Origin of the sequence: Mesorhizobium sp. M6A.T.Ce.TU.016.01.1.1 (assembly GCF_003997065.1) — a bacterium.
Taxonomy (GTDB): Bacteria; Pseudomonadota; Alphaproteobacteria; order Rhizobiales; family Rhizobiaceae; genus Mesorhizobium; species Mesorhizobium mediterraneum.
In genome coordinates this window covers 1-113765 of the sequence record NZ_RZTJ01000007.1, presented here as the reverse complement: position 1 = coordinate 113765, position 113765 = coordinate 1, and the positions used below count along the sequence as shown (strand labels likewise).

Below are 113765 nucleotides of genomic sequence, written 5' to 3'. Positions count from 1 at the left end.
GGAAAATCAGGCAAGCTCGCAAAGGCAGTCTTCAGCGCGTTCGACCAGCCGTCTGAGATGGTGCGGTAGTATTGATCGTCCTGGGCTATCCGCTTCTTCAGGCTGACCTTGTAGGCGTCCTTTTCGTAGAATAGCAGGTCGAGCGGCAGACCGACCGACAGGTTCGATTTCAGCGTCGAGTCGAACGAGACCAGCAGTAGCTTCACCGTCTCGGCGAAACTCATCGTCTTTTCATAGGCGCGGATGATGATCGGCTTGCCGTATTTGGTCTCGCCGATCTGGAAAAACGGCGTGTCGTCGGTCGATTCGATGAAATTGCCTTCCGGATAGATCATGAACAGCCGCGGCGCGCTGCCCTTGATCTGGCCGCCGAGGATGAAGGAGGCATTGAAATAGGAATCCGCCCTGTCGCCGGTTGGTGACGAACTGGCGATGACTTCCTTGACGGTATCACCGACCATCCGCACCGTCTGGTACATGGAGGGCGTTTCGAGCAGTGTCGCGTGGCGATCGCCAACTGCCTTGGTGCGCTCGTCGAGCAGGCTGACGACCGCCTGCGTCGTCGCCAGATTGCCGGCCGACATCAGCACGATGACGCGCTCGCCCGGTTCCTCCCAGACATGCATCTTCTTGAAGGTCGAGATCGAATCCATGCCGGCATTGGTGCGCGTGTCGGACATGAACACGAGCCCGCGATCGATCTTCAGGCCGACGCAATAGGTCATCGAATCTCTTTGGCAGCAATCTTGCCGGGGATTACTGCTCTACCGTGACGGTGACCGCAAGCTGTTCTTCCGCTTGTCCCAGCCGAATTCCCGATACGGGCGTGGCGTCGCGGTAATCACGGCCGGTCGCCACCTTTACATAGCGTTCGTCGGGCGAAATGCCGTTGGCGACGTCGAACGCGACCCAGCCCAGGCCCGCAACATGCGCCTCGGCCCAGGCATGGCTTGCCGCCTGCTCGACCGCAGCATCCATCATCAGATAGCCGCTGACGTAGCGGGCCGGAAACCCCATGGCGCGCGCGGCGGCGGCAAAGATGTGGCTGTGGTCCTGGCAGACGCCGGTCTTGAGCGCCAGCGCGTCCTCGGCCGGGGTCGTCGCGTTGGTGGTGCCTGGCGTATAGGCGACACGCTCGCCGATCACGGCCATCAGCCGGTGCAACCTTTCGATATCGGTCCCCTCGCCGACCGACGCCGCGAGTTCGCGAATGCCGCTGCCGATCGTGGTCAACGGCGTTTCATGGCCAAACAGCCAGAGCGGCGCGAAGCCCTGGTGTGGCCCGGAGACGCCCGATGTGTCGCGTGTCACCACCTCGCCTGATGCCTCGACGGTGATGAAATCGCGCTCGCCTTCGACGCTCAACAGTCGCGTGTCGTTGCCGAAATGGTCGCTGAAGCGCACTTCCTCGCGAGCCCCTTCGATCTTCAGCGACCAGGACAAGACGGTCTGCGTCGATCCGCTGACCGGAAGCAGCCGCAGCCGCTGCAGCAGATAATGCACCGGCGCATCGTAGCGGTATTCGGTCCGGTGGGTGATCTTCAGCCGCATGGCTTCCTCAATAGAATCGATAGTCCTGCGCGATCTCGTCGCCGAGCCTGATGTTGTCGCGGATGAAATTCGCCAGGAATTCATGCAGGCCGGCGTCGAATATGTCCTTGATCGAGCCGGCCGCCAGCATGGCCTGGGTCTTGCCGGCTGTCGCATGACAGGCATGGCGCTCGCCATAATCGTCGCCCAGGAATCTGAGATGCTCCGTCAGGAAACGATAGCAGAAGGTCAGCGAGCGCGGCATGCGAACGTTGAGGATCAGATAGTCGGCGATGTTGCTCGGCTTGTAGTCGGCCTCGTAGACCCAGCGATAGGAGCGATGCGCCGACACCGAGCGCAGGATCGATTCCCACTGGTAATTGTCGAGCGTGGAGCCGACCCACGAGATCGACGGCAACAGCACGTAGTATTTCACATCCAGGATGCGTGCCGTGTTGTCGGCGCGTTCGACATAGGTGCCGAGCTGCGAGAAATCGAAGATCTCATTGCGCAGCATGGTGCCGTAGAACGAGCCGCGGATCAGGGCCGTCTCGCGCTTGATCGCGTCGAGCACACTGGGCAGGTCGCGCTCGTCGATCGGCCTGGCCAGCATCCGCTTAAGCGACATCCAGGCTTCGTTGATGCTTTCCCAGGTTTCGCGCGTCAGCGCGGTGCGCACCATGCGGGCATTGTTGCGAGCCGTCTCGATCGACGCCATCGTGCTCGACGGGTTGGATGTGTCGCGCAGCAGGAAATCGGCGACATTGGCGGCGGTATAGTCGGAATATTTCTGCGTGAAGGCAGCATCCGAGCCGGCGCTGAGCAGCACCGAATTCCACTCTTCGGAGGCATTCTGGGTGCGGGTCAGCGCCATGCGCAGCCCGGCATCGACCAGCCGCGCCATGTTTTCCGCCCGCTCGATATAGCGGTTCATCCAGTAGAGCCCGTTGGCGGTGCGGCCTAAAAGCATCAAAAAACCTTCAAATGAAAATTAATCATCCAGCACCCACGTATCCTTGGTGCCGCCGCCCTGGGACGAATTGACCACCAGCGAGCCTTCCTTGAGCGCCACGCGCGTCAGCCCGCCCGGCACGATCTGGATGCGGTCGGAAACCAGCACATAGGGCCTGAGATCGACATGGCGCGGCGCCAGTCCTTTGTCGGTCAGGATCGGACAGGTCGACAGCGCCAGTGTCGGCTGGGCGATGTAGTTCGACGGTTTTGCCGCGAGTTTCTTGGAAAAATCCTCGCATTCCTTCTTGGTCGCCGCCGGCCCGACCAACATGCCGTAGCCGCCGGACCCGTGAACTTCCTTCACCACCAGCTCATGGATGTGTTCGAGCACATATTTCAGGCTGTCCGGCTCCGAGCAGCGCCAGGTCGGGATGTTGCCGAGGATCGCCTTGCGGCCGGTGTAGAATTCGACGATCTCGGGCATGTAGGAATAGATCGCCTTGTCGTCGGCGATGCCGGTTCCCGGCGCATTGGCGATGGTGATGTTGCCGGCGCGGTAGACATCCATGATGCCCGGCACGCCAAGTGCCGAGTCCGCCCGAAACGTCAGCGGATCGAGGAAAGAATCATCGACCCTTCGATAAAGCACGTCGATCTGCTTGTAGCCTTCGGTCGTGCGCATCGCGACATGGCCGTCGACGACGCGCAGATCCTGTCCCTCGACAAGCTGCACGCCCATCTGATCGGCAAGGAAGGCATGCTCGAAATAGGCGGAGTTGAAGCTGCCAGGCGTCAGCACGGCGATGGTCGGCGCGCCCTTGGTGCTTTGCGGCCGCACCGCTGCCAGCGATTGGCGCAAGAGCTGCGGATAGTTTTCCACCGGCCGTACCTTGATCTGCTGGAACAGCTCGGGAAAGAGCTGCATCATCGTCTCGCGGTTCTCCAGCATGTAGGAGACGCCGGACGGCGTGCGCGCATTGTCCTCCAGCACGTAGAACTCGTTCTCGCTGATGCGCACGATATCGACGCCGATGATATGGGTGTAGACGCCCGCCGGCGGCCGCATTCCGATCATCTCCGGCAGGAACGCCTCGTTCTTGGCGATCAATTCCTTGGGGACGCGCCCGGCGCGCAAGATCTCCTGGCGGTGGTAGATATCGTCGAGGAAGGCGTTCAGCGCCTGGACGCGCTGCTCGATGCCTTGCGTCAGCCGTCGCCATTCATTGCCGGATATGATGCGCGGAACGATATCGAAGGGAATCAGGCGTTCGGAGGCTTCCTGCTCGCCATAGACGGCAAAGGTGATGCCGGTCTTGCGAAAGACGCGTTCGGCGTCCTGCATCTTTTCAGTAAGCCTGGCCGGATCCTGCTCCTTCAGCCAGCGATCGTAAGCCGAATACGGTTTTCTCAATCCGGAGATTTCCGGAAGCATTTCGTCGAACGCGGCCAATCGCATACTCCCCTGTGAGGCCATTTCACTGGCGTCACCGGAGAAAATCAAGCGCAATCGGCGATTTGGAGGATGCGGGCGATCAGTATGTGGCGGCTGCCTAAAATTAGGGCAGCACCAATATGGCTGCGATCAGGCTTTGCCTTATGTCCAGGCAGGCGGCAGGCGCTGCTCAGAACGCGCGAAAGGTGACAACCGTGAACGTGTCCTTGATGCCTGGAAGAATCTGCACCTTCTCGTTGACGAAATGGCCGATGTCTTCCTCGTCGTCGACGTAGAATTTGGCGAGCAGATCGTAGTTGCCGGCTGTCGAGTAGATTTCCGAAGCGATCTCGGCATCGGCCAAAGCGCTGGCAACGTCATAGGCCTTGCCCAGATCGCACTTTATCTGCACGAAAAATGCCTTCATTGACCGGTCCTGCTCAAGCTTGCGCCTACAGCGCCGCTCGTCCTTTAGAACGCGCAAAGGACGCTGTAGCACTTTGATTGCGCATGAGCCTTTCCGAAAATCGATTCCGATTTTCGGGGTCATGCGCATAGGCGGCCCTTGTGGCAGACTGCCGCCCGGCTTTCAAGCATCAGGACGGCGCTCAGGCAGAACCCGATTTAAAGGAAGAAGCTTAACTGCGGCCGGACGGCGAATGTTCGCGGCTGCTGAAACCGTGAAGCGCCGCCGACCGATGTTATCGTCGGGCCGGATGGCAAGGATTACACGGCCGTCTACACGCAACAGCCCGACGGCAGCTTCCGCATCACCGGCTGCAGCCTGCGCTGCTTCCACTTCGCTGAGCACCTGAGCGCGTGCCCGAGCCGCGACGGTCTGATCAATCGCGCCGCCGGTAAAGCGTCCAGCTCAGCCCTGAAAGGCCCCAGTTCCTTGACGCATCAATTCGCTCATAGGCAAGTGCGCAAGCCGACGCGGGTTCGACCCGTTTCGATTGTATGTCAGGATCACCCTCCATGATCAGCCAAGCGGGACGTCGAATGCACAGTTCGTCTTTCGGGACGAACCAAGCCTGACGGCCTGTCCGCGCTGCAAAGTAGTCGACGACCATCGCAGTCCGGAAGTCGTGGTTGCTGGCATAGGTGGTGGCACCGTTTTGCGTCATCTGCCCCACGATCGAGGCATAGGAACCGCGGCTATATTCGTAGAACTGCAGCAGCGACGATATGCTGCCGCTCATCATGACCGCGAGCGCTCCTGCCGCCAGATATCTTTTGAACCCGCCCGCATCGAAGCCGCGACCGAGCATCTCGCCAGTCCAAAGCAGCAACAACGTTCCACTGGCGATGAAATAGCGTGGGATCTGGAGATTGGGCAGATTCGCTGCGCACATGAGGGCAGGCAATCCCACAATTCCGATGACGTAGAGACTGGCCCGACGATCACGCCATATGCCGGCAGATATGCAGACCATGCCGCAGGCAGCAGCGATGCAGGCCCAATCGCCAATCCAGGACGGCAGGCCCAGCAGATATCTGATCACCCCGCCATATCCCTTTGCGAACGCCTGGAACGAGAAAGGCGAAACACCCCCGACGACGAAGCCGGACAGCTGGGCGCCGACGACCACGCAGATGGCCAACGGCAGCACCGCAAGGACGGCAGGCGTGAAAGTCAAACCGACGTCGGCGAGTGTGCGGCCAATCCTTTCCGTGCGCAGCCAAGTGACCCATGTGGTCCAGGCTACAAGGACCGGCACCATTTCGATCATCGTGAGGTGAGACAGCAGGCCCAGCAGGATCGCCGCGGCCAAAGCGATGACCGATGAACCTCTTTTGTCGAGCCAGCGTTCCAGAAAAACCACAGAAAGGAGCGTGAACAGCACCAGCCCGGCGTAGCCGCGCGCTTCCGAGCCATAGTGGACCATCGGATAGCTCACTGCAAACAGCAGACTTGTGGAAATCATCGCCCATCGCCCGCGTGGCACTGCCGCAGCTGCAACAATCGTGCTGGCGCCGAACGCGATGGAAAGGCCTCGTTGGAGCAGCGGCGAAGTATCAGGGCCGATCAGATACAGATAGGCCGAATTGAGGAAATGATTGTTGTCGTGATTTACGCGCCAGAGGATCTGGTTGATCGAGGTGAGCGGCTCGATGAGAGAAAAACTCCAGATCTCGTCCAGCCAGAGATCGCCGCGTGCGCCCAGCAACCGCAGAACAAGGCCAGCCACAACGATCGCAAAAATCGCAAGCGATGGCTTGGCCATCCATCGCCGGACCGACATGAAAGAAGAGGCGCAAGGTTCGGCAACGCCGTTCGTCCGCGCCGTCACTTCTGAAGCTGAAGCTTGTCCCGAGACGAACAGGTTCTTGGTCCCCGCCCAATGCCATCCCGGCAATGCTTATTCGTCAGTCGTTTCAAAACAGTTCCCGGACAGGCTTTAGCGGGCTGGAATATCGCCCCCTGCCCAGCCCTCAGAAATTTCCACCGCCCGAGCCTCGAAGGCGCCGGCCTCGATGGCGGCACGAATGTCCTGCATCAGCTTCTGGTAGTAGGAAAGATTGTTCCAGGTCAGCAGCATCGCCCCCAACGCCTCTTGCGAGCGGACCAGATGGTGCAGATAGGCGCGCGAATAATCTCTGGCGGCCGGGCAGTCGCTCTCCTCGTCCAGCGGGCGCGGATCGTCGGCATGGCGAGCGTTGCGCAGATTGACCTTGCCGCGCCGTGTATAGGCGAGGCCATGACGGCCGGCGCGCGTCGGCATCACGCAATCGAACATGTCGATGCCGCGCGCCACCGATTTCAAGATGTCGTCAGGCGTGCCGACACCCATCAGATAGCGCGGCCTGTCCGCCGGCAGCTCCGGGCAGGTGATTTCGAGCATTTCGAGCATCACCGCTTGCGGCTCGCCGACGGCCAGCCCGCCTATCGCATAGCCCTTGAGGTCCATCGCTTTCAGCGCCTGCGACGAGCGCAGCCGCAAGGCCGGTATGTCGCCGCCCTGGACGATGCCGAACATCGCCTTGCCCTGCTGATCGCCGAATGCCGTCTTGCAACGCTCGGCCCAGCGCAGCGACAGCTCCATGGCCCGCTCGATCTCTTTCTCCATGGCCGGCAGCGCTGTGCATTCGTCGAGCTGCATCTGGATGTCGGAATCGAGCAGTCCCTGGATCTCGATCGAGCGCTCGGGCGACATCTCATAGGCGGCGCCGTCGATGTGCGAGCGGAAGGTGACGCCCTTCTCGGTGAGTTTCCTCAGCTTCGACAGCGACATAACCTGGAAGCCGCCGCTGTCGGTCAGGATCGGATGCGGCCAGCGGGCGAATTCATGCAGGCCGCCAAGCCGCGCCACACGTTCGGCGCCGGGCCGCAGCATCAGATGATAGGTGTTGCCCAGGATGATGTCCGAGCCGACGCCACGCACCTGATCCATATACATGGTCTTGACCGTGCCGCCGGTGCCGACCGGCATGAAGGCGGGCGTGCGGATTTCTCCGCGCGGCATGGTGATCGCGCCGCGCCGCGCTTTGCCGTCGGTCGCCAGCACCTCGAAGGTAAACGCCTTAGTCATTGAATTCCTTGTGTATACCGGACGCGCGTCCATCGTTCTCCTCCTTGAACAGCAGACTTGCGTCTCCGTAGGAATAAAACCTGTAGCGGTTCTCGATCGCATGCGCATAGGCCGCACGCATCGTCTCCAGACCGCAAAACGCCGAAACCAGCATGAACAGCGTCGAGCGCGGCAGATGGAAATTGGTCATCAGCATGTCGGCGGCCTTGAAACGGTAGCCGGGCGTGATGAAGATGTCCGTCGGGCCGGACCACGCGGCGAGCCGGCCGTCCTCCCGCGCAGCGCTTTCAAGCAGGCGCAGCGACGTCGTGCCGACGGCGATGATGCGCCCGCCACGCGCCTTTGCCGCGTTCAGCGCCTCGGCGGTTTCCGGGCTGACCGAGCCGATCTCGGCATGCATCTTGTGATCGGCGGTGTCGTCGACTTTCACCGGCAGGAACGTGCCGGCGCCGACATGCAGGGTGACGAAGCGCCGCTCGACGCCTTTGGCATCGAGCGCGGCGAAAAGCTCCGGCGTGAAATGCAGGCCGGCCGTGGGTGCCGCCACGGCGCCCTCCTCCCTGGCATAGATGGTCTGGTAGTCGCTGCGGTCGCGCTCGTCGTCATCGCGCTTCGAGGCGATGTAGGGCGGCAACGGAATGTGGCCGACGGCATGCAGCGCCTCGTCGAGGAATGGACCTGACAGGTCAAAGCCAAGCAACGCCTCGCCGGCCTCGCCCTTCTCGATCACCGTGGCATCGAGCTGGCCGAGAAAGCAGGAATTGGTGTCATGGCCGAAATGGATGCGGTCGCCAACGGCGATGCGCTTGCCCGGCCGCATGAAAGCCAGCCAGCGGTCGGGAGCCACCCGCATGTGCAGTGTGGCTTCGACTTGCGCCGCCGCTTCGCCGCGCCGCCTGATGCCTTTCAACTGCGCCGGAATGACCTTGGTGTCGTTGAAGACCAGCACATCACCGGCCTCGAGCAGGGTCGGTAGCTCGCGCACCGTCCGGTTCTCAAGCCCCTCACCCGGCCTGACAACCAGCATTTTGGCGCTGTCGCGCGGTTCTGCCGGTCGAAGCGCGATGCGCTTCTCCGGCAGTTCAAAGTCGAAAAGGTCGACGCGCAAGGAAATCCCAACTCAAGGTTCCGGGCAGGTCACCGCCCAGGCGCCAACACCGTCGATGCTCAGCGTGCCGCCCATTGCGAAATTGGACTGTTCGCGGGCCTTGACCAGTCGCAGTTTGGCGACAATCGAGCTGATACCCTCGTCGGTGAGATCGATCGCCATGTGCTGGTCGTCCTCGAATGCCTGTCCGACGATCACTTTCGTCGATCCCGGCTGACCGTCGGTGGTCCATGTCTTGCCGCCGGCATCCAGCCACACGCGCGCGACTGCGATCGCGGCGGTGTTTCCCATCAGGACATCGATCGACGCCGCGTCGCCTTCAGCGCTGCAAACGATCGATTCCGTCGCCAGCGCCGAAGTGGCCGCCGCGACAAGCATCAGAGTGATAGCCGCGACAGCCCGGTAGATCATTTCACGTCGGCCGCGACCTTCAGCGACACGATCTTGTCGGGATCCGGCACCGGCTCGCCGCGCTTGATCTTGTCGACATTGTCCATGCCTTCGATGACCTGGCCCCAGACCGTGTATTGGCGATTGAGGAAGGCGGCATCGTCGAAGCAGATGAAGAACTGCGAGTTGGCCGAGTTCGGGTTCTGCGAGCGCGCCATCGAGCAGGTGCCGCGGCCATGGTTGGCGTTGGAGAACTCGGCCTTCAGGTCGGGCTTGTCGGAGCCGCCCGTGCCGGCACGGGCGGGCGCGAAAGAGGGCTTGCTGGAATTGCCGAATTTCACATCGCCGGTCTGCGCCATGAAGCCGTCGATGACGCGATGGAACACCACGCCGTCATAAGCGCCTTCGCGCGCCAGTTCCTTGATACGGCCGACATGGCCGGGCGCCAGATCGGGAAACAGTTCGATGACGACCTTGCCCTTGGTCGTTTCCATGATGAGCGCGTTCTCGCGGTCCTTGATCTCGGCCATGTCAGAATATCCTTTGAAACTAATGGGTTTACTTGCCGTCGGCGGCGATACGCACCTTGATCATGCGATCGGGACCGGTGACAACCCCGTTCTGCGCCTCGTCGCCTTTCTTTATCTGGTCCACCAACTCCATGCCTTTCTCGACATTGCCGACGATGGTGTACTGGCCATCGAGCGGCGGCGCCGGCGCGAACATGATGAAGAACTGCGAATTGGCGGAATCCGGGTTTTGCGAGCGGGCCATTCCGACGACGCCGCGCACGTAGCGCTCGGATGTCGAGAATTCAGCCGGCAGGTCGGGAAGATCGGAACCGCCGGTGCCGACAGCATCGGCGTTGAAGCCGTTCTTCATGTTGCCGAATTTCACGTCGCCGGTCTGCGCCATGAACCCGTCGATGACGCGATGGAAAGCGACGTTGTCGTAAGCGCCCTGGCGCACCAGCTTCTTGATCTGCTCGACATGCTTCGGCGCGAGATCAGGCCTGAGTGCGACGGTCACGTCGCCGCCCTTCAGCGTGATGATCATGGTGTTTTCCGGATCGGCGGCGAAGGCCGAAACAGATGCAGCCACGAGGCCGAAAAGAACGACAAAGCAAGTGGCGAGCCTTTTGAGCTGCATGGATCTTTCTCCGAAAACCTTTGTTTCATGCATGTCGATGTCCCGAAACCGGGTTCGACTTTTGGGCGACGTGCATTATTTCGCGAATTTGGCAGTGAGCGCGCCGGCCACAGCCGCTGGCACGAAGGGGCGGATGTCGCCTCCCATCGAGGCTATCTGACGGACAAGTGTGGCGGTAATGGTTCGCACCGAAGGGCTGGCGGGTAGAAAAACCGTCTGCAATTCCGGCGCCATGGTCTCGTTCATGCCGGCCATCTGCATCTCATAGTCGAGATCGGTGCCGTCGCGCAGGCCACGGATCATGATCGAGGCGCCGTGCTTCCTGGCCGCGTCGATGACCAGCCCGTCGAAGGCGACGACCTTGATGCGGGCGCCGTCACGGCCGAATTCGGCCTTCGTCGCCGCTTCGATGAGGCCGACCCGTTCCTCGAAGGAAAACAGCGGCTTCTTGCCGGGATGAATGCCGATCGCCGCATAGACGGTGTCCGCCACGGCCAGCGACGCCTTCAGCACGTCGAGATGGCCGTTGGTCAGCGGGTCGAAGGAGCCGGCATAAAGAGCGATGCGTTCTGTCATGGCAGGTGCTTCTAGCGAGCCTGTCTCGCAAAGGCAATCCGATCAGCGAGCCGCCGATGCATGTCGCCCAAAGTGCGCAGCGGTTTTGGGACAACGACATGCACCCAGACAGGGACTCAATGCGCATCGCCTGGGCCACGTTATTCGCGATGCGCTTTGAGTGAACCTTTTGACCGAAATGAACGACAGATGAACGGGCCGATCACAGAGGCTTCACGCAGCGTTCACTAGGTTGCAGATTCAGAAGATGAAACCAAAACCCCATTTGAACGTTGTTAGGCGCAGGAGAACACGCACATGCTGATCTACATGCTCGCCGCCGCAATGACCGTCGCCATGCTGATTGCCACCGTATTCGGGTTGCATCAGGAAGCAGGGCGTGTCCGCGCCAAGGCCAATACCAAACGGTTCGAGGGCTTCGGTATCCGCAAGCCTTATCGCCACTTCTGAACCGGCCGTTATTTGTTGACGGCGCCGGCCCATCGGGCCGGCATTTCCCCATCAAGGCCTACTCGCCGCTGTTGTCCGGGTCAGCACCGGCATCCGGGCTGGCGTTGCCCTCAACACTCTCTTCGGCTTCCTCGTCCGATTGCGGTTCCGATATCCGCTCCACCGAAACGACCTTCTCGCCGTCGGCCGTGTTGAAGATGGTCACGCCCTTGGTGGCGCGGCTGGCGAAACGAATGCCGTTGACCGGCACGCGGATGACGGTGCCGCCGTCCGAGACAAGCATGATCTGGTCGTCGTTGCCGACCGGGAAGGTCGCCACCAGGCGACCGATCTCGGCCGCTTTCGACACGTCGGTGGCGCGAATGCCCTTGCCGCCGCGCCCTGTAAGGCGGAAATCATAGGAAGACGAACGCTTGCCGTAGCCATATTCCGTCACCGTCAGCACGAACTGCTCATGTGCCTTGAGGAATTCGTAGCGCTCGTCGGAAAGCTCCGTCTCCTCGCCAACCTCTTCATTGGTAAGCTGGATGTCTTCGTCCTCGCCGGCCGCAATGCCGGCGGCGAGCCGCCGTTCGGCCACCACCCGCTTGAGATAAGCGGCGCGCTCGGCCGGCGGCGCCTCGACATGTTCGATCACCGCCATCGAGATCACCCGGTCGGTGGCAGCCATGGCGATGCCGCGCACGCCGACCGAGTTGCGGCTCTGGAAGACGCGCACGTCGCTGACCGAGAAGCGGATGCACTGGCCGGAGCTTGCGGTCAAAAGCACGTCGTCATTGTCTGTGCAGGTCTCGACGCCGAGAATCTCGTCGCCTTCCTCTTCCAGCTTCATGGCGATCTTGCCGTTGCGGTTGACCTGGACGAAGTCCGACAGCTTGTTGCGGCGCACCGTGCCGCGCGTCGTTGCGAACATCACGTCGAGCTCGCCCCAGCTGGTCTCGTCCTCGGGCAGCGGCATGATGGTGGTGATGCGTTCGCCCTGCTCCAGCGGCAGCATGTTGATCAGCGCCTTGCCGCGCGACTGCGGGTTGCCGATCGGCAGGCGCCAGACCTTTTCCTTGTAGACGATGCCACGCGAAGAGAAGAACAGCACCGGCGTGTGCGTGTTGGCGACGAACAGCCGGGTGACGAAATCCTCTTCCTTGGTCGACATGCCGGAACGGCCCTTGCCGCCGCGACGCTGCGCCCGATAGAGCGACAGCGGCACGCGCTTGATGTAGCCGGAATGGCTGACCGTCACGACCATGTCCTCGCGCTGGATCAGGTCCTCGTCTTCCATATCCGCCCCGCCCTCGGACAGCTCGGTGCGGCGCGGCGTGCCGAACTCGTCGCGCACGGCGGCAAGCTCGTCCTTGACGATCTGCTGAATGCGGGCGCGGGACGACAGGATGTCCAGGTAATCCTTGATCTCGTCGCCGATCGTGTTCAACTCGTCGGCGATTTCGTCGCGGCCGAGCGCGGTCAGGCGCTGCAGGCGCAGTTCGAGGATGGCGCGGGCCTGTTCCTCGGACAGATTGTAGGTGCCGTCCTCGTTGATGCGGTGGCGCGGATCGTCGATCAGCAGGATCAGCGATTCGACGTCGCCCGAGGGCCAGCGCCGTTCCATCAACTGCTCGCGCGCCGTCTGCGGGTCCGGCGCGCTGCGGATCAGCTTGATGACCTCGTCGATGTTGGCGACAGCAATGGCAAGGCCGACCAGCACATGGGCGCGGTCGCGCGCCTTGCGCAGCAGGAATTTCGTGCGCCGGCTGATCACATCCTCGCGGAAGGCGACGAACGCCTTCAGCATGTCGGTCAGCGTCAGCAATTCCGGCTTGCCGCCGTTCAGCGCAACCATATTGGCGCCGAACGACGTCTGCAGCGGCGTGAAACGGTAGAGCTGGTTGAGAATGACGTCGGCGACCGCGTCGCGCTTCAATTCGATGACGACGCGGTAGCCTTGGCGGTCGCTCTCGTCGCGGATGTCGGAAATGCCCTCGATGCGCTTGTCGCGCACAAGCTCGGCCATCTTCTCGATCATCGACGACTTGTTCACCTGATAGGGAACTTCGGTGATGATGATCGATTCACGGTCATTGCCGCGTTGCTCAATATTGACGCGGCCGCGCATGACGATGGAGCCGCGGCCCGTCGAATAGGCGCTGTAGATGCCGGAGCGGCCAAGCACGATGCCGCCGGTCGGGAAATCCGGCCCCGGAATGATCTCCATCAGCGCCGGCAGGTCGATTGCCGGATTGTCGATGAGGGCAATGGCGCCGTTGCAGACCTCGCCTAGATTGTGCGGCGGGATGTTGGTGGCCATGCCGACGGCAATGCCGCCGGAGCCATTGACCAACAGGTTCGGGAAGCGCGCCGGCAGGACTTTCGGTTCGCTGCCGGACGCATCATAAGTGTCCTGGAAATCGACGGTGTCCTTGTCGATGTCTTCCAACAACTCATGCGCGACCTTGGTCAGCCGCGATTCAGTATAACGCATCGCCGCCGGCGGATCGCCGTCGATCGAGCCGAAATTGCCTTGCCCGTCGATCAGCGGCACGCGCAGCGACCAGTCTTGCGCCATGCGCACCAAGGCGTCGTAGATCGAAGCGTCGCCATGCGGATGGTATTTACCCATCACGTCGGCGACCGGGCGGGCCGATTTCACATATTTGCGGTTCCAGTGGTAGCCGCTCTCATGGGCGGCGTAGAGGATGCGGCGATGCACCGGCTTCAACCCGTCGCGCACGTCCGGCAGCGCACGGCTGACGATCACGCTCATGGCGTAATCGAGATAGGAGCGCTGCATCTCCTCGATGATGGATATCGGCTCGATGCCGGTGGGGCCGCCGTCGGCGCCGCGCGGTGTTTTCTGGTCGGTCAAATCAGGTCACAATCTAATCAGGAATCACTCGGTGCTTATATAGGAAGCCGGGCCGAAACTCCAATGTCCGCGGCAGTTTTCCAGTGGCGATTTTTGTGGTGATTTCAAAAGGATATCACCGATTGCGACGATATGGCCGAGGCGCTTTTTCGCCCCCAAAGCCACCGCTGAAGCGGTAATGCTCGCAATTGGATCGTCACCCTGAGGCGGCAGCCGCGGCGAACCGGAACCCCTGGCTGCCGCTGCGGGCGTTGAGCGGTAGGACGACAAAGGACCTCAACGGCGATCTGGCGGCCGGCGTCAAGCTGGCGGCGATCGCTAAGCGAGCCGACGAGGCCGTCTCGAAGACTTGGCTGGCGAACCTGAATCGACCGCCACGCGACATAAGCTCGACATAAACGGAGGTAAGCGAAATCTGGAGTGGATTTTCTATCCGGTTTTGAGGCAGTCTCCATGAACCATTCTGTCGTTGTAGCGTGAGCTTTCTCCGAAATGTCAAAACACCCAATCGTACCTAGTATAGATTTAAATACAATTCGTGATCTCTTCGTCAGGCACCAAGAAAATCACTACCGTCTACTACTTTCCACTGCGATCGAGTACATGAAGTGGCCTGCCGAAGAAACAGATACTTTCTTGAGGCGGCTCGCGAACGCCGGATACATTGAATGGTGTGGCAAACATAATGATAGCGGCAACGACTGGACCCTGACCGACCACGCACGCCGGCTCGCCGCCGACGATCTCGGGCCCAGACTATCACGCCCAGTTGTAGATTCGATTGTCGCAGCTGTCGTAGCGAGAGCCCGAACGATCAACGCAGATCACGATCGCCTTGCGCGCGTTGTCGAACTTCGACTGTTTGGAAGCGCCCTTGACGCTAATCGCGAAGATTATGGCGACGTGGACATTGAAGCGCGGATCGAAATCCGAAAACTGCCACTGGACGAAGTTGCACGCGCGCATTCCGTGATTGCCGCTAAGGTCCCCCAGTCTTGGCGCGACAGCTCCTTTCGTAACTTTAGAGCTGAGCAGGAGTTTGATCGCCGAAACGCATTCACCGAGCTCTCGCGTGGCATCAAAGGCCTGTCACTCTCCAAGAACGCCACGGAGCACCTAGGGTGCGAGTATCAACGCATCTACCGTTTTGATCTCGATCTCGGTCAGGAGCTGTTGCCAGATGATGCAATCGTGCCACGTACGACACCGGCGCCTAGGACCGCACTGGAAGTCTCGGCTGCTATTCTTCCGGCACAGACCGTCATCCGGCCTCTCGACCTCGCCGATGCCGACGAGAAAGTGAGGTCCGATGAACTGCGGATCGAAATGTCGGACATCGCTTATACGGAAGCAGTAACATGGCTAGGTCGCACGACGTCACAAGGCAAGTTAGCTCCGATAGACACCCGCAAGGTTGCTGCGCAACGTTTAGCCGGGGCACAATTTCTCTTCGACGAGTGGCGCGACGAAAAACTTTCCGGCTTGGAGCTATTCCAACGCGCACTTGATTGGGCATCACATTATGGCCTGCCGATCTCGACCGCCGATCGAAGCTTTACACTTCGAACTTATCACGGCACCCGTATCGCAAATTTTCATGCCCTGATGGTGAAGCGTGTCGCCCGTCATATCGACGCGGGACTCGTGCTCCGCAAACAAAACCGCCGCTCGGCCTGGTATTCGCCCGGTGGCTCACTGCGCACCTCTCCACGGATGATCGCGGCGCATCACGCGTTGGCTGTGGCCTTTGGCCGGATGCTCGACGAAACACATCTGACGGGACAGGTCGATTTTCGTGCCGAGTTCGACCTCACAGCGATCCGTCGCAATTCCTACCCGGTGTTGCCGGACCTCTCCGACATCTCGCGAGGACTACGCCGTATGCTGCCCAAGGTGACGTTCTCGGAAGAAGTGCTTGCGGAGGCAAGCAAACGCCAACAGGAGTACGAAATCTATCTGCCGCTTGACCGAGAGGTGGAGATACTCGTTTCGATGAATGAGAAGGCCGCGAAACCGACCTCGTGGACCTCTACCAAACTCGGTGCGGAATGGTGGGAAGAGCCTAGCGCGATCGACGAAGAAGGCTGCGAGACCTATGGCTTTCTACCTGGAGAAGCGCAACTGTGGGAGGCGTGCGGGCCGTTCGAAAATCGTCTCCGCGACTCCTTGAATGAGCTTCCCGGCTGCAACCTGATTTCCATCGGCTACAAGGCGCCGATCCGAGAGTAGCCGTGCACCTTATGAAGCTGCTTTTCGGCGGTGCGTTCCGGCTCGACCAGGAAAGGATCCCTGAAGCGAACGATCTCGCCGGCTAGGCAATCGTATGACACGCTGCAAGAGCATGGCCGACTTCGCCGACGATCGTTATTGCAGTCCGGACTTGCGCAAAAACAACGGGTTAGAGCGGCTCAGTGAAACGTTAAGCCGCTCTAACACGGCGGGCGCGGTAGGCGCCAGGCGCCTCCCCCATCACGCGCCGGAAACGGCGGTTGAAGGTCGACAAATCGTTGAACCCCGCCTCGAAGGCGATCGTCGAGATCGCCTCGTCCGACATGCGCAGCCGCACCGCCGCCCTGTGCAGCCGGGTCTTCAGCAGGAACTGGTAGGGCGTCACGCCCGCCACGTGCCGGAAGCTGCGCAGGAAATGGTAGGGGCTGGTCGCCGTCTCACTTGCAAGCTCGGCAAGCGAGATCGGCCTTTCGGCGTCCTTTTCGATGCGCCGCACCGCCTCTGCGACACGTTTCTGGTCGCGGCGGCTCGGCACCCGGGCAGCAGGCGTGACGCCGGAGGCGACGGCCGCGCCGGCAATGCGCAGGGCGAGTTCCTCGAACGCGTCGATGTCGGCCATCTCGCGCGCGGCTTCCGCCTCGGCAAGCAGCGCTGCCAGCGCCGGCAAGGGCGGCAGGCGCGGCATCTTGAAATTCAGCTTCTTTGCATCCGGCATGCCGGCGACGATCTGTTCCATATAGGCCGGCTCGAAATGGAAGGAGAGGCAACGGTCGCCAGCGCCATGCTCGTGTCCGCATTCATAGCATGTGCCGGGGTTGCCGAGCAGAAGCGCGCCCGGCGCCAGCATCGCTGTTCCCTGTTGCGCTCGGTAGCGGAAGGTGCCGCTGGTCACCACGGCGACGCAGAACTTGCGATGCTCTTCCTCGAACGGGCGATCAGCGGCGCCGGCGGTGCAGACCACGTCCGACACCTGCCAGCCTCGCCCAGACGCCAGTGTATGCGCGCTTGTCGTCATGGCTTGAAAGATAGCAATTTTTCCCAAGCACAGAACCCTACTGCCGCCTATTCTTCCCAATCTCCTGACAAGATGGGGCTCCTGGCAAGATGGGGCTCCTGGCAAGATGGGGCTCCTAACAAGACGGGGCTCCTGACAAGATGAGGTCGAAATCATGCTCAATTCATCTTCCTTTGCCGAAGCCCTGCACAGCGACGGGCCTGCGGGGGACCTTGCCGAAAAACTGAACCTTTACGGCCGCTTCGTCGGCGCCTGGACATTCGATGCCACGCGCCATCTCGAAGACGGCCAGGTGCTGACCGGGCGCGGCGAGGTGCATTTCGGCTGGGTGCTCGAGGGCCGCGCAATCCAGGACGTATGGATCCTGCCAGCACGCGACGCCGGCCCCTCGCCGTCGCTCGGCAAATGGACCTTCTATGGCACGACACTGCGCGTCTATGACCCCGGCGTCGACGCCTGGCACATCTTCTGGAGCGATCCGCGCACCCAATATTACAGCCGTCAGCTCGGCCGCGCCGAGGGCGACACCATCGTCCAGCAAGGCGCAGACGGCACCGGCGCCTCGGTGCGCTGGAGTTTTTCCCGCATTACCGAAAATTCATTCCGCTGGCTGGGCGAACGCTCGCAAGACGACGGCGCGACCTGGCGGCTCGAAGTCGAGTTCCTGGCGCGGCGCACAACTGGAAACTGACGGCCCAACATATTGTAAAAAAGGAGAAAAAGATGCTGGATCATGTCTCGATCGGCGTCCGCGATACCGACGCCTCGAAGCGTTTTTATGATGCCGCGCTGAAGCCGCTTGGCTATAGCTGTCTCAGCCAGTCGCCGGGCTCGCTCGGCTATGGTGCGGAGGCGGTGTCGCTGTGGGTGAACGAGGCTCAGCGCCCGGTTTCGGCCGACGGCGAGTCCGGCCTGCATTTCTGCTTTGCGGCGCCGACGCGGAGCAGCGTCGACGCTTTCCATGCGGGCGCCTTGCGTGCGGGCGGCAGTGACAATGGGGCACCTGGCCTGCGCGCCAGCTATGGCGAAAACTATTACGCCGCCTTTGTCGTCGACCCGGACGGCTATCGCCTCGAGGCCTATTGCGGAGCGGCCGGCTAGGCTCACCCTGCCTCATCAAGGTTGCCGAACTCCCGCTGCTCAAACGGTTTCCACTGACCCTGCTTTGCTCTACCAATGCCAAGATTGGGCAATGCCAAGATTGGGCAATGCCAAGATTGGGCAATGCCAATATTGGGGCAATGCCAGTATTCGGGCACGGCCCGGCGGGGAGGGTCAGAGATGCCGAGCTTCGACAGCCTGTTCAACGCCTTCGTCACCATTCTCGTGACCATCGATCCGCCTGGCCTGGCACCACTCTTCCTCGCGGTGACCCGCGGCATGAACCGCGAGGAGCGCAACCAGGTTTCCGTGCGCGCCTCGATCATCGGCTTCCTGGTGATGGCGCTGTTCGCAATCGCTGGCGCATCGATCCTGTCGGTGTTCGGCATCACGCTGCCGGCTTTCCGCGTCGCTGGCGGCTTTCTGCTGTTTTTCATCGCCTTCGAAATGGTGTTCGAGCGCAGGCAGGACCGCAAGGAGAAGATCGGCGATGTCGCCATCACCAAGGACATGATCCACAACATCGCCGCCTTCCCGCTGGCGATCCCGCTGATCGCCGGTCCGGGCGCGATTTCGGCGACCGTCCTGTTGTCCGGCTCATTTCCAGGTTTTGGCGCGCAGGCAGCCCTTGTCGGCATCATCGCGATCTGCCTTGTCATCACCTATCTGGTGTTCGTGCTGGCCGAGCGCATCGACCGCATCCTCGGCCAGACCGGCCGCTCCATCCTGACGCGGTTGCTCGGCGTCATCCTGGCGGCACTCGCCGTGCAGTTCGTCGCCGACGGCATCAAGGCGCTGATGGCGGCATGATGTCAGATACGGTAACCGACCCCAAGATCGTCGAGCTGGAACTCGCATTGTTGCGGGCGCCGACCCGCTATGACCCGGATTTTCTTGAAACCGTGCTCGACGACGGCATGATCGAGTTCGGAAAATCCGGCAATAAATATGGCAAGAGATCGATTCTGGCAGCGCTTCCTGCGTCGAAAGCCGAACCGGCACCGGATGATGAGCTGGAAATGACCGACGTCAGAACAGTTCAATTGGCGCCTGAGGTGGTGCTTTTGACTTACCGGCTAAGGCCCAAGAAAGAAAAAGCTATTCCATCACTGCGCAGTTCCATATGGAAACGCACCGATGGGCACTGGCGATTGGTATTCCATCAGAGAACCCGAGCCGCGTCCGAAGAAACAAACGGTCCCTGAACGCGGGATTTGTCATACGGGCTTCGTCGTCCAGCTCGCGGGGGCGACGCTATCTATTTCGCCGTCGTATCAATAACTTCGAAGTCGTGGGTGATCTCGGCGGTCTTGGCTACCATCGCCGAAGCCGAGCAGTATTTTTCGATCGAAAGGTTGATCGCCCGCTTAACCTTGTCGGGCGAGAGTGCCCGGCCCTTGACGATGAAATGCATATGGATGCGCGTGAATACTCTGGGATCGACCTCCGCCCGGTCGGCGTCGAGTTCGACCACGCAGTCTTCGACCGCCTCGCGCCCCTTTTCGAGGATGTGGACGACATCATAGGCCGAGCAGCCGCCGGTGCCGAGCAGAACCAGTTCCATCGGGCTCGGCCCCGGCGTCTTGCCGTCCGGTCCGAACGCGGTCCCCAGCACCACCTTGTGACCGCTGCCGGACTCGCCGACGAAAGTGCGGTCCTCGACCCATTTGACCCGTGCTTTCACCTGATAAGTCCTTTTCACCGCGCACTACTCAAACGCACAACGTCCCGAAAACCCAGGAGAGATTTCGGGACGCCAAAGCGTGGCCTCAAGTAGCTAGCGTTGTGGCAGAGCCGCTCGCTCCGAGGGATCAGAACGGAATTTCGTCGTCCAGTTCGCGCGACGAACCGCCACCACCGCCCTTGTTGCCGCCACCGCCACCGCGATTGAAACTCTCGCCCGGGCCCGACTGGCCGAAATCGGAACCGCGGCTGCTGCCGCCACCGGCATAGCTGCCGACCTGACCGCCCTCGCCCTGCCCGCGTGCGTCGAGCATCTGCAGCTCGCCGCGGAATTTCTGCAGCACGATTTCGGTGGTGTAGCGGTCATTACCAGTCTGGTCCTGCCATTTGCGCGTCTGCAACTGGCCCTCGACATAAACCTTCGCACCCTTCTTCAGATACTGCTCGGCGACCTTGGCGAGCTGGTCGTTGAAGATGACGACGTTGTGCCACTCGGTCTTTTCCTTGCGCTCGCCGGACGTCTTGTCGCGCCAGCTTTCCGACGTGGCGATGCGGATGTTGACGACCGGCTCACCCGAATTCAAACGGCGGATTTCCGGGTCCGCCCCGAGATTGCCCACCAGAATGACCTTGTTGACGCTACCCGCCATGATACTTCTCCGCGCTCATCCGAAACAAAATTTCTGTCGCTCACCTTATAGGCTGCGGACAATCGCCGCCTGCCACGGCTGCCTTTTCCCACAAGGTTTTTGTTCTCTTTTCGTTCTAGGCTCATCGACCCCCAGTGTCAAGGAATGTCAGCAATCGATGGGGTTCGCCGCGCCATTTCATATGGGCGCAAAAAGATCGCTTGCCAAATCGATAAGTGTAGGCTTATGTTTCTATCATGATCGAAGCAGAGATTTTTCGAGCGCTCTCCGACCCGACGCGCCGCGCTGTCTACGAACGGCTCTCCGCAGGCGAGATGACGGTGTCAGAACTGCGCGGCGGCATGACCGTGTCGCAACCGGCCGTGTCGCAGCATCTCGCGGTATTGCGCGGCGCCGGCCTGGTGGTCGAGCGGCGGGCCGGCCGCAACGCCTATTATCGCGCCGATCCGCAAGGGCTTGACCCACTGCTCGGCTGGATCGAGCGCTACCGTGCTTTCTGGCCCGAGCGTATCGAACGGCTCAAGGCGGTTTTGAAGGATATGGATCAATGACGGCAAAACAGCATTCGGACGCGACGGGCTCGATCGAGTTCGAGTGCGAGCTTCCAGACCCGCCGGAAAAAGTGTGGCGGGCGCTGACGGTGCCGGACCTGCTCGCGGCCTGGATGATGCCGAACGACATCAAGCCCGAGATCGGCAGCCGCTTTGCCTTTGCCAAGCCGGACGCACCGATCGAGTGCGAAGTCCTCGACGCCGAGCCTGAACGCCTGCTGCGCTACTCCTGGCGGGAGCGGCCGGAGCCTGGCAATGCAGCGGATCCGCTCGCCAGCCCGCTGGATAGCCCAATGGATAGCCCAATGGATAGCATTGTCACCTTCACGCTCGACCGCACCGTGTCGGGCGGCACGCATCTGCGCATCGTCCACGATGGATTTGCGCGAGTAGCTACATCCGCGGTTGCGATGGTGGGCGGCGGTTGCCGGCTTTCGCTCAACGCACACAGCACCAAACAGACAATTGCCGCAAACACGCCTCGCCTGTTCCTGCGCGCGGCCTGAGCCACACAACGGAGAAAAGCGATGAGCGGTTTTGCCAATTTGGTGCCAATGGTGATCGAGCAGTCGAGCCGCGGCGAACGCGCCTTCGACATTTTTTCGCGGCTGCTGCGAGAGCGCATCGTCTTCATCAACGGCCCGATCGACGACAATGTGTCGGCACTGGTCTGTGCTCAGCTCCTGTCGCTGGAATCCGACAATCCCGACAAGGAGATATCCCTCTACATCAATTCGCCGGGCGGCGTGGTGACCAGCGGCTTCGCCATCTACGACACGATGCAGTATATCCGCAGCCCGGTATCCACCGTCTGCATGGGTTTTGCCGCCTCGATGGCCTCGTTCCTGCTGATGGCGGGCACGCCGGGACGGCGCATCGCGCTGCCCAACACCAGCATCGTGCTGCACCAGCCGCTGGGCGGCTTTCAGGGTCAGGCTTCCGATATCCAGCGTCACGCCGAAGGCATCCTGCGCACCAAGAAGCGCATGACCGAACTCTATGCGCATCACTGCGGCCGCACTTACGAGGAGGTCGAACGCACGCTCGACCGCGATTATTTCATGACCGCCGCGGAGGCAAAGACATGGGGCCTTGTCGATCATGTTTTCGATACGCGCAAACAGGCGGCGTGAAGGGGTAGCCGAACACCATGAGAGACAACAGCCAAGCCGTTCGGCAAGTTTGATCGCCACCGGTCTGGCTTCGGGCCATGTCCGGCGATATGGTCGTTCGATGGTCGATAAAGATTCACGCATGCGTTTGAAGAGGCTTGTCGTCGGCATTGCTGCCGCGGCGATGACCTCCAGCACGGCGTTCGCCGAAGACAATTTAACGCCTTCGCACAAAGGCACGCTGCCCGGCGTGGCCGACGACTATCGCATCGCCAAGCCGGCTCCCGAGCCCGACGATGCCGTGCCCGGCAACGGTCATTTCAAGATCGGCGATACCGATGTCAGGATTTCCGGCAGCTTAACCTTCGATGTCAGCGCCGGCTCGATCAAGCCCTCCCGGCGATAGGCCATCTGCCTTCATCGCTGCCACAAGGGCAGCCCGTGCGCTTGCGGTCATCTGAAACGAATAGCCCCGCCGTTGCTTCAGCAAAACGGTCGGGGCTTTCTTGGATTTAAAATCCAACTTGCCGGGAATATACTGCCGGCGTTCGATTTCGGATGCTTCGCGGTGTTCAGCCGCTGATCCGACTAGTGGTCTCTGATTTTTATAAGGATCGACAGGTCACGGTTTGTCGGGCGGCGCAAACGCCTGGCCCTGGCACTTATGCCTGCCGCGGCTCCACCGACACGTGGAGCCTCAAGGGACTGTCCGGTGGAGTCATTCCTTCTGCTCTCCTCTTCTGTCCATTGCGACCAGTGTCGTCCGAAGCACATATCGCAAAAGCCTGCGACGTCTAGCAGGCCACCTTGGGGTGGCGAGGCCATCGAAAGACGGCCGGCTTCGGTGACGTTTGGAGTCTGACTCTCTGAGGCTGAGACGTCAACAGTTGGATAGCCGATTACAAAAAATGTGATCGCTTATACGGCAAATCGGAAATCCGCTGCAGTTTTGAGCAGCGCGGCATCGGCCGTGCTGCGTTCGTGAGCTAGCAAACGCGTGGAACTTTAAATTCATCATGATACGGCGGTTTGTGAAGCTGGTTTCATGGGCGCTTTTGTCAGGAGCGTGTTCGGTCTTTGTTCTTTCCGCTTGCTCGCCTGCGCGAAAGACGGTTAAAGGCTTTGGTCGAGAGTTGTGGCGTCTCTCGAAAAGGTGACGAAATTACCTACATAGGGGATGGCCGGGACAACCCGCCATCCCATGAGATTCCAGATCTGAGGCGGCGACCGGCGATGGCCGACCATAAATATCTTTCCATTCGCGGGGCGCGCGAACACAATCTGAAGAATGTCGATCTCGACCTGCCGCGTGACAGCCTGATCGTCATGACCGGCCTGTCGGGGTCCGGCAAGTCGTCGCTCGCCTTCGACACTATCTATGCCGAGGGCCAGCGCCGCTACGTCGAGAGCCTGTCGGCCTATGCGCGGCAATTCCTCGAAATGATGCAGAAGCCGGATGTCGACCAGATCGACGGCCTGTCGCCGGCCATCTCAATCGAGCAGAAGACCACGTCGAAGAACCCGCGCTCGACTGTCGGCACCGTCACCGAGATCTACGACTATATGCGGCTGCTGTTCGCGCGCGTCGGCATCCCCTATTCACCGACCACCGGCCTGCCGATCGAGAGCCAGACGGTGTCGCAGATGGTCGACCGCGTGCTGGCGGTCGAGGAAGGCACGCGCCTGTTCATCCTGGCGCCGATGGTGCGTGGCCGCAAAGGCGAGTACCGCAAGGAACTGCTGGAGCTGCAGAAAAAGGGCTTCCAGCGCGTCAAGGTCGACGGTGTCTTTTACGAAATCGCCGACGTGCCGGCGCTGGACAAAAAATACAAGCATGACCTCGACGTCGTCGTCGATCGCATCGTCGTGCGCGGCGACCTAGCGACGCGGCTTGCGGATTCCATCGAAACCGCGCTGAAGCTCGCCGACGGGCTGGCGGTGGCCGAATTCGCCGACCGGCCGCTCGATGCCAGCCAGACCGGCGAGGATTCGGTCAACAAGTCGAAGAACGAGACGCATGAGCGCATCCTGTTCTCGGAAAAGTTCGCTTGTCCGGTATCCGGCTTCACCATTCCCGAGATCGAGCCCAGGCTGTTCTCCTTCAACAACCCGTTCGGCGCCTGCCCGACTTGCGATGGCCTCGGCAGCCAGCGTGCGATCGACGCCAGCCTGATCGTGCCCGACGACAATCTGTCCCTGCGTGCCGGCGCCGTCAGCCCGTGGGCGAAATCGACCTCGCCCTATTACGTGCAGACGCTCGAGGCGCTGGGCAAGGCGTATGGCTTCAAGCTCGGCGACAAGTTCAGGGATCTGACCGAAGAGGCAAAGCAAGCCATCCTGCATGGCACCGGCGAGCGCGAGGTCACCTTCCAGTACGATGACGGCCTGCGCTCCTATAAGACGACCAAGACCTTCGAAGGTGTCATTCCCAATCTCGAACGGCGCTGGAAGGAGACCGAATCCGCCTGGATGCGCGAGGAGATCGAGCGCTTCATGTCGGCCACGCCTTGCCCGGCCTGTCGCGGCTACCGGCTGAAGCCGGAATCGCTTGCGGTGAAGATCGCCGGAAAGCACATCGGCGAGATCACCGAGCTGTCGATCCGCAAGGCCGACCATTGGTTCACCGAGCTACCCGCCTCGCTCAGCGACAAGCAGAACGAGATCGCGGTGCGCGTGCTCAAGGAGATCCGCGAGCGGCTGCGCTTCCTCAACGATGTCGGGCTCGACTATCTGACACTGTCGCGCAATTCCGGCACGCTGTCGGGCGGCGAGAGCCAGCGCATTCGGCTGGCCTCGCAGATCGGCTCCGGCCTTACCGGCGTGCTCTACGTGCTGGACGAGCCGTCAATCGGCCTCCATCAGCGCGACAATGCGCGCCTGCTCGATACGTTGAAGCATCTGCGCGACATCGGCAACACGGTGATCGTCGTCGAGCATGACGAGGACGCCATTCTGCATGCCGACTATGTCGTCGATATCGGCCCGGCCGCCGGCATCCATGGCGGCCACATCATCGCGCAGGGAACACCGCAGCAGATCATGGCAAGCCCGGCCTCGATCACCGGCAAATATTTGTCCGGCGAGCTCGAAGTCGCGACGCCGGCCGTGCGGCGCGAGGCCAAGAAGAGCCGGCGCCTGAAGATTGTCGGCGCGCGCGGCAACAATCTGAAGAACGTCACCGCCGAAATCCCGCTCGGCACCTTCACCGCCGTCACCGGCGTCTCCGGCGGCGGCAAATCGACCTTCCTGATCGAGACCCTGTTCAAGGCGGCGTCTCGCCGCATCATGGGCTCGCGCGAGCATCCGGCCGAGCACGACCGCATCGAGGGCCTCGAATTCCTCGACAAGGTCATCGATATCGACCAATCGCCGATCGGACGGACGCCGCGCTCCAACCCTGCCACCTACACCGGCGCCTTCACGCCGATCCGCGACTGGTTCGCCGGCCTGCCGGAGTCCAAGGCGCGTGGCTATCAGCCCGGCCGCTTCTCGTTCAACGTCAAGGGCGGCCGCTGCGAGGCCTGCCAGGGCGACGGCGTCATCAAGATCGAGATGCATTTCCTGCCGGATGTCTATGTCACCTGCGACGTCTGCCATGGCAAGCGCTATAACAGAGAGACGCTCGACGTCTTATTCAAGGGCAAGTCGATTGCCGACGTGCTCGACATGACGGTCGAGGAGGGCGTCGATTTCTTCGCCGCCGTGCCCGGCGTGCGCGACAAGCTGGAGACGCTGAAGCAGGTCGGCCTCGGCTACATCCATGTCGGCCAGCAGGCGACGACCCTGTCAGGCGGCGAGGCGCAGCGCATCAAGCTCGCCAAGGAGCTGTCGCGCAAGGCGACCGGCAAGACGCTCTACATCCTCGACGAGCCGACCACCGGCCTGCATTTCCACGACGTCGCCAAGCTGCTCGAAGTGCTGCACGAACTGGTCGATCAGGGCAACACGGTGGTCGTCATCGAGCACAATCTCGAAGTGATCAAGACCGCCGACTGGGTGCTCGATCTAGGCCCCGAAGGCGGCGACGGCGGTGGCGAGCTGGTGGCCTCCGGCACGCCGGAGGACATCGTCCGCGAGAAGCGCAGCTACACCGGCCAGTTCCTGCGGGAATTGCTGGAACGGCGCCCCGGAGGCAAGCGCGAAGCGGCGGAGTGAATGAGGACTGGCTGGCGGCGTTTGGAAGAACCTTCAAATGAAGATCAGAAGAGCGCTTGCCGGTGATCTTGATGCTGTCGTTGAACTGAACACCGCTGCCTACGCGCCCTACACTGCGTTGCTGGGCGCGCCGCCGATCCCGGTGACAGAGGACTATGCGCCGCGGATCCTGCGCGATGAGGCCTGGCTGCTGGAAAGCGACGGCGAGCCGGCCGGACTGATTGTCCTCGAACGCCACCCAGATCACACGATGATCTTCTCCGTCGCCGTCTGCCCTGCCTTTCAGGGCAAGGGCTTTGGCATCGCGCTGCTCAACTTCGCGGACGAGCAGACACGGGCGTGGAGGTTGCCCGAGGTGCGGCTCTATACCAACACTAAGATGGAGCGGAACATCGCGCTCTACAAAGAGTATGGCTTTCACGAAACGGGTCGTCGGCCCAATCCATATCGGCCAGGGTGGACGATCGTCGACATGGCGAAGACTGTCGAGACGATCGCAACGGCCTGATCCATTTCAAACTCGGGAGGACGACAATGACCCAATCAGGAAAAATCCGCGCCGGCATGGGCGGCTGGACCTTCGAGCCGTGGGACACGTCCTTCTATCCGGACAAGCTGTCCAAGGCGAAGCAGTTGCACTACGCAACCCGGCAGGTGCCGAGCATAGAGGTCAACGGCACCTATTATTCGAGCTTCAAGGAGCCGACCTTCGTCAAATGGGCTGGTGAGGCGCCGGATGGCTTCGTCTATTCGCTGAAGGGCAACCGCTTCGTCACCAACCGCCGCGTGCTCGGCGAGGCCGGCGAGTCCATGATGCGCTTCCTGGGGTCGGGCGTCGCCGCGCTCGGCGATAAGCTCGGGCCGATCCTGTGGCAATTCGCGCCAACCAAAAAATTCGACCCGGACGATTTCGAGGCCTTCCTCAAGCTTTTGCCTGAAAAGCAGGACGGCGTGGCCCTGCGCCATGCGGTGGAGGTGCGCAACGACAGCTTCATCGTGCCGGAATTCGCCGCGCTGCTGCGCAAATACAAGGTCGCGATCGTCTACGCCGACCACGCCAAATATCCTGGGATCGCCGATGTCACCGGCGATTTCATCTATGCCCGGTTGCAGACCGGCAGCGACGACAATCCCGACTGCTACACGCCAAAGGCGCTCGACGAATGGGCGGCGCGCGCAAAAACCTGGGCGGGAGGCAAGGTGCCGGCCGACCTACCGCGCGCCGATCCGTCGACCGACGCACCGGTAAAACCGCGCGATGTGTTCGTCTACTTCATCACCGAAGGCAAGGTCCGTGCGCCCTTCGGCGCCATCGCACTGATGAAGCGCGTCACAGGCTGACGGCCTCGATTGTGACATCTTCACCACCATCGTAACCTTATCGATACCTCCTTGCTGCATGAATCCGCGGAGCTAGGGCAGCCGCGGGTTAGGGCATGTCACTTGACTACCACTCACTTCTGCTGGCTGTCGGTTTTTCCGCCGCCTGCCTGAGCCTGACATTGTTCGGCATCTGGCTGACAGCACGAACCGAAAAGTTTCTGCTGACATGGGCGATCAGCGCTTTGTTGGTCGTCGGCGATGTTTTTATCTACCAGGATTATATCGAGACGCCGGGACGCATACTCGGCATTGCGACGTTCGCGCTGCTCCTTGTAGGGTTCTCGACCATGCTGGGTGCCGCCTACCAGTTCAGGTCAGGCCGATCGCCGATCCCGCTGACGGTTCTCGGCAGCTGCATCACGCTTGCCCTGGCGCTGCCGCCGATGGCGCTCGGATATGACGGGCTCGGCTTCATGTTCGAAAATCTCCTTGCCGCCTTGCTTCTGTTTGCAACGGCTTATCAGTACTGGATCGGGCGCACCGAAGCCCCTGTCCCGATCATCGGCCTCGCCGTGCTCTACTCGGCCACCGGCGTTTCCTTTGTGCTGTGCGCCGTGGCTCTTGCGTGGGATGGGAAGCTTGTCCTCGGACATGCGCCGAGCAACTGGGCCGAAGATCTGAGCCTCGTCATTGTCATCGCCAGCATGACCGGCATCGGTGCCCTTTCGCTGGCGCTCAACCAGGGTCGCCTGGCCCGACATCACCGTCTGGATGCGCTGACCGATCCGCTGACCGGCCTGCTCAATCGCCGCGCTCTGTTCGACCTCAACGGCGGCGCCCCGATCGGGGCTTTCACGGCGGTGGTCGTGTTCGACCTCGACGGCTTCAAGGCCATCAATGACGAATTCGGCCACGCCACGGGCGATCAGGTGCTGAAGGTGTTCGCCAAGGAACTCGTCGAGAACCTTCGCCCGACCGATGTCGCCGCGCGCATGGGCGGAGAGGAATTCGCGCTGGTTCTGAAGCGCACCCTGCCCGAAGCGGTGGAGTTCACCGCCGAGCGTATACGCACCGCCTTCGCCGCGCGTGTCATCGAGACCGAAACCCGTCACCTGACATGTACGGTCAGCGCCGGATACGCTTTCGGCAGCAAGGACGGCATGAGCTTCGACAAGGTGCTCAGCGCCGCCGACAAGGCGCTCTATGCCGCCAAGCGCGGCGGTCGCAACCGCGTCGCGGCCTCAACCTTCCGACGCGCAAGCTAGCCGCTTGGCGGCATAGGGCAAGCCGCCCCTCCGCCAGCTCTTATGCCGCCATGACGACCTCGTTGTAGGCATCGAGATCGACGTAGAAGACCTTGGTGATCTCCGCAATCAGCTCGTCGTGGTCATATCCCTGCGATTTCAGGATGTTGATGGCGGTCATGATGTCAACGCGCTCGGTGAGCCGTCGTTTTTGGTAGTCCTCGACGTAACGTTCCATCGGCTGTCCCGGGCCAAGTGCCCACAAGCGTTGAACAACGATCAGATCACAAGAAGGAGGCGGCCTGCATGGAACATGCGGCTGAGCCTGCGCCTCACCCTTGATCTGTCAACGAGACTGATACGGAAGCGGCCGACTCAACAAGGCCAAGTAAAGATTAGCATGCAATCTTCGGCGCGCTAGAGTTGCAAACGATGTGATTGAAGAAAATCTAGTAGACCTTCGTGATTTCGTCATCCTTGGGCGCAGCGACGCGAAGCGGAGCGAAGACCCAAGGATCCATGCCGAAACTTCCGAGCGTCACAACGGCACAGAATCCAGGATGGTGTGCGCCGGAAAACGGCTTCTGTTCTTGACCGCTGCATTCTTTGACTGACGGCACGGCATGGATCCTGGGGTCTGCGCCGCGTCGCTTCGCTCCTTGCTTCGCCCCAGGATGACGAAGGGAGGGATGGTTCGGCTAATTCTAGAGGTTTGCGATACTAAACGGTCAGGAATTTCCTGACGTCCGCGCGGTCGAGATCCTCGGCCGGGCCGGTGTGGACGATCAGGCCGCGGTCCATGATGTTGACCTCGTCCGCCAGTTCACGGCAGAAATCGAGGTACTGTTCGACCAGCAGCACAGCGATGCCTGCCTGGTCGCGCAGATAGCGGATGGCGCGACCGATATCCTTGATGATCGACGGCTGGATACCTTCGGTCGGCTCGTCGAGCACCAGCAGCTTCGGCCGCATCACCAGCGCCCTGCCGATGGCAAGCTGCTGCTGCTGGCCGCCGGAAAGATCACCGCCCCGGCGGCCGAGCATCTGCTTCAGCACCGGGAACAATTCGAAGATGTGGCCGGGAATGTTGCGATCGGCGCGCTTCAATGGCGCAAAGCCCGATTCGAGGTTTTCCCGCACAGTGAGCAGCGGGAAGATCTCCCTGCCCTGCGGCACGAATGCGATGCCCGACCGGGCGCGATCATACGCCGCGCTCCGGTCGAGCGCCTTCCCCTCGAAGGCAACACTTCCGCTCGTCAGCCGGTGGTGGCCGACGATCGATCTCATCAAACTGGTTTTGCCGACGCCGTTGCGGCCGAGCACGCAGGTGATCTTGCCCGCGCCGGCCTTCAGCGAGACGCCGCGCAGCGCCTGGGCGGCGCCATAGTGGAGCGTGGCGTTGGAGACTTCGAGCATGGTCAGCGCCTTCTCCAACGCCTGAAGAACGAAAGGTCGAAATGATGAAACGGAACGCGCCAGACCATGATCATCTCCCCAGATAGACTTCGACGACACGCTCGTCGGCCGAGACGAAATCGAGCGAGCCTTCGGACAAGACCGAGCCTTCGTGCAGGCAGGTGACCTTGACGCCGAGCTCGCGCACGAAATGCATGTCGTGCTCGACGACGATGACCGAATGGTCGCGCGCAATATCCTTGAGCAGCCGCGCGGTCTCCTCGGTCTCGGCATCGGTCATGCCGGCGACCGGTTCGTCGACCAGCAGCAGCTTCGGATCCTGCGCCAGCAGCATGCCGATCTCCAGCCATTGCTTTTGTCCGTGGCTGAGATTGGCTGCGATTTCGTCGCGTTTGTCGCCGAGCCGGATGATGCCGAGGATGTCGTCGATCTGCCGCACTTCCGCGGCCGACCGGCGATGGAACAGTGCCGGGAAGATCGAGCGCGGGCCTTTCAGCGCCAGCATCAGATTCTCCTCGATCGTGTGGCTTTCGAAGACGGTCGGCTTCTGGAATTTCCTGCCGATGCCCATCATGGCGATCTCGGCCTCGTCATGTTTCGTCAGGTCGACCTCGCCGTCGAAATAAACCTCGCCCGCGTCGGGCCGCGTCTTGCCGGTGACAATGTCCATCATCGTGGTCTTGCCGGCGCCGTTGGGGCCGATGATCGCGCGCATCTCGCCCTTGTCGAGCACCAGCGACAGATTATTGATGGCGCGAAAGCCGTCGAAGGAAACTGAGACGCCGTCGAGATAGAGGATGGTGTTGCTCTTCGACATCGCTCACTCCGCCGGCTGCGGTTCGGGGCTGGATCCAGACCAGTCGCCAGGCGTTCTCGCGGCACCGCGAACGACCTTCGGCGGCGCCGGGACGTCAGGATCGGTGCCGGCTTCCTCGGCGATGGATGCCGCGCGCAGCGCCTTGGCATTGCCGCGCCAGGAATCCCACATGCCGATAATGCCCTTGGGCAGGAACAGCGTGACGGCGACAAACAGTCCGCCCAGCGCAAACAGCCAGAACTCCGGCAGCACGCCGGTGAACCAGGATTTGCCGGCATTGACCACGAGCGCGCCGATGATCGGCCCGACGATGGTGCCGCGCCCGCCGACGGCCGCCCATACCACGACCTCGATCGAATTGGACGGTTCGAACTCGCCCGGATTGATGATGCCGACCTGCGGCACGTAGAGCGCACCGGCAATGCCGGCCATGACAGCTGACACGGTGAAGGCGAACAGTTTGACGTTCTCCGCCCGCCAGCCGAGAAAGCGCGTGCGGCTCTCGGCGTCGCGCACCGCCATCAGCAGCTTGCCGTATTTTGAACCGACGATTGCCCAGGTGACGTAGACGGCGAGCGCGAGCGTGACGGCGCTGGCCGCGAACAATGCCGAGCGTGTTGCATCGGCCTGCACGTTGAAGCCGAGAATATCCTTGAAATCGGTCAGGCCATTATTGCCGCCGAAACCCATGTCGTTGCGGAAAAACGCGAGCAGCAGCGCATAGGTCATCGCCTGGGTGATGATCGACAGATAGACGCCGGTGACGCGGCTGCGGAAGGCGAACCAGCCGAAGACGAAGGCGAGCAGGCCGGGCACCGCAAGCACCATGATCGCGGCAAACCAGAAATGGTCGAAACCGTACCAGAACCACGGCAATTCCTTGTAGTTCAGGAACACCATGAAATCCGGCAGCAGCGGATTGCCGTAGACGCCGCGCGAGCCGATCTGGCGCATCAGGTACATGCCCATCGCATAGCCGCCGAGCGCGAAGAAGGCGCCGTGGCCGAGCGAGAGGATGCCGCAATAGCCCCAGACGAGATCGAGCGCCAAGGCGAGCAGCGCGTAGCAGAGATATTTCCCGGTAAGCGCGACGATATAGGACGGCACGTAGAACGCACTTGTCGGCGAGACCGCAAGATTGAGCAGCGGCACGACGATGGCGACCGTCAGCAGGATGAAGATCGTGATGGCGATGCGGCGGTCGGCGCCAGCGGCGAAGAAGCGTCCCGTGATCATGCTTCCACCGATCTGCCCTTCAGCGCGAACAGGCCGCGCGGGCGTTTCTGGATGAACAGGATGATGAGGACCAGGACGACGATCTTGCCGAGGACTGCACCGGCATATGGTTCGAGGAACTTGTTGACGATGCCGAGCGAGAAGGCACCGACCAGCGTGCCCCAGAGATTGCCGACGCCGCCGAAGACGACGACCATGAAGCTGTCGATGATGTAGCCGCGGCCGAGATTGGGCGAGACATTGTCGATCTGGCTGAGCGCGACGCCGGCAATGCCAGCTATGCCGGACCCCAATGCAAAGGTCAGCGCGTCGACCCATGGCGTTCTGATGCCCATCGACGCGGCCATGCGGCGGTTGGCGGTGACGGCGCGCATCTGCAGGCCCCAGGGCGTGCGCTTCATCACATAGAGCAGCACCGCGAACACGCCGAGCGAGAATACCAGTATCCAGAGCCGGTTCCAGGTCACGGCAAGCTGGCCGATATCGAACGAACCGGACATCCATGACGGATTGCCGACTTCCTGGTTCGTCGGCCCGAAGATGGTGCGCACGGCCTGCTGCAGGATCAGCGAGACACCCCATGTCGCCAGCAGCGTCTCCAGCGGGCGGCCGTAGAGGAAACGGATGACGCCGCGTTCGATGACGAGGCCGACGAGCGCCGCGACGAGGAAGGCGAGCGGCAGTGCGATGGCCAGCGACCAGTCGAACAGGCCGGGAAAGGAATTGCGGATCACTTCCTGCACGACAAAGGTCGTGTAGGCGCCGAGCATCACCATTTCGCCATGCGCCATGTTGATGACACCCATGACGCCGAAGGTGATGGCAAGGCCAATCGCTGCCAGCAGCAGCACCGACCCCAGCGAAATGCCGTACCAGATGTTCTGGCCAGCATCCCACAGCGCCAGCGTCGAATTGATGTTGGCGATCGCCGCCGTCGCCGCGTCCTTGACCGCGCCCTCGGAATTGGCCTCGACGGAGGTGAGCAGGGACAGCGCGTCGCGGTCGCCGCGCGCGCCGATCAGGGCGATCGCCGCCAGCTTGTCGGCCTCCGGCCTGTCCGACACCAGAACGGATGCGGCGCGGGCCTGTTCGAGCAGCGCTTTGACGCTTGCCACCGTTTCGCTGGCGATTGCGGCATCGAGTGGCTCGATATTTGTGGCATCGGGCGTCTTGAACATGGTGTCAGCGGCAGCGATGCGCGCAGCCGGGTCTTTCGCGCCGAGCGTCAGCGTGCCCAAAGCATCGCGGACGGCGCGGCGCAGCGTATTGTTGACCTTGATCTTGGTGATCTCGCCCTTGGCCGCATCGCCGGACTTTTCACCGCTCAGCGGGTCGAGCAGCTCAACGCTACCGCCACCTTCCTTACCGATGAAAACCTGCGAATCGGTCTTGCGGACGTAAAGATCGCCCTCCGCAAGCGCGCCAAGCGGGCGCTCGACGGCGGTATCACCGGTGGCCGCGAGCTCGCGCACGACAGCTTCGATCGCCGAAAAATTCGAGGCAGTGGCGAATTTGGCGATGATGGCACGCAGATCCGCTTCGGCAGCATTCGACGGCGACAGCATCCCCAAGAGGAGCAGCAGCGTCAGCCCAATTGCGCGGATGAAGGTCATCGGTTTCTGGAGGCTCTCGAAGGGTTGAAATTCGCGTCCGGGCGGACTCGAGGAGAGGAGGAGCTCGCCCGGACGCTTCGCGGTCTAGGTCGTGGAGAAATCCACGACCGTCAGACCCGGGAGGATCAGTTGGTTCCCTTGCCGCCGCACTTGCCGGTAGCGACATTGAAGTTGCCGCAGGACAGAGGCGCGCGCCAATCGGAGATCAGGTCCTTGGAATCAGGCAAGTAGTCGGACCACTCGTCGCCCATCACCAGGCCGGGCGTCTGCGAGACGGTCTCGAACTGGCCGTCGGCCTGGATTTCGCCGATTAGCACCGGCTTGGTGATGTGGTGGTTCGGCATCATGGTCGAATAACCACCGGTCAGGTTCGGCACCGAGACGCCGACCACGGCGTCGATGACTTTGTCAGGATCAGTGGTGCCGGCCTTCTCGACAGCCTTCACCCACATGTTGAAGCCGACATAGTGGGCTTCCATCGGGTCGTTGGTGGTGCGCTTGTCGTTCTTGATGAACTTGTGCCAGTCGGCGATGAACTTCGCATTCTCCGGCGTGTCGATGCTCTGGAAGTAATTCCAGGCGGCGAGATGGCCGACGAGCGGCGTGGTGTCGAGACCGGCAAGCTCTTCCTCGCCGACCGAGAAGGCCATGACCGGGATATCCTCGGCCTTGATGCCCTGGTTGCCGAGTTCCTTGTAGAACGGCACGTTGGCGTCGCCATTGACGGTCGAGACGACGGCGGTCTTCTTGCCGGCCGAGCCGAACTTCTTGATCGCCGAGACCTCGGTCTGCCAATCGGAGAAGCCGAACGGCGTGTAGTTGACCATGATGTCTTCGGCGGCGACGCCCTTGGCCTTCAGATAGGCCTCGAGGATCTTGTTGGTGGTGCGCGGATAGACGTAGTCGGTGCCTTCAAGCACCCAGCGCTTCACCGAACCGCCATCCTCGCTCATCAGATAGTCGACGGCCGGAATGGCCTGCTGGTTCGGCGCCGCACCGGTGTAGAACACGTTGCGTTCGCTCTCCTCGCCCTCATACTGGACGGGATAGAACAGGATGTTGTCGAGCTCGCTGAACACCGGCAGCACCGACTTGCGCGACACTGACGTCCAGCAACCGAACACCGCCGCGACCTTGTCCTTGGAGATCAGCTCGCGCGCCTTTTCGGCGAACAGCGGCCAGTTGGAAGCCGGATCGACGACGACCGCTTCGAGTTTCTTGCCAAGCAGGCCGCCCTTTGCATTCTGCTCTTCGATGAGCATCAGCATGGCGTCCTTCAGCGTCGTCTCCGAAATCGCCATGGTCCCCGACAGCGAATGGAGAATGCCCACCTTGATCGTGTCGTCAGCCGCTCTGGCGGGGACGCTCATCAGCAGGCCGGCCGTGACCACGCCTGCCGAAAACATTTTTGTTATTGTCGAGAAACTGCCCCTCATATTTCAAACTCCCAAGCTGGTTGATCGCATCGCAAACAGAACATGCAACGGCTGTGCCAACCGCAGGAGCAAAATTGAGTGGGCTGAGATTTCCTAGCTCTATCAGCCGGTTAATATATTAGCCGCTAAAGATGAGCGCCGCCGCCGGGGTTCTGCTTGAGAGAAAATGACCCGCCGCCGCCTAAATTTTTCTCACATGCCAACTAATGCACTTTTTTTGAGCAACGACACATCGACGATTGCGAACCGTTGCAGCGCTGCAGGAAAATGGGGCAAGTTCGATCTTCAAAAGAGCGACGTCATGGCCCCCAGGATTTCTCGTATTGTCAGCATAGTGCTCCTGGCTGCGGCCACCGGCGGCGCACACGCCGACTTCACCGACGGCAAATTGCCCGACGGCACCTATCACTGCGAAGTCTATCTGCTTGGCATGTTCCTCAGCCTTGGCGATATCACCATCAAAGGAAACGTCTATAGCGGCCCGGTGACCTTCGGGACCGCTCCGCAGGCTTACAATTATCAGATGAATGCAAACGGCGAGATCACCTGGCTAGGCCCGTTGGGCGGCTACACGACCGGCGGCAACTCGATCTCGCTTACGCAAGCCACCCTGGACGGCCAAACCAGCCCATCCTTCGACATCATCATGAAGCAGCCTGACGGCGCCTTCACCGCCTCGACCTGCACGAAGCGTTGAGCGACGACAAAAAGAGGCGCGGAACCTTGCGAGGCTCCGCGCTAGCAGGCAGCCGGGAGGGCTACGGCTAGATGCTCTTAGCCGACATCTGTTCAGCGATATAATCGGCCTGACGGATCGCCAGCGACACGATCGTCAATGTCGGATTTTCAGCACCGCCGGTGGTGAACTGGCTGCCGTCCGACACGAACAGGTTCTTGATGTCGTGCGCCTGGCCATGCTTGTTGACGACCCCGTCGGCCGCCTTTTCGCTCATCCGGTTGGTGCCGAGATTGTGGGTCGACGGATAGGGCGGCGTCGGGAAGGTCCGCGTCGCCCCGACCGCCGCGTACAGCGCCGAGCCCTGTTTGTAGGCGTGGTTGCGCATCGCGGTGTCGTTGGCATGGTCGTCAAAATGGACATCCGCCACCGGCATGCCGTGCTCGTCCTTGATATCGGCATGCAGAGTGATGCGGTTTTCCTCGCGTGGCATGTCTTCGCCGACGATCCACATGCCGGCCATATGGTCGTAGTGGTCGAGCGCCGTGGTGAAGGAACGTCCCCATCCGCCGGGATCGAGGAAGGCGGCCATGAACGGCAGGCCGAGCGACAGCGTCTCCAACTCGTAGCCGCCGACGAAGCCGCGCGAGGGATCGTTGCGGGCTTCGTCGCGGATGATACCGGCCATGGTGGTGCCGCGATACATATGCACCGGTTTGTCGAAGATGCCGTAGACCGAGCCCGTGGTGTGGCGCATGTAGTTCTTGCCGACCTGTCCCGACGAATTGGCAAGGCCGTCGGGAAACTGGCTCGATGCCGAATTGAGCAGCAGCCGTGGGCTCTCGATCGAGTTTCCGGCGACGGCGACAATGCGGGCCTTCTGTTCCTGAAGCTTGCCGTCCTTGTCGGCATAGACGACGCCGGTCACCTTGCCCGACGCATCGTGGTTGATCTTGATAGCCATGGCATTCGGCCTGACCTCGAGATGGCCGGTCGCCTCGCCCTTCGGGATTTCGGTATACAGCGTCGACCATTTGGCGCCCCATTTGCAGCCTTGGAAGCAAAAGCCGGTTTGCTGGCAGGCATTGCGGTCGTCGCGCGGCTCGGAATTGATCGCCATCCGGCCGGTGTGGCACTCCTTGTAGCCGAGCTTGTCGGCGCCGGCCTTCATCACCTTGAAGTTGTTGTTGCCGGGAAGGCCTGGGATGTTGTTGGTGAGCGTCACGCCGAGCTTGTCTTCGGCTCTTGCGTAGTAGGGTTCAAGATCGGCAAGCGTGATCGGCCAGTCGAGCAGGTTGGCGCCTTCCAGCTTTCCGTAGGTCGCGAGCGTCTTGAATTCGTGCTCCTGTAAGCGCAGCGAGGCACCCGCCCAATGCGTGGTCGAACCGCCGACCGACTTGACGATCCAGGCCGGCAAGTTTGGAAAATCCTTCGCCACCCGCCAGTCGCCCGAGGTCGTGCGCTTGTCCGTCCAGGCGAGCTGGGCGAATGAATCCCACTCGTCGTTGATGAAATCCTCGTATTCGTGGCGGGCGCCCGCCTCCAGGATGACGACATCGATGCCCTTCTGGGCGAGTTCATTGCCGAGCGTGCCGCCGCCGGCGCCCGAGCCGATGATGACGACCACGCCATCGCTCTTAAGATCAAATGGTGCTGCCATGGTTTCCTCCCATGATGTCTGTTGTGTGCGGTTGCGACGAGCTTGCTCAGAGCCACTCGATGTCGTCGAACCCGCGCGCCATGTAGCCGCCCTTGGAGTAGGACTCGCCTTCGTAGCCAAAAATCGGCCAGACCTCCTTCTGGTTGTAGAGGCCGACTACAAGTCCGCCGCGGACCGCCTGGAAGAACGGCGTGTCCTCGATCTCTCTCAGCACGGCAACGCGCTGCTCCTCCCAGCCAAGACCGGTGTAGCCGTCCTTGCCAGACTTCAAGTCGAGATCGGCGATGCCCTTTTCGATGAGATCCTTGTGGGCCGGGTCTTTGTCGGCCTGCTCATCGTGGGCCTTGACGGCAATTGCGTAATATTTGTCAGGCACCTGGTCGTGCGGATAGATGTCGCGCGCCATCTGGATCAGGGTCGCCATGGTTTCGGGCTTGAGCGCGGATGTTTGGAGACCCCAGGCATGTTGCGGGCTAATGACCGCGCTGCCTGAAATGACCAGCAATGCGCCGACACCGCCGCGTTTCAGAAGCTCGCGGCGCGATAGCCCGGGCTTGCTTTCGTAAGTCGTGACCATTTCTTCCTCCCTTGCTTGCTATTTGCACCGTGAAGGTGCCGTGGCTGGGGCCGCATTGGCCTGCGCGGCCGCGATATCTCCTATTTGAACCGGCCCCGACGCTGCAGGACCTCGATCTTGTAGCCGTCGGGATCTTCGATGAAGAAGAAGCGCGCGAGCAGCGCTCCGTCGCGATTGAACTCGACGATCTTTTTCGGGTTCAGGCCAAGCGCGCCAAGCCGGTCGTGTTCGCTGTCCAGATCGATGACCGACACCGCGAGATGCCCGTAGCCATCGCCGAGCGCATAAGGCTCTTCACGGCCCTTGTTGACGGTGAGCTCGACCTCGAACTCCGCCTCGGCATTGCTCAGATAGACGAGCGTAAAAGTATCGAAATCGAGCCGTTCGGCGACATCCATCCCAAAGGCTTTCCGGTAGAAATCGACGGACCGGGCCTCTTCCAGAACCCGGATCATGGTGTGGATCGCCTTCGCCAAATGACACTCCGTTGCAGCAGCGCCATATGCGCGTCGGCATGATTATGCGCGGGTTTCGGCAAAGATGGTGGCAGCCGATTACCACGCGCTAATCTAACGACGGCGTGGCATACTGCTTAAGGACGAAAGTCCGATTGCTGTTTTCCGCTTTCCAGCTGAAGATAATTGGTCACGATAGGCACTGCTCAAAGGCGCGAATCACTGCTGATTGCGCCCAAAAATCAACAAGAATGGCCAAAGCCAACAAGAAGGGAGGTAACCGATGTGCAGGGTTTTTGCCGGGCAGGATCCGGAGGGCTACCGACAGATCAACCGATCGATCCGTATCGACGGGCACTCGACCAGCATCCAGCTCGAGGCGACGTTCTGGGCTTTGCTCGACGAGATCGCCGACAGCCAGGGTCTGACGACGCCGAAATTCATCTCGAAGCTCTATGACGAGGCCATCGAGATCAACGGCCAGATTCCGAACTTCGCGTCGATGTTGCGCACGACCTGTGCTCTCTATCTGAAAGGCCATCGGCCAGGCATCGAAGAACACACGGCGCCTAAGCGGCAAGCAGCCTAGTTTTCGGCTGCAACGTCGAGCGCCAGCCGAGTCATGTCGGTGAAAAGCGCCTGGCGTTCGGAATAGTCGGTTTGCTCGCCGGTCACCACATTGTCGACGACGGTCAGGATCGACAGCGCCCGGGCGCCGAAATGTGCCGCGATGCGATAGAGCGCGCTGGTCTCCATGTCCACGGCGAGCGCGCCATGGGCCTGCGCCTCGGCAAAGCGGTCGCGTCCCTGGGGATGATAGAATATATCACTGCAGACGGTCAGCCCGGCCTGATGTTCAATACCTAACTCGGCAGCCTTGGCCAACGCTCGGGCAAACAGTGCTGGATCCGGGCCGACGTCAGCACGATAGAGCCCGAAGACCTTGCCGCTCTCCTCACTCTCAGCCTTCACCGATTGCGAGATCACCAGACTGCGCAGTTTAACCGCGGCAGTCAGGGCACCACTGGTACCGGTGCGGATAAGTGTCTTCACGCCATGGAAATCCAGCAATTCATGCGCGTAGATCAGGAATGACGAGACGCCGATGCCGGTGGACTGGATGCTGACGGGCTTACCGCGAAACAGGCCGGTAAAACCCAGGGCCTCCCTTCGACGGTTGACGCAGCGCGGCGCCTCCAGAAAGGTTTCAGCCATCCATTCGGCGCGCTGCGGATCGCCCGGCAGCAGCACTGTCCTAGCGTAGTCGCCCTTGCTTGCCTCGTTGTGCGGCGTCACGGCATGCTCCCCAAAACCCGCCGCCCGTTTCGCCCGCAATCATGGCAGCCTCGCGTCATTACGCAAGTGCGAGATTAGCAAATCCTAAGATTCAAGCACATCCTTCACGATTGTGGCCAGTTGCTTGAGCGAAAACGGCTTCGGCAGGAAACCGAAATGCGCGTCTGCCGGCAGGTTTTTGGCGAACGCATCCTCGGCGTAGCCAGAAACGAAGACGAATTTGATGTCCGGTTGCCGCTTGCGCAATTCGCCAAGCAGCGTCGGCCCGTCCATTTCAGGCATCACCACGTCGGACACGACGATGTCGACCTTGCCGCCAAGCGCCTCGAAGACTTCCAGCGCCTCGACGCCCGAGGACGCTTCGTGGACAGTGTAGCCGCGCGACGTCAACGCTCGCATGCCGCCCATGCGCACGGCATCCTCGTCCTCGACGAGCAGCACCGTGGCCGAGCCCGACAAGTCCTTGGCTGCGTCGGCGATCTTTGCCGGCGCAGCCGGCGCCTCGCCGGGTTCGCCTGCTTTTCTCGCCTCTGCAATGTAGCGCGGCAAGAAGATGCGGAACACGGATCCCTTGCCGACTTCGGAATCGCAGAAGATGAAGCCGCCCGTCTGCTTGATGATGCCATAGACCATGGACAGGCCGAGGCCGGTGCCCTTGCCGACCTCCTTGGTGGTGAAGAAAGGTTCGAAAATCTTCTTGAGCACTTCGGGGGCGATGCCGCTGCCGGTGTCTTCGACTTCGACCACGACATAGTCGGCCGGCGCAAGCTCTCGGTAGGAAAGGCTCTTGCTCTCCTCGGTGGTCACGTTCCGGGTGCGCACGGTGAGGTCGCCGCCGGCCGGCATCGCATCGCGCGCATTGACCGCCAGATTGACCACCACCTGCTCGAACTGCCCGATATCGACCTTCACCGGCCACAGGTCGCGGCCATGATCGACCTTCAGCTTGATGTCGTTGCCGACCAGGCGGGCCAGCAGCATCCGGAGATCGGCAAGCACATCGGTCAGGTTGAGCACCTCCGGCCGCAGCGTCTGCTTGCGTGAGAAGGCCAGAAGCTGCCGCACCAGCGAGGCCGCCCGGTTGGCATTCTGCTTGATGTTCATGATGTCCGGGAAGGACGGGTCCGACGGGCGGTGGTTGGTCAACAAAAGGTCCGACGCCATGATGATGGCGGTCAGCACATTGTTGAAGTCGTGGGCAATGCCGCCGGCAAGCTGGCCGACCGCCTGCATCTTCTGGCTTTGCGCCATCTGGCCTTCGAGCGCCTTCTGCTCGGTGGTTTCGACGGCGTAGACGATGGCCGATTCTTCGGCGCCCTCGCTGGTGCCGTCGGCAACCGCGTTGACGTAGAAGCGCATGTGCCGCTCCTCATTACCGGGCAGCAGCGTATCGATCGGTTCGATGTCGGCCTGCCGTTGTCGCGCCTTTTCAAACGCCACGGCAAAGGCGGGCCGGTCGCGCTCATGGATCACCGTGTCCAGCCGCACGCGCCGATCGACCGCGTCCCCATCGACGACGGAGGAAAACAGCGACAGGAAAGGCGCGTTGGTGCGCAAGATGCGTCCGCCGTTGTCGACAGCCGCTATTGCCATCGGCGTCGAATTGAAGAAGCGGGTGAAGCGTATCTCCGAGGCGCGAAGATCGGCGGAAGCGTCCTCGCCTTGCGTCCGGTTGAGCACGATGGTGCGCGTCGGACCGTTGACGCCCTCGCGGCTGGCCGACACCCGATGCATGAAACGCACGGGCAGCGCCTCGCCCTTCACTGTCGTCAGATCGAGATCGATGACCGCGTTGCGCGTGGTGCCGGGATCGGCCTTGACCGAGCGGACCAGCGCCATGCCGTCGCCGGCGACGATCTCCGGAAGCGTGACGGCACCGGGCGTGAAGCTCGTCAGGTCGATGCCCAGCCACTCCGCAAGCGTGGCATTGATGTAAGTGACGCGCCCTTCCTGGTCGGCCGAAAAGAAGCCGGCCGGCGCGTGGTCGAGATGGTCGATAGCCTTTTGCAGGTCGAGGAAGAACCGCTCCTGCTCGGCCCGTTCTTCCGAGATGTCGGCGAGTTGCCAGGCGAGCAAAGGCAGCCGCTGGCCCGGGACGCTGAAGGCGCGGGCGCGGGCGCGATACCAGCGCGCGCCCGGCTCGGCGCCGGGTCGAATGGATTGAGCAAGCCGAAACTCCCCGTCGCCGGGCTGGCCGTCGCGCAGGCCGGAGGCGAGCCGGTATATGGTCACCGAGGCCTCGGGAACATCGGACAGCAACCCTTCGACCGTCTTGAGATCCGCCGCCGACGCCGCGCCCGTCATGTCGGCATAGGCCCGATTGGCGTAAACGACACGCCCTTTGGTGTCGGTGACGAGAAGACCTTGCGACATTGAATCGACGAAGGCTTTCGACAGCTCGTCGCTCGTCGAGCGCGGTGTGATCTGCACGAAGCCGATGGCGGTGGCGAACAGGAAGCCGACGCCGATCATCGCCAGCACACCAAGCATTCCAAGCAGGAATGGATCGCCAAGACGCTCGCGGAAAAGGCCGAAGACGATCGCGGCGCCCGTCAAGACAACGATGAAGATGATGAGCCGGGTTACCGCACCCGGTCGCGTGTTCTGGTCGACGATCGGTACCGGATAGAAATCGCCGCGCGCTTCCTTGGCCATGTGCCCCCTGCTCGTGAATTCCGGTACTTGCCCCTGCCCGGTTGAATCACATTCTCAAGGTCCGGAAAAGGCCTTGGCGGCAAATGTCCGCTAAAAATGAGGCCGTTCGGCGCCCGGTGTGGTGAATTCGAAATTCGCGTCACCTTGCTGCAGCGCCAGGCGAATTTTCGGATTCGTCACACCAGCAACTTGCTGAAAATCCAGTGTGGTGTTTCAAGCTGTTCACGAAGCATGAAAGGCAACTTGCAGTGGCCTGCCGCAACAGTTTAGTGTCGCGTCTTCTTCGAAAGACGATTGGGGGCACCAATGCTGCAGTGGCTGGATAGCGTGGCGGGTCCTGGTTATGCCGCGGCGATCCTGTGGACGCTTGTCGCGCTTGTCCTTTTGGTCATCATTCTCCTTATCATCAAGCTGATCCGCAATCTGACCTTCGGAACATTCGTCGCCGGCGGCAGGAACCGCAAGACACGATTGGCCGTCATGGACGCCACCGCTGTCGACAGTCACCGCCGGTTGGTGCTGGTGCGCCGCGACGATATCGAGCACCTGCTGCTGATCGGAGGTCCGACCGACGTCGTCGTCGAACGCGACATCAGGCTGTCGGCGCTGCGCCGTCCTGCACTGACCGGAGATGGCGGCGGCCATCAGCTGGCACCGCGGCCGCCCGCCCCTCAACCCGCTCCTGCGCCAGTGAGGCAAGCACCGCCTCCGCAGCCGGTAAGCGCGGCCCCAACGCCTGTCCGGCCCTATCAGACGGCGCAGGCGCCGAAGCCAGCAGCGCAAAACCATCAGTCGGCGACGATCACGCCGCTGCCCGCCTATGGATCGGCGAACGCCAATGCCGTTCGACACGCGCCATCGCCGGCAAGACAGGATTCCCCGGCAAGGCAGGATTCTATCGACGATACGTTGATGAGGGAACTCGAGGTCTCGCTTGACGAACCACAGCCCGCCAAGCCGGAGAGTAAGCCGGCGGCAAAGGTGCCGCCGTCTCTCGATGACGAGATGACGAAGCTTCTCGGCGAGCTCTCCAGCCAGAAACGGTAACCGGCCAGGAACCGGCCCAGCGAATAGCCAACAAAAATGGCCGGAGACCGGCCATGACAAAGTTCGCTATTTGACCGCTTTTTAGACGCCTCGCCTGTGCTTCAGTCGTCGCGGTAGACCTTCTCGCGGCGCTCGTGGCGCTCCTGCGCCTCGATCGACAAGGTCGCGATCGGACGCGCATCGAGCCGCTTCAGCGCGATGGGCTCGCCGGTTTCCTCACAATAGCCGTAAGTGCCTTCATCAATGCGCTGGAGCGCGGAATCGATCTTTGAAATGAGTTTTCGCTGGCGATCGCGAGCGCGAAGTTCGATGGCGCGGTCGGTTTCCGAAGAGGCGCGATCGGCGAGATCGGGGTGGTTGGCGTTTTCCTGCTGCAGGATTTCGAGGGTTTCGCGCGCTTCGCGCAATATGTCATTCTTCCAGGTGACGAGCTTCAGGCGAAAGTAGGATTTCTGCCGCTCGTTCATGAACGGCTCGTCTTCGGAGGGTACGTAATCGGCGGTAACGATGTCGTTCATTCGACTCACCCAAACTGCCCCAATTTTGGCGCCTATATATTCGCGGAGCGAATGCTGCACAAGCGTAATCGACGACAGTTTCACGCAATTGTTAATGTCGGGCAAAACGGCACTGGCCGCATCATTCGCATGAAGGGCGCGGCCGAATTCGTTTATGATTCGTTGGGTTTGAAGGGTATCAGCCATTGTGCAAGAGGGCTTTCTCATGGCTAATCCTGCAGCGCCTTTTGACGAGTTTCGGTGTTAGGCACAAGCGAGGGGCCGGTGAGCAAGCTTTATCTGTTGAGGCATGCGAAGGCTGGATGGGCCCTGCCGGGCATGCGCGATTTCGATCGTCCGCTCGACGCATCCGGCCTCGCCGACGCCGAAACGATGGGTGCGGTCATGCGGGCCCGCAACTACATTCCGGACCTCACGCTTTGCTCCAAAGCAAAGCGAGCGCTGCAAACGCTGGAAGGCCTTGCCGGTCACACCGATACCGGCCGGGTCCTGTTCCTGGACGCGCTCTACAGCGAGGATGCCGCCTTCTATCTCAACATCATCCGCGGCAATGGCGGGCCAGACTCGCTGCTCGTCATCGGCCACAACCCGATGACGGAAGATCTCACTATCGCGCTTTCGGGCGACGGCGAAGAGGCTGCGAAGGGAATGCTAGACCACGGCTTCCCGACCGCCGGCATTGCGGTCGTCCGTTTTCCAGGCAGTCTTGCCGACGCCGCGCAAGGCACCGGCTATCTCGAAGCCTTCTTGACGCCGGTTGATCTCTGACGCCGTTTCAAATCCAGGTGGCAGCGTCTATATCGGAGCGTACCGAAGCCCCGAGAGAACCGATTTGGCATCATCGCTGACCACTTTCACCGACGAGGCGAAGATTGCCCTGGATACGCTGTCGGGGCGCGCTACAGGGCTTTTTTCGCCGTCGCTGCGCCTCGGCGTTACCGGCCTTTCTCGCGCCGGCAAGACGGTGTTCATCTCGGCGTTTGTCCACAATTTGCTCCATGGCGGGCGCTTGCCGCTATTCGCCGCGCAGAAATCGGGACGCATCGCCCGTGCCTTCCTCGAAGAGCAACCGGATGATGCGGTACCGCGATTCCAGTACGAGGATCATATCGCGGCCCTCGTCAACGACCGCCTCTGGCCGGATTCGACACGTGCCATTTCCGAACTGAGGCTCACCATCGAATATGAATCGGCCTCCGGCTGGAGCCGCATGTTTTCATCAGGCAGAGTGTCGGTCGATATCGTCGACTATCCCGGAGAATGGCTGCTCGACCTGCCGCTGCTCGGCAAATCCTACGGCGATTTCTCACGCGAAGCCTTCGAGATGGCCGTGCTGCCGGTGCGCGTCGACCTTTCGCAGGAATGGCGCGCGCTCTCCGCCGCAGTCGACCCGAAGGCGGACGCCGACGAAATGACGGCGCGCCGCCTCACCGAGAGCTTCGCCGCCTATCTCAAGGCATGCAAGCTCGACGAGCGGGCGCTTTCGACCTTGCCACCCGGCCGTTTCCTGATGCCCGGCGATCTTGAGGGCTCACCGGCGCTGACCTTCGCGCCCTTGCCGGACCTGAGCGAGCGGCGAGCGCGTTCGGGGTCGCTGCAGGCGATGATGGAGCGCCGCTACGAGGCCTACAAGACGCATGTCGTAAAGCCGTTCTTTCGGGAGCACATCACGCGCCTTGACCGCCAGATCGTGCTGATCGACGCCCTGCAGGCCTTGAACGCAGGCCCCGGCGCGATGGCCGATCTCGAACGCGCGGTGACCGAAATCCTCGCCTGTTTCCGCCCCGGCCGCGGCAATTTCCTGACAGACTTTTTTTCAAGGCGCATCGACCGCATATTGGTGGCGGCGACGAAGGCGGACCATCTGCATCACGAAAGCCACGACCGGCTGCAGGCGATCGTGCGGCGGCTTGCCGACCGTGCCGTGGCGCGGGCAAATTTCACCGGCGCCGATGTCGACGTGGTCGCCCTGGCGGCCGTGCGCGCGACCCGGGAGGGCACGGTCAAGCAAGGCCGTGAAACACTGCCGGTCATCATCGGCATACCGTTGAAGGGTGAAAGGATCAACGGCGAAGCATTTGATGGAAAGACCGAAACAGCCATATTTCCCGGCGACTTACCGGAAAAAATTGATGCAGTGTTCGATGTCTCTGGACTAGGCCATCGGCAGGGCAACGACGACCCGGCGATCCGCTTTGTGCGCTTTCGCCCGCCAAAGCTCGAACGCACCGCTGAAGGCGTCACGCTGTCGCTGCCGCATATCAGGCTCGACCGCGCCCTGCAGTTCTTGATCGGAGATCATCTGGCATGACCGCGCCCCGCAAGCCGGCGGCATTTCGCATCGAGCCGGAAGCCGCGCCGAGGAAGGAACAGGCATCCTTGCGCCAGCCCGACGCCCCGTCAGCGCGAAAGCCACGCGCGGTGAAGACGGATGGCGCGGTCGTCGTGCCGGCCGAGATCGACGTCTTCGACGAGCCCGACATCGTCGTCGCCGAACCGCCGCCAGCGATCGCGACGCGGAAGCGTTCGTTGTTCGGCAGCCTGTTCTTCGGCGCATTGGGCGTTCTGGTTTCGCTGGCTGTCGGACTTTGGACCGACCAGCTGATTCGCGATCTGTTCGCGCGCGCCGAATGGCTGGGCTGGCTGGCCGCCGGGATGGCCGTGATCGCGGTGCCGGCGCTTCTGGTCATCCTTGTCCGCGAATTCCTGGCGATCGCCCGCCTCGCCGAGGTTGAAAAACTTCAGAAGCGGGCACTCGATGCCATCGCCCGCGACGACCCGAAAGCCGCTCGTGCAGTGGTCGACGAACTCTCGGCCTTTGTCGCGGCCAAGCCCGAAACCGCGGCCGGCAGACGCGCGCTGGCTGAGCTGCGCGACGAGGTCATCGACGGTGGCAATCTGGTGCGCCTGGCCGAGACCGAGATCCTCGGCCCCCTCGATGCGCGCGCCAAGGTTATGATCCTCGAAGCGGCAAAGCGTGTGTCGCTGGTGACGGCGGTCAGCCCTCGCGCCCTGGTCGACGTCGCCTATGTCGTGTTCGAAGCCGGCCGGCTGATTCGCCGCCTGTCGGAACTTTATGGCGGCCGGCCGGGCACGCTGGGGTTCTTCCGGCTGGCGCGCAGCGTTCTCGCCCATCTGGCGGTGACCGGCTCGATCGCCGTCGGCGACAGTTTCGTGCAGCAGATCGTCGGCCATGGCCTCGCTGCCCGGCTCTCGGCAAAACTTGGCGAAGGCGTCGTCAACGGCATGATGACCGCACGCATCGGCATCGCGGCGATGGAAACCGCGAGGCCCCTGCCCTTCAGCGCCACGAGACGGCCCGGCATGGGTGATTTCCTGTCCGCTCTGACATCGTTTGCGACAAAGAAAGAAAGGGAAACGGTGGCCTCCGGCAAGTGAAGAACCACCTACAGCGCCGCGTCCTTTTGGACGCGCAAAGGACGCTGTAGCGCTTTGATTTTGCGCATGATCCTCAACCCAAATCGATTCCGATTTTTAGGGCCATGCGCTAGCGGTGACGAAGCATTAACCAATCTTGTTCATGGTCGGACGGGTTCCAAACCAGTCTCTTTGTTGCCGGGTGTCGTCGATGAAAAGCGTGATCTTGTCCAACGTCCTGCCCCTGGCAGTCGTGGTTTCAACTACTGCCGGCCTGGTCGAAAAGACCTTTGCAGCAGAACCGGACAAGCAGTTCTTTCAATCGGTGGAAGGCAAATGGGTCGGCCCGGGAGAAATCGTCGCCGGCAAGTACAAGGGAACGAAATTCACCTGCAGTTTCACCGGCTCGACACCTGACGGCAAGATCGGCATGTCGCTCGACGGCGGTTGCCGGGTCGGCATGTTCACCCAGCAGATGTCGGCGACGATCCAGCGCAAGGGCCGCGAAGGCTACAAGGGCAGCTTCATGGGCGGCGCCGCCGGTTCCGGCCTCGACATCGTCGGCGGCAACGTGGTCAACGCCAACAAGGTCGTCTTCACCATCAACCGCAACCAGTTGCGCGGCGTCATGCAAGCTCTTGTTCCCAACGACAACTCGATGACGGTGACGATTGCGGTGCGCGTCGACCAGCAATTGGTGCCGGTCATCGGCATGAAGCTGAAGCGCGTCGATACGCTCGAAGTCGGCTCCATCGCGCCGAACTGATTGCGCCGGCAGGCCGTGCGATGCCCTACTCTGGTTGCAAAAAAGCGGCAGCCACGGCCACCGCTTTTTGCAAAACTCAAATCGATGCTCAGCTCTTGATGGCGGTGGTCAGCTCATCGTAGGCCTTGCAGGCCTCGTCGGCCGTCGTAGTGCCTTGAAACTTGGTCGTGATCGCCTGGACCTTGGCGGTGAGATCGGCTGCCTTGGCCGGATCCTTGGTAATTGCCTCCTGAAGGGCAGCAGTCATGTCCTGAGCCTTCTTGGTCAGCATTTCGGTCGTGCATTCGGGTGCCTTCGAACAGGCCGAGCCGGCAAGTGCCGCCATGCCGACGGCAACAAGCAAAAACGTCTTCATGTCAGTCTCCCTCAAAAAGGGCCGCGACTTGATCGTCGCTCGCCCTCCACTGGCCGAAGCCGGGCGTCCTTAGCGCCCGATTGCCGAAACAAGCAACGCGGCCGGCGCATAAACTTGTGGAGCGCGCCTGCAACACTGCCGCACCGGTTTCCGGATTCGGACTGTTCGATTTCCGCCGAAGCCCCTATCTTGGCCGCTCGATGCCGCAGCGCGTGCAGCGGTCCTTAAAAAGAACGGAACGGCAGGCATGGCGGCAGAAGCAGCGGGCAGCGATCTGATCCACGTGGTGGCGCTGCTCGCCGCAGGTGTTGTCGCCGTGCCGATCTTCAAGCGCATGGGGCTTGGTTCCATCCTTGGCTATCTGGCGGCCGGCGTGGTCATCGGCCCGTTCGGCATCGGCATCTTTTCCGAATCGGAAGCCATTCTTCACGTCGCCGAGCTCGGCGTCGTCATGTTCCTGTTCATCATCGGGCTGGAGATGCAGCCGTCGCGGCTGTGGGGCCTGCGCCGGGAGATATTTGGTCTCGGCGCGCTGCAGGTCGGCGTCTGCGCGCTGTTGCTGACCGGCGTCGGACTGGCGGGAGGTTTTCCGATCGCGCAATCCTTCGTCGCCGGCGCCGGCTTCGTGCTGACCTCGACGGCGATCGTCATGCAGCTCTTGGAAGAACGTGGTGAGATCGCCGTGCCCAAAGGCCAGCGCATCGTCTCTATCCTGCTACTCGAGGACCTGGCGATCGTGCCGCTGCTGGCCCTGATCGCCTTCCTGGCACCGGGCGGCGCCGATATGAGCTTGACCCAGCGGCTGACGGAGGTGGGCATCGGCCTTGCCGCCATCCTCGGGCTGGTGCTGGCCGGGCGTTTCCTCCTCAATCCGTTCTTCCGCATCCTGGCGGATGCCCGCGCCCGCGAGGTGATGACCGCAGCCGCCCTTCTGGTCGTTCTGGGGTCGGCGCTTGCCATGCAGCTCAGCGGCCTGTCGATGGCGATGGGCGCTTTCCTGGCCGGCGTGCTTTTGTCGGAATCCACCTTCCGCCATCAGCTGGAGGCCGACATCGAACCGTTCCGCGGCGTGCTGCTCGGGCTGTTCTTCCTTGCGGTCGGCATGTCGCTCAACCTGCAGGTGGTCGTCGAGAACTGGCGGCTCGTCGCCGTCTACGTCGTCGCCTACATGGTGATAAAGGCGATAGGCATCTATCTCGTCGCCCGCATCCTCAAGGCTGGTCACCGGGAAGCGATCGAGCGTGCCGTCTTCATGGCGCAAGGCGGCGAATTCGCCTTCGTTCTCTATTCCGCCGCCGCGACCGTCGGCATCATCGACAGTCAGGCTAACGCGACCCTGACGGCGATCGTCATCATCTCCATGGTGCTGACACCGCTGGCCACCCTGGCGTTGCGGTACTTGACGCCGCACGACGAGCAGTCGCTCGAAGGCGTCGACATCGCCGATGGCCTTACCGGCAGCGTGCTGATCATCGGCTTCGGCCGCTTCGGCCAGATCGCCAGCCAGCCGCTGCTGTTGCGCGGGATCGACGTGTCGATCATCGACAATGAGGTCGAAATGATCCAGGCGGCGGCCGATTTCGGTTTCAAGGTCTATTATGGCGACGGCACGCGGCTCGACATTCTGCGTGCCGCAGGCGCCGGCCGCGCGCGCGCCGTGTTGATCTGCGTCGACAAGCCCGATGTCGCCGTCCGCATCGCAGAGCTCATCAAGGCGGAGTTTCCCCTGCTGACCGTGCTCGCACGCGCCTTCGACCGCGGAACCGCACTGCAGTTGATTCGTGCCGGCGTCGATTTCCAAATTCGCGAAACCTTCGAATCAGCGCTTGTCTTCGGCGGCTCTACACTGGAGGCGCTGGGCGTCGACCCGGCGGAAGTCGCCGTGGTGATCGAGGATGTCCGCCACCGCGACGCCGCCCGTTTCGAGTTGCAGCTTGCCGAAGGCGTTCGCGCCGGAGCGCGCTTCCTCAAGGGCAATATCGGCACGCCCATTCCGACCCCGCTCAGCCAGCCGCGCCGCACCGGTCAGGCGCTTAATGAAGAGACCGCCGACGTTCTGCATAAATCCGAGCCTGCGGACTAAACACGTGGAGCAAATAGATGACCGAACTGGACGAGCGCGCGCTTTCCGTCACCAAATTCTGGCGTGACGCCGGGAAGGATGCATGGTTCGAGAAGCATGACGCCTTCGACGCAGAGTTCCGCAACCGGTTTCTCGATCTGCATTACGCTGCCGCACGGCGTGAATGTGACGACTGGTCGGAGCATGCCGAAGGCTCACTGGCGCTGATGATCCTGCTCGACCAATTCCCGCGAAACTGCTTTCGTGGCACCGGCCATATGTATGCCACCGACCCGCTGGCAAGGCATTTCGCCGAAAAGGCGATCGCCGCCGGCCAGGATCTGGCGCTCGACGAAGACCTGCGCGCCTTCCTCTATTTGCCGTATGAGCATTCGGAGCATCTCGCCGACCAGCTCAAATCGATGGACCTCTTTACCGCCAAAGCCCAATCCAACCTGAAATATGCGGTCGAGCACCTGGAGATCATTCAGCGCTTCGGCCGCTTTCCGCATCGAAACAGGATGCTTGGCCGCGAGACGACGCCGGAAGAACAGGTCTTCCTCGACGGGGGCGGATTTTCCGGCTGAGCTCAGTGCGTCGGACCCAAAAGTGGCTACCGGTCTTGCGTCCGATGCTTAGGCCCGCCACCAATCCCGACCAGACGGCAATTGCTCGATGCCGGCGCTGTCGAGAGCGGCAAGCCGCTCCTGTACGCTTCTGCCGCCGACGGTGAGGCCAGGCGCGATCTCGGCCAGCGGTGCCAGAACGAAGGCGCGCTCCAGCATGCGCGGATGCGGCACTTCCAGCCCGGTTTCGTGGATGATCCGATCGCCGAACACCAGAATGTCGATGTCGATCAGGCGTGGACCCCAGCGCTCCTCGCGCACCCGCTTCAGTCTGCGCTCGACGTCGAGGCAGAGATCGAGCAATGCATGTGGTGCGAGAGCAGTCGAAATTTCGGCAGCCACATTGAGAAAATCCGGCTGGTCGAGCTTGCCCCAAGGTGGCGTGCGGTAAAGCGAGGAGACGACGACGACGCGCGTGTTCTCGTCGGCGTCCAGCATGCGCAGCGCCGCGCCCATCGACCTTGCCGGGTCGCCGAGATTGCCGCCAAGGCTAAGGTAAACCGTGTTATTCGGGCCAGACAACGGTCACCTCGACATGATCGAGCACGCCGGGCACCGGCGCGTTCGGCTTGCGCACAGTGATCTCGGCCTTTTTGATCTGGGGAAACCGGGCCGTCAGCGCCCGGGCCACCTCCAACGCCAGCGCTTCTATCAGAAAACGCCTCTCCCCGGTTATGATCCTTTCGATCACCCCGAAGGCGATACCATAGTGGACGGTATCCTCGATGGAATCATCGACCAGCGCGCGGCCGGGTTCGACGGTGAGCGCAGCGTCGACATAGAAGCGCTGGCCGAGTGTCTCCTCCTCATCCAGCACGCCGTGCCGGGCGAAGAAGGCGCAGTTCTTCATGCGGATGACATACATCGCTCAGCGTCCCGCTCGATTAGAGCGAGGCGCGTCCACTTGGATGCACAAAACGACGCTCTAACGCTTTAAATCTACGCATAGGCTCGAAAATCGATTCCGATTTTCGAGCCTATGCGGTGGTTTCACGCGCCAGCATAGCATCCGCAAGCGCCAGCGCATCCACATTGATTGCGACATCGTGGACGCGAAAAAGCTGCGCGCCCTTGAGTCTCAGGATGACGCTCGTCGCCGCTGTTCCGGCACCCCTGGCCGAGGCGTCGCGGCCGGTGACAGCGCCGACGAAGCGCTTTCGCGATGTGCCCGCCATCAGCGGAAAGCCCAAGGCATCGAGTTCGGAAAACCGTGCCATCAGGTCGAGATTTTCCTCCGCTGTTTCCTTGGCGAAGCCAAATCCCGGATCGAGCACGATTTGGTCGTCGGCAACGCCGCTTCGCCGGGCGATTTCCAACGATTTCCTGAGGAAGAAAAGCTGATCCTCGATCACGTCGGGCAGTTTTTGCCGGTCACGCCCGGTGTGCATGATGATAAGCCCGGCGCCGGTCTCTGCCGCGATGCGCGCGATGCCGGGCTCGCGCTGCAGGCCCCAGACATCGTTGACGATATGCGCGCCGGCGGCGACGGCAAGCCGGGCGGTGTCCGCGCGATAGGTGTCGACCGAAATCAGCGTCTCGCCAAGCCTGGCCAGCGCCTCGATGACGGGCAGCACGCGGGCCTGCTCTTCTTCGATGGTTACCGCAGATGCGCCGGGGCGTGTCGATTCCCCGCCGACGTCAATGACGGAGGCCCCCTCCTCCACCATCCGGCGCGCCTGGGCCATCGCCTGTTCGGGCGCAACGAACAGCCCGCCGTCGGAAAAACTGTCCGGCGTGACATTGAGGATACCGACGACCACGGCCTTGCTGCCAAGGTCGAGATGGCGCCCATGCGCCAGCTGCCATCGCCCTGTCGTCATTGTCCATCAACCATGTATGATCCGCCAAAGATCAATTCCGTTGCGCCGGCAACGGCCGTAACGCAAGGTGGGCAAAGAGGCAACATGATGAAACGATCCCTGCTTTGCGCCCTGATGCTCGCTTTTTCCGCCTTGCCGGCGGGCACAGCGAGCTTGGTAAAGACATATAGCTACTTCAGCATCGGCGGCAGAACGCTCGATGATATCGGAACCCAGCTTACGAAACTCGGGCCCCAGGTGAAAAGCACGGGGATGCGGCATCCAGGCGCCACACAGATGGCGTTCACCACCCGCGTAAGCTACGCGGAAAAATCGAATTCCTGCCGGATTGCCGACGCCAACGTCACTGTCAAGGTCAAGGTCATCCTTCCCGAATGGCGCCGCTCGGGCAAGGCCGATGCGGGCGTAAGGCTTTTCTGGGACACGTTGTCGGCCGACATCAAGCGCCATGAGGACCGCCATGTCGAAATCGCCAAGAACCATGCCCGCGAACTCGAGGATGCGCTGAAGGCGACCTACCCGCGGAAGAATTGCCAGGAGGCCAAGACCAAGGCCGCGGAAATCGCTGCCGCTATTCTTGCCAAGCACGACCGGGCCCAGGTGCAATTCGATCGCGTCGAAACCATCAATTTCGAAAGCCGCATCCTGCGGCTGCTGCGCTATCGCATGGAGCGCATCGAGAACGGCCGGCTGCCGGGTTAGTTTGGGCCAGATGATAACGATTTAGGCACTGGCAGGGCCTTCGCCTCGACACATCAGGCATCGCCTGCTATTGCCACGCCGCTGTTATACGAAACGCATGCCGGCCGGCGATCCCGCCTGGCGGGATTCGAAGCCCCGTTGCCCTAACGAGGTCCACAGCCCAAATTCAGAGGGTCCGATTTCCGGCCTATCGCCGTCACCGGCGCTTAGACGGACGACCTCGGCTCTTCCTCTGGAAACGGTGCCGCCGGCGGGCGGACGGAGTGGATCGATTGACAGATCTGTCAGCGAAGCGGCCACGGCGCCGATAGCGGCGCCGTCTCACTTTTCTCCTGCGTGCCCCACGTCTGCATTTGACATCCCCAAGCCGGGCTACCGTATATCCGTGATGTCTCAATAATGTACCGAGGCCAGACGGCTGCCGTAAGCTCCTTGCACTGGCCCTCATTGCGTCTTACGTTTGGCGCATCGATTAAGTAAGGGTATGATAATGCCGGAGACTGCAACCCTGTCCTCGAAGTTCCAGATATCGATCCCCAAGGCGATCCGGACCGCCCAGCATTGGGAAGCGGGTTTGACCTTTGCCTTCATCCCGAAGGGAACGGGCGTGCTACTCGTCCCTGTGCCGAAGCGGGAAGCGCTGAAGGGGCTGGCGAAGGGCGCTTCGGCGACGGAATATCGCGACCGGTCGGACCGTTTGTGATGGTGCTCGTCGATACCTCGGCTTGGATCGAATGGCTGATAGGCTCTCCAACGGGAGAGCAGGTGGCCGAGCATCTGCCCGAGCAAGCCGACTGGCTCGTTCCGACCATGGTGCAGTTGGAACTCGCAAAATGGCTCACTCGCGAAGTAGGCGAAGACAAAGCCGATCAGACCATCGCCTTTACGCAGGTCTGCACGGTGGCCCCGCTTGACACGGAAATCGCCCTAGCGGCCGCCGAAGCCTGCCGGAAGCACAAATTGGCGACCGCAGATGCGATCATTTTCGCAACCGCTCGGGCGCATGACGCGACGCTCCTGACTTGTGACAAGCATTTCGAGAGCCTGCCAGTCGTCACCCTCATCGAAAAGATCTAGCGCTGACATTGTTGGCCGCAGGGTGATGTCGGCTCCGACAGCTCACGACCCATTGCTGCCCTACGCGTCGGGTACCAAGCGTCAGGCTTTCACCACTAGCCGGCGACGCCGAGCTTCTTCTGCAGGCTGGTCGACGAGGTCGTATACTGGAATACGATGCGCTCGCCGGGGCTGACGATGCGCTTGGCTGCCTGCGCCATCAGGGCGACCTCATGGAAGCCCGATAGGATCAGCTTCAGCTTGCCGGGATACCAGTTGATGTCGCCGACGGCAAAGATGCCCGGTACCGACGTCTGGAATTTCTCGGTGTCGACCGGGATCATGTTCTCATGAAGATTGAGGCCCCACTCGGCGATCGGTCCGAGCTTCATGGTCAGGCCGAAAAACGGCAGCATCCGCGTGCACGGCACCTCGGTTTCACCGTCCGGTCCCTTGATGGTCGCGGAGGAAAGCTGGCCGTCCGTGCCGGTCAGTCCCGTCACCTGCCCGACCTGGAAATCCAGTTCCTTCATTTCTTGCATGGCATACATCTTGTTGACGCTGTCGGGCGCCGCGCGGAATTCCGGCCGCCGGTGGACCAGCGTCACGCTCTTGGCCACCGGCTGCAGGTTCAGCGTCCAGTCGAGCGCCGAATCGCCGCCACCGACGATGACGAGGTCGTGGCCGCGGAATTCCTCCATCCGGCGAACCGAGTAGAAGACGCTCTTGCCTTCATAAAGCTCGATGCCCGGAATCGGCGGCCGCTTCGGCTGGAAGGAGCCGCCGCCGGCGGCGATAACCACAACCTTGGCTTCAAACACCTCGTTCTCGTCGGTGACGACGCGAAAGCTGCCGTCCTCGAGCTTTTCGAGGCTTGAGACCATGCGGTTAAAGGTGTAGTCGGGCTTGAACGGCGCGATCTGCTCAAGCAGCTTGTCGACCAAGCCCTGCGCCGAGATCGATGGCCAACCGGGAATGTCGTAGATCGGCTTTTCCGGATAGAGTTCGGCGCATTGCCCGCCGGGCCGGTCGAGTATGTCGATCAGATGGCATTTCATATCGAAGAGGCCGAGCTCGAACACGGCGAACAAGCCGACAGGCCCCGCCCCGACAATCAATGCGTCCGTCCTGGTGATATCGGTCATGAATGCGCCTTCGATGCGCAGGGCCTCGAAAACCGGAATCGATTTTCGCTGGGGATCATGCGCCAATCACAGTGCTACAGCGCCCTTTGCGCGTCCGAGCGGACGCACGGCGCTGTAGAGAACGGCGCGACACTGCATGACCATTGGCCCGCTGCCAAGCCGGGGCCGGAACAATCGGCTATAAACCCCGCTTCAGCCTTCACGCCTCAGCCTTGGCGGGCGGGCACGCGCACAACCAGGCCGTCGAGTGCGTCGCGCACCTTGATCTGACAGGAGAGCCGCGAGTTCGGCTGGACGTCGTAGGCGAAGTCCAGCATGTCCTCTTCCATGGCTTCCGGCTCGCCGACCTCCGCCGTCCATGCCTCGTCGACATAGACATGGCAGGTCGCGCAGGCGCAGGCGCCACCACATTCGGCCTCGATCCCCGGCACGGCGTTGCGGATCGCGTTTTCCATGACGGTCGAGCCGTTTTCGGCATCCACGTCAAAATGTGTGCCGTCATGGGCGATGAAGGTCAGCTTGGTCATTTGTCACCTGAAGGGAGTCTCAGCCGAGATAATCACTCCGGCAGACAAGTCAACTGCCGCGCAAAAGCGGCGCTCTATGCCGTTTTTTTCGGAAATGGGTTTAACGGCTGATGGCGGCGACGAAATCGCGGACTTCTTCGATCAGCGAGCCAAGCCGCTTGAGGGTATTGGTATCTTCAGGCTGAAGTTCGATCGCGCTGGCGCAATCGGCAATGGCGAAGGCGCCGATGCCGCGCGCCGAGCCCTTCAGCCCGTGCGCCAGAAGCAGTCGTTGCCTGACATCGGCGTCGACGATCTTGTCGCGAACGGACAGCGCCTGCTGCACGAACAGCGCCAGCACCTCCTGCTCGAGGCTGCGGTCGCCCATCGTCTGGCGCGCGAGATGCGCCAGGTCCACCGGCCGCGACCCGGCCGTTCCCGATACGTCGCCGCCGGGCATCGAGAAGGCAATGCCGTTTTCGCCACGCATGAATCTGCAACTCCGTTGTTCGACTGCCGAAAAAAATAGGCGCATCCTGTGGACGGCGGGTTAATGATTGGCCCGGAAAAATGTTGCGATAACGGCGCCGGAATCACAGTTCTGTTAACCTTATATTTAAAGTTTTACGTATCGCGCCGAATGCATGTTTTCTTTACCCCGGTGTGTCATTACGATACGACAGGTCCATTTTCAGCCTCTTGCGTGGGACACGACAAGCAGAATCAATAAGTCCCGCGGCAGCTTGTACAGGGTAGCGAAGGCATGGCGAAGAAAACAACGACGACAAGAACGCTCGATAGCGACGTAGCCAGGGAACTCGAAAAAGCACTTGATATCGACCTGAGCGGGGATGCCGGCGGCGACCTCGACATCGCGGCGTCGATGGAAGACCTGGAAGCGCAGATATCGCAGGCTGCCGACGAGTTGGCACGCGAAGGCCGTAACCAGAATGCCGAGCCTGTCGCCAACCAAGGCCAGAATGCCGAGCCTTTCGCCAACCAGAGCCAGAAGGCGGAGCCTGCCGCCAACCAGGACCAGAAAGCCCAAGACCAGAAAGCAAAGCCCGCGGCAAAGGCCAAGCTGGCTGAACTGCGCCCTGTGGAAACGCGCAATAGCCAGCAGCCGGCCGGTTTCACACCAGCCAATGACCCTCTTCAAAAAGATTACAAAACGCTGCTGCACACCCTCAATCGGCGTGCCTCGAACACGATCTACTGGGTCGTTGCGCTCGTTTCGCTCGCCTGGATCGCGGGCGCCGGTGCGCTGGCCAATCTGCTGTTTGGACCTGGCATCTGGCAAATCCGCACGCCCGACCAGTTTTTCGCCCGTCCTGAACTGATCGGCCTGGCGGTCGCTGCGATCCTACCCGTCCTCCTGTTCTGGGCGTTTGCAGCCATGATTCGCCGCGCCCAGGAAATGCGCATTGCCGCTCAGTCGATGACGGAAGTGGCCTTCCGCCTGACCGAGCCGGAAAATATCGCCCAGGATCGTGTCATGATGATCGGGCAGGCCGTTCGCCGCGAGGTGGCGGCCATGGGTGAAGGCATCGAGCGCACGCTTGCGCGAGCCGTCGAACTCGAAACCCTGGTCCACAGCGAAGTCAACCAGATCGAACGCTCCTACTCGGAGAATGAATCCCGCATCCGTTCGCTTGTCGACGGGCTGGGCAGCGAGCGCGAAGCGGTGGTCACCCACGCCGAACGCGTGCGCGCCTCGATCACTGGCGCGCATGAGACGCTGAAGGACGAAATCGGGGCTGCCAGCGACATCATTCGCGACAGCATTCTCAACGCCTCGACCAACCTGTCGATGACCATCACCAATTCCGGCGACACGCTGATCGACAGGATCAACCAGAGCTCGATGTCGATCTTCGATTCGGTGGAAGGCCGGCTCGAATCGATCACGGACCGGCTGTCGACCTCCGGCGAAGCCTTCGCCAGCCTTCTCGATACGCGCATCGCCAAGCTGACGGACACGACCGACGGCCTCACCCGGTCGCTGACCGATCTGCTCGACGATCGGACCTCCGGCATGGTGTCGCTGCTCGGCGGCGCCGCGCGCACGCTCAACTCCGAATTTGAAGCCAGCCTTAACGGCATTGAGCGGACGCTGGCCGAACGCGGCCAGACGCTGATTAGTGAGTTCCAGACCCGCGCCGAAGCGCTGGACACCGGCACCCAGAAGCTCAACGCCGCGCTCGAGGCCCGTGCACGCCAGATCAACGAGACCCTGGTCGAGCGCGCGCGCGAAATCGCCCACACCTTCCAGGAAAGCAAGGAGACGCTGTCGGCGATGATCGATCAGGGCAAGACCCAGATCGGCGCCGACATGGCCGATATCGTTTCGTCGACCTCGTCCATGCTTGAAGCACGCGCCGGCGATTTCGCCGGGCGCATGGAAGCGGCTCGTCATGTGGTGTCACGCTCCTTCGATGCCGATATCCAGCGGCTTGCCGATGCCCGCGTCGGCATCGAGGAAGCCGTCGAGAACCACAGCCGCAAGCTTTCCGAAAGCCGCGAACGCATGGCGGCGGCAATGCAGGCCGATCTGGCGAAATTCGCCGAAAGCCGCGCCGGCATCGACGCGGCTGTCACCGATCAGGTGCAGAAGCTTGCCGAAGGTCGCAGCCTGATCTCGCGCGCGCTCGAAGAGGATCTGCGCAAGGTCAACGAGTCGCGGGCCACCATCGATGCTTCGCTCGGCAGCCATCTCGAAAGCCTCGAAGAGGGCCGTAACAGGCTTTCACAGGCCTTGAACGAAGACTCCGGAAAACTTGTGCAAGCCCGCACGATCATTGATGAAATGGTTGCCGGCCATGTTGGCAAGCTGGCCGAAGGCCGCAGCATTCTTTCACGCGCTCTCGAGGCCGATCTCGGCAAGCTGGCCGACAGCCGCGCCAGCATCGACGGCCTGGTCGCCGGTCAGGTCGAGAAGATCGCCGAAGGTCGCGCCATCCTCGCCAAGGCGCTGGAAAGCGACATCGTCGGCATCAAGGGTCTCATCGAGAACCATTCCGCCAAACTGGCGGAAGACCGCACCGAGCTTTCGCGTTCGCTTGAAAACGACCTGTCCGGCATCAGGGGCCTGATCGAGCAACATTCGGGCAGGCTCGCCGACGATCGCAGCCTGCTTTCGCAGACGCTCGAGGCTGACCTCGCCAAATTGGCGGACAGCCGGTCGAGCATCGACGGCCTGGTCGCCGGCCAGGTCGAGAAGCTGGCCGAAGGCCGCGACATCCTCAAGCGCGCGCTTGAATCCGATCTCAACACGATCAAGGACGTCATATCAAGCCAGTCGGAAAAGCTGGCGGAAGACCGTGGTCAGCTCTCAAGGGCGTTGGAAACCGACCTGCAGAGCGTGAATGGCCTTATCTCCGATCACATGAACAGGCTCGCCGAGGATCGTTCAACCCTGTCGAAGGCGCTCGAGGACGATCTTGCCAAACTGGCCGAAAGCCGGTCGAGCATCGATGGTCTGGTTACCGGCCAGGTTGAGAAGTTGGCCGAGGGCCGCGACATCCTCAAGCGCGCGCTGGAATCCGATCTCAACACGATCAAGGACGTCATATCAGGCCAGTCCGAAAAGCTGGCGGAAGATCGCTCGACCCTGTCCAAGGCGCTCGAAGACGATCTCGCCAAGCTGGCGGAAAGCCGGTCGAGCATCGACGGGCTGGTTGCCGGCCAGGTCGAGAAGCTAGCCGAAGGTCGCGACATCCTCAGACGTGCGCTGGAAGCCGATCTCAACACGATCAAGGACGTCATATCAAGTCAGTCCGAAAAGCTGGCGGAAAACCGCTCGACCCTGTCCAAGGCGCTCGAAGACGATCTCGCGAAGCTAGCGGAAAGCCGGTCGAGCATCGACGGGTTGGTTGCCGGCCAGGTCGAGAAGCTATCCGAGGGCCGCGACATCCTTAGACGTGCGCTGGAAGCAGACCTCAATACGATCAAGGGTGTCGTCGCCGATCAGTCCCAGCAACTGACCGACAATCGTGCACAGTTTACGCGGGCCCTGGAGGCCGATCTCGGCAGCGTCAACGGTCTTGTAAACAGCCATGCCGAGAAGCTGATCCAGGACCGCTCGATCCTCTCCAAGGCGCTCGAAGACGATCTCGCCAAGCTGGCGGAAAGCCGGTCGAGCATCGACGGGCTGGTTGCCGGCCAGGTCGAGAAACTGGCCGAAGGCCGCGACATCCTCAGACGTGCGCTGGAAGCAGACCTGCAGAAAATTGCAGCGAGCCGCAGCGACGTAGACGACATCATCGCCGGCCATGTCGGCAAGCTGGCCGAAGGCCGCGACGCGCTGACCCGTGCGCTGGAGGACGATCTCTCCAAGCTCGCCGACACCCGCAAGGATGTCGACCGTTCGCTGTCCGGCCATATCGACCAGATCGCCGCCAGGAGCACCGATATTTCCGCGGCAATCGCCGCCGACGTCGAAAAAATCGAGCAGGCGTTCAGCCGGCAGACCGGCATCATCGAGGAGCGCGCCGGAACCATGGAGCGTGCGTTGTCGACCGGTGTCGACAACGTCCGCAGCGTGCTCGAAAAGAGCGCCGTCTTCGTTGCGGGAGCGCTGCGTGAAAAGGTCATGGAAGTCACCAGCGCGCTGCATGAGCAGGCGGGTGCTGCGTTCAGCGACGCCGATCGCAAGATCGCCGAACGTGCCGAGCAGACCTCGGCGGCCTTGCTCGCCAGGGCGGAGGATATCGCCCGCACCTTCGAGGAGGCGGATCGCCGCCTCGCCGCACGTGCCGAGGATACGTCGAGCGCGCTCATTGCCCGCGCCGAGGACACATCGAGCACCATCATGGCCCGTGTCGACGATACATCGAACTCCTTGCTGGCGCGCGCCCAGGAAACGGCCGATCAGCTGGCAGCCCGTGCCAGCGAGATCGCCGGCACATTCGATGCGGCGGACCAGAAGCTCGTTGCCCGCGCGGTCGAAACGGCGCAGTCGTTGGCCGCGCGCGCCGGCGACATCTTGCGCAATTTCGAAGGCGCCGACGAACGGCTCGGCGTGCGCATCGGCGAATCGGCCGAAGCGCTCGCGGCGCGGGCATCCGACCTTGGCCGCATTTTCGATGCTGCCGACCAGCAGCTGATGTCGCGCATTGCCGAAGGTTCGGAAGCGCTGTCGGCCCGCGCGTCCGAGATCGGCCGTATCTTCGACGAGGCGGATCACCGTTTGGTGTCCCGCATCGCCGACAGCTCGTCGACGATCGGAGAGCATACCGAGAACATCGTCGGGGCATTTGCCAGCACCGAGCAGCGGGTTGCCGAACGTGCGAGGCTGACCGGTCAGGAACTTGCCGTCCACGCCCGCGAAATCGAGCAGGCGCTGGCCGGCGCCGACGAGCGTCTGGCATCCAGCGCAGCAGCGGCGGCGGCTCGTGTCGAGGAGCAGGTTGCCGGCGTCGAAAACCGTCTCGTCTACACCACCGAGACGATAGGCCAGAAGCTCAACGAGCAGGTTTCGACTGCCGAGGCGCAACTCATTTCTCGCGCCAACGCGATTGCCGAAACCTTCACCGCGGTCGGCCAGCATATCGGCCAGAGCACCAACGACGCCGCAAAGACCATCGGCACCAACACCCGCGAGCTCAACACCATGCTTGCGGCACGTTCGGCCGAGATCTCGAAAATCCTCGACGAAACGGCACGGCCGCTGGTCGAGCGTTTCGCCCAGGGCGGCTCGGAGCTGCAAAAGAGCATGGAAGAGGTTACCGAGCGCGCGACCGAGAAGTTGCGCAGCGAAAACGCCGCCTTGGTCGACGCGCTCGCCAGCCGCACCGCCGAAACATTGTCGGCCGTCGAAGGCGCACGCTCGACGCTCGCCGACAGTGTCGCCGATCTCATCGGCCGCATGAGCACCTCGAGCTCGCAGCTCGGTCAGTTGATCGAGCAGGCGGCGGCCAATCTCGGCCAGGTCGACGAACGCCTGACCGGCAGCACGCAAAGCTTTGCGGCAACAACGGAAAAAGCCGCGCAAACCTTCGCCAGCTCGGCGCGCCTGGTCGATTCGAACACGACGCGGCTTACCGAATTGTCGTCTTCCACCTTGCGCGAGGTCGCCTCGATCGCCACCAAGTTCGACGAGCACAGCCGTCTGCTGTCCAGTGCTTCGGACCTGTTGAGTTCGGCGCAGAGCAACCTCGAACACACGCTCGAGAGACAGTCGTCGCTGGAGGACCTCGCCGTCGGCCTGGTCAAGAAGTCGGAGGATCTCGAAAAGGTCATGCGCTCGTTCGAGACGCTGGTCGGCCAGACGTTGCAGAACGCCGAAGGCAAGACGCTGGAGTCGGCGGACAAGATCCGTACCGCCATTTCCGACGTCGTCGATTCGGCAACGAAGCGCTTCGCCGACGCGACCGAGGAGATGCGGCGCACCGCCGGCTCGATCAAGAGCGAGCTCGACCTCACCCGCGCCGAGCTTAAGAAGGGCGTCATCGAGATGCCGGAAGAGGCAAAGGAATCGACCACGGCCATCCGCCGCGCCGTTTCCGAGCAGATCAACGCGCTGAAGGAACTCTCGGATATCGTTGCGAGATCGGGCCGCAGCACCTACACCTCGGAGCCGCGCAACCTGCGCCCGGCACCGCAAGCGCCTATCGCACGCGCCGCTGAGCCGCAGCGCCGTCCTCCAGCCCCGCAACCGGAGCCTCGCGCCCCGCAGGCGCCGTCGGGTGACACCGCACTGCGTGGCACGCTCGACCTGGAACGCCCGGCTGAGACCGCGCCGCGCCAGCGCGACCCCAATGGCCGTACGCCGCAAGGCGGCTGGGTGCGCGATCTCTTGACCGGGGCATCGCGCGAAGAGGCCGCCAAGCCCGCGCCGTCGGAAGCGCCACGCTCGGCCCCTGCCCAGCGCTCGCCGCTTCATGTCGTGGAGTCACTCAACTCGCTTTCCGTCGATATCGCCCGCGCCATCGATCACGATGCCTCGATCGAGTTGTGGAACCGCTACCGGCGCGGCGAGCGTGACGTGTTCACGCGGCGTCTCTACACGCTGAAGGGCCAGCAGACTTTCGATGAGATTCGCCGCAAATATCAGATGGAGGCGGAGTTCCGTGCCGCCGTCGACCGTTACTGCGATGATTTCGAAAAGCTGCTCAAGGACGTGTCGCGCAACGACCGCGACAACATGATGGCGCAGACCTATCTGACGTCAGACACAGGCAAGGTCTACACGATGCTGGCGCATGCCAGCGGCCGCCTGCATTGATCAGGCGATAAACGAAACGAAAAAAGGCGGGAGATTTTCCCGCCTTTTTTCATGCTGTGCCGACGTCCTCGGGATGATGCTCTATTGATTGATCTCCGGCTCGACGAGCCTTGCCAGGTTTCGCAGCGACTCCTGCCAACCGAGATAACAAGCCTCAGCTGGAATGACGTCCGGAACACCTGCCTGCGTGATATCCAGCTCCGTGCCGACCGATACTTTCTTCAAGATCACTGTCACCTGCATCTCACCGGGCAAGTTAGGATCGTCGAACTTGTCCGTATAGCGCAGGCGTTCGCCAGGAACGAGCTCGACATATTCACCGCCAAACGCGTGGCTTTTGTCCGTTGTGAAGTTGCGGAACGACATTTTGAATGTGCCGCCGACTTTGGGTTCCAGATGATAGACCGTGCAGGTAAAGCCGTTGGGCGGTAGCCATTTCGCAAGCGCGTCCGCCTCAAGGAATGCGCGATAGACTTTTTCTGGGCTGGTTGCCAGAACGCGGTGCAGGCGTACGGTACTGGGCATATCATCTATCCCTATGGTTGGAGTGTCGATCCATGCCAAGGACGAACGCGGCTTGACCGATCCGACAACAAGTTAGGATTTTTTGGAACCGGGGCCGCAGACCTTCATGTTGGCGACTGCTATCGGACCCGTTGCAGACATGAGACCGCGATCACGTTTGAGGCCAACGCTTCTTCGGTGTTTGTGCGGCCAAGGCAATGGTTTCCTCGCCACGTTCGCGAATATCGATCACATGACGGGCGGAAAACGGTAACTCAATCCCACTCCAAAGCTCATCATTCTGAGCAACTGCATACGGATCGTTATTGAGGACCCCCAAGTAGGCTCCGTCGATCCGCTCGCGCACCAGCACCCACATGCGCTCTACGGCGACGGGTTCATTCTCATCATCGACCGAAATTCGAAAGATCAGTTTCGCGTGATCTCCCGGTTGCAATCCTTCTCGTTCATGCGAATCGGGTATCCAGAATGTGTCCGGCGACGCCTGACGATATTCCTCGCCATCATCCAGGCACCACCCGTCCAATTGGAAATCCGGTTCACGCATTGCTCTATCTTAGCGGCCACATGGATGTCGGGAAACCACCCGAAACCGACTGTCGTCGACTACCGAGTTTTCGCACGGTGGTCGCAATCAAAGGAACCTGTTGACCATCATGCCGCCGCCAAGTAGCTGCGCCCGGCGTCCCTGGCTGTGTCAGATCACCGAATCGGTCCAGCGAACGATGTCCTTGGCGGCGTCGCCGAACGCAGCGTCGAGCGCGCCGACATAGGCCTGATTGCCGCTGCCCGAGACGGGCGCGCTCGCGGTAAAGCTCTTTGAGGCGCGTACCTCGCCATTGCGGTCGTTCAGTATCCGCACGAACAGGTCGACCTCGGCATGCTCGCCGCCGTCGACCCGGACTTCGAAGGCACGGACCTCGACGATCACCTGGTAGTCGATCGCCAGCCCCTCGCCCGGCTTGCCGACACCGGCGAAGCTGCCCGAGCGCTGGAATGTCTCGGCCAACCGCGCCTGCACGATCAGCGGCAGCCGATCGGCCCATTGCGCGCCCTTGAGGTACTGGATCGAACGCACGGTCGGCTTGATGACGATGTTCTGGCTGTCCAGCGCCTTGAGCGCGGAAGGCTGGGCGATGAGAATCTGGCGGCGGCTGTGGCCGCGCGCATCGAGCGGCGGTGCCGACAGTTCGAATGTGTCCAGGGGCGCCGGCCCGCCGCCCGGCAAAAACGCGCAACTGGCTAGCGAAAGCGTAAGCAGTGCCACTCCCGCTTTGAGCCCGCCCGATTTGACCCCGCCCAATTTAAGCACGACCGACTTCACACGCGATCCCCGTTGTCCCCGAATCGTATGAGCAATCCGCATCCGTAGCGCACTTGCCTGCTGTTCTTGGGGCGGGCGAAAGCCGAAGTCAACGCCGCACCCTGCCGTCGAATTGCCGGACCTCGCCTTCGCCGCCTGACAGGATCCGCTGCGGGTTGCGGCTGAGATCCGTCACCGCCTCTTCGATGCGGGTGATCGAACGGCGGCTGTCCTGGACCAGCGCTTCGACATTCTGCAGGCCCTGACCTGAGAATCGCGCCAGATTGTCGGTGATGGTGCCGAGGCGGGCGTTCAGCGTGTCGGCGACCTGCTTGAACGATCTCAGCGTATTCCTGGCATCGGCTATCATCCCGTCGGCCTGGCCCGAGCCGAGCAATGTATCGACTTTGGCGAGGATGCCGTCGACGCGCACCGAAGCGTCGTTGAGGCGCTCCGCGAGCTGCTGCGCGTCCTTGATCGTCTGGTCGATATCGTCGGCGCGGTTGGCGAATTTGTTGGTCACCTTGGCGATGTCGGCGGCAGCCTCGTTGGCGTTTTCGCTGGCCTTCTGAATGTTGGCCAGCGCGGTGCGAACCTGTGCCGGATCAATGCCGTCGAGAACGCCGTCGACCTTGGCCAGCGTGCCTTGCGTTCTTTGGGCGAAATCGTTGATCGATCCCACCGCGGTGTCGACATTCCTGACGACCCTGTCGAACTGCTTCGAGGTTTCCTTCAGATTCGTGGTCACCGTATCGACATTGGCGACGATGCTCTTGATCTGGTCCTTGTCGACGGCGTTGAGCAGCCCTTCCGCCGCCTTCAACGTGCCGTCGAGCTTGCCTGAGACCCCTCTCAACTCGTCCGACAGCGAACTAACGCTGGCGAGGAATTTGTCGATGCCGTCGGAATTCTTGGCCAGCGCATCGGAGAAGGTCTGCACGTTGTTGACCGTCTGCGTCAGCGGCCCGCGAACGTCCTTGGTAAAGCCTTCGAGCTGGGTGAGAACCGTATCGGCGCGGGTGAAGATGTTCTGCGCCGTCTGCAACAGGTTGGTGACCGCCGACGGATTGGCGACGATCTCGGCGACCTTGCCCTCCGCTTCCGCCTGGTCGAGAAGCTTCGCTTCCTTGGGGTCGGCGCCCTTGAGTTCGATATTGGCCTGGCCGGTGAGGCCGGCAAGGCCGATATCGGCCTGAGTCGATTTGGTGATCGGCGTCATGCGGTCTATTTCGGTGTCGGCGATGGCGGCGGTCGGATTGTCGACGTCGATATAGACGCGCCTGACATCCCCAACCCTGACGCCGTTGAACAGCACGAAACTGCCGCGACCGAGGCCGGAAGCCGATCCCGGAATGCGCACCCGCAGCATCGCCGTCTCACCCCTGTCGCCAATCGCGGCCGTCCAATAGACGAACGCGAATGCCGCCAGGATCGCGGCTAGCGTGAAAATGCCGACAATGACGTAGTTGGCTCTGGTTTCCATTTACCCACTTATGGCTATGCGCGCGCCGCAAGATCAAGTTGCCGCGCACGTTTTCCGCGGAAATAGGATTTCACCCAGGGTTCCTCGCTTCTGAGCATGTCGTTGATCGTGCCTTCGACCAGCACTTTCTTGTTGCCGAGCACGGCCACCCGGTCACAAGCGGTGAACAGCGTGTCGAGATCGTGCGTGACCATGTATACGGTCAGATCCATAGTATCGCGCAGCTTGACGACCAGTTCGTCGAACTCAGCCGCGCTGATCGGATCGAGGCCGGATGTCGGTTCGTCGAGGAACACGATGTCGGGGTCGAGCGCCAGCGCGCGCGCCAGCGCCGCACGCTTGATCATGCCGCCGGAAAGCTCGGACGGGAATTTCTGCGCCGCATCCGGCGGCAACCCGACCAGTTCGACCTTGAGCATCGCCAGCTCGTCCATCAGCTTTCTGGGCAGATCGAGATATTCGCGCATCGGCACCTGCACGTTCTCAAGAACCGTGAGCGCCGAAAACAGCGCGCCGTGCTGAAAGAGGACGCCAAGGCGCATGTCGATGCGAAGACGCTCCCTCTCGCTCGCCTTTTCGACATCGACGCCGAACAGCTTGATCGTTCCCGACTGTTTGTGCACCAGGCCAAGGATGGTGCGCAGGAGAACCGACTTGCCGGCGCCGGAGGCGCCGACAAAGCCGAGGATCTCGCCGCGCCTGATATCGAGCGACAATCTGTCGAGAATGACCTTGTCGCCGAAGGATACGGTGATGTCGTGCGCGGAAAGCACGATCTCATCTTCGCTGGCCCCTTCCGCAACCCCAGTCGCCTTTGTGCTGCCTTGCGTCGCCATGTCAGAACTCGATCGCCGCGTAGAACATAGCGAAAAGCCCATCGAGGATGATGACCACGAAGATCGACTTCACCACCGAAGCGGTCACGTGCTGTCCCAGCGATTCGGCGCTGCCGCCAACCTTCATGCCTTCGACCGACGCGATCGTGCCGATGATCATGGCCATGAACGGCGCCTTGATCAGCCCGGCAAAGATGGTGCTGAGATCGATAGCGACGCGCAACCGGTCGATGAACGCGGCCGGCGCAATGTCGGAATAGAGCCACGCCGCCGCGATGCCGCCGCCAAGTGCAGCGAAATTGGCGATGATCGTCAGGCAAGGCAGCGCGATCACCAGGGCGACCAGCCGCGGAAACACCAGCACGCCGATCGGATTGAGCCCGATGACCTTCAGCGCGTCGACCTCCTCGCGCATTTTCATCGAGCCGATTTCAGCCGTGATGGCGCTGCCCGAACGACCGGCGATCATGATCGCGGTCATCAGCACGCCGAGTTCGCGCAGGATCAGCACGCCGACCAGATCAACGACGAAGATATCGGCGCCGAAATAGCTGAGCTGGTAGGCGCCTTGCTGGGCGACGATCGCGCCGACGATGGCCGACATCAGCACGACCACCGGGATGGCGCCGACGCCCATGCGATCGATTTGGTTGAAGATCGCCGCCGGATTGACTGCATGGCCACGGCCGAGCTTCATCTGCGAGCCGCGTATCGTGGCGCCCAATATGTTCATCGAGGCCAGGAAGTCGTCGCGCATTTCATAGACGCGCCGGCCAACCGCCTCAAGCGCGCGAATGATGATGTTGGGCGGCTTTGTGCCGCCGGAATCGGGTTCGCGCCGAACAGCATCGCCGACGGCGCCGAGCAGGATCGAGGCGATCTCGCTTTGCCCTTGCAGCCTGATCTCGACGCCTTTCTTTTCGAAGGCGCTGACCAGGCGGTCGATCAGCCAGGCCCCGGCGGTATCCATCTTCTCGATATGCGAAAGGTCGAGCGCCAGCGTCTGGAAACCGCTGCGCTTCTCGATCTTGCGCATCTCGGCGTCGACCAGCGTCACGGTACGCGTCGTCCAGTTTCCGGAGAAGGCGCAGCCCAGAACGCCGCCCTCCTCACCGACCGCGACGCGCGGCTGGTGGTCGGCCTCCCTGGCGGTCGTGCCGCTTGCGAAGCGTTTGCGGATGGTCAACATGGCGTCCTGTTTAGCCTGACGGGCCAATCTGTTTAACCTGACGGAACCCACCTGTCGATTTGCCGACAAGCTCGTTGTCGCACAGCCGGAGCAGAAAAATATGGCGCGTGTCATTTCGGTCGAGGCCGAGCGCTTTCCCATCGCCGGAACATTCACCATTTCGCGCGGCTCGAAGACCGAAGCCGAAGTGATCGCTTGCACGATCAGCCAGGCCGACCATAGCGGGCGCGGCGAATGCGTCCCCTACAGGCGCTATGGCGAGACCATGGACGGTGTCCGCGATGCGATCGAGGCGATGCGGGAGCAGATTGAAGGCGGCATCAGCCGGGCCGCGCTGCTCGACGCCATGCCGGCAGGTGCTGCGCGCAACGCCGTCGACTGCGCGCTGTGGGACCTGGAGGCGAAGATCACAGGCAAGCCGGTCGCCTCCAGCATCTGCACGGCCCCACTGCGCAAGCTTGAGACGGCCTATACGCTATCGCTCGGCGAGCCCGAAGCGATGGCAGCCCAAGCCCGCGCCAACGCCCGGCGTCCGCTGCTCAAGGTCAAGATCGGCGGCGACAACGATATGGCCCGTATCCGCGCGATTAGGGAGGCGGCACCGCAAAGCCGCATCATCCTGGACGCCAATGAGGGTTGGACGGACGACGACATCGTTGCAAACCTGGCCTTCGCCGCCGAGCACGGCATCGCGCTGATCGAACAGCCGCTGCCGGCGGGCCGTGACGGCATCCTTAGCCACATCGCGCATCCGGTGCCGATCTGCGCCGATGAAAGCGTGCATGAGGCAGAGGGCCTTGCCTCGCTTGTCGGTTTTTACGATGCCGTCAACATCAAGCTCGACAAGTCGGGCGGCCTGACCGCCGCCCTCATCCTTCGCGATCGTGCCCGCGAATTGGGTTTTGGCGTCATGGTCGGCTGCATGGTCGGCACATCGTTGGCCATGGCGCCGGCGGTGCTGTTGGCGCAGGATGCCGATTTCGTCGATCTCGATGGTCCGCTGCTGCTTGCCCGCGACCGTGTTCCCGGTCTCGTCTACCAAGGTTCGCTGGTGTCACCGCCCGATACGGCGCTGTGGGGCTGAACGCGCTGCAAATCCGATCAGCGCCAAGCCGATCAGAGCGATCGGGATCATGGCAAAAAACCCATCCACGCCGAAGCGGTCATAGAGAGGGCCGGACATGAGCGTCACCACGGCCGTGAAAAAGCCGTTGGAGAAATAGGCGATGCCTTGAGCGGCCCCGGTGCGTTCCTCCGCGACCGTCTCGCCGATCATTTTCTGCAGGCCGATCAGCACCAGCGCCACGGAAACCGCGTGCAGCGTCTGGACTGCGAAAAATCCGGCAACCCCAAGGCCGAGCGGCCAGACCAAGGGGAAGGCAATCCAGCGCACGATCGCGCCTATTCCGGCCATCACCATGATCGACACGACCGAGAAGGAGCCGAAAACCCGGGTGAAGATCATGAACATGCCGATCTCGGCCACCACACCCCAACCCCAAAGCAGCCCGACAACCTGATCGCCGATGCCGATCGATTTCCAGTAGATCGACACGAAGCCGTAGAGAAATGCGTGGCTGGCGGTGATGACGCCGACGCCGATGGAGAAATACAGGAAATAGGCGTTGAGGAGTTTTGGTGCCGATTGCTGAATGTCGGTCGCCGAAAGCGGCGAAGCACGGCGGGGGCGGCCGAGCCGCGGCGCGATCAGTCCGACGACAAGTGCAGCGCCAAACGCCACGAAAATGATCATCGGAACAGCCTGGGCGCCGGTCCGCGACAGGATGAAACCGCCCGTAAGATTTGCGCACAGATAGGAGATCGATCCCCATTTGCGCATGCTTGCATAGTTGGAGCCGAAGCGGCGCACCCCCGACAGCGCCAGCGAATCGGCGATCGGCGAATGCGGCGTCCAGACGACAGCGAGCGCCAGCGAGACGGCGAGCACGATGGCGTAGGTCGGCGTCAGGAAATAACCCGCGGACAGCGCCAGCGATGCGGCCATCAGCGCGACATAGACGTGGGCGCGGTCGCTCGCCCTGTCTGCCAGTGCCGTCAGCAATGGCGTCGTCACCACGCGCAGGAACATTGGTGCTGCGAGAATGACCGCTATCTGCTCGGCATCAAAACCTTCCGCCTGCAGCCACAGCGGGAAATATGGCAAATGCGTCCCCAGCGGCACGAAAAGCGTGAAGAAAATCAGGCCCATGCGCAGTTCGAAATGACGCGGCTTGACGAGCTGTTCAGGTGAAAGCGGCGGCAGGGAGGACATCAGCGGGCAATCCGTCGGCGCTCCGTTGGGCTGAGTCGGCCTGCAGCGCACGCAATCTCATAACATGCTGAAAAAGTCGGCGGAACCGCGTGGACTAATCGATTAGAGGGAGTTGAGGTCGGGTTTGGTCAGGCCGCCTGGACCGCCCTGCCCTTGATGTCGATCGGCACCAGCAGCTCGCTGCCGACCGGCGCCTCCGGCAGGACGTGCGCCCAGCGCAGGATCTCCATCTGGCCGTCGAAATGTTCGACCACCGCGGTGCAGCTCTCCACCCAGTCGCCGGTGTTGATATACTGCACATCCTCGTAGTTTTCGATCGCGGCGTGGTGGATGTGACCGCAGATCACGCCGTCGACATGCGAACGGCGCGCTTCCTCGGTCAGCATGGTCTGGAACGATCCGATGAAATTCACCGCCTTTTTGACGTTGACCTTGGCCCAGGACGAAAACGACCAGTAAGGCAGGCCAAGCAGTTGGCGAAGCCGCGTCACCACGCGGTTGACGAGCATGGCCCCGTCATAGGCGTAGTCGCCGAGATAGGCGAGCCAGCGCGCATTGTGGACGACGGTATCGAACTGGTCGCCATGGATGACAAGAAAACGTTTGCCGTCGGCGGTCTCGTGGGTGGCGCGATCGGCGACGACGATGCCGCCGAAATGCACGCCCTGGAACTGGCGCGCGAACTCGTCGTGATTGCCGGCGATGTAGGTGATGCTGGCGCCCTTGCGTGCCTTGCGCAGCAATTTCTGGACGACGTCATTGTGGCTCTGTGGCCAGTGCCAGCTCCGTCTCAGCCGCCAGCCGTCGACGATATCGCCGACGAGATAGATGATATCGGCGTCGTGATGGCGCAGGAAATCGATCAGGAACTCGGCCTTAGCAGCCTTCGATCCGAGATGGACGTCGGAGATGAACATGCTGCGGAAAGTGCGGGGCTCTGCGCCAGGCATGGGATTCTCACCGTTGCTTTCGCGTTGGCTATGCCCCGATTCATGCAACAACCGTATGACGGTTGCGATTGGTCCAGCCAAAGGGCTAGTTTGCCGCGCAAATCAGAGGAGAAATCGCCATGGATCTCGGTATACGCGGAAAAAAGGCCATCGTCTGTGCTTCGGGCAAGGGCCTTGGGCGGGGCTGCGCCATGGCGCTGGCCGAGGCCGGCTGCGATCTGGTCATCAATGGGCGCAACGCCGACCAACTGGCAAAGACCGCCGCCGAACTGCGCGAAAGATTTGGCGTCAAGGTGACCGAGATCGTCGGCGACGTGTCGAAGCGCGAGGTGCAGAAGGCGCTGCTTGCCGCCTGCCCCGATCCCGATATCCTCGTCAACAACAATGGCGGACCGCCGTTTCGCGATTTCCGCGAGCTCGACCGCGAAAAGATTCTCGAAGGCGTCACCCAGAATATGGTGACCCCGGTCGAACTGGTTCAGGCTGTGATCGACGGCATGGCCGAGCGCGGCTTCGGCCGCATCGTCAACATCACCTCGCTGTCGGTCTATGTTCCCATTCCCGGCCTCGATCTGTCGTCCGGCGCACGCGCCGGCCTGACGTCGTTCCTTGCCGGCGTGGCGCGGACGGTGATCGACCGCAATGTGACGATCAACAACATGCTGCCGGGCAAGATCGACACCGACCGGCTGCGCCCCCCGCACGAAGCCGGCACTCCCGAAGATCCGGCTGCCGCCGCCGCGCGCAAGACCGAGGCAGCAGCCAACGTTCCGGCCAAGCGGCTCGGCACGCCAGAGGAATTCGGCCAGATCTGCGCCTTCCTGTGCTCGGTCCATGCCGGCTACCTGACCGGGCAGAACATACCGGTCGACGGCGGCGCCTATGTCAGCGCGTTCTGATCGCGCGGCGCGGGGAGCGGCCAGTATGACACTGTTGGTGCGGCTGCTGCGCCCGCAGGACACATAAACGACCCTTCATGGTTCATCCCTCCGGGCGACCGAGAAACCGCTTCACAGCGTCGAGGAACACACCGCGCCCTGCGGCCTCGCGGTCGAGATGGACGAAGTGGGTGGCTTCCGGGATGTCCAGACGTTCCGCTTTTGGTGCTTCGTCTACGATTGTCTTCGCATCCTCCGGCCGGCTCCAGAAATCCCGTCCGGAGCGGATGATGAGCACTGGCATGGTGAGTGCCGCGGCAGACCATTGCCGGCGATCGAATGCCAGTTCGAAGCTGTCGGCCATGGCGCCGCTCGGTGACCGGAAACTCGGCGGCTGGCGCGTCGACGCCGTCTCGTCGGAGGCGAGTGCCGCATCACCATAGGCTGCCGTCACCGCGGGATCGCGCCACTGAGCCTTGTCCGCGACCGGGATGCTGTCGTCCCAGGCGTTGAATAGGGTCGCACGTGTATTCAGCCGATAACCGCCGAACGATTGGATACTAAACGTCCCAGGCCGGTCGGGATTTTCAAGCGGCGAGCCGGTACCAAGGGTGGGATGCCGGTCTGAGCCTCCATACAGGGTGTTGTAGAGGACGAGCCGATCAACCGTCTGCGGAAACCGGCTGGCATAGGCGCCGGCCCAATGCCCGCCGGTGGCCCAGCCGACGAGGCTGACCCTTGAAACGTCGCTCCATTTGGCGATGGCGTCGACCGTTGCGGAAATATCCGCCACGACGTCTTCGGTGCGGATCAGAGGAGCGGACTGGTCGGGCGGCCTGTTCATGGCCGCAGGGCGGCTCGATGCGCCGTAGCCGCGAATATCCAGGACATAGACAAGATGCCCGTCAGCCGCGAGGTCGGCGGCAAGCGATCCGCCCGCAACGGGCAGATCGAAGGACGCAACGCCGGGCACGCGTGCGCCATGGATGAGGAGGACGGCGGAGTTGGCTTCGGACGCTGCGCCAGGACGGCGCACCTCCCGGACGAAGAGGCGCTCGCCCGTCCGAAGTTCGACGAACCTGTCGACCCGGACGAGATCCGGCTCTCCTGCCGATGCTGGAGCGGCGGCCATCATGGCTGCTGTGAGCACGAGGGGGAGGACGGTAAAGTGGGACATCATGATATCTCCGGTCGCAATTGCGTTCCGGAAAGACTGTCAGCTATTCGATATCCTATCGATGACGTGTTCAATGATTTTTGATATCATCAAGATATGGAACTTCGGCATTTGCGACATTTCCTCGCTGTTGCGGAGGAATTGCATATGGGGCGTGCAGCCCTGCGGCTGGCCATGGCGCAGCCTCCGCTTAGTCAATCGATCGGGCGTCTGGAGAAGGAGCTCGGCGTCAAGCTGTTCGAGCGAGCCAACCGCCGCCTAACCCTGACGCGCGCAGGCTCGGCCTTCGTAGACGAGGCTCGGGCATCCGTGCGGCACGCCGATTCGGCGCTTCACATCGCCCGCGCAGCGCATGACGGCGAAGCTGGCGAGATCAGGGTCGGCTTCGTTTCGGCGGCTCTCTACGAGCATCTGCCGCATCTCCTGTCTCGGCTTCGCGAGAAATATCCGGACATCCGTCCAAAGCTCATCGAGGCGTCCACCAATGAGCAGATTGCGGCGTTGTCGCGCAGTGAGATCGACGTCGGTTTCGTGCATCCACCGCTCGGGACCGACGAACGTCTCGACATCCATGACTATCCTGCTGAAGATCTCGTCGCCGTTCTGCCAGATGACCGGCAGACACACGGGGTGACGCTGGCGGACATTGCCCACCATGGGCTCATCATGTTTCCGGCTGCACAAGGCCCGGCGCTCCATGCCCGCATCATGGACACGTTCACCAAGGCTGGCCTCGACGTGCGGATCGTCCAGGAGGCAACGCGGGCACTAACCATGCTCTCGCTCGTGTCCGCCGGCTTGGGCGCGGCCCTGCTGCCACGATCGACACAGCGCCTTATGTTTCGGGGCGTCCGCTATGCACCGATCACCGGCGTATCGCTGCCAGCGTGGCCACTTGCCGTGATTGCGAAACGGCGGCCACGGCCGACCATTGTCGATAGCGTCTGGAGACTTCTTGATGGTCGTCCAGACGCGACTTGACCGGACCACCCGGCCGCGCGAGGCGCTCGATGACAGCCGCGCCGGCCGCGACACGGCAGGTGAGAATTTCATTGCAACAATCTGACATAGATGAGTTTTTGATGATTCTTCCGCCTAATTGGCGGTTGCGTCATTTGGCATCGTGAAAAACCAACGCTGCATGCTAAAAGGGCGTCAAGGCAGGATCGCAGGGAGGCCCGTATGGAAGGCGAAAGCAAAAAAGCAGCCCGGTCGGACCTCGACGAAGCCGCCCTCTATTTTCACAAGCATCCAAGGCCTGGAAAGCTTGAAATCCAGGCAACCAAGCCGCTCGGCAACCAGCGCGACCTGGCGCTTGCCTATTCGCCCGGCGTCGCGGCGCCCTGTTTGGAAATCCGCGACAATCCAGCAACCGCCGCTGACTACACGGCGCGAGCCAATCTGGTCGGCGTCGTCTCCAATGGTTCGGCCGTGCTCGGTCTTGGCAATATCGGCCCGCTCGCCTCCAAGCCGGTGATGGAAGGCAAGGCGGTGCTGTTCAAGAAGTTCGCCGGCATCGACGTCTTCGACATCGAGATCGACGCGCCTGACATCGAGCGCATGGTCGAGACGATCTCGGCGTTGGAGCCGACCTTCGGCGGCATCAACCTCGAGGACATAAAGGCGCCCGAATGCTTCGAGGTCGAGGAACGGCTGAAGGCCCGCATGGCCATACCGGTCTTCCATGACGACCAGCACGGCACCGCGATCATCGTCGCCGCCGCCGTGCTCAACGGGCTGGAGTTCGCCGGCAAGACGATCTCAGACATCAAGATCGTCACCTCCGGCGCCGGGGCAGCTGCCCTTGCCTGCCTCAACTTGCTGGTTTTGCTCGGCGCGCGCGTCGAGAACATCTGGGTCACCGACCGTTTCGGCGTCGCTTACAAGGGTCGCGTCGACGAGATGGACCGTTGGAAGGACCCCTACGTGAAAGATACCGAGGCGCGCACGCTGGCCGATGTGCTGCCGGGCGCCGACGTGTTCCTCGGTCTTTCGGCCGCCGGCGTGCTGAAACCGGAACTGCTCCAGCATATGGCGCCAAAGCCGCTGATCCTGGCGCTGGCCAACCCCAATCCCGAGATCATGCCGGAAGTGGCACGAGCTGCACGACCCGATGCGATGATCTGCACCGGCCGCTCCGATTTCCCCAATCAAGTCAACAACGTACTCTGCTTTCCTTATATATTCCGTGGCGCGCTGGACTGCGGCGCCAGCGCCATCAACGAAGAGATGAAGATGGCCGCGGTGCGGGCGATCGCAGCCCTTGCCCGCGAAGAGCCGTCCGATGTCGCCGCCCGCGCCTATTCCGGCGAAACGCCGATCTTCGGGCCCGATTTCCTGATCCCCTCGCCCTTCGATCCGCGGCTGATCCTGCGCATCGCGCCGGCGGTGGCCAAGGCCGCCTGCGACACCGGCGTCGCCACACGGCCGATCACCGACATGACGGTCTACATCGACACGCTGAATCGCTTCGTCTTCCGCTCCGGCCTGGTCATGAAGCCGGTGTTCACGATGGCCAAGACGTCGAACGCCAAGCGCGTCATCTATGCCGACGGCGAGGACGAGCGCGTGCTGCGAGCCGCGCAAGTGGTGCTGGAAGAAGGCATCGCCGAGCCAATCCTGATCGGCCGCCCGCATGTCATCGAGGTCAGGCTGAAACGCTACGGGCTGCGCATCAAGCCGGGCGTCGACTTCGGCCTGATCAATCCCGAGGACGATCCGCGTTATCGCCACTATGTCGACCTTTTGATCGAGCTCGCCGGCCGGCGCGGCGTGACGACGGAAGCCGCGCGCACCATGGTGCGCACCGACAACACGGTGATCGCAGCACTTGCCCTCAAGCGTGGCGACGCCGACGCCATGGTCTGCGGCCTGGAAGGACGTTTCGAGCGGCATCTGCGCAATGTCACCCTGATCATTGGCCCGCGCGCCGGTATCAGGGATCACGACCTGTCGACGCTTTCCATGCTGATCTCGCAGCGCGGCATCATTTTCCTCACCGACACCCATGTCACCGTCGATCCGACGGCCGAGGAAATCGCCGAGATGACGGTGCTGGCGGCGGAAGAAATCCAGCGCTTCGGCATCGAGCCCAAGGCCGCCCTGCTGTCGCATTCGGATTTCGGCTCGCGCGATTCGCCGAGCGCGCTCAAGATGCGGCAGGCAGCGGCGATCCTGGCGCGCATCGCGCCCGACCTGCAATGCGACGGCGAGATGCATGCCGATTCGGCTCTGTCGGAGGAGCTGCGCCAGCGCGTCTATCCGCATTCGCGGCTGAAGGGCGAAGCCAATCTGCTGGTGTTCCCCAATCTCGATTCGGCGAACATCACGCTTACCGCGCTGCGCACGATGATGGACGCGCTGCATGTCGGGCCGATCCTGCTCGGTACCGACAGACCGGCGCATATATTGACACCGTCGGTGACGTCGCGCGGCGTCGTCAATATGACGGCACTCGCCGTGGTCGAAGCCGCCCACAAGGCGCAGGCGGTCGTAAATCTGGGCTAAAGCGGGCTTTCGCGGTAAGCTAAATATACAACCGCAAAGCGGTAGCTTTCGCGACGGCCTGTTAAACGGAGTTCACGGCGAATGACGGGCGGAGGGTGGAATCTGACGCGTGCCGCCGTACTGCTCGGTGCCTTGACGTTATCAAGCTTTGCCGTCACCGAGCCGCATGCCGCCTCCCGTGTTTGCCGCCAGTTGGAGACCGATCTCGCGGCCGCTGCGCGTGGCGGCGGTGGCAAGCCGGCCCTGCTCAGGAAGTACGACGACGCGATCGTGCGGCAGCGCGAGCAGATTTCAAAGGCAAGCCGCCAGTTCGACAGCGCCGGCTGCGGCTTTTCGCTGGTCGGCCGCAATCGCAACACATGCGCTGCACTCGAGGCCACGCTCGACCGCATGAACGCCAATCTCGATGCCCTGCAGGTCAAGCGCGCGCAGCTCGCCGGCGGCGGCTCGCGACGTGATCGAGCACGCATACTGGCCTCGCTCGACGCCAATGGCTGTCATGATAGCGCCGTGCCTTCGAAGCGTGTGCCTGTCCCCGAAGCGAACCGTGAAAACGGCAAAGGAAATCTGCTCGATCGGCTTTTGGGCGACGCCAGAAGTCAGCCCGATGCGCTGGATGAGCCGAGCGATCCCGATGAACAACGCGGTATCCGCGCCATGATCAATCGGCCAGACGGCATGGACCTGCCACGTCTTGGCGGCGAATTCCGCACAATGTGCGTGCGCACCTGCGACGGCTATTTCTTCCCGATGTCGAACGCCGCCTCGCTGGGCGATTTCGAGCGCGACCAGAAGAACTGCGATTCGAGCTGCCCCGGCACCGAGATGCAGGTGTTCTATACGCGCGGCATTGGCGACGATTCGGCCTCGATGACGTCCTCGATAACCGGCAGGCCCTACAGCGAACTGCCGACCGCCTATCTCTACAAGCAGCCCGAAACATCGCGGCCGTCGGCCTGCGGCTGCAACGCCTCGCGGAATTTCGAGATCATCGCCGGCAATCCGCCAAGCCCGGAGCAGTCCGAGGCCGACGTGGAGACCACGCCGTCCGTTCCGGTGCCTGCCGCCAGACCCGATCCAGGCGCCGACCCGGAGACTTTGGCCAATGTCGAAGGCGGGCTCGATCGCGAAGCCATCAAGCGCCTCGCCGTCAAACCCTCGCCGACGACCTTGCTGCCGCCGGAACGGCGCAAGGTCAGGGCCGTCGGGCCAGCGTTCCTTCCCGACCCAGCAGCGGCAACAGGTCTGCAAGCTCCGGCCCTGAAGGCTGTCCAGTAAGCGCCAGCCTGAGCGGCATGAACAGCGCCTTGCCCTTGCGGCCGGTCGCTTCCCTGATCCTGCCCGTCCACTCCTTCCAGACCGACCCGTTCCAGGGATCTTCCGGCAAAAGATCGAACGCCTGGCGAAGGAAATCGCGGTCGATATCGGAAAAGTCCGGCTGCTCCTGCGGGCCGTCGCGAAGTGTGCGCCACCAGATCGCTGCATCGGCCAGCCTATCGAGATTGCCGCGCACCGCCAGCCAGAAGGGCTCGGCCTGTTCGCCGGAGATGCCGAGCACGATCAGTCGGTCACGCGCCTCGGAAAACGGCATATGGTGCAGCAGTGTGCGATTGAGCACGAAGAGCTCGTCCGGATCGAACTTGGCGGCAGATTTCGACGTCGCGGCCGGATCGAAGCGCCGGGCAAGCTCGGCCATGTCAGGCACCGCCACGACATTTTCCGAGGTGCCGACAAGCACGGCCAGCGAGGCGACGGCCATCGGCTCGATGCCGGTCTCGCGCAGGCTCTCGATCGAGAGCGCGCCGCTCCGCTTCGACAGGCCCTCGCCCGATGCGGTGGTCAAGAGATTATGGTGGCCGAACACCGGCGGCTCGGCACCAAGCGCCTGGAACAGGGCGATTTGCACGCCGGTATTGGTGACGTGGTCGTCGCCGCGGATCACGTGGCTGACGCCCATCTCGATGTCGTCGACTACCGAAGGCAAAGTGTAGAGATAGGTGCCGTCCTCGCGCAGCAGAACCGGATCGGAAAGCGAGGCAAGATCGACGGTTTCCTCGCCGCGCACCAGATCGTTCCAGTGGATTTCGGTGCGCTCCGGCGCTAAGGGATCACTGGTGAAATTGGGCAGGAGAAAGCGCCAGTGCGGCCGGCGGCCATCTGCCTGGTATTCGGCGACCTGCTCAGGCGTCAGCGTCAGCGCCTCCCGACCATAGACCGGCGGCAGGCCGCGCGTGCGGCGCACCTTGCGCCTGAGATCGAGCTCTTCCGGGGTTTCGTAGCAGGCATAGAGAAGGCGCGCCGCCTTCAATTTCTCCACCATCGCATCGTAGATCTCGAAGCGCCGTGACTGGTATTCCGTGGCGTCCGGAAAGATGCCCAGCCAATGCAGGTCGTAGAGGATGGCGTCGGAGAATTCCTGCGTCGAGCGCGCGACGTCGGTGTCGTCGAAACGCTGGATGAAGCGGCCCTTGTTGTTCATGGCGAACAGCCAGTTGAACAGCGCGGTGCGCGCATTGCCGATATGAATGCGGCCGGTCGGTGATGGGGCGAAACGGACGGTGACTGTCATGGGCGGGGCGTACCGGATGGTTTTCGTATTGACAAGACACGCCCCCGCGCCTGGCGGCAGACATAGAACATGACGAAGGCGATGAAAAGGCGGCAGCGCCGCGCGTCCATTAACACGCGCGCGGCGCTGTAACCCGTCAGATCACCAGCCCCTTCGTCAATTCGAGCGCCTGGCGCTCGAACAGCCGGCGGTAGATGCCACCCTGCAGCCGGATCAACTGGTCATGCGAACCCTCTTCGACGATGCGGCCGCGATCGAACACCAGAAGCCTGTCCAGCGCCCGCACCGTTGAAAGCCGGTGCGCGATGACCAGCGTCGTGCGGCCGACCATCAAGCGCTCCATCGCCTGTTGGATCAGCACCTCCGATTCCGAATCGAGGCTCGACGTCGCCTCGTCCAGGATGAGGATCCGCGCATCGGCGAGGAAAGCGCGCGCGATCGCCACGCGCTGGCGCTCGCCGCCCGATAGTTTCACGCCGCGCTCGCCGACCAGCGTGCCATAGCCTTTGGGCAGATCGACGATGAAGTCGTGCGCGCTGGCCAGCCGCGCGGCGTGCTCGATCTCGGCTTGCGTGGCGCTCGGCCGGGCATAGGCGATGTTTTCGGCCAGCGACCGGTGGAACAGGATGGGCTCCTGCTGGACGATGGCGATCTGCCCGCGCAGCGACGCCTGCGCCACCCCGGCAATATCCTGGCCGTCGATCAGGATGCTTCCCGCGTTCACGTCGTAAAGGCGCTGGATCAGCTTGACGAAGGTCGTCTTGCCCGAGCCCGAATGGCCGACCAGCCCGACGCGCTCGCCAGGCGCGATGTCCACCGAAAAGTCGCGATAGAGCGGCAGGCGGTGGCTGCCATAGTGGAAGGTGACATCGTCGAAGCTGATGCGGCCGTCGGTGATGCGGATCGGCTTGGCGCCGGGCACATCCTCGATGCCGAGCGGCTCGGACTGGAAGTCGACCAGTTCCTCCATGTCGTTGATCGAGCGCTGCAAATTGCGGATATGCGTGCCGATGTCGCGCAAATAGCCTTGCAGCACGAAGAACGAGGTCAGCACGAAGGTGACATCGCCGGCGCTCGCCTGCCCCCACGCCCACAAAAGCAGCGAAAATCCGATCACCGCGGTTCTCAGAAGCAGCAGCATCGCCCCTTGCGTGGTGCCGTTGACGGTGCCGCGCACCCAGGTGCGGCGCGTGCGAGCGCGCCATCTGGCAACCACCTTGGCAAGGCGCGTTTCCTCACGTTCCTCGGCGCCAAAGCCCTTGACCACCGCATTGCAGCTCACCGCATCGGCCAGCGAGCCGCCAAGGCGCGTGTCCCATGCGTTGGCAAGCCTTGCCGCAGGCGCGACATAGCCAAGCGACAGCAGCGCCGTCACCGCGATGAACAGCACCGAGCCTGCAGCGACTACGGCACCCATCAGCGGCCAGAACCAGCCGAGCAGCAGCGTCGAGCCGACAAGCATGACGACGGACGGCAGCAGCGCGATCAGGATCGTGTCGTTGAGCAGATCGAGCGCCCACATGCCGCGCGTTATCTTGCGCACGGTCGACCCGGCGAAGCTGTTGGCATGCCAGTCGGTGGAGAAGCGCTGGACGCGGTGGAAGGCGTCGGCGGCGATATCCGCCATCATCTTCAGGGTCAGCTCCACGATGGCCATGAAGGCGAGGTTGCGCAGCACGACACCGGTGAGCGCCAGAGCCACCAGCATGGAAAACGCCGCCATCGCCGCATTCCACGCGACATCGTCGGCCGCAGCGCTGCTGGCAACGGCGTCGACCAGCCGGCCCGAATAGAGCGGCGTCAGCACGTCGGCCAAGGTCGACAGCAGGAACGTGCCCATGATGAGCGTAAGCCGCCACGGCTGGCGCCGCCAATGGCTAAGCGTGAAGCCAAGGACGCTGCGAAAGGCGCCCGCGCGCAAATCTATCTGAAAACGAGCCATGATGTCATTCGGGCGCAAGCGAGCCCGGTCCCGGTAAGGTCGAAAATTGAAAAAACCCGCGTTGGGCGAATTAGCGCCCGGGAATGCGGAGGTTCGGCATATTTGGCGGCTCGCCCGAAGACGGGCGGCGACCGGCATCGACGAACGCCTGATGTCAGATGGGCTTGGGCGTGAAGGTGAAAACCTTCTGGCGCGCCTTCTGAGACCTAGGCTTCGCGGCCTCGCATAACGATGTCAAATCCTGCCATTCGGTCCTCCCGTTAGAGCGACATGCGTCCATTCGGACGCACAAAGTACGCTCTAACTTTGAATCTGCGCATCGTGCTTTCCGAAAATCGATGCCGATTTTCGGGCCGATGCGTAGGAATCGCGGAAAGGCGTTTATAGAGATGCCTCACCGCCACGCCAAGCCAGCGAGCGACCGAAAGCGCATCTGGTCCAACCAGTGAGACGTTTTTGCAACAATCGCGGGTTGTGCAATTTCCTCGTTCAGGCGGTCGAAATGCGGTCGAGACGCATATAGCGGCCATCGGTGGACGGCCTGAAACCAAGCTTCTCGTAGACCGCATGGGCATCATTCGTCGACAGGCTCCAATGGGTGACTGTCTTGCAATCCGGATGATCGATAAGCGCCTGGACAAGCCGCGTGCCGATGCCTCGCCCGCGATATTCCGGCCAGATGATGATATCGGCCAGATAGGCAAACACCGTGCGGTCGGTGATCGCCCGGCCAAAGCCGATCTGCTTACCGTCGGCATAAGCACCAACGCAAAGCGAGTTGGCAAAGGCGCGGCGGTGAAGTTCGTCGCTGCGCCCGCTGCCCCAATAGCTTGCCATCAACAGGTCGGAGGTCGCCCGGAAGTCAATCCGCGACACGTCGAAGCTGATTTCACAATCAGGCATGGCTATCCCATTGAGCATCCGGCCCCAGCCATTTCACAGGGGCGAGAAACGGCGCCTATCCGCCATCCCTGAACCGGTTGGTGATGGGATAACGGCGGTCGCGGCCGAAATTCTTCTTGGTGATCTTCACGCCGGGCGCTGCCTGCCGGCGCTTATATTCCGCGATGTAGAGCAGGTGCTCGACGCGCGTCACCGTCGCCCGGTCGTGGCCGCGGGCAACGATCTCGTCGACACCCATCTCGTTCTCGACCAGACACTCCAAGATGTCGTCCAGCACCGGATAGGGCGGCAGCGAATCCTGATCCGTCTGGTTCTCGCGCAGTTCCGCCGACGGCGCCTTGTCGATGATATTGTTCGGGATCACCTCGCCGGAAGGGCCTAGCGCGCCAGGCGGCACGTGCGTATTGCGCCAGCGCGACAGCGCATAGACCTGCATCTTGTAGAGGTCCTTGATCGGGTTGAAGCCGCCATTCATATCGCCGTAGAGCGTGGCGTAGCCAACCGACATCTCGCTCTTGTTGCCGGTGGTGACCACCATCGAGCCGAACTTGTTGGAGATCGCCATCAAAATGGTGCCGCGCGCGCGGCTCTGCAGGTTTTCCTCGGTGATGCCTTCCTTGGTGCCCTCGAAAAGCTGCGTCAGCGTATGCAGGAATCCCTCGACCGGCTCGAAGATCGGCACGATATTGTAGCGGCACCCAAGCGCACGGGCGCAATCTTCAGCGTCCTTGAGCGAGTCCTTCGAAGTGTAGCGGTAAGGCATCATCACGGCGCGCAGCCGTTCCTCGCCGAGCGCATCGACGGCAAGTGCGGCGCAGATCGCCGAATCGATCCCGCCGGAAAGCCCGAGCACCACGTTCTTGAAGCCGTTTTTGTTGACGTAGTCGCGCAGGCCCAGCATGCAGGCGCGGTAATCGGCCTCCTCCTTCTCCGGGATTTTCGACATCGGCCCTTCGGAGCAGATCCAGCCCTCGGAATGATTTCCACTTTGCACACCTGCGGCGGAGCGGTTTCGCTTCCAGGTGGTGACGTTGACCGTCTCCTCGAACTGGCTCATCTGGAAGGCGAGCGTCTTGTCGGCGCCGATGGCAAACGACGCGCCGTCGAAGATCAGCTCGTCCTGGCCGCCAAGCTGGTTGGCATAGATGATCGGCAATCCGCATTCGATGACCTGGCGAATGACGATCTGGTGGCGAACGTCGACCTTGCCGCGATAATAGGGCGAGCCATTCGGCACCAGCAGGATTTCCGCACCGCTTTCGGCCAGCGTCTCGCAGATGCCGACATCGCCCCATATGTCTTCGCAGATCGGAATCCCCAGGCGCACGCCGCGGAAATTGACCGGTCCCTGGATTTCAGGGCCAGCCTGGAAGACGCGCTTCTCGTCGAATTCGCCGTAGTTCGGCAGATCGAGCTTGTAGCGCTCGGCAAGGATCTTGCCGCCATCGGCAACGATGATCGAATTGTGCGTGCCGCTCTTGCGCTTCAGCGGCGTGCCGATGATGACGCCCGGCCCGCCATCGGCGGTATCGCCAGAAAAATCCTTCGCCGCTCGTTCGCAGGCCTTCAGGAATGCAGGCTTCAGCACCAGGTCCTCGGGTGGATAGCCGGCGAGGAAAAGCTCGGTGAACAGCACGAGGTCTGCGCCCTGGCGAGCGGCATCCGCCCTCGCCTCGCGCGCCTTGGCGAGATTGCCGGCGACGTCGCCAACCGTCGGATTGAGCTGGGCGACGGCGATGCGCAATATCTCGGAAGCGGTGTTGTCGGTCATGCCTGCTGACTTAGCGCGACAGAATTCGCCGGGCAATGGCGTTCATTTGGACCACTGACAGAGTGACATATGTCATTCGTGTCAAACCGATCGACATATCGATCGTGTCCTATTCGCCCATATATTCGCCCAGTGCCTCCGGCGAGTGGTTCTCGCCGATCGACATCGCCAGAATGCGCGAAATATGCCGGCGCGGCAGCCCGGTTTGCGCCGCCCAGGCATTGATCTGGTTCTGGATCTTGTCGAGATCCCTCTTCGAGGTCGGGCTTTCGGCGATGTCCAGGCCGGCGTCGCGCAGCGCCGCCGCCATGTCGGCCGAGACGATGAAGGCGTCCCAGTCCAGCCATCTCAGAAAATACTGGCCGGTGTGGCCGCCGAGCCGGCTGCCATGCTTGCCGAGATAGGCCATCAGCCCGATCTGATCATCCGCCGGCCAATCGGCGAGGAATTTGCCGAAGCCGCCATGCTCCTTCGACACCCGGTCGACAAAGGCCGCGTTGTCACGAACGGATTTGATCTTCTGCGGGTTGCGCACGATGCGTTGATCGGCCGTCAGCTCGTGCCAGAAATCATCGGGCTGGAACAGCAGCCGCTTCGGCTCGAAGCGCAGGAACGCTTCTTCGAAACCAGGCCATTTCTGCTCGATGACGCGCCAAACGAATCCGGCCGCGAAAACACGCTCGGCCATGATCGAGAGGATGCCGTCGTCGGCAACGTCAGCCACCGCGGCATTGTCGGGCATAGGCCCCAGCAGCGATGCCAGCGCCGCTTCCCCGCCCTTGCGTTTGGCCGCGCGGGCGCGGATTTTCTGAAAATCCATCATTGTTTCCTCACCTTATCGCGTCAATCTACCACTTCCCGTGCGAACCAGTAGCCTCTACCTCTATCGCTGACGACGGAGGCGACGATGAACAAGACGATCGAGGAACTGGCGAACCGTTGGCTGAAGCGAAAGCCGGACGGCCTCAGCGCACCTGAAAACCGGGTGCTGCAATCAACGATCGAGCGCACCACGATCTCCAAGGATACCAACAAGGCTGTCGCCTTTCACCAGACGTTTGGCGACCGCCTCGCCGACACCATCGCCCGGATCGGCGGCTCGTGGTCCTTCATCCTGACATTCATTGCCTTCCTGATCCTGTGGACGGCAGGCAATGTCTGGCTTTTGACGCGCGACGCCTTTGATCCCTATCCCTTCATCTTCCTCAACCTCGTGCTTTCCATGGTCGCGGCCCTGCAGGCGCCGGTGATCATGATGGCGCAGAACCGCCAGACCGAGCGCGATCGTATCGATGCCGCGCACGACTACGAGGTCAATCTCAAGGCCGAGATCGAGATCATGGCGCTGCATGAAAAGCTGGACGAACTGCGCCACAGCCAGATCGTCGGCATGCGCGACGAGATCGCGCAGCTGGCCGAACAGGTGAAGCGGATCGACGAGATTCTGTCGAAGCAGCGGACGCGTCCATGACGGATGCCATCCATAATCTCATCGAGCAATATGGGCTGATTGCCGTCTTTCTGGGCTGTATCGCCGAGGGCGAAAGTGCCGCCCTCCTTGGCGGTTTTTTCGCGCATCAGCATGTCTTCGTCCTGTGGCAGGCCTTTCTCGCGGCTGCCATCGGCGCCTTTGTCGGCGACATTTTCTTTTTCACCCTCGGCCGAAGCTTCGCCGACCATCCGCTCGTGATTAAATTGAGGGGTCGGCCAGGCTTCAGTCACGCCTATCGTCTCGTCTCCAGCCATCCCGACATTTTCGTGCTGTCGAACCGCTTTATCTATGGCCTGCGCCTGGTCGGCGGCATCGCCGCCGGATTGTCCGGCATTGGCGTGGCGCGCTTTGTCATCCTCAACGCCATTTCATCAATCATCTGGGCCGCATTGTTCGCCGCCCTCGGCTATGTTTTCGGATTGGGCGCCGAGCGCATCGTCGGCCAGGCGCTGGCCCGTCACGAGCGATTGCTGATCGCCCTGGCGATTGGCCTGGGCGTGGCCGTCCTTGCCTGGTTCGTTGCCCACCAAGTTGCCGGCAAGGAGCGCGCCAAGGAAATGTAAGGATCAGTCGATACCGAGCGCGCGGCCACGATCGAGGATCAGCGGAATGATCAAATCTTCCTCATCGGCAAGGTGCCGGGTCAGCATCGCGATCAGCCGGCTGTTCTCGTCGGCATAGGCATCGGCGGCGAAGCGCTGCTTGTCCTCGCTGTCCTGAAGCGTGCGGATGAAGGCGTTCGCCGTCTCGGCATTGCGCTCCAGCCCCTCATGGATCGTGTGATGATCGGCATCGAGAATCTCGAAGCCGCGTTTCAGCCTTGTCTCCGCCTTGGCGAAGACCGGAAAATAATGATGGACCTCGACATTGTGGTGGCCGTCGAGATGGCCGAGAAAATGGTTGAGGCGCGGCGCGAACCAGCGCGCGAACTCCGGCGCCGTCAGCCTGCCCTCGCGATAGTCGCCGATACCGTTGGTCAGCATGCCGCCGAGTTCGCGGAACATGTCGTGCCGCTGCAGCCACATAGTGGCGATGCCGTGAATGTTGGAATGTGCGTGCCAGACCTCGCGCGGGTATTTTTCGGCCAGCCAGCGCAGATCGTCCGGCAGGCCTGCTCGCTCGAGCAGAAGAAAATCGGCACCTTCACCCATGACGGTCTCCTTTGGTAACCGTCATATAAGAGCTGAACTACTAGATCGGTAACCCCAAGATTCGCTCGATGATGGCGATGCCCCAGACGCCGGCAACGATCACCACCGAAATCAGCACCGCCAGCGAGCCGCAGTCCTTGGCGAGCTGGATATCGACGTTGAATTCCCGGCTGAATGCATCGCATGCCGCCTCGATGCCGGTGTTCAGCACTTCGACCATGATCAGAAGCAGCACCGCGCCGATCAGCAGCGCATAGCCGCGCCACGACACTGAAACAAACCAGCCGAGCGGCAGCGCCAGCACGAGCAGCATCAGCTCCTGCTGGAAGGCTTTTTCGCTGGAAGCCAATTTGCGAAACGCCCGCACTGAATTGAAGAAAGCATCGATCAGCCGCTGCATGCCAAACCTTTTCCGAATCACCGGCAGGGGATAGCGCAACGGCCGGATCAAGGGAATAAGGCGATTGCTGCAAAAATCATTCGTCGGCGACCTTGATCGACGGGGCCGACCTTTCGAACTGCGGCAGCGTATCGTCGATCGAATAATAATCTCCCTTGTCGCCGACAAAGATATGGCTTTGGCCGGAAAGGCCGGATGGCCTGTCGAAGGAGCCGGCCATGATCGAAATTGAGTCCAGTTCGCCATGCTTCCAGAACAGCAGCGAGCCGCAGGTCCTGCAGAACCCGCGCTTGGCCACATCGGAAGCACCATACCAGGCGAGCGCATCCTTCCCTTCGATATCGATGTCGGCGTCCTTGGCAGCGGTTGCGGCAACGAAATGCCCGGTCTGCTTCCGGCACTGTGAACAATGGCAATAGACGACACCGCGCAGCGGACCCCGCGTCCTGAAGCGCACGGCTCCGCACAGGCATGATCCGCTGTGATTGTCATCCATCTCGGCCTCCAACGAAATCGCCATCCATGGCATCGGCATCGTTGTCAGGATTCCAGTTTTGCAGCGACTGTGCCCAAGCAAATGCGACATTCGGCGGGCATGTTCCGCACAGCACGGTTTGTACAAAGCGGTTGGGAGCGCGGGCGCTGACCGGTTTGGGCCATCGGCGCCTCCGTTCTGTTCCTCGCGCAAGGTGCATAACCAATTGCATTTCGCAATCAGTTTATCGCAAGGCGCCTGGAATTCAATGCGGAACTTCGCGGGACCGGCACAACGAGACCCGCCGGCTGAATCAGGGAGCGCCGGATTTCTCCGGCGCTTCGTTGATCGTGAATTTCGACGCCGCTGAAATCAGCCGTTGACGGCCTGCTTGTGCTGGACCGGGTGGCTCTTTTTGAGCAGATCCGAGACCAGGAATGCCAGCTCGATGGCCTGGTCGGCGTTGAGGCGCGGGTCGCAATGGGTGTGGTAGCGATCCTGCAGCTCTTCGGCGGTGATGGCGCGGGCGCCACCGGTGCATTCGGTGACGTTCTTGCCGGTCATCTCGATATGGATGCCGCCCGGATGCGTGCCTTCGGCGCGATGCACCTCGAAGAAGGTCTGCACTTCCTTCAGGATGCGGTCGAACGGCCGCGTTTTGTAGCCGGCGGCCTCGATGGTGTTGCCATGCATCGGGTCCGACGACCACACCACGCTGCGGCCTTCTTTTTTTACCGCGCGCAGCAGCTTCGGCAGGTGGTCGGCGACCTTGTCGGAGCCGAAGCGCGCGATCAGCGTCAGCCGGCCGGGCTCGTTCTCCGGATTGAGCAGGTCGATGAGCTGCAACAGGCCGTCCGGCGTCAGCGACGGGCCGCATTTCAGGCCCAGCGGGTTCTTGATGCCACGGCAGTATTCGACATGGGCATGGTCGGGCTGGCGCGTGCGATCGCCGATCCAGATCATGTGTCCGGAAGTGGCGTACCAATCGCCTGACGTCGAATCGACGCGGGTCAGCGCCTCCTCGTAGCCGAGCAGCAGCGCTTCGTGGCTGGTGTAGAAATCGGTCTCGCGCAGCGCGTAATTGGTCTCCGAGGTGATGCCGACAGCCTTCATGAAGTCCATCGTCTCGGTGATGCGGTTGGCGAGCGACTCGTATTTCTCGCCCTGAGGGCTGTCGGACACGAAGCCCAGCATCCATTGATGCACATTTTCCAGGCTGGCGTAGCCGCCCTGGGCGAAGGCGCGCAACAGGTTGAGCGTCGCCGCCGACTGGCGGTAGGCCATCTCCTGGCGCGCAGGATCGGGAATGCGCGACTTGGCGTCGAACTCGATGCCGTTGATGATGTCGCCGCGATAGCTGGGCAGCGTCACGCCACCCTTGGTCTCGTTGTCGGACGAGCGCGGCTTGGCGAACTGGCCAGCGACACGACCGACCTTCACCACCGGCTGCGCGCCGGCGAAAGTCAGCACCACGGACATCTGCAGGAAGACGCGGAAGAAGTCGCGGATGTTGTCCGCGCCATGCTCGGCAAAACTCTCGGCGCAATCGCCGCCCTGCAGAAGGAATGCGTCACCGGCAGCGACGGTCGCAAGCTGCTTCTTCAGCTTGCGTGCCTCACCTGCAAAAACCAGCGGCGGGAAGGTGGCGAGCTGGGCTTCCGTGTTCCTCAGATTGGCAAGATCCGGATAGGCAGGAATCTGCTGGATCGGCTTTGCTCTCCACGAATTCGGCGACCATTTCGTCATCGTTGCACCCAACGCTCTTTCCAGCGGGTGCTATCGCCCGCCATTTCGCCCCCAAAATGGGGATCGCGGCTCCATACACGAAGCCGATTTCCTATTCTAGACCGGATTTGGACGTGTGGCGAATGGCGGCCGCGGCGAAAAAGCGTCGGAATGTTTGCGGCGAAAGGCTCAAGCCGACGCCGTGTTAAGCCACCTTCTCCGCCAATCTTGCCAGCTGCGTCATGACGACGGCGGACCCCGCCAGCCGCTTTTCAGGCGTAGACCAGTCGCGGCTGAAGACGACGCTGTGATCCGGCCGGATCTTGGCCAGCGAGCCCTGCTCGCCGATGAACGTGACCAGCCCGACAGGATTGGAAAACTCGCGCTTGCGGAAATGTATGACGACCCCCTTTGGCCCGGCATCGAGCTTTTCGACATTGGCCTTGCGGCAGAGCGCCTTGATAAAAACGATCTTCAAGAGATGCTTCACCTCCTCCGGCAACGGGCCGAAGCGGTCGATCAGCTCGGCGCCGAAAGCATCGATCTCCTCGGTGTTTTCGAGATCGCCGAGGCGGCGATAGAGCGCCAGCCGCAGCTGCAGATCCGGAACATAGCTTTCCGGGATCATCACCGCTGCGCCGACGGCGATCTGTGGCGACCAGCCGCTATCCTGCACCTCGCCGGAATCCTTCACCTCGGCGACCGCTTCTTCCAGCATCTGCTGGTAAAGCTCGAAGCCGACCTCCTTGATGTGGCCGGATTGCTCTTCGCCGAGAAGATTGCCGGCGCCTCTGATATCGAGATCGTGACTGGCGAGCTGGAAGCCGGCGCCCAGCGTGTCGAGCGACTGCAGCACCTTCAGCCGGCGCTCGGCGGTGTCGGTCAGCTTGCGATTGGCCGGCAGCGTGAACAGCGCATAGGCGCGCACCTTCGAGCGGCCGACGCGGCCGCGCAACTGGTAGAGCTGCGACAGGCCGAACATGTCGGCGCGATGCACGATCAGCGTGTTGGCGGTCGGGATATCGAGGCCGGATTCGACAATGGTTGTCGACAGCAACACATCGTACTGGCCGTCGTAGAAGGCGTTCATGATGTCGTCGAGCTCGCCGGGCGGCATCTGGCCGTGAGCGACAGCCACTTTCAGCTCGGGCACCGATTCCCGAAGGAAATCATGGATTTCCGCCAAATCGCTGATGCGCGGCACGACATAAAAGGAATGACCACCTCGGTAGCGTTCCCTGAGCAGGGTCTCGCGGATGACCAGCGGGTCGAAGGGCGAGATGAAGGTGCGCACCGCCAGGCGATCGACCGGCGGTGTGGCGATCAGCGATAGTTCGCGCACGCCGGTCAATGCCAGTTGCAGCGTGCGCGGGATCGGCGTCGCCGACAGCGTCAGCACATGCACGTCGCTCTTCAAATCCTTCAGCCGTTCCTTGTGCTTGACGCCAAAATGCTGCTCCTCGTCAATGATTAGGAGGCCGAGATTCTTGAACGAGATCGACGAGCCGAGCAGCGCATGGGTGCCGACGACGATGTCGACCGTGCCTTCGGCGATACCCTTCTTGGCCTCGGCCAGATCCTTGGCTCCAACCAGCCGCGATGCCTGGGCGACGCGGATCGGCAGGCCGGAAAAGCGCTGCGAAAAGGTCTTGAAATGCTGGCGTGACAACAGCGTCGTGGGCACCACCACCGCGACCTGAAACCCTTCCATCGCCGCGATGAAGGCGGCACGAAGGGCGACTTCGGTCTTGCCGAAGCCAACGTCGCCGCAGATCAGCCGGTCCATCGGCTTTCCCGCGCCCAGATCGCCCATGACCGAATCGATCGCCGTCTGCTGGTCGTCGGTTTCCTCGTAGGGGAAACGCGCGGAGAATTCGCCATAGAGACCATCTGCCGGCACCAGCGAAGGAGCGGCGCGCATCTGCCGCTCGGCGGCAATGCGGATCAACTGTCCGGCCATGTCGAGCAGGCGTTTCTTCAGCCGCGCCTTGCGCGACTGCCAGGCGCCGCCGCCAAGCTTGTCCAACGTCGCTTCGGCCGAATCCGAGCCATAGCGCGACAGAAGCTCGATGTTCTCCACCGGCAGGAACAGTCGGTCGTCGCCGGCATAATGGATCTCGAGGCAATCATGCGGCGCACCAACCGCCTCGATGGTGCGCAGCCCGATGAAGCGGCCAATGCCGTGGTCGGTATGGACGACGATATCGCCGGAGGACAACGCCGAGGCCTCGGCGATGAAGTCGGAAGGACGCTTCTTGCGCTTCGAGCGGCGGATCAGCCGGTCGCCCAGAATGTCCTGCTCGGCGACGACGACCAGTTTCTCGGTCTCGAAGCCGGATTCGAGCGGCAGCACGGCAAGTGCCGCCTGCCCCGTCTCGAGCTTTTCCGCCTCGGCCAGCGTGGCGACCGGCTTGAGATTGCCGAGATGATGTTCAGCCAGGATCTGGCCAAGCCGGTCAAGCGAACCTTCGGTCCAGCCGGCGATGACGACGCGGCGGCGGGCGGCCCGCTCATCGGCAATGTGTTTTACGACGACGTCGAAGACGTTGACGTTGGGGTCGGCGCGTTCCTCGACGAAGCTGCGGCCATGCCGCGAGCCGGCATGGAAGATTTTCCTCGCGCCGGCGTCGGGCGCATCGAACGGCGTGAAGTCGATCGCTTCGCGCGGGCCAAGCGAGGCGATGAGGTTTTCGGGCGACAAATAAAGCAGGTCGGGCGGCACCGGCTTATAGGGCACGGCATCCTTCAGTGCGCCGTCGGCCTGCTTCCTGCGCGCCTCGTAATGGTCGAGGATCAGCGCATGGCGCTCAGTCAGCGCCTCATGCGCCAGATGGTCGAACACAACAGGCGTGTCCGGCAGATAGTCGAACACCGTCTCCAGCCGCTCGTAGAAGAACGGCAGCCAGTGCTCCATGCCGGCGAAACGCCGTCCCTCGCTGACCGCCGCATAGAGCCCATCGTCGCGCGAGGGCGCGCCAAAGGCTTCGATGTAGCTGCGGCGGAAACGGCTGATGGTCTCCGGCGTCAGCGCCACTTCACTCATCGCCTGCAGCGCCATCGACTTGCGTTGGCCGATGGTGCGCTGCGTGGCGGCGTCGAAGACGCGGATCGATTCCAGCGTGTCGCCGAAGAAATCGAGGCGCAGCGCTTCCGTCCAGCCCGGTGCGAACAGGTCCAGAATGCCGCCGCGCACGGCAAACTCGCCAACGCCGCGCACTGTAGGCACCCGCTCGAAGCCTGATATCTCCAGCCGCGACACCAGCCCATTCATGTCAATCTGGTTGCCGGGTTTTGCGTGAAATGTCTGTGCCTCGACGAGGCTTGCCGGCGGAATGCGCTGCAGCAGCGCATTGGCGGTGGTCAGGATGACGGCGCGGTGCGGTTTTTTCACCAGCGCGATCATCGCGGTGAGCGCGTCCAGACGCCGCGCGGCAGCATCCGCTCCGGGCGAGACGCGGTCGTAAGGCAGACAATCCCAGGCCGGCAGCTCGAGCACGGGCAGCCCTGGCGCTGCGAATGAAAGCGCCTCGATGATCGAAGGCAGGCGCTGGCCGTCGCGCGCCACGAACAGCACCGGCTTGTCGGGCGCTATCTCGTGCGCGGCCTGCACCAGCGCAAAGGCTTCGTAACCATCGGCGACACCGTCGACGATGAACTGGCCGGCGCGGCCTTTCGGCAGGCCGATGGTGGGGATCAAGCTCATGAAATCACGTATTCAGAATGTCATCGCCTGGCGCGACGCCAGGATCTTTTGCAGGACGGCACAGTCGAAATTTGCGGGAACCGGGCGCTCGCCGGTGATCACGGGCAGGAATTCGGTATCGGGAACGTCGAGGAGCCTTTCATATTGGTCGAGTTCGTCGCCGGTCAAGACGCCGATCTCCGCGTCTGCGAAACTGCCGAGAATGAGGTCCATCTCGCGCATGCCGCGATGCCAAGAGCGAAACAGAAGCTTGCGGCGGCGGGCGTCGAGCCCCTCGCTTGATCGTCTCGTTCCGGTCATTGTCCTGCTTCCTTGCCTGAAGCGGCGCATATAGCGTGGATAGAGGGCGGTGTCAGCCTTGCGCTGCGGCCGTCGCGACATAAGCTGACATCATGCGCCCTTCCCTCCTCGATCCGCTGTTTGTCCCGATCACCTCGCTTGCCGGCGTCGGGCCGAAGGTCGGCGCGCTGATCGAGAAAATCGTGCCGGCCGATCTCGGCGATCGTGCGGCGCGCGCCGGGGATCTTCTGTTCGTGCTGCCCCACACGGTGATCGACCGCCGCAACCGGCCGGGTATCGCCGGCTCGGCTGAAGGCGCGATCGTCACCCTCGAAGTGCGCATCGACCGCCACCAGCCGCCGCCGCGCGGCAACAGATCGGTGCCGTACCGGGTCTACGCCCATGACGACACCGGCGAGATCGCGCTGACCTTCTTCCATGCGCATGCCGCCTATCTGGAAAAAGCGATGCCCGATGGCGAGCAGGTCGTGGTTTCCGGCCGCATGGAATGGTTCAACGGCCGCCCGACCATGGTTCATCCCGACCACATCGCGCTGGCCAGCGAAGCGGAAAACCTGCCGCTGGTCGAGCCGGTCTATCCGCTCACCGCCGGGCTCTCGGGAAAAGTGCTGCGCCGGGCAATCGGCCAGGCGCTCGCTCGCTTGCCGGTGCTGCCGGAATGGCAGGACGGCGAGTTTCTGCGCCGCCAGACCTTTCCTGCCTTCGGCGATGCGCTCGCCCGCATCCACAACCCCGCCGACCCGATCGACGTGTCCATCGACGGCGCAGCCTGGCGGCGTCTCGCCTATGACGAGTTTCTGGCAGGCCAGGTGTCGCTGGCACTGGTGCGGGCAAAAGTCCGCCGCTTGTCCGGACGACCATTGGTCGGTGACGGCCGCATCGTCGAAAAGCTGCGCGCCGCCCTTCCCTATTCGCTGACCACCTCGCAGGAAATGGCGCTTGCCGAAATCAACGCCGATCTCGGTGATCCCGAACGCATGCTGCGCCTGCTGCAGGGCGATGTCGGCTCCGGCAAGACGGTTGTCGCGCTGCTCGCCATGGGGCGCGCCGTCGAGGCAGGCGGCCAGGCGGCATTGATGGCGCCAACCGAAATCCTGGCGCGCCAGCATCTTGCGACGATTGCACCGTTGGCAGAACAGGCGGGCCTGCGCGTTGCCATCCTCACCGGCCGCGAAAAGGGCCGCGAGCGCACCGAGACGCTGGCCGGCCTGGCCAGTGGCGAGATCGACATCGTCGTCGGCACCCACGCCCTGTTCCAGGAAACGGTAACGTTCCACGACCTCGTCTTCGCTGTCATCGACGAACAGCACCGTTTTGGCGTCCATCAGCGGCTTGCCATCACCGCCAAGGGCGACGCGCCCGACATGCTGGTGATGACGGCGACGCCGATCCCACGCACGCTGGTGCTGACCGCCTTCGGCGACATGGATGTTTCGAAGCTCACCGAAAAGCCGGCCGGGCGCCAGCCGATCCGCACCGTCACCCTGCCGCTCGAACGGCTCGACGAACTGGTCGGCCGCATGCGCGACGCCGTCGCCGACGGCCAGAAGATCTACTGGATCTGTCCGCTGGTCGAGGAATCCGAAGAGATCAAGCTGATGTCGGCGGAGGACCGTTTTGCCTCGCTAAAGCCGCTGTTTGGCGACTGGATCGGCCTGGTGCACGGGCGCATGAAGGGCGCCGACAAGGACGAGGCGATGCGCGCCTTCAAGGCCGGCGAGACACGCATCCTGATCGCCACCACGGTCATCGAGGTCGGCGTCGATGTGCCGGATGCCACGATCATGGTCATCGAGCATGCCGAGCGCTTCGGCCTCGCCCAGTTGCACCAGTTGCGCGGCCGGGTCGGGCGCGGCGAAAAACCGTCCTCCTGCGTGCTGCTCTACAAGGATCCGCTCGGCGAGACGGCAACGCGCCGACTGTCGGTGATGCGCGAGACCGAGGACGGCTTCCGCATCGCCGAGGAGGATCTGAAGCTGCGTGGCGAAGGCGAGTTGCTGGGCACCCGCCAGTCGGGCACGCCGGGTTTCCAGGTGGCGCGCATCGAGGCGCATGCCGACCTGCTCGAAGCCGCCCGCGACGACGCACGGCTGATCCTGTCGCGCGATCCCGAGCTGCAATCCGAACGCGGCGCCGCCCTTCGCATGCTGCTCTATTTGTTCGGCCGCGACGAGGCGGTGCGGCTCTTGCGCGCCGGCTGAGGCCCAGCACCCGCCGGTGGATTGGCGATCTGAACGCCGATCGGCTTGCCGTTCAGAGTCACCATTTTCGTCTTGACCTCCGGCGCCACCAGCCCGGCCGAGACGATCAGCTTGGCGCCGTCCTCGATCGTCATGTCGAGCAGCACGACATCGGATTTCGGCACATACATCAGGAAACCGGTGGTCGGGTTGGGTGTGCACGGCATGAACACCGCGATCAGCGGGTTGCCTTCCTGGTCGAGCTTCTCGTTGATCTCGGTTTCCTTCTCGCTGGCGACGAAGACCAGCGACCAGACGCCCTTGCGCGGGTATTCGACCAGCCCGACCTGGCGGAACATGTTTCCCTTGTTCGACAGCACGGTCTCGAAGATCTGCTTCAGCGAGCCGTAGACGCCGCGCACCAGCGGCATGCGGCCGAGCAGCCGCTCGCCGAACAAGACGATGGCGCGGCCGACGATATTGGCGGTCAGGAAACCGATTAGGGTGATCAGGATCAGGGCGACGATCAGCCCGAATCCCGGAACCGGAGCCGGCAGATAGCTATCGGGGTTGTAGCGCGCCGGAATGTAGGGTTTCACCCAGGAATCGACCCAGCCGATGAAGGACCAGGCAATGTAGGCGGTGATCGCCAGCGGCGCGCAGACGACAAAGCCTGTCAGGAAATAATTCCGCAACCGGGTCATGCCTGAGGTCTTGGGAGCATCGGACATGGTTCACCGCAGCACTGATTGCGGCGCAACATTAGTGAACCGCATTCGGCTTTGGAACTGCGAAATTTTTAAACCACGCCTATTCCACAGTCACCGATTTCGCCAGATTACGCGGCTGGTCGACGTCGGTGCCCATGAACACCGCGGTGAAATAGGCCAGCATCTGGATCGGCAGCGCGTAGATGATCGGCGAGATGATTTCCGGCACGTCCGGCAGCACGATCGTCTCCATCGTCTTCACCGTGGCGTGTGCGGCACCCTTGCTGTCGGTGATCAGGATGATCTTGCCGCCGCGCGCCGCCACTTCCTGCATGTTTGATACGGTCTTTTCAAAGATGCGGTCATGCGGGGCGATGACGATCACCGGCATGTTCTCGTCGATCAGCGCGATCGGCCCGTGCTTCAGTTCGCCGGCGGCATAGCCTTCGGCATGGATATAGGAGATTTCCTTGAGCTTCAACGCGCCTTCCATGGCCAGCGGAAAATTGGTGTCGCGGCCGAGATAGAGCACGTTTTTGTAGTGAGAAAGGTCGCGCGCGACCTTTTCGATCTGCCCGTCGAGCTTCAAGACCTGATTGGCATAGCGCGGCGCTTCCGACAGTTGGCGGACCAGCGTCGTTTCCTGCTCCCGCGAGATCGTTCCGCGCGCCACGCCCGCCCGCACGGCAAGCGAGGCCAGCACGGAAAGCTGGCAAGTGAAGGCTTTGGTCGAGGCGACGCCGATCTCCGGCCCGGCCAACGTCGGCAGGATGACGTCGGATTCGCGCGCCATCGTCGATTCGCGGACATTGACGACCGCGCCGATCTTCATGCCCGCCTTGCGGCAATAGCGCAGCGAGGCCAGTGTGTCGGCGGTCTCGCCCGACTGCGAGATGAAAAAGGCGGCGTCTGTCCTCGACAGCGGCATCTCGCGATAGCGGAATTCCGAGGCGACATCGATGTCGACCGGCAGCCTCGCATACCGCTCGAACCAGTATTTGCTGATCAGGCCGGCCAGATAGGCGGTGCCGCAGGCCGAAATCGCCAACCGGTCGATTTTGGCGAAATCGAAAGGCAGGTCGAGCGGCTTCGAGACGCCACCGACGAAATCCACATAATGCGCCAGCGTGTGCGAGATCACTTCGGGCTGTTCATGGATTTCCTTCTCCATGAAATGGCGCCGATTGCCTTTATCGACCATGAAACTGGTGCTGAGCGACTGCTGGCGCTTACGGTCGACCTTGTTGCCCTCCATGTCGAAGATGGCGACCTCGTTGCGGCGCACAACCGCCCAGTCGCCGTCCTCGAGATAGGTGATCGAATTGGTGAACGGGGCGAGCGCGATGGCGTCGGAGCCCAGGAACATCTCGCCGTCGCCATGACCGACGGCCAGCGGTGGGCCGTTGCGCGCGCCGACGATGAGGTCCTCATCGCCCTTGAACATGATGGCCAGCGCAAAGGCGCCTTCCAGCCGCTTCAGCGCCTGGTGCGCGGCCTCGACCGGCTTCAGGCCCCTGGCCAATTCGCGCGCCACCAGATGGGCGACGACCTCGGTGTCCGTCTGCGAGGAAAATGTGTAGCCGTCGCGCATCAACTCGTCGCGCAATTCGGCGAAATTCTCGATGATGCCATTGTGGACGATGGCGACGCCGTCTGAAAAATGCGGATGCGCGTTGGTTTCGTTCGGCACGCCATGCGTTGCCCAGCGCGTGTGGCCGATGCCGATCATGCCGTCGAGTGGTTCGTCCTTCAGCCGGCGCTCGAGATTGATCAGCTTGCCCTCGGCGCGGCGGCGTCCAAGCTTGCCATGCTCGATAGTGGCGACGCCGGCGGAATCGTAGCCGCGATATTCGAGCCTTTTCAGCGCATCGACGATGAGTGGCGCGACCGGCGAGTGACCGACAATTCCGACGATACCGCACATAGACGTTGCCCCCGATTCCGGCGTAAACCCCAGCGCCATTTAGGGTTGGCCGGGCTGCCGCGAAAATCACATTGCGTTTCGTTCCGTATCAGCCGGAACTGTTCTTGCACAGATGCACCATGACAGGGCGCTCTTGCAATCCGGTTACCGCGATCGCTCGGTTTCTCCGTACGGGCATCCTATCGCGCCCAACAGTTCCTGAAATCCGTCAAAGACATGATGCAGTCGTCGCGGCTAGGCTTTTTTTCGGGCCGCCGCGGCCGAAGCAAAACGCTCGCGCAATTCCTTGCCCTTGCCGGCCAGCGTCCTCTGGCGGGCGCGGCCGAAGGCCAGCGCATCGTCGGGCACGTTTTCGGTGATCACGCTGCCCGAAGCGATGTAGCCGCCCTTGCCGATTGTAACCGGCGCCACCAGCGAGGAATTTGAGCCGATGAAAGCACCTTCGCCGATGTCGGTGAAGAACTTCGAATAGCCGTCATAGTTGCAGGTGATGGTTCCAGCGCCGATGTTGGCGCCGGCGCCGACGCGGGCATCGCCGATATAGGTCAGGTGGTTGACCTTGGCGCCTTCCTCGATCGTCGCCCCTTTGACCTCGCAGAAATTGCCGACCTTGGCTTTTTGCCGGAGATCGGCGCCCGGCCGCAGCCGCGCATACGGACCGACATCGCAGTTCGAGGCGATCGTGGCGCCTTCGATATGGCTGAAAGCATGGATCTTGGCGCCCGTGGCGATCGTCACGCCCGGCCCGAACCAGACATTGGGTTCGACAATCGTGTCCGCGCCGATCTCGGTATCGTGCGAAAAGAACACGGTTTCCGGCGCGATCAATGTGACGCCAGAGAGCATGGCCTCGCGCCGCCGGCGCGTCTGCCAGATGCCTTCCGCCGCGGCGAGTTCGGCGCGGTTGTTGATGCCGAGCGCATTCTCGAAGCTGGCTTCTGCGGCAACGACATCAAAACCCTGCCCGCCGGCGATCTCGACGATGTCGGTGAGATAATATTCGCCCTTGGCGTTGTTGTTGCCGACTTGGTCGAGCAGCTGCAGCGCGTGCTTGCCCGCGACCGCCATCAGCCCGCCATTGCAGAAGGTGATTTTCTTCTCCTCGTCGGTGCAGTCCTTTTCCTCGCGGATGGCGATGAGTTTGCCGCCCTTTTCGATCAGCCGGCCATAGCCGGAAGGATTTGACGTGCGGAAGCCGACCACAACGACGGCAGCGCCTTGGGCCAGCTTCAGGCGCGCAGCGGTCAGCACCTCTGGGTCGATCAGCGGCGTGTCGCCGAACATCACCAGGACATCGTCGTAACCCTTTGATATCGCGTCGCGAGCAGCCAGAACGGCATGCGCCGTGCCGAGCCGCTTATCCTGGACGAAGGTCTCCGCCTTCGGCGCGAACTTTTGCGTGGCCTTGCGCATCTCTTCCGCGCCATGGCCGATCACCAGAGCCAGATCACCGCTGCCTGCGGCCTCGGCAGCTCTCACGACATGGGCGACCATCGGCAGGCCGGCGATCGGGTGCAGCACTTTCGGCACGGCGCTTTTCATGCGCGTGCCTTCGCCGGCGGCGAGGATGACGGACAGGCAGGTTCTCTGGCTCATGGAATGGCAACCATATGAAAAGGGTTGGGAATCAAGGCATGTCTAGCATTGGCGCCATGCTGCACCAATGCGGTTAAATTCCGGTGAGACGGTAGAGCAGCTGACTCTTAATCAGCGGGTCCACAGCTCAAGAGCCCTAACCCAGTTGCCCCAGCACCGGGAAATTTTCCAGCAGCCAATAAGACATGGCCTGCACGCCGCCCGTCAGGAAAAAGACGCCGGCGACGACCAGCAGCGCGCCCATCGCTTTTTCGACCCGGCCGAGATGGACGCGAAATTTTGAGAGAAAGCGCATGAAGGCGCCGGAAAACAGCGCCGCGATCAGGAACGGAATGCCGAGGCCGAGCGAATAGGCGGCAAGCAGAGCCGCACCCTCGCCCACCGTCTCGCGGCCACCGGCCAGCGTCAGGATCGGTCCCAGCACCGGTCCGATGCAGGGTGTCCAGCCGAAGGCGAAGGCCAATCCCATGACATAGGCGGCAACGATACTGGCCGGCTTGCCCTGCGACTGGAAGCGCGCCTCACGCGACAGCAGCGGGATGCGCAATATGCCGAGGAAGTTCAACCCCATCAGGATGATCAGCACGCCGGCGGCCATCGCCAGCGGCTCCTGCCAGACGCGCAGCAGCCGGCCAATGGTCGAGGCGCCGGCGCCCAACGCCACGAAGACGGTCGAGAAGCCGAGAACGAAGGCGATCGAAGCATAAAGCAGCGCGCTGCGTGCGTCGGCCTTGGCCGTGACGCCGGCATTGCCGCGGAAATCATCGACCGACACGCCGGCCATGTAGCAGAGATAGGGCGGCACCAGCGGCAGCACGCAAGGCGACAGGAACGAGATCGCCCCCGCCCCGACTGCGCTGACATAGCCGATATCCAATGCCATTCCCGAAACTCCAACTGTATCGGCGCCGATATAGCGGCGCACGGACTTGTCCGCCAATCACCATTGCGTGGCAAGTTGCCGCCCTGCATCGAGGAAGAAACGATACGCCAAGCGCGTTGATGCAACGGGGCCGCGACTTTCCGCGCGCTTCTCGATCATATCAGGGAGAACCTCATGAAATCGATCACAGTTGGGCTGGCGGTGCTTTTGCTCGGCACCGCCGCCTCATACGCAGCTGGAGCGTGGAAAGAAGCCGATGTCGGCGGCACCACGATCTACACCGATGCCAACGGCATGACCCTTTATACCTACGACAAGGACGAGACGGGCAAGTCGAACTGCTACGACAAATGTGCCACCAACTGGCCGCCGCTGAAGGCTGAGGCCGACGCCAAGGCCGAGGGCGAATGGACAATCGTCGAGCGCACCGACGGCACCAAGATGTGGGCCTACGAGGGCAAGCCGCTCTACACGTTCATCAAGGACAAGAAGGCCGGCGATGTGACCGGCGACGGCGTCGGCGGCGTCTGGCATATAGCCAAGGCCGACTAAGCTCGGACCGATATCCCCGCCTTGACCGGCGGGGAATCGCTTGCTGCCGCGTATCCCTGCAGGCCTTCCGGCGGCCAGCTTCTTGCACTGTCCTGCTAGGCATTCCAGCCCACTCGCGGCGCCAGTATCGCCCGCCCGACCGAGCATCATGCCGGATGCCTCTCCGGCTGGGGCTGGCGCATGATCGATGTTTCTCTTATATCCGCGGAAGAATTTGTCCCGTTCTCCCGGATTCATTGCCGGCTTGTCCAACGATAGGCAGCCCGCTCTCTTATCCGAGATTGCGGATATCACATGACTCGCTCTTGGGTTGTGCACTCAATGCAGGACTGCATTTTGGGCGCTTCCCCTTGACCGGATGCAAAAGCCCGGCCATGTGAGCGACAATTGTACGAGATTTCGTCGCGCGCAGCGGAATTCTTCTGCCGCACCACAGCTGATATGAGACCTCATGGACGTCGTCGTCGTCGAATCGCCGGCCAAAGCGAAGACAATCAACAAGTACCTCGGAAAGAACTACAAGGTCCTGGCCTCGTTCGGCCACGTCCGCGATCTGCCGGCCAAGGATGGCTCGGTGCGTCCGGACGAGGATTTTGCCATGTCCTGGGCTGTCGACACCGCCTCGAGCAAACGTCTTGCCGACATCGCCAAGGCGGTCAAGGACGCCGACGGCCTGATCCTCGCCACCGATCCGGATCGCGAGGGTGAAGCCATTTCCTGGCATGTTCTGGAAGTGCTGAAGCAGAAGCGCGCGCTGAAGGACAAGCCGGTCAGCCGCGTCGTCTTCAACGCCATCACCAAGTCATCGGTGCTGGAAGCGATGGCCAATCCGCGCCAGATCGATGCGCCGCTGGTCGATGCCTATCTCGCCCGTCGCGCGCTCGACTATCTCGTCGGCTTCACGCTGTCGCCTGTCCTGTGGCGCAAGCTGCCCGGCGCCCGTTCCGCCGGCCGCGTGCAGTCGGTGGCATTGCGCCTCGTCTGCGACCGCGAATTGGAGATCGAGCGCTTCATCCGCGAGGAGTACTGGCAGGTATCAGCTCTTCTGGGCACGCCGCGCAAGGAAAATTTCGAGGCGCGGCTGACCGCCTTCGACCGCAAGAAGCTGCAAAAGCTCGACATTTCGAACAAGGCGCAGGCCGACGACATCAAGGCGATGCTGGAAGGTGCGACCTTCAAGGCGCTCTCGGTCGAAGCCAAGCCGACCAAGCGCAATCCAGGTCCGCCCTTCACCACCTCGACGCTGCAGCAGGCTGCCTCTTCGCGTCTCGGTTTTTCGGCAAGCCGCACCATGCAGGTGGCGCAGCGGCTCTATGAAGGCATGGACATCGGCGGCGAGACCACCGGCCTGATCACCTATATGCGAACCGACGGCGTGCAGATGGCGCCCGAGGCGATATCAGCTGCGCGCGATGCGATCGCCAAGGAGTTCGGCCCAAAATACCTGCCCGAGAAGCCGCGCCAATACACGACCAAGGCCAAGAACGCCCAGGAAGCGCACGAAGCGATCCGCCCGACCGATTTCATGCGCACCCCCGCTTCTGTCAGACAATATCTCGATGCCGACCAGGCACGGCTCTACGAGATAGTGTGGAAACGTGCCATCGCCAGCCAGATGCAGCCGGCCGAGATCGAGCGCACCACGGCCGAGATCGAGGCAGTCAACGGCGCTCGCACCGCGGAACTCCGCGCCATCGGTTCGGTCGTTCGCTTCGACGGCTTCATTGCCGCCTATACCGACCAGAAGGACGAGGATTCGGAAGACGAGGAAGACCGCCGTCTGCCCGAGATCCGTGCTGGCGAACAGCTCGACCGCGAGGCGATAAACGCCACCCAGCACACCACCGAGCCGCCGCCGCGCTATTCGGAAGCCTCGCTGATCAAGAAGCTGGAAGAACTCGGCATCGGTCGTCCGTCGACCTACACCGCGATCCTGAAGACGCTCGAGGATCGCGATTACGTCAGCATGGACAAGCGCAAGCTGTTGCCGCAGGCCAAGGGTCGGCTGCTGTCGGCCTTCCTCGAAAGCTTCTTCGAGCGCTATGTCGAATACGACTTCACCGCCTCACTCGAGGAAAAGCTCGACGAGATTTCCGACGGCAAGCTCGCCTGGAAGGATGTGCTGCGCGATTTCTGGAAGGATTTTTCGGGCGCCGTCGCCGACATCAAGGAATTGCGCGTCACCGACGTGCTCGACGCGCTCAACGAGGAACTGGCGCCGCTCGTCTTCCCAACGCGGGAAGACGGCTCAAATCCGCGCATCTGCCCGAAATGCGGCACCGGCAACCTGTCGCTGAAGCTCGGCAAGTTCGGCGCCTTCGTCGGCTGTTCCAACTACCCCGAATGCTCCTTCACCCGCCAGCTCGGCGACGCCGCCAACCCCAATGGCGAAAACGGCAATGGCGAGGACGGCACCAAGGTGCTTGGCAAGGACCCCTACACGGCGGAGGAAATCACGCTGCGCAGCGGTCGTTTCGGCCCCTATATCCAGCGCGGCGACGGCAAGGAAGCCAAGCGCTCCAGCCTGCCCAAGGGCTGGACGGTCGATTCGATCGACCACGAAAAGGCCCTCGCCTTGCTGTCGCTGCCGCGTGACGTCGGCAAGCATCCGGAATCCGGCAAGATGATCTCGGCCGGGCTGGGGCGCTACGGTCCGTTCGTGCTGCATGACGGCACCTACGCCAATCTCGACAACATCGAGGACGTGTTCTCGATCGGCCTCAACCGCGCCGTGTCGGTGATCGCCGAGAAGAAGTTGAAGGGCCCCGGCGGCCGCAATGGCGGCACGCCCGCCGCCTTGAAGGAACTTGGCGAGCATCCGGCGGGCGGCGGCAAGATCGTCGTGCGTGACGGCAAATACGGGCCCTATGTTAATTTCGGCAAGGTCAATGCGACGCTGCCTAAAGGCAAGGACCCGCAGTCGGTGACGGTCGAGGATGCGGTGGCGCTGATTGCCGAGAAGGAAGCCAAGGGTGGCAATGGCGGCAGAAAGCCCTTCCGCAAAGCGGCCGCACCTGCCAAAAAGCCTGCGGCAGCCAAAAAACCAGCGGCCAAGAAAGTGGCCAAGAAAAAGGGATAGGGCATCGTGGCGCGCAGGGTATCCGGAAGAAGCCATGGCGATCTGCGCACCGCCGACACGAGGGCCAAGGTCAGGGATAACTACCGGCCGTCCCGTGACGAGATCCTGCGCTACATCGCCGAAAATCCGGATCGCTCCGGCAAACGCGACATCGCCAAGGCGTTTGCGCTGCGCGGCGAGGACCGTATCTGGCTGAAGGACATTTTGCGCGACCTGCAGGATGAGGGCCTGCTGACCAAGGAGCGCAAGCGGCTGGCCCGTGTCGGTGCCCTGCCCCATGTCGCCGTGCTCGACATCTTTGGCCGCGACGCCGACGGCGTGCTGCTGGCGCACCCGACCGAAGCCGTGGGCAATGGCGAGCCTCCTGTCATAGCGATCCGCGTGTCGCGTGGCGGCGGCGGCCCGACACCGGGCATCGGCGACCGCGTGCTAGCCAAGACCTTTCCAACCGATGACGCGACGGGCCCTGCCTATACCGGGCGGGTGATGAAGATCTTCGAGAAGCGCACCGATGCCGTTCTCGGCGTCTTCCGCGTGCTGCAGGACGGTACCTTTCGCATCGAGCCTGTCGAAAGACGCCAGCCGGAGCTGGTCGTCGACAAGGAATTCCAGAACGGCGCCAAGAACGGCGATCTGGTCGAGGTCGAGCCGGCGCGGGCCTCCCGCTACGGGCTGCCCAGAGCCAAGGTGCTGGCGGTGCTGGGTTCGCTGACCAGCGAAAAGGCGGTCTCGATGATCGCCATTCACGCGCACGACATTCCACATATTTTCCCGGCAGACGTCATCGCCGAGGCAGAGGCGGTCAAACCGGCAACGCTGGCCGACCACGAGGACTGGCGCGACCTGCCACTGGTCACCATCGATCCGGCCGACGCCAAGGACCATGACGACGCGGTATTCGCCACGCCGGACACGGATGAGAAGAACCCTGGTGGCGTGGTCGTCACCGTGGCGATTGCAGATGTCGCCGCCTATATCCGCTATGGCACTGCGCTCGATCGCGAGGCGCTGAAGCGCGGCAATTCGGTCTATTTCCCGGATCGCGTCGTGCCGATGCTGCCGGAACGCATCTCGAACGACCTTTGTTCGCTGCGCGAAGGTCAGGACCGCCCGGCGCTGGCGGTCCGCATGACTTTCTCGGCCGATGGCCGCAAGCTCAGGCATTCGTTCCACCGCATCATCATGAAATCGGTGGCGAAACTCGCCTACCCCCAAGCGCAGGCCGCAATCGACGGCGCGCGGGACGACAAGACCGGCCCGATCCTCGACACAGTGCTGAAGCCGCTCTGGAATGCCTACGCCGTCGTGAAGCGCGGCCGTGACACGCGCCAGCCGCTCGAGCTTGAATTGCCGGAGCGGAAAATTCTGCTCAAGGAGGACGGCACCGTCGACCGGGTCGTCGTGCCGGAGCGGCTCGACGCGCACAAGCTGATCGAAGAATTCATGATCCAGGCCAATGTCGCGGCGGCCGAGACATTGGAGGCGAAACGGCAGGCGCTGGTCTATCGCATCCATGACGCGCCTTCGCTCGCCAAGCAGGAATCGCTGCGCGAATTCCTGCAGACGCTGGGTCTGTCGCTGGCGCGCGGTGCGCAAATGCGGCCGAACCAGTTCAATGGCATCCTGGATCGCGTCCGCGGCGCCGACCATGAAGGGCTGGTCAACGAGGTGGTGCTGCGCACGCAGATGCAGGCCGAATATTCGCCCAGCAACATCGGCCATTTCGGCCTCAATCTGAAGCGCTACGCGCATTTCACCTCGCCGATCCGCAGATATGCCGACCTGATCGTGCATCGCGGGCTGATAGCCGCGCTCGGCTTCGGTGCGGGCGGACTGACGCAGGATGAGGCGGCGCGGCTGGAAGAGGTTTCTGCGCTGATCTCGGCCACCGAGCGCCGCGCCATGGCCGCCGAGCGTGACACGGTCGACCGGCTGATCGCCGCCTATTTGGCCGAGCGTGTCGACGAGCGTTTCGACGCACGCATTTCGGGCGTCACCAAATCGGGACTATTTGTCCAATTGCCGCAGTATGGCGCAGATGGTTTCATCCCGGTGTCAAGTCTGGACGGCGATTACTATATATACGACGAAACTGCCCGATCGCTTTTCGGAGAACGCACCGGCAAGGGCTATCAGCTTGCCGACCGCGTCGAGGTTCGCCTGATCGAGGTGGCGCCTATGGCCGGCGCGATGCGTTTCGAGATGCTGACCGACCCAAAGCCGCTGCCCGGCTCCAAACGGTCGTTTCACAAGACCAAAGGCCGCGCCCGCGCGTCGCAATCGCGTCCAGGCTCACGCGGCAGGAGACGGTAATGCCAAGCGATCTGAAAATGAACCAACAGGTTTTCGGCGGCGAACATCACTCGGGCCGGGTCGCCCGTCCGCTATGGACGGCGATGAAGCGCGGCGCGCTTGGCCGCTGCCCGCATTGCGGCGAGGGAAAGCTGTTCCGCGCTTTCGTCAAGACTGTCGACAAGTGCAATCATTGCGGCGAGGAGCTTCATCACCATCGCGCCGACGACCTGCCGGCCTATCTGGTGGTGGTCATCATCGGCCACATCGTGCTCGGCGCCTTCATGGGCGTCGAAGCGACCTCCACCTTGTCCACCTGGCAGCACATCGCCATCTGGGTGCCGCTGACCATCCTCATGGCGGTCGTCTTGCTGCAGCCGGTCAAGGGCGCCGTCATCGGCCTGCAATGGGCGTTCTATATGCATGGCTTCGGCGGGGAAGAAGATCTGATCGAGTCGCATCCCGAGGCTTGAAACCGAGGCTGGCGCAATCGGCATGGCTGGACGCCACTTTCGCATCGGAGAAGATTCCGCTAGGTCGTGCGCATGGACGGTATGACCAGGTTGGAAGTCGACAAGGTCGAGCGGATCGCGCTCGACGCCAAGCCTATACGTCCGCGCGATGCCGCGACGTTGATCCTGCTCGACCGCAAGGGCGGCGAGTTCCTGGTGCTGATGGGCCGGCGCCACGCCCGTCACGCCTTCATGCCGGGGAAATTCGTCTTTCCCGGCGGCCGTACCGATCCGGCCGACAGCCGAATTCCCGTTGCCACCGCGCTGCACCCTGAGGAACAGGCGAGGCTGACCGCCGGCGTTGGCCGCATCAGCCCGGCCCGCGCTCGCGCCATCGCGCTGTCGGCAATCCGCGAGACCTATGAGGAGGCCGGCCTGCTGATCGGTCGGAAAGGCGCCTTCGCGACGAGCAGGCGCGATTGGCAGGGTTTTGCCGAGCACGGCGTAAGACCGTCGCTGGCAGAGCTGCGTTTCATCGCGCGTGCCATCACCCCGCCAAACACGGTGCGGCGCTTCGATACGCGCTTCTTCAGCGCCTGGCGCGAAGATGTCGCCGTGGAGCTGCCGGACGGCGGTCCGACCAACGAGTTGGAGGAGCTGGTCTGGCTGCCGCTCGCCAAGGCCAGACAGGCCGATATTCCCGACATCACCAGGGCTATCCTGGAGGAGCTGGAAAAGCGGCTCGTCGATGATCCGCTGCTGCGCCCCGGCGGTTCCGTGCCGTTCTACCGGCTTGTCCGCAATCGCTTCGCCCGCGAAATTCTGTAAAGCATAGAGCATTCAAATCCATGACGGTCGATACCCAGCAAGAGGTCGAGGAACGCGTACATTGGCTGCCGATGATCGCGGCGATCTCGTCGATCAGCGTCGTCGGCATTGCCATCGGCCTCGGCATGCCGCTGCTCAGCGTCATCCTCGAAACGCGCGGCCATTCGGCGTCGATGATCGGCTTCAACACCGCTGTCGCCGGGTTCGCCTCGATCGCCGGCGCACCGCTCGCCACTCCGCTCGCCATGCGGTTCGGCGTCGCCTGGACAATGCTGGCCATGATCGCCACGGGAGTGCTGGCCTTTGTCGGCTTCCATTTCGCGCCGGACTTCTGGATGTGGTTCCCGCTGCGCATCCTGCTGCACATTGCGCTGACGGTGCTGTTCATCCTGTCGGAATTCTGGATCAGCACATCGGCGCCGCCGCACCGGCGCGGCCTGGTCCTCGGCATCTACGCCACGGTATTGTCGCTCGGCTTTGCCGCCGGGCCGTGGCTTTTCGCCCATCTCGGCAGCACCGGCTTCCTGCCCTTCGGCGTCATCATGGCGCTGGTGACGCTGGCCGCCATTCCGGTTCTGGCCGCCCGCAACGAGAGCCCGACGATCGTCTCCAATGGCGAGACCAGCAACTTCCTGCGCTACATCTGGTTGGTGCCGACGGCGACCGCCGCGGTGCTGGTGTTCGGCGCGGTCGAGACCGGCGGCTTTGCGCTCTTCCCGATCTATGGCAGCCGTATCGGCTACTCCGAGGCCGACGCCGCACTTCTGCTCACCATGATCGGTCTTGGCAACGTGCTGTTGCAGATCCCGCTCGGCATGATCAGCGACCGTGTCAGCGACCGCCGTTATCTGCTTTTGGCTTGCGCAACCATCGGGCTTGCCGGCACCATCTTCATGCCCCACTTCGCGCAGAACTGGCACCTGATGGCGGCGCTTCTGTTCGTCTGGGGCGGCGTGGTCGCGGCGATGTACACGATCGGCCTGGCCCATCTCGGCTCGCAGCTTTCCGGCCACGAGCTGGCCTCCGCCAACGCCGCCTTCGTGCTCTGCTACGGTGTTGGCATGGTGCTCGGCCCGCAGGCGATCGGCATCGGCATGGACCTTTTCGGTCCCTCGGGCTTCGGCTGGGCGCTCGGCATGTTCTTCGCCTTCTATATCGCGCTGGTCGGCGCCAGGCTCGTCCGAAAAATCCTGTAGAAAGGCTTGATCGATGCTCGCGTCGCGCGAGGCTGCTGACATAACCATGTCAGCAGCACCCGGATAGATTGTCAGCAACACGCCACCAGATTGAGGATGCCGTCATGATCGACTCCGGGTTTGAAACGACATCGGTACGGATGGAATTGCTGCTGCTTGTGACCTTTCAATCGCCGGCCTCCGATGTCGACCGCATCATGGAAGCGGTGGTCGCTATCGCGCCGCTCACCATGGGCAAGTACGACAGCAATGCCTATCAGTCGGCGCACGGCATCGAGCGCTACCGGCCACTCGAAGGCGCGGCCGCCGGCGCCGAGACGGAATTGCGCAGACGGCCGGGCACGGTGGAAGTGTCGTTCGAGCTGCCCGACGACCAGGCGCTGGCCGCCCGCATTGTCGAAGTGATTTTCCAGGTCCACAGCTATCAGGAGCCGGTGATCCGCATTCAGCCGATCCTTGCCAGCCGTTCCAAGGGGTTGGACGACCGCTCCAACCCGAACCGCTGGTGGAACACCACGGGAGACTGGAAGAAGGTGGCTCCGCCGGTTAGGGAAGACGCATAGAAACGGACCGCGGCCTTCCCTTCTCCCCTTGTGGGAGAAGGAAGAGGCGCTCTCGCGGGGTTGACTTTCCGGGCGCGTTCTTTATGTGTCGCGCCAAGTTTCCCGCGTCCGGGTGTTTCCCCGTGCTCCAGCGGCTAAAACTCCACGAACATAACGGACGAACAACATGGCCAAAGCCGCAAACATCAAGATCAAGCTTCTGTCGACCGCCGACACCGGTTTCTTCTACGTGACCAGCAAGAACAGCCGCACCAAGACGGACAAGCTGTCGTTCCGCAAATACGATCCTGTCGCCAAGAAGCATGTCGAGTTCAAGGAAACAAAGATCAAGTAATCTGGTTTCTTGCTCTAAAGCCAAAACGCCGCCCCTGTGGGCGGCGTTTTTGTTTCAAGGCTTCGAAAAGCCCGATATTTCCAAGGCTTAGCGCAGAGTCTCGATGTCTTTTCGGAAAGAGGGGGCCGGTCGGCGTTTGGCAGCGGTACGAGGAGGCCACTATGTGCCAGCGCCGGCCGGCCGACCCCACGGACCCAGGAGATGCGGCGGACCTGAGAATCATGGGGTATTCTTCGGATCGACCCGGCAACTACCCTCGCGCCGGTTCCGTCATTGGTCTGCACATTTGCGCAACAGCTTACGAAAATCAACAATTTCTTAACCAACCGCTGCGAATCGCTTGCGTTAAGGTAAATTCGTAACCCTGTCGCACCGACTGGATAATCGGCGCTACGCCGCCTTGGCGACGACGCGATTGCGGCCGGCGCTCTTGGCTTCGTAGAGCGCGAGGTCGGCGCGTTTCATCAGCCCGGCTACCGAGTCCAATCCCTTCAGCACCGAAGAGACGCCGACACTGACGGTGACCTCGATCGTCTTGCCGTCATGGCCGACGGCAAACGGCATCTGGGCGATTTCGGCGCGAATGCGCTCTGCGACCTTTTCGGCGACCGCGCCGTCCGTGTCCGGCATGACCACGACGAACTCCTCGCCGCCGAAGCGGCAGGCGAGATCGATGCCGCGCACATTCTTGCGCAGCCGCCGCGCGAATTCGCGCAGCACCTCGTCGCCGCCATCATGGCCATGCGCGTCGTTGATTGTCTTGAAGCGGTCGAGGTCGGTGATCATCACCGACAGCGGCCGCCGCCGCGCCACGGCACGGTCGAACAACGTCTGCAGATGGCTGTCGAGGTAACGGCGATTGTGCAATCCCGTCAGGGCGTCGGTCACCGCCATCTCAATGGTTTGGGTGACGCTGGCGCGGAGTTGGTCGTTGTAGCGCTTGCGGCGCACTTGCGTGCGCAGCCGAGCGGTCAGCTCCTGCTGGTCGATCGGCCGCATCAGATAGTCGTTGATGCCGAGTTCGAGGCCGCGGATGATGCGCTCTTCCTCACCCTCCTGCGCCAGAAGGATGATCGGCAGGAAACGGGTGCGATCGAGCGAACGCAGTTGCGAGCAGAGCCTGAGCGGATCGAAATCGGCAAAGGCCGTCGAGATCATCACGCATTCATAGGGCGTCTCGGCGGCCTGGAAGAAACCGGCATGCGGATCGGTGGCAATGTCGAGGTCGGCGCTGCCGCGCAGCATTTTCTGGATGCGCTCGAAGGAAGATTTGCGCTCGTCGATCAGCAGAACTTTCGGCGTTGTGTCTGCGGAAGCGAAGTTGCGGCTCAACAGCTCCTCGATGCCGATGTTGCGCGTGGTCGAGGCGCGCAGGCGCAGCTCGTCGGTCAACGTCTTCAGCCTGACCAGGCTTTTGACGCGCGTCATCAATTGCAGATCATTGACCGGCTTGGTCAGAAAATCGTCGGCGCCGGCCTCGAGGCCGCGCACCCGGTCCGAAACCTGGTCGAGCGCGGTGATCATGACGACGGGTATGTGCGACGTCGCCGGATCGCTCTTCAGCCGCCGGCAGACCTCGAACCCGTCCATATCGGGCATCATCACGTCGAGCAGAACGACATCGACCTTGCCGTTTTCGCAGGTCTCGATCGCGTCCAGCCCGTTGGTGGCGGTCAGCACCTCGAAATATTCGGCAAGCAGCCGGACCTCGAGCAGCCTCACATTGGCAGGGATGTCGTCGACGACGAGGATCCGTGCAGTCATCTCACAAAGCTCCGGCTCGGCTGGAAAGGCGCATCAGGCATCGCCCAGGTAGGATTTGATGGTTTCGATGAAACGCGGCACCGAGATCGGCTTGGAAATATAGGCCTCGCACCCCCCCTGGCGGATGCGCTCCTCATCGCCCTTCATCGCGAATGCAGTGACGGCAATGACCGGAATGACATGAAGGTCGTCGTCCTCCTTCAGCCATTTGGTCACTTCCAATCCCGACACTTCGGGCAGTTGGATGTCCATCAAAATGAGATCCGGCTTGTGCAGTCGCGCCAGATCCAGCGCTTCCAGACCGTTGCGCGTGCGTACCGTCTCGTAACCGCTCGCTTCAATGAGGTCCCGAAAGAGCTTCATGTTGAGCTCATTGTCCTCGACGATCATGACCTTCTTAGGCATCAAATTCCCGTTCCGGCCTGCCTTCCGCTCGAAGGATGCCGCCATGCGCCCTCGCCGGCACGCATCAAACCCTGCTCGACTCTACGGCAATATAATTGACGAAACGGAAACCGGCTGCCGGAAAAGCTTCGGATTTCGCCTCGAGCACCGCTTTGCCGAGGTAGACGGCTTGCCGCCGGCGACGCTTGCGATTACTGCCAAAAAGAGACTCATTCCACCGCGCAAGAAGGTAGCGATGGCAAACGCAGCGTCAATGCGCGAGGAAGCGGAAACCATTGCCGTGAAGGCTTTGGGCTTCGTCGCCGCCGATCCCGAACTTCTGCCCCGCTTCCTGGCGATCACCGGCATCGAGGCGCATTCCATCCGCC

At 62.2% G+C, this 113765-nt stretch carries 105 protein-coding genes and 1 pseudogene (1 of these 106 running past the window's edge); 45 read left to right on the top strand and 61 right to left on the bottom strand.

The window, feature by feature from the left end; translation table 11 throughout:
- The 5 genes from EOC94_RS15740 to EOC94_RS15720 all read right to left on the bottom strand — a co-directional run.
- A protein-coding gene (locus EOC94_RS15740; RefSeq protein WP_095485291.1) for a peptidase crosses the window boundary here: on the bottom strand, positions 1-725 show its 5' portion. The gene continues 7 nt to the left of window position 1, outside the view; 725 of the gene's 732 nt are visible here — the first part of the coding sequence; its start codon is at positions 723-725; its stop codon lies off the left edge, out of view.
- A gap of 31 nt (positions 726-756) precedes the next feature.
- A complete protein-coding gene (locus EOC94_RS15735; RefSeq protein WP_095485292.1) occupies positions 757-1551 on the bottom strand; it encodes a transglutaminase family protein in 795 nt (264 codons plus the stop codon).
- A gap of 7 nt (positions 1552-1558) precedes the next feature.
- Complete coding sequence (locus tag EOC94_RS15730; RefSeq protein ID WP_095485293.1) at positions 1559-2500, bottom strand: alpha-E domain-containing protein; 942 nt, start codon at positions 2498-2500, stop codon at positions 1559-1561.
- A 21-nt stretch (positions 2501-2521) separates the two neighbouring features.
- A complete protein-coding gene (locus EOC94_RS15725) occupies positions 2522-3934 on the bottom strand; it encodes a circularly permuted type 2 ATP-grasp protein (protein WP_185928243.1) in 1413 nt (470 codons plus the stop codon).
- A 172-nt stretch (positions 3935-4106) separates the two neighbouring features.
- Positions 4107-4343 carry an Lrp/AsnC ligand binding domain-containing protein gene (locus EOC94_RS15720; protein ID WP_023674883.1) on the bottom strand — a complete coding sequence of 79 codons (237 nt, stop codon included), beginning with the start codon at positions 4341-4343 and terminating at the stop codon, positions 4107-4109.
- 276 nt (positions 4344-4619) lie between these two features.
- On the opposite strand from EOC94_RS15720, the pseudogene EOC94_RS35250 reads away from it, so the two are divergent.
- Positions 4620-4706: pseudogene (locus EOC94_RS35250) on the top strand (DUF4864 domain-containing protein); the annotation flags it as partial.
- 52 nt (positions 4707-4758) lie between these two features.
- Here the strand turns inward: EOC94_RS35250 and EOC94_RS15710 are convergent.
- The 7 genes from EOC94_RS15710 to coaD form a co-directional block, all read right to left on the bottom strand.
- Positions 4759-6144 (bottom strand): hypothetical protein, encoded by a 1386-nt coding sequence (locus tag EOC94_RS15710; RefSeq protein WP_127291646.1) that lies wholly within the window; start codon positions 6142-6144, stop codon positions 4759-4761.
- A gap of 174 nt (positions 6145-6318) precedes the next feature.
- Positions 6319-7449 carry a tRNA guanosine(34) transglycosylase Tgt gene (tgt, locus tag EOC94_RS15705; protein ID WP_127291643.1) on the bottom strand — a complete coding sequence of 377 codons (1131 nt, stop codon included), beginning with the start codon at positions 7447-7449 and terminating at the stop codon, positions 6319-6321.
- Complete coding sequence (gene queA, locus EOC94_RS15700) at positions 7442-8557, bottom strand: tRNA preQ1(34) S-adenosylmethionine ribosyltransferase-isomerase QueA (RefSeq protein WP_095485297.1); 1116 nt, start codon at positions 8555-8557, stop codon at positions 7442-7444. Before queA ends, tgt begins: the two co-directional genes overlap by 8 nt.
- A gap of 12 nt (positions 8558-8569) precedes the next feature.
- The gene (locus EOC94_RS15695) at positions 8570-8968 is read right to left on the bottom strand and encodes a hypothetical protein (protein WP_095485298.1); all 399 of its coding nucleotides are present in this window, start codon (positions 8966-8968) and stop codon (positions 8570-8572) included.
- Positions 8965-9477 (bottom strand): peptidylprolyl isomerase, encoded by a 513-nt coding sequence (locus EOC94_RS15690; RefSeq protein ID WP_091593716.1) that lies wholly within the window; start codon positions 9475-9477, stop codon positions 8965-8967. Before EOC94_RS15690 ends, EOC94_RS15695 begins: the two co-directional genes overlap by 4 nt.
- 28 nt (positions 9478-9505) lie before the next feature.
- The gene (locus EOC94_RS15685; protein ID WP_095485567.1) at positions 9506-10096 is read right to left on the bottom strand and encodes a peptidylprolyl isomerase; all 591 of its coding nucleotides are present in this window, start codon (positions 10094-10096) and stop codon (positions 9506-9508) included.
- 75 nt (positions 10097-10171) lie between these two features.
- On the bottom strand, positions 10172-10672 hold the full coding sequence (gene coaD / locus EOC94_RS15680; protein ID WP_095485299.1) for a pantetheine-phosphate adenylyltransferase: 501 nt from the start codon (positions 10670-10672) through the stop codon (positions 10172-10174).
- A 297-nt stretch (positions 10673-10969) separates the two neighbouring features.
- Here coaD and EOC94_RS15675 point away from each other — a divergent pair, with 297 nt between their 5' ends.
- Entirely contained in the window at positions 10970-11122 is a 153-nt protein-coding gene (locus EOC94_RS15675; RefSeq protein WP_095485300.1) for a hypothetical protein, read from the top strand.
- Positions 11123-11180: 58 nt separating this feature from the next.
- On the opposite strand, the gene gyrA is transcribed toward EOC94_RS15675, so the two are convergent.
- Entirely contained in the window at positions 11181-13982 is a 2802-nt protein-coding gene (gyrA, locus tag EOC94_RS15670; protein WP_095485301.1) for a DNA gyrase subunit A, read from the bottom strand.
- 603 nt (positions 13983-14585) lie between these two features.
- Here gyrA and EOC94_RS15660 point away from each other — a divergent pair.
- Entirely contained in the window at positions 14586-16211 is a 1626-nt protein-coding gene (locus EOC94_RS15660; protein WP_127291638.1) for a hypothetical protein, read from the top strand.
- Positions 16212-16401: 190 nt separating this feature from the next.
- On the opposite strand, the gene EOC94_RS15655 is transcribed toward EOC94_RS15660, so the two are convergent.
- Positions 16402-17226: an AraC family transcriptional regulator gene (locus EOC94_RS15655; protein ID WP_127291805.1), complete on the bottom strand. Its 825-nt coding sequence runs from the start codon at positions 17224-17226 to the stop codon at positions 16402-16404.
- A gap of 154 nt (positions 17227-17380) precedes the next feature.
- Here EOC94_RS15655 and EOC94_RS15650 point away from each other — a divergent pair, with 154 nt between their 5' ends.
- The 4 genes from EOC94_RS15650 to EOC94_RS15635 all read left to right on the top strand — a co-directional run bounded on the left by EOC94_RS15650 (position 17381) and on the right by EOC94_RS15635 (position 19532).
- A complete protein-coding gene (locus EOC94_RS15650; protein ID WP_095485303.1) occupies positions 17381-17917 on the top strand; it encodes a hypothetical protein in 537 nt (178 codons plus the stop codon).
- A gap of 32 nt (positions 17918-17949) precedes the next feature.
- Entirely contained in the window at positions 17950-18327 is a 378-nt protein-coding gene (locus EOC94_RS15645) for a VOC family protein (RefSeq protein ID WP_127291635.1), read from the top strand.
- 180 nt (positions 18328-18507) lie between these two features.
- Positions 18508-19137 carry a MarC family protein gene (locus tag EOC94_RS15640; RefSeq protein ID WP_029352879.1) on the top strand — a complete coding sequence of 210 codons (630 nt, stop codon included), beginning with the start codon at positions 18508-18510 and terminating at the stop codon, positions 19135-19137.
- Complete coding sequence (locus tag EOC94_RS15635) at positions 19134-19532, top strand: DUF4440 domain-containing protein (protein WP_245465576.1); 399 nt, start codon at positions 19134-19136, stop codon at positions 19530-19532. The genes EOC94_RS15640 and EOC94_RS15635 overlap by 4 nt, the downstream gene beginning before the upstream one ends.
- A gap of 53 nt (positions 19533-19585) precedes the next feature.
- Here the strand turns inward: EOC94_RS15635 and EOC94_RS15630 are convergent, their stop codons facing one another.
- Both EOC94_RS15630 and ssb read right to left on the bottom strand, forming a co-directional pair.
- On the bottom strand, positions 19586-20011 hold the full coding sequence (locus tag EOC94_RS15630; protein ID WP_127291632.1) for an OsmC family protein: 426 nt from the start codon (positions 20009-20011) through the stop codon (positions 19586-19588).
- Between the two features lie 127 nt (positions 20012-20138).
- Positions 20139-20660 carry a single-stranded DNA-binding protein gene (gene ssb / locus EOC94_RS15625; RefSeq protein ID WP_126106448.1) on the bottom strand — a complete coding sequence of 174 codons (522 nt, stop codon included), beginning with the start codon at positions 20658-20660 and terminating at the stop codon, positions 20139-20141.
- A gap of 236 nt (positions 20661-20896) precedes the next feature.
- On the opposite strand from ssb, the gene EOC94_RS15620 reads away from it, so the two are divergent.
- The 8 genes from EOC94_RS15620 (at position 20897) to EOC94_RS15585 (ending at position 29066) form a co-directional block, all read left to right on the top strand.
- Positions 20897-21211: a metalloregulator ArsR/SmtB family transcription factor gene (locus EOC94_RS15620; protein WP_126106447.1), complete on the top strand. Its 315-nt coding sequence runs from the start codon at positions 20897-20899 to the stop codon at positions 21209-21211.
- On the top strand, positions 21208-21717 hold the full coding sequence (locus EOC94_RS15615) for an SRPBCC domain-containing protein (RefSeq protein ID WP_127291629.1): 510 nt from the start codon (positions 21208-21210) through the stop codon (positions 21715-21717). Before EOC94_RS15620 ends, EOC94_RS15615 begins: the two co-directional genes overlap by 4 nt.
- Positions 21718-21738: 21 nt before the next feature.
- The gene (locus EOC94_RS15610) at positions 21739-22344 is read left to right on the top strand and encodes an ATP-dependent Clp protease proteolytic subunit (protein ID WP_095485308.1); all 606 of its coding nucleotides are present in this window, start codon (positions 21739-21741) and stop codon (positions 22342-22344) included.
- A gap of 121 nt (positions 22345-22465) precedes the next feature.
- Entirely contained in the window at positions 22466-22729 is a 264-nt protein-coding gene (locus EOC94_RS15605; RefSeq protein ID WP_127291627.1) for a hypothetical protein, read from the top strand.
- 827 nt (positions 22730-23556) lie between these two features.
- A complete protein-coding gene (gene uvrA, locus EOC94_RS15600) occupies positions 23557-26478 on the top strand; it encodes an excinuclease ABC subunit UvrA (RefSeq protein WP_126106443.1) in 2922 nt (973 codons plus the stop codon).
- A gap of 37 nt (positions 26479-26515) precedes the next feature.
- Complete coding sequence (locus EOC94_RS15595) at positions 26516-26986, top strand: GNAT family N-acetyltransferase (protein ID WP_127291623.1); 471 nt, start codon at positions 26516-26518, stop codon at positions 26984-26986.
- A 26-nt stretch (positions 26987-27012) separates the two neighbouring features.
- A complete protein-coding gene (locus EOC94_RS15590) occupies positions 27013-27819 on the top strand; it encodes a DUF72 domain-containing protein (RefSeq protein ID WP_127291620.1) in 807 nt (268 codons plus the stop codon).
- A 95-nt stretch (positions 27820-27914) separates the two neighbouring features.
- Positions 27915-29066 (top strand): GGDEF domain-containing protein, encoded by a 1152-nt coding sequence (locus EOC94_RS15585; RefSeq protein ID WP_127291617.1) that lies wholly within the window; start codon positions 27915-27917, stop codon positions 29064-29066.
- 40 nt (positions 29067-29106) lie between these two features.
- Here EOC94_RS15585 and EOC94_RS15580 read toward each other — a convergent pair whose 3' ends face one another.
- From EOC94_RS15580 to urtA, 6 genes are all read right to left on the bottom strand, one after another.
- Positions 29107-29283 (bottom strand): hypothetical protein, encoded by a 177-nt coding sequence (locus tag EOC94_RS15580; protein ID WP_095485313.1) that lies wholly within the window; start codon positions 29281-29283, stop codon positions 29107-29109.
- 482 nt (positions 29284-29765) lie between these two features.
- Positions 29766-30461 (bottom strand): urea ABC transporter ATP-binding subunit UrtE, encoded by a 696-nt coding sequence (urtE, locus tag EOC94_RS15575; RefSeq protein ID WP_095485572.1) that lies wholly within the window; start codon positions 30459-30461, stop codon positions 29766-29768.
- Positions 30462-30531: 70 nt separating this feature from the next.
- On the bottom strand, positions 30532-31278 hold the full coding sequence (urtD, locus tag EOC94_RS15570) for an urea ABC transporter ATP-binding protein UrtD (protein WP_095485315.1): 747 nt from the start codon (positions 31276-31278) through the stop codon (positions 30532-30534).
- A 3-nt stretch (positions 31279-31281) separates the two neighbouring features.
- A complete protein-coding gene (gene urtC / locus EOC94_RS15565) occupies positions 31282-32514 on the bottom strand; it encodes an urea ABC transporter permease subunit UrtC (protein ID WP_127291614.1) in 1233 nt (410 codons plus the stop codon).
- Positions 32511-34127, bottom strand: a complete 1617-nt coding sequence (urtB, locus tag EOC94_RS15560) for an urea ABC transporter permease subunit UrtB (protein WP_095485317.1) — start codon at positions 34125-34127, stop codon at positions 32511-32513. Before urtB ends, urtC begins: the two co-directional genes overlap by 4 nt.
- A 125-nt stretch (positions 34128-34252) precedes the next feature.
- Complete coding sequence (gene urtA / locus EOC94_RS15555; RefSeq protein WP_095485318.1) at positions 34253-35563, bottom strand: urea ABC transporter substrate-binding protein; 1311 nt, start codon at positions 35561-35563, stop codon at positions 34253-34255.
- A 301-nt stretch (positions 35564-35864) separates the two neighbouring features.
- Here urtA and EOC94_RS15550 point away from each other — a divergent pair, with 301 nt between their 5' ends.
- Positions 35865-36260, top strand: a complete 396-nt coding sequence (locus EOC94_RS15550) for a hypothetical protein (protein WP_127291800.1) — start codon at positions 35865-35867, stop codon at positions 36258-36260.
- A 67-nt stretch (positions 36261-36327) separates the two neighbouring features.
- On the opposite strand, the gene EOC94_RS15545 is transcribed toward EOC94_RS15550, so the two are convergent.
- The 3 genes from EOC94_RS15545 to EOC94_RS15535 form a co-directional block, all read right to left on the bottom strand.
- Positions 36328-37899 (bottom strand): GMC family oxidoreductase, encoded by a 1572-nt coding sequence (locus EOC94_RS15545; protein WP_127291611.1) that lies wholly within the window; start codon positions 37897-37899, stop codon positions 36328-36330.
- A gap of 46 nt (positions 37900-37945) precedes the next feature.
- A complete protein-coding gene (locus tag EOC94_RS15540; protein ID WP_127291609.1) occupies positions 37946-38476 on the bottom strand; it encodes a gluconate 2-dehydrogenase subunit 3 family protein in 531 nt (176 codons plus the stop codon).
- A gap of 80 nt (positions 38477-38556) precedes the next feature.
- Positions 38557-38952, bottom strand: a complete 396-nt coding sequence (locus tag EOC94_RS15535; RefSeq protein ID WP_127291606.1) for a VOC family protein — start codon at positions 38950-38952, stop codon at positions 38557-38559.
- Between the two features lie 262 nt (positions 38953-39214).
- Between EOC94_RS15535 and EOC94_RS15530 the strand changes: the two genes are divergently transcribed.
- Positions 39215-39520, top strand: a complete 306-nt coding sequence (locus EOC94_RS15530; RefSeq protein WP_127204129.1) for a ribbon-helix-helix domain-containing protein — start codon at positions 39215-39217, stop codon at positions 39518-39520.
- Here EOC94_RS15530 and EOC94_RS15525 read toward each other — a convergent pair.
- Together EOC94_RS15525 and EOC94_RS15520 are read right to left on the bottom strand one after the other, a co-directional pair.
- Positions 39517-40227 carry a DeoD-type purine-nucleoside phosphorylase gene (locus EOC94_RS15525; protein ID WP_127291603.1) on the bottom strand — a complete coding sequence of 237 codons (711 nt, stop codon included), beginning with the start codon at positions 40225-40227 and terminating at the stop codon, positions 39517-39519. The two genes, EOC94_RS15530 and EOC94_RS15525, sit on opposite strands and share 4 nt — an antisense overlap.
- A gap of 84 nt (positions 40228-40311) precedes the next feature.
- Complete coding sequence (locus tag EOC94_RS15520; protein ID WP_095485324.1) at positions 40312-42882, bottom strand: PAS domain-containing sensor histidine kinase; 2571 nt, start codon at positions 42880-42882, stop codon at positions 40312-40314.
- 306 nt (positions 42883-43188) lie between these two features.
- Here EOC94_RS15520 and EOC94_RS15515 point away from each other — a divergent pair, with 306 nt between their 5' ends.
- Positions 43189-43929, top strand: a complete 741-nt coding sequence (locus tag EOC94_RS15515; RefSeq protein ID WP_164759055.1) for a flagellar biosynthetic protein FliO — start codon at positions 43189-43191, stop codon at positions 43927-43929.
- A gap of 101 nt (positions 43930-44030) precedes the next feature.
- Here EOC94_RS15515 and dksA read toward each other — a convergent pair whose 3' ends face one another.
- A complete protein-coding gene (gene dksA / locus EOC94_RS15510; RefSeq protein ID WP_006202025.1) occupies positions 44031-44447 on the bottom strand; it encodes an RNA polymerase-binding protein DksA in 417 nt (138 codons plus the stop codon).
- Between the two features lie 264 nt (positions 44448-44711).
- Between dksA and EOC94_RS15505 the strand changes: the two genes are divergently transcribed.
- The 4 genes from EOC94_RS15505 to EOC94_RS15490 all read left to right on the top strand — a co-directional run bounded on the left by EOC94_RS15505 (position 44712) and on the right by EOC94_RS15490 (position 48591).
- Positions 44712-45215: a histidine phosphatase family protein gene (locus EOC94_RS15505; protein WP_127204131.1), complete on the top strand. Its 504-nt coding sequence runs from the start codon at positions 44712-44714 to the stop codon at positions 45213-45215.
- A gap of 64 nt (positions 45216-45279) precedes the next feature.
- Entirely contained in the window at positions 45280-46758 is a 1479-nt protein-coding gene (locus EOC94_RS15500) for a YcjX family protein (RefSeq protein ID WP_127291600.1), read from the top strand.
- A complete protein-coding gene (locus tag EOC94_RS15495) occupies positions 46755-47846 on the top strand; it encodes a YcjF family protein (protein ID WP_127291597.1) in 1092 nt (363 codons plus the stop codon). Before EOC94_RS15500 ends, EOC94_RS15495 begins: the two co-directional genes overlap by 4 nt.
- Before the next feature lie 190 nt (positions 47847-48036).
- The gene (locus tag EOC94_RS15490) at positions 48037-48591 is read left to right on the top strand and encodes a hypothetical protein (RefSeq protein WP_095485328.1); all 555 of its coding nucleotides are present in this window, start codon (positions 48037-48039) and stop codon (positions 48589-48591) included.
- 88 nt (positions 48592-48679) lie between these two features.
- On the opposite strand, the gene EOC94_RS15485 is transcribed toward EOC94_RS15490, so the two are convergent.
- Positions 48680-48946 (bottom strand): hypothetical protein, encoded by a 267-nt coding sequence (locus EOC94_RS15485; protein WP_127291595.1) that lies wholly within the window; start codon positions 48944-48946, stop codon positions 48680-48682.
- Positions 48947-49193: 247 nt separating this feature from the next.
- On the opposite strand from EOC94_RS15485, the gene EOC94_RS15480 reads away from it, so the two are divergent.
- Positions 49194-51029, top strand: a complete 1836-nt coding sequence (locus tag EOC94_RS15480; RefSeq protein ID WP_127291592.1) for a monovalent cation:proton antiporter-2 (CPA2) family protein — start codon at positions 49194-49196, stop codon at positions 51027-51029.
- A 17-nt stretch (positions 51030-51046) separates the two neighbouring features.
- Positions 51047-51595 (top strand): DUF924 family protein, encoded by a 549-nt coding sequence (locus EOC94_RS15475; RefSeq protein WP_127204135.1) that lies wholly within the window; start codon positions 51047-51049, stop codon positions 51593-51595.
- Between the two features lie 48 nt (positions 51596-51643).
- On the opposite strand, the gene folK is transcribed toward EOC94_RS15475, so the two are convergent.
- The 3 genes from folK to folP all read right to left on the bottom strand — a co-directional run bounded on the left by folK (position 51644) and on the right by folP (position 53454).
- Positions 51644-52156 (bottom strand): 2-amino-4-hydroxy-6-hydroxymethyldihydropteridine diphosphokinase, encoded by a 513-nt coding sequence (gene folK, locus EOC94_RS15470; protein WP_127204136.1) that lies wholly within the window; start codon positions 52154-52156, stop codon positions 51644-51646.
- On the bottom strand, positions 52140-52499 hold the full coding sequence (gene folB / locus EOC94_RS15465) for a dihydroneopterin aldolase (RefSeq protein WP_095485333.1): 360 nt from the start codon (positions 52497-52499) through the stop codon (positions 52140-52142). The genes folK and folB overlap by 17 nt, the downstream gene beginning before the upstream one ends.
- A gap of 112 nt (positions 52500-52611) precedes the next feature.
- Positions 52612-53454, bottom strand: coding sequence for a dihydropteroate synthase (folP, locus tag EOC94_RS15460; protein ID WP_127291589.1), 843 nt, complete (start codon positions 53452-53454; stop codon positions 52612-52614).
- Positions 53455-53538: 84 nt separating this feature from the next.
- On the opposite strand from folP, the gene EOC94_RS15455 reads away from it, so the two are divergent.
- The 3 genes from EOC94_RS15455 (at position 53539) to EOC94_RS15445 (ending at position 55233) form a co-directional block, all read left to right on the top strand.
- Complete coding sequence (locus tag EOC94_RS15455) at positions 53539-54156, top strand: DUF922 domain-containing protein (RefSeq protein WP_164759056.1); 618 nt, start codon at positions 53539-53541, stop codon at positions 54154-54156.
- Positions 54157-54640: 484 nt separating this feature from the next.
- A complete protein-coding gene (locus tag EOC94_RS15450) occupies positions 54641-54859 on the top strand; it encodes an AbrB/MazE/SpoVT family DNA-binding domain-containing protein (RefSeq protein WP_280953365.1) in 219 nt (72 codons plus the stop codon).
- Positions 54859-55233 (top strand): type II toxin-antitoxin system VapC family toxin, encoded by a 375-nt coding sequence (locus EOC94_RS15445; protein ID WP_095485336.1) that lies wholly within the window; start codon positions 54859-54861, stop codon positions 55231-55233. Before EOC94_RS15450 ends, EOC94_RS15445 begins: the two co-directional genes overlap by 1 nt.
- Positions 55234-55328: 95 nt before the next feature.
- On the opposite strand, the gene EOC94_RS15440 is transcribed toward EOC94_RS15445, so the two are convergent.
- The 3 genes from EOC94_RS15440 to EOC94_RS15430 form a co-directional block, all read right to left on the bottom strand.
- Positions 55329-56357, bottom strand: a complete 1029-nt coding sequence (locus tag EOC94_RS15440; protein WP_127291587.1) for an NAD(P)/FAD-dependent oxidoreductase — start codon at positions 56355-56357, stop codon at positions 55329-55331.
- 206 nt (positions 56358-56563) lie between these two features.
- Positions 56564-56884: a 2Fe-2S iron-sulfur cluster-binding protein gene (locus EOC94_RS15435; protein ID WP_006334837.1), complete on the bottom strand. Its 321-nt coding sequence runs from the start codon at positions 56882-56884 to the stop codon at positions 56564-56566.
- Positions 56885-56984: 100 nt separating this feature from the next.
- On the bottom strand, positions 56985-57353 hold the full coding sequence (locus EOC94_RS15430; protein WP_095485577.1) for an Hpt domain-containing protein: 369 nt from the start codon (positions 57351-57353) through the stop codon (positions 56985-56987).
- A gap of 273 nt (positions 57354-57626) precedes the next feature.
- Here EOC94_RS15430 and EOC94_RS15425 point away from each other — a divergent pair, with 273 nt between their 5' ends.
- Positions 57627-64088, top strand: a complete 6462-nt coding sequence (locus EOC94_RS15425; RefSeq protein ID WP_127291584.1) for a kinesin — start codon at positions 57627-57629, stop codon at positions 64086-64088.
- Between the two features lie 81 nt (positions 64089-64169).
- On the opposite strand, the gene EOC94_RS15420 is transcribed toward EOC94_RS15425, so the two are convergent.
- From EOC94_RS15420 to EOC94_RS15395, 6 genes are all read right to left on the bottom strand, one after another.
- Positions 64170-64613: an SRPBCC family protein gene (locus EOC94_RS15420; RefSeq protein WP_029352946.1), complete on the bottom strand. Its 444-nt coding sequence runs from the start codon at positions 64611-64613 to the stop codon at positions 64170-64172.
- Positions 64614-64764: 151 nt separating this feature from the next.
- Entirely contained in the window at positions 64765-65160 is a 396-nt protein-coding gene (locus EOC94_RS15415) for a DUF2314 domain-containing protein (RefSeq protein ID WP_126106419.1), read from the bottom strand.
- 150 nt (positions 65161-65310) lie between these two features.
- Entirely contained in the window at positions 65311-65979 is a 669-nt protein-coding gene (locus tag EOC94_RS15410; RefSeq protein WP_185928242.1) for an ABC-type transport auxiliary lipoprotein family protein, read from the bottom strand.
- Positions 65980-66025: 46 nt separating this feature from the next.
- Positions 66026-67399 (bottom strand): MlaD family protein, encoded by a 1374-nt coding sequence (locus EOC94_RS15405; protein WP_126106417.1) that lies wholly within the window; start codon positions 67397-67399, stop codon positions 66026-66028.
- Positions 67400-67413: 14 nt separating this feature from the next.
- Positions 67414-68235 (bottom strand): ABC transporter ATP-binding protein, encoded by an 822-nt coding sequence (locus tag EOC94_RS15400; protein WP_095485341.1) that lies wholly within the window; start codon positions 68233-68235, stop codon positions 67414-67416.
- A gap of 1 nt (position 68236) precedes the next feature.
- Positions 68237-69424 carry an ABC transporter permease gene (locus tag EOC94_RS15395; protein ID WP_127291582.1) on the bottom strand — a complete coding sequence of 396 codons (1188 nt, stop codon included), beginning with the start codon at positions 69422-69424 and terminating at the stop codon, positions 68237-68239.
- A 100-nt stretch (positions 69425-69524) separates the two neighbouring features.
- Between EOC94_RS15395 and dgcA the strand changes: the two genes are divergently transcribed.
- Complete coding sequence (gene dgcA / locus EOC94_RS15390; RefSeq protein ID WP_127291579.1) at positions 69525-70508, top strand: N-acetyl-D-Glu racemase DgcA; 984 nt, start codon at positions 69525-69527, stop codon at positions 70506-70508.
- Here dgcA and EOC94_RS15385 read toward each other — a convergent pair.
- Both EOC94_RS15385 and EOC94_RS15380 read right to left on the bottom strand, forming a co-directional pair.
- Positions 70479-71696, bottom strand: a complete 1218-nt coding sequence (locus EOC94_RS15385) for an MFS transporter (RefSeq protein WP_127291577.1) — start codon at positions 71694-71696, stop codon at positions 70479-70481. The genes dgcA and EOC94_RS15385 overlap by 30 nt on opposite strands.
- Before the next feature lie 128 nt (positions 71697-71824).
- Positions 71825-72646 carry a UDP-2,3-diacylglucosamine diphosphatase gene (locus EOC94_RS15380; RefSeq protein ID WP_127291574.1) on the bottom strand — a complete coding sequence of 274 codons (822 nt, stop codon included), beginning with the start codon at positions 72644-72646 and terminating at the stop codon, positions 71825-71827.
- 119 nt (positions 72647-72765) lie between these two features.
- Between EOC94_RS15380 and EOC94_RS15375 the strand changes: the two genes are divergently transcribed.
- Positions 72766-73545 (top strand): SDR family oxidoreductase, encoded by a 780-nt coding sequence (locus EOC94_RS15375; RefSeq protein WP_127204146.1) that lies wholly within the window; start codon positions 72766-72768, stop codon positions 73543-73545.
- Positions 73546-73627: 82 nt separating this feature from the next.
- Here the strand turns inward: EOC94_RS15375 and EOC94_RS15370 are convergent, their stop codons facing one another.
- The gene (locus EOC94_RS15370; RefSeq protein ID WP_127291797.1) at positions 73628-74701 is read right to left on the bottom strand and encodes an alpha/beta fold hydrolase; all 1074 of its coding nucleotides are present in this window, start codon (positions 74699-74701) and stop codon (positions 73628-73630) included.
- Between the two features lie 147 nt (positions 74702-74848).
- On the opposite strand from EOC94_RS15370, the gene EOC94_RS15365 reads away from it, so the two are divergent.
- From EOC94_RS15365 to EOC94_RS15355, 3 genes are all read left to right on the top strand, one after another.
- Entirely contained in the window at positions 74849-75682 is an 834-nt protein-coding gene (locus tag EOC94_RS15365; protein WP_245465574.1) for a LysR family transcriptional regulator, read from the top strand.
- Between the two features lie 201 nt (positions 75683-75883).
- On the top strand, positions 75884-78208 hold the full coding sequence (locus tag EOC94_RS15360; RefSeq protein WP_126106410.1) for an NADP-dependent malic enzyme: 2325 nt from the start codon (positions 75884-75886) through the stop codon (positions 78206-78208).
- An 81-nt stretch (positions 78209-78289) separates the two neighbouring features.
- Positions 78290-79486 carry a DUF2865 domain-containing protein gene (locus tag EOC94_RS15355; protein WP_127291569.1) on the top strand — a complete coding sequence of 399 codons (1197 nt, stop codon included), beginning with the start codon at positions 78290-78292 and terminating at the stop codon, positions 79484-79486.
- On the opposite strand, the gene gltX is transcribed toward EOC94_RS15355, so the two are convergent.
- The 5 genes from gltX to EOC94_RS15330 form a co-directional block, all read right to left on the bottom strand.
- Entirely contained in the window at positions 79404-80777 is a 1374-nt protein-coding gene (gltX, locus tag EOC94_RS15350) for a glutamate--tRNA ligase (protein ID WP_127291566.1), read from the bottom strand. The two genes, EOC94_RS15355 and gltX, sit on opposite strands and share 83 nt — an antisense overlap.
- Before the next feature lie 136 nt (positions 80778-80913).
- On the bottom strand, positions 80914-82719 hold the full coding sequence (locus EOC94_RS15345; RefSeq protein WP_126106407.1) for an ABC transporter ATP-binding protein: 1806 nt from the start codon (positions 82717-82719) through the stop codon (positions 80914-80916).
- Positions 82720-83208: 489 nt separating this feature from the next.
- Positions 83209-83622 carry a GNAT family N-acetyltransferase gene (locus EOC94_RS15340; RefSeq protein WP_127204152.1) on the bottom strand — a complete coding sequence of 138 codons (414 nt, stop codon included), beginning with the start codon at positions 83620-83622 and terminating at the stop codon, positions 83209-83211.
- A gap of 55 nt (positions 83623-83677) precedes the next feature.
- Entirely contained in the window at positions 83678-85393 is a 1716-nt protein-coding gene (locus EOC94_RS15335) for an NAD+ synthase (RefSeq protein ID WP_127291563.1), read from the bottom strand.
- A gap of 109 nt (positions 85394-85502) precedes the next feature.
- A complete protein-coding gene (locus tag EOC94_RS15330; RefSeq protein ID WP_127291559.1) occupies positions 85503-86216 on the bottom strand; it encodes a DNA-3-methyladenine glycosylase I in 714 nt (237 codons plus the stop codon).
- 84 nt (positions 86217-86300) lie between these two features.
- On the opposite strand from EOC94_RS15330, the gene EOC94_RS15325 reads away from it, so the two are divergent.
- Together EOC94_RS15325 and EOC94_RS15320 are read left to right on the top strand one after the other, a co-directional pair.
- Entirely contained in the window at positions 86301-86864 is a 564-nt protein-coding gene (locus EOC94_RS15325) for a DUF1003 domain-containing protein (RefSeq protein WP_127291556.1), read from the top strand.
- A complete protein-coding gene (locus EOC94_RS15320) occupies positions 86861-87448 on the top strand; it encodes a DedA family protein (protein ID WP_127291554.1) in 588 nt (195 codons plus the stop codon). Before EOC94_RS15325 ends, EOC94_RS15320 begins: the two co-directional genes overlap by 4 nt.
- A gap of 3 nt (positions 87449-87451) precedes the next feature.
- Here EOC94_RS15320 and EOC94_RS15315 read toward each other — a convergent pair whose 3' ends face one another.
- The 6 genes from EOC94_RS15315 to EOC94_RS15290 all read right to left on the bottom strand — a co-directional run bounded on the left by EOC94_RS15315 (position 87452) and on the right by EOC94_RS15290 (position 94639).
- On the bottom strand, positions 87452-88036 hold the full coding sequence (locus EOC94_RS15315) for a hemerythrin domain-containing protein (RefSeq protein ID WP_127291551.1): 585 nt from the start codon (positions 88034-88036) through the stop codon (positions 87452-87454).
- A gap of 40 nt (positions 88037-88076) precedes the next feature.
- Positions 88077-88436, bottom strand: a complete 360-nt coding sequence (locus EOC94_RS15310; protein ID WP_029352991.1) for a diacylglycerol kinase — start codon at positions 88434-88436, stop codon at positions 88077-88079.
- Positions 88437-88512: 76 nt separating this feature from the next.
- On the bottom strand, positions 88513-88932 hold the full coding sequence (locus EOC94_RS15305) for a GFA family protein (RefSeq protein WP_127291549.1): 420 nt from the start codon (positions 88930-88932) through the stop codon (positions 88513-88515).
- Between the two features lie 351 nt (positions 88933-89283).
- Entirely contained in the window at positions 89284-90657 is a 1374-nt protein-coding gene (locus tag EOC94_RS15300; RefSeq protein ID WP_127291546.1) for a 3-deoxy-7-phosphoheptulonate synthase class II, read from the bottom strand.
- A 184-nt stretch (positions 90658-90841) separates the two neighbouring features.
- Positions 90842-94339 carry a transcription-repair coupling factor gene (gene mfd / locus EOC94_RS15295; protein ID WP_127291544.1) on the bottom strand — a complete coding sequence of 1166 codons (3498 nt, stop codon included), beginning with the start codon at positions 94337-94339 and terminating at the stop codon, positions 90842-90844.
- A gap of 12 nt (positions 94340-94351) precedes the next feature.
- Entirely contained in the window at positions 94352-94639 is a 288-nt protein-coding gene (locus EOC94_RS15290; RefSeq protein WP_095485581.1) for a succinate dehydrogenase assembly factor 2, read from the bottom strand.
- Positions 94640-94731: 92 nt separating this feature from the next.
- Here EOC94_RS15290 and recG point away from each other — a divergent pair, with 92 nt between their 5' ends.
- Positions 94732-96840, top strand: a complete 2109-nt coding sequence (recG, locus tag EOC94_RS15285; protein WP_127291541.1) for an ATP-dependent DNA helicase RecG — start codon at positions 94732-94734, stop codon at positions 96838-96840.
- Here the strand turns inward: recG and EOC94_RS15280 are convergent.
- The 4 genes from EOC94_RS15280 to EOC94_RS15265 form a co-directional block, all read right to left on the bottom strand.
- Positions 96792-97550, bottom strand: coding sequence for a DUF502 domain-containing protein (locus tag EOC94_RS15280; protein WP_127291539.1), 759 nt, complete (start codon positions 97548-97550; stop codon positions 96792-96794). The two genes, recG and EOC94_RS15280, sit on opposite strands and share 49 nt — an antisense overlap.
- A gap of 79 nt (positions 97551-97629) precedes the next feature.
- The gene (gene glmS / locus EOC94_RS15275; protein WP_127291536.1) at positions 97630-99453 is read right to left on the bottom strand and encodes a glutamine--fructose-6-phosphate transaminase (isomerizing); all 1824 of its coding nucleotides are present in this window, start codon (positions 99451-99453) and stop codon (positions 97630-97632) included.
- Between the two features lie 234 nt (positions 99454-99687).
- Complete coding sequence (glmU, locus tag EOC94_RS15270; protein ID WP_127291533.1) at positions 99688-101049, bottom strand: bifunctional UDP-N-acetylglucosamine diphosphorylase/glucosamine-1-phosphate N-acetyltransferase GlmU; 1362 nt, start codon at positions 101047-101049, stop codon at positions 99688-99690.
- Positions 101050-101185: 136 nt separating this feature from the next.
- Entirely contained in the window at positions 101186-101932 is a 747-nt protein-coding gene (locus EOC94_RS15265) for a cytochrome c biogenesis CcdA family protein (protein WP_127291531.1), read from the bottom strand.
- Positions 101933-102106: 174 nt separating this feature from the next.
- Between EOC94_RS15265 and EOC94_RS15260 the strand changes: the two genes are divergently transcribed.
- From EOC94_RS15260 to rpmG, 8 genes are all read left to right on the top strand, one after another.
- Positions 102107-102484: a hypothetical protein gene (locus EOC94_RS15260; protein WP_127291528.1), complete on the top strand. Its 378-nt coding sequence runs from the start codon at positions 102107-102109 to the stop codon at positions 102482-102484.
- A gap of 451 nt (positions 102485-102935) precedes the next feature.
- Complete coding sequence (topA, locus tag EOC94_RS15255) at positions 102936-105563, top strand: type I DNA topoisomerase (RefSeq protein WP_127291526.1); 2628 nt, start codon at positions 102936-102938, stop codon at positions 105561-105563.
- Positions 105564-105605: 42 nt separating this feature from the next.
- The gene (rnr, locus tag EOC94_RS15250) at positions 105606-107876 is read left to right on the top strand and encodes a ribonuclease R (RefSeq protein WP_245465581.1); all 2271 of its coding nucleotides are present in this window, start codon (positions 105606-105608) and stop codon (positions 107874-107876) included.
- Positions 107876-108328 (top strand): DUF983 domain-containing protein, encoded by a 453-nt coding sequence (locus tag EOC94_RS15245; protein WP_127291521.1) that lies wholly within the window; start codon positions 107876-107878, stop codon positions 108326-108328. Before rnr ends, EOC94_RS15245 begins: the two co-directional genes overlap by 1 nt.
- 72 nt (positions 108329-108400) lie before the next feature.
- Positions 108401-109135, top strand: coding sequence for an NUDIX domain-containing protein (locus tag EOC94_RS15240; RefSeq protein WP_127291518.1), 735 nt, complete (start codon positions 108401-108403; stop codon positions 109133-109135).
- Between the two features lie 20 nt (positions 109136-109155).
- Positions 109156-110331: an MFS transporter gene (locus EOC94_RS15235; RefSeq protein ID WP_127291514.1), complete on the top strand. Its 1176-nt coding sequence runs from the start codon at positions 109156-109158 to the stop codon at positions 110329-110331.
- Positions 110332-110435: 104 nt separating this feature from the next.
- The gene (locus EOC94_RS15230) at positions 110436-110894 is read left to right on the top strand and encodes a hypothetical protein (RefSeq protein WP_127291511.1); all 459 of its coding nucleotides are present in this window, start codon (positions 110436-110438) and stop codon (positions 110892-110894) included.
- A gap of 166 nt (positions 110895-111060) precedes the next feature.
- Positions 111061-111228: a 50S ribosomal protein L33 gene (gene rpmG / locus EOC94_RS15225; RefSeq protein WP_006201775.1), complete on the top strand. Its 168-nt coding sequence runs from the start codon at positions 111061-111063 to the stop codon at positions 111226-111228.
- Positions 111229-111618: 390 nt separating this feature from the next.
- Here the strand turns inward: rpmG and EOC94_RS15215 are convergent, their stop codons facing one another.
- Positions 111619-112992 carry a PleD family two-component system response regulator gene (locus EOC94_RS15215; RefSeq protein ID WP_127291508.1) on the bottom strand — a complete coding sequence of 458 codons (1374 nt, stop codon included), beginning with the start codon at positions 112990-112992 and terminating at the stop codon, positions 111619-111621.
- Positions 112993-113025: 33 nt separating this feature from the next.
- Positions 113026-113382 carry a response regulator gene (locus EOC94_RS15210; RefSeq protein WP_287247952.1) on the bottom strand — a complete coding sequence of 119 codons (357 nt, stop codon included), beginning with the start codon at positions 113380-113382 and terminating at the stop codon, positions 113026-113028.
- Positions 113383-113632: 250 nt separating this feature from the next.
- Between EOC94_RS15210 and EOC94_RS15205 the strand changes: the two genes are divergently transcribed.
- Positions 113633-113765, top strand: a 133-nt coding sequence (locus tag EOC94_RS15205) for a DUF3572 family protein (RefSeq protein ID WP_127291506.1), incomplete at its 3' end; no start/stop codon positions are given.

Excerpts from the sequence above, each read along its gene's own strand:
- EOC94_RS15735 (WP_095485292.1), bottom strand. The coding sequence starts at position 1,551 with ATGCGGCTGAAGATCACCCACCGGACCGAATACCGCTACGATGCGCCG.
- EOC94_RS15730 (WP_095485293.1), bottom strand. The coding sequence starts at position 2,500 with ATGCTTTTAGGCCGCACCGCCAACGGGCTCTACTGGATGAACCGCTAT.
- EOC94_RS15720 (WP_023674883.1), bottom strand. The coding sequence starts at position 4,343 with ATGAAGGCATTTTTCGTGCAGATAAAGTGCGATCTGGGCAAGGCCTAT.
- EOC94_RS15710 (WP_127291646.1), bottom strand. The coding sequence starts at position 6,144 with ATGGCCAAGCCATCGCTTGCGATTTTTGCGATCGTTGTGGCTGGCCTT.
- tgt (WP_127291643.1), bottom strand. The coding sequence starts at position 7,449 with ATGACTAAGGCGTTTACCTTCGAGGTGCTGGCGACCGACGGCAAAGCG.
- EOC94_RS15695 (WP_095485298.1), bottom strand. The coding sequence starts at position 8,968 with ATGATCTACCGGGCTGTCGCGGCTATCACTCTGATGCTTGTCGCGGCG.
- EOC94_RS15690 (WP_091593716.1), bottom strand. The coding sequence starts at position 9,477 with ATGGCCGAGATCAAGGACCGCGAGAACGCGCTCATCATGGAAACGACC.
- EOC94_RS15685 (WP_095485567.1), bottom strand. The coding sequence starts at position 10,096 with ATGCAGCTCAAAAGGCTCGCCACTTGCTTTGTCGTTCTTTTCGGCCTC.
- coaD (WP_095485299.1), bottom strand. The coding sequence starts at position 10,672 with ATGACAGAACGCATCGCTCTTTATGCCGGCTCCTTCGACCCGCTGACC.
- EOC94_RS15675 (WP_095485300.1), top strand. The coding sequence starts at position 10,970 with ATGCTGATCTACATGCTCGCCGCCGCAATGACCGTCGCCATGCTGATT.
- EOC94_RS15660 (WP_127291638.1), top strand. The coding sequence starts at position 14,586 with ATGAAGTGGCCTGCCGAAGAAACAGATACTTTCTTGAGGCGGCTCGCG.
- EOC94_RS15655 (WP_127291805.1), bottom strand. The coding sequence starts at position 17,226 with ATGACGACAAGCGCGCATACACTGGCGTCTGGGCGAGGCTGGCAGGTG.
- EOC94_RS15650 (WP_095485303.1), top strand. The coding sequence starts at position 17,381 with ATGCTCAATTCATCTTCCTTTGCCGAAGCCCTGCACAGCGACGGGCCT.
- EOC94_RS15645 (WP_127291635.1), top strand. The coding sequence starts at position 17,950 with ATGCTGGATCATGTCTCGATCGGCGTCCGCGATACCGACGCCTCGAAG.
- EOC94_RS15640 (WP_029352879.1), top strand. The coding sequence starts at position 18,508 with ATGCCGAGCTTCGACAGCCTGTTCAACGCCTTCGTCACCATTCTCGTG.
- EOC94_RS15635 (WP_245465576.1), top strand. The coding sequence starts at position 19,134 with ATGATGTCAGATACGGTAACCGACCCCAAGATCGTCGAGCTGGAACTC.
- ssb (WP_126106448.1), bottom strand. The coding sequence starts at position 20,660 with ATGGCGGGTAGCGTCAACAAGGTCATTCTGGTGGGCAATCTCGGGGCG.
- EOC94_RS15620 (WP_126106447.1), top strand. The coding sequence starts at position 20,897 with ATGATCGAAGCAGAGATTTTTCGAGCGCTCTCCGACCCGACGCGCCGC.
- EOC94_RS15615 (WP_127291629.1), top strand. The coding sequence starts at position 21,208 with ATGACGGCAAAACAGCATTCGGACGCGACGGGCTCGATCGAGTTCGAG.
- EOC94_RS15610 (WP_095485308.1), top strand. The coding sequence starts at position 21,739 with ATGAGCGGTTTTGCCAATTTGGTGCCAATGGTGATCGAGCAGTCGAGC.
- EOC94_RS15605 (WP_127291627.1), top strand. The coding sequence starts at position 22,466 with ATGCGTTTGAAGAGGCTTGTCGTCGGCATTGCTGCCGCGGCGATGACC.
- uvrA (WP_126106443.1), top strand. The coding sequence starts at position 23,557 with ATGGCCGACCATAAATATCTTTCCATTCGCGGGGCGCGCGAACACAAT.
- EOC94_RS15595 (WP_127291623.1), top strand. The coding sequence starts at position 26,516 with ATGAAGATCAGAAGAGCGCTTGCCGGTGATCTTGATGCTGTCGTTGAA.
- EOC94_RS15590 (WP_127291620.1), top strand. The coding sequence starts at position 27,013 with ATGACCCAATCAGGAAAAATCCGCGCCGGCATGGGCGGCTGGACCTTC.
- EOC94_RS15585 (WP_127291617.1), top strand. The coding sequence starts at position 27,915 with ATGTCACTTGACTACCACTCACTTCTGCTGGCTGTCGGTTTTTCCGCC.
- EOC94_RS15580 (WP_095485313.1), bottom strand. The coding sequence starts at position 29,283 with ATGGAACGTTACGTCGAGGACTACCAAAAACGACGGCTCACCGAGCGC.
- urtE (WP_095485572.1), bottom strand. The coding sequence starts at position 30,461 with ATGCTCGAAGTCTCCAACGCCACGCTCCACTATGGCGCCGCCCAGGCG.
- urtD (WP_095485315.1), bottom strand. The coding sequence starts at position 31,278 with ATGTCGAAGAGCAACACCATCCTCTATCTCGACGGCGTCTCAGTTTCC.
- urtC (WP_127291614.1), bottom strand. The coding sequence starts at position 32,514 with ATGATCACGGGACGCTTCTTCGCCGCTGGCGCCGACCGCCGCATCGCC.
- urtB (WP_095485317.1), bottom strand. The coding sequence starts at position 34,127 with ATGACCTTCATCCGCGCAATTGGGCTGACGCTGCTGCTCCTCTTGGGG.
- urtA (WP_095485318.1), bottom strand. The coding sequence starts at position 35,563 with ATGAGGGGCAGTTTCTCGACAATAACAAAAATGTTTTCGGCAGGCGTG.
- EOC94_RS15550 (WP_127291800.1), top strand. The coding sequence starts at position 35,865 with ATGGCCCCCAGGATTTCTCGTATTGTCAGCATAGTGCTCCTGGCTGCG.
- EOC94_RS15545 (WP_127291611.1), bottom strand. The coding sequence starts at position 37,899 with ATGGCAGCACCATTTGATCTTAAGAGCGATGGCGTGGTCGTCATCATC.
- EOC94_RS15540 (WP_127291609.1), bottom strand. The coding sequence starts at position 38,476 with ATGGTCACGACTTACGAAAGCAAGCCCGGGCTATCGCGCCGCGAGCTT.
- EOC94_RS15530 (WP_127204129.1), top strand. The coding sequence starts at position 39,215 with ATGTGCAGGGTTTTTGCCGGGCAGGATCCGGAGGGCTACCGACAGATC.
- EOC94_RS15520 (WP_095485324.1), bottom strand. The coding sequence starts at position 42,882 with ATGGCCAAGGAAGCGCGCGGCGATTTCTATCCGGTACCGATCGTCGAC.
- EOC94_RS15515 (WP_164759055.1), top strand. The coding sequence starts at position 43,189 with ATGCTGCAGTGGCTGGATAGCGTGGCGGGTCCTGGTTATGCCGCGGCG.
- dksA (WP_006202025.1), bottom strand. The coding sequence starts at position 44,447 with ATGAACGACATCGTTACCGCCGATTACGTACCCTCCGAAGACGAGCCG.
- EOC94_RS15495 (WP_127291597.1), top strand. The coding sequence starts at position 46,755 with ATGACCGCGCCCCGCAAGCCGGCGGCATTTCGCATCGAGCCGGAAGCC.
- EOC94_RS15490 (WP_095485328.1), top strand. The coding sequence starts at position 48,037 with ATGAAAAGCGTGATCTTGTCCAACGTCCTGCCCCTGGCAGTCGTGGTT.
- EOC94_RS15485 (WP_127291595.1), bottom strand. The coding sequence starts at position 48,946 with ATGAAGACGTTTTTGCTTGTTGCCGTCGGCATGGCGGCACTTGCCGGC.
- EOC94_RS15480 (WP_127291592.1), top strand. The coding sequence starts at position 49,194 with ATGGCGGCAGAAGCAGCGGGCAGCGATCTGATCCACGTGGTGGCGCTG.
- EOC94_RS15475 (WP_127204135.1), top strand. The coding sequence starts at position 51,047 with ATGACCGAACTGGACGAGCGCGCGCTTTCCGTCACCAAATTCTGGCGT.
- folB (WP_095485333.1), bottom strand. The coding sequence starts at position 52,499 with ATGTATGTCATCCGCATGAAGAACTGCGCCTTCTTCGCCCGGCACGGC.
- folP (WP_127291589.1), bottom strand. The coding sequence starts at position 53,454 with ATGACGACAGGGCGATGGCAGCTGGCGCATGGGCGCCATCTCGACCTT.
- EOC94_RS15455 (WP_164759056.1), top strand. The coding sequence starts at position 53,539 with ATGATGAAACGATCCCTGCTTTGCGCCCTGATGCTCGCTTTTTCCGCC.
- EOC94_RS15450 (WP_280953365.1), top strand. The coding sequence starts at position 54,641 with ATGATAATGCCGGAGACTGCAACCCTGTCCTCGAAGTTCCAGATATCG.
- EOC94_RS15445 (WP_095485336.1), top strand. The coding sequence starts at position 54,859 with ATGGTGCTCGTCGATACCTCGGCTTGGATCGAATGGCTGATAGGCTCT.
- EOC94_RS15440 (WP_127291587.1), bottom strand. The coding sequence starts at position 56,357 with ATGACCGATATCACCAGGACGGACGCATTGATTGTCGGGGCGGGGCCT.
- EOC94_RS15435 (WP_006334837.1), bottom strand. The coding sequence starts at position 56,884 with ATGACCAAGCTGACCTTCATCGCCCATGACGGCACACATTTTGACGTG.
- EOC94_RS15430 (WP_095485577.1), bottom strand. The coding sequence starts at position 57,353 with ATGCGTGGCGAAAACGGCATTGCCTTCTCGATGCCCGGCGGCGACGTA.
- EOC94_RS15425 (WP_127291584.1), top strand. The coding sequence starts at position 57,627 with ATGGCGAAGAAAACAACGACGACAAGAACGCTCGATAGCGACGTAGCC.
- EOC94_RS15420 (WP_029352946.1), bottom strand. The coding sequence starts at position 64,613 with ATGCCCAGTACCGTACGCCTGCACCGCGTTCTGGCAACCAGCCCAGAA.
- EOC94_RS15415 (WP_126106419.1), bottom strand. The coding sequence starts at position 65,160 with ATGCGTGAACCGGATTTCCAATTGGACGGGTGGTGCCTGGATGATGGC.
- EOC94_RS15410 (WP_185928242.1), bottom strand. The coding sequence starts at position 65,979 with ATGCGGATTGCTCATACGATTCGGGGACAACGGGGATCGCGTGTGAAG.
- EOC94_RS15405 (WP_126106417.1), bottom strand. The coding sequence starts at position 67,399 with ATGGAAACCAGAGCCAACTACGTCATTGTCGGCATTTTCACGCTAGCC.
- EOC94_RS15400 (WP_095485341.1), bottom strand. The coding sequence starts at position 68,235 with ATGGCGACGCAAGGCAGCACAAAGGCGACTGGGGTTGCGGAAGGGGCC.
- EOC94_RS15395 (WP_127291582.1), bottom strand. The coding sequence starts at position 69,424 with ATGTTGACCATCCGCAAACGCTTCGCAAGCGGCACGACCGCCAGGGAG.
- dgcA (WP_127291579.1), top strand. The coding sequence starts at position 69,525 with ATGGCGCGTGTCATTTCGGTCGAGGCCGAGCGCTTTCCCATCGCCGGA.
- EOC94_RS15385 (WP_127291577.1), bottom strand. The coding sequence starts at position 71,696 with ATGTCCTCCCTGCCGCCGCTTTCACCTGAACAGCTCGTCAAGCCGCGT.
- EOC94_RS15380 (WP_127291574.1), bottom strand. The coding sequence starts at position 72,646 with ATGCCTGGCGCAGAGCCCCGCACTTTCCGCAGCATGTTCATCTCCGAC.
- EOC94_RS15375 (WP_127204146.1), top strand. The coding sequence starts at position 72,766 with ATGGATCTCGGTATACGCGGAAAAAAGGCCATCGTCTGTGCTTCGGGC.
- EOC94_RS15370 (WP_127291797.1), bottom strand. The coding sequence starts at position 74,701 with ATGTCCCACTTTACCGTCCTCCCCCTCGTGCTCACAGCAGCCATGATG.
- EOC94_RS15365 (WP_245465574.1), top strand. The coding sequence starts at position 74,849 with ATGGGGCGTGCAGCCCTGCGGCTGGCCATGGCGCAGCCTCCGCTTAGT.
- EOC94_RS15360 (WP_126106410.1), top strand. The coding sequence starts at position 75,884 with ATGGAAGGCGAAAGCAAAAAAGCAGCCCGGTCGGACCTCGACGAAGCC.
- EOC94_RS15355 (WP_127291569.1), top strand. The coding sequence starts at position 78,290 with ATGACGGGCGGAGGGTGGAATCTGACGCGTGCCGCCGTACTGCTCGGT.
- gltX (WP_127291566.1), bottom strand. The coding sequence starts at position 80,777 with ATGACAGTCACCGTCCGTTTCGCCCCATCACCGACCGGCCGCATTCAT.
- EOC94_RS15345 (WP_126106407.1), bottom strand. The coding sequence starts at position 82,719 with ATGGCTCGTTTTCAGATAGATTTGCGCGCGGGCGCCTTTCGCAGCGTC.
- EOC94_RS15340 (WP_127204152.1), bottom strand. The coding sequence starts at position 83,622 with ATGCCTGATTGTGAAATCAGCTTCGACGTGTCGCGGATTGACTTCCGG.
- EOC94_RS15335 (WP_127291563.1), bottom strand. The coding sequence starts at position 85,393 with ATGACCGACAACACCGCTTCCGAGATATTGCGCATCGCCGTCGCCCAG.
- EOC94_RS15330 (WP_127291559.1), bottom strand. The coding sequence starts at position 86,216 with ATGATGGATTTTCAGAAAATCCGCGCCCGCGCGGCCAAACGCAAGGGC.
- EOC94_RS15325 (WP_127291556.1), top strand. The coding sequence starts at position 86,301 with ATGAACAAGACGATCGAGGAACTGGCGAACCGTTGGCTGAAGCGAAAG.
- EOC94_RS15320 (WP_127291554.1), top strand. The coding sequence starts at position 86,861 with ATGACGGATGCCATCCATAATCTCATCGAGCAATATGGGCTGATTGCC.
- EOC94_RS15315 (WP_127291551.1), bottom strand. The coding sequence starts at position 88,036 with ATGGGTGAAGGTGCCGATTTTCTTCTGCTCGAGCGAGCAGGCCTGCCG.
- EOC94_RS15310 (WP_029352991.1), bottom strand. The coding sequence starts at position 88,436 with ATGCAGCGGCTGATCGATGCTTTCTTCAATTCAGTGCGGGCGTTTCGC.
- EOC94_RS15305 (WP_127291549.1), bottom strand. The coding sequence starts at position 88,932 with ATGGATGACAATCACAGCGGATCATGCCTGTGCGGAGCCGTGCGCTTC.
- EOC94_RS15300 (WP_127291546.1), bottom strand. The coding sequence starts at position 90,657 with ATGACGAAATGGTCGCCGAATTCGTGGAGAGCAAAGCCGATCCAGCAG.
- mfd (WP_127291544.1), bottom strand. The coding sequence starts at position 94,339 with ATGAGCTTGATCCCCACCATCGGCCTGCCGAAAGGCCGCGCCGGCCAG.
- EOC94_RS15290 (WP_095485581.1), bottom strand. The coding sequence starts at position 94,639 with ATGACCGGAACGAGACGATCAAGCGAGGGGCTCGACGCCCGCCGCCGC.
- recG (WP_127291541.1), top strand. The coding sequence starts at position 94,732 with ATGCGCCCTTCCCTCCTCGATCCGCTGTTTGTCCCGATCACCTCGCTT.
- EOC94_RS15280 (WP_127291539.1), bottom strand. The coding sequence starts at position 97,550 with ATGTCCGATGCTCCCAAGACCTCAGGCATGACCCGGTTGCGGAATTAT.
- glmS (WP_127291536.1), bottom strand. The coding sequence starts at position 99,453 with ATGTGCGGTATCGTCGGAATTGTCGGTCACTCGCCGGTCGCGCCACTC.
- glmU (WP_127291533.1), bottom strand. The coding sequence starts at position 101,049 with ATGAGCCAGAGAACCTGCCTGTCCGTCATCCTCGCCGCCGGCGAAGGC.
- EOC94_RS15265 (WP_127291531.1), bottom strand. The coding sequence starts at position 101,932 with ATGGCATTGGATATCGGCTATGTCAGCGCAGTCGGGGCGGGGGCGATC.
- EOC94_RS15260 (WP_127291528.1), top strand. The coding sequence starts at position 102,107 with ATGAAATCGATCACAGTTGGGCTGGCGGTGCTTTTGCTCGGCACCGCC.
- topA (WP_127291526.1), top strand. The coding sequence starts at position 102,936 with ATGGACGTCGTCGTCGTCGAATCGCCGGCCAAAGCGAAGACAATCAAC.
- EOC94_RS15245 (WP_127291521.1), top strand. The coding sequence starts at position 107,876 with ATGCCAAGCGATCTGAAAATGAACCAACAGGTTTTCGGCGGCGAACAT.
- EOC94_RS15240 (WP_127291518.1), top strand. The coding sequence starts at position 108,401 with ATGGACGGTATGACCAGGTTGGAAGTCGACAAGGTCGAGCGGATCGCG.
- EOC94_RS15235 (WP_127291514.1), top strand. The coding sequence starts at position 109,156 with ATGACGGTCGATACCCAGCAAGAGGTCGAGGAACGCGTACATTGGCTG.
- EOC94_RS15230 (WP_127291511.1), top strand. The coding sequence starts at position 110,436 with ATGATCGACTCCGGGTTTGAAACGACATCGGTACGGATGGAATTGCTG.
- rpmG (WP_006201775.1), top strand. The coding sequence starts at position 111,061 with ATGGCCAAAGCCGCAAACATCAAGATCAAGCTTCTGTCGACCGCCGAC.
- EOC94_RS15215 (WP_127291508.1), bottom strand. The coding sequence starts at position 112,992 with ATGACTGCACGGATCCTCGTCGTCGACGACATCCCTGCCAATGTGAGG.
- EOC94_RS15210 (WP_287247952.1), bottom strand. The coding sequence starts at position 113,382 with ATGATCGTCGAGGACAATGAGCTCAACATGAAGCTCTTTCGGGACCTC.